The organism is Bradyrhizobium sp. WBAH42 (assembly GCF_024585265.1).
In the GTDB taxonomy this organism is placed as follows: domain Bacteria; phylum Pseudomonadota; class Alphaproteobacteria; order Rhizobiales; family Xanthobacteraceae; genus Bradyrhizobium.
The window spans coordinates 1,579,701-1,694,297 of record NZ_CP036533.1 but is presented as its reverse complement, the minus strand read 5'-3'; the positions used below and the strand labels follow the sequence as shown (position 1 = coordinate 1,694,297).

Below are 114,597 nucleotides of genomic sequence, written 5' to 3'. Positions count from 1 at the left end.
GCCGGCCCGGCCCGCTTCCGAAGCGGCCGCCGCCTGGATGTCCGGGTGGTGCGCACTGGACGCGTCTTCGCCGCCATGAACCCCCTTCGAAGTACCCTCTTCGAACCCCGCGCGGCCAAGCATGGCACGGAGGAACACCCGGAGTCACGGCGACGTTGAGCTAACCCCCAGAGAAACTTAACCTAATCCCACCAGCTGGCGGATCGCGGCAGGCGTGAGGCCGGCCGCGCGCAATTCGCGCAGCCCGGTCGAGCGACCCGATTTCGACAGCTTCCGACCCGCCTCATCGCGAATCAGCCGGTGATGGCGATAGGCCGGCTCGGGCAGGCCGAGCAGGACCTGGAGCAGGCGGTGCACCGCGGTGGCGTGAAACAGGTCCTGCCCCCGCACGATCTCGCTGACGCTCTGGAGCGCGTCGTCGACGACAACCGAGAGATGGTAGCTGGTCGGCGTCTCCTTGCGGGCCAGGATGACGTCGCCCCAGGCCTCCGGCCGCGCCGGGACGATGCCGCGCTCGCCATCCGGCCCCTCGCCGAGTTCGTTCCAGCTCAGACCGGCGACGCGGCGGCAAGCGGCCGCCATGTCGAGCCGCAGCGCATAGGGCGCGCCCGAGGCGATCAGCTGCGAGCGCTCGTCGGCCGAGAGTGATTTGGCGTCGCCCGGATAAAGCGGCGCGCCGTCGGGATCGCGCGGCCACGGCCCGTCGACCTCGCGCGCCGCCACCAGCGTTGCGATCTCGGCCCGGCTTTCGAAGGCGGGATAGACGAGACCGAGCGCCGAGAGCTTTTCCAGCGCGGCGCGATATTCGGCGAGATGTTCGGACTGCCGCCGCACCGGTGTCTCCCAGGCAATTCCGAGCCAGGCGAGATCCTCGTAGATCGCCGTCTCATAGTCCGGCCGGCAGCGCGTCGCGTCGATGTCCTCGATCCGCAGCAACAACCGACCGCCCGTCTGTCGCGCGCGATCGAAGTTGAGCAGCGCGGAATAGGCGTGGCCGAGATGCAGGAAGCCGTTCGGGCTCGGGGCGAATCGGAAAACGGGTGGCATTGTGCGATAGATCTCGTCATGGCCGGGCTTGTCCCCGGCCATTCCCGTTCTTCGGTACCACAGACCGATCGTGTCAACCTCACGAACAAGCGCCACGACCACCGCTCATGCTACACAGTGCCTCGCGGTGAGAAAGACGTGGATGGCCGGGACAAGCCCGGCCATGACGCTGGAGAGAGCCTGCCAAACACCATGACCATCCACCTCGAAACCCAGTCCGATCTCGAAGAGGCCGTTCACGCGCTGATCAAGCGCGATCCGCGTCTCAAATCCGTGCTCGAGATCGCGGGCATGCCGGCATTGCGGCGGCGCGAGCCGGGTTTTACGGGGCTCGCCCACATCGTCTGCGGGCAACAGCTCTCCACCGCGAGTGCCGCGGCGATCTGGGGACGGCTGTCGGCGGCGTTCGATCCGTTCGATCATGAGGCAGTGCGCCGCGCCCGCACCGACCGGCTGGGACGGCTCGGCCTCTCTGCCGCCAAGATCAAGACGCTCAAGCATCTCGCCCGCGAGATCGCCGCGCAACGGCTGAACCTCGACGTGCTCGCGGAGGAGGATGCCGACGCGGCGCACCACACCCTGATCGCGCTGCCCGGCATCGGCCCCTGGACGGCCGACGTCTACCTCTTGTTCTGCCTCGGCCACGGCGATGCCTGGCCGGCCGGCGACCTCGCCGTGCAGGAAGGCATCCGCATCGGGCTCGGCCTCAAGGCGCGGCCGACGGAGAAGCAGATGGCGCCGATCGCCGAGCCCTGGCGTCCGCTGCGCGGTGCTGCGGCGCATCTGTGGTGGAGCTATTACCGCGCGGTGAAGAGGCGCGAGGGCGTGCTCGCGGGATCGGGCTAACCGCGCAGCCGCGCGCGGTCGGTCCGGGCGCATTCGGCGACGAAGTCGATCACGGCGCGCACCGCCGGCAGCTCGACGAGGTCGGGATGGGCCAGCAGCCAGAGATCCGCGACGCTGGCGAGCTTCTGCGGGGCGACGCGCACGAGATCGGAATAGGCTTCGGCGACGAAGCACGACAGCGCGGAGATTCCGATGCCGGCGCGGACCGCCGCCAGCATGTCCCCCTGGGACGAGCAGCGCATCGCCACCCTCGCCTGCCGCGTGACGACGTCGCTCCAACGCGCAAGCTGCGCATTGGACGTCTGGTCGGCGAAGCCGATGACGCTGTGCTCCTTCCAATCGCCGCGCCGTTCAGGCAGGGGCCGCCCGGCGGCATAATCGCGCGAGGCATAGAAGCCCGTGCCGAGACGGCCAATCTTGCGGCCGACCAGGTTCTCCTCGCCGCTGTCGAAGGGCCGCAGCACCACGTCGGCCTCACGCCGGCGCACGCTCGCCGGAAACGGATGGGTGATGATCTCGAGCTGGATATGATCGTGCGCACGCAGGAAGGCAGGCAGACGCGGCATCAGCCAGTGCGAGGCGAGCGTCGCGCCGATCGACAGCTTGACGATGCCGCGCGCCTTGTGTCCACCCGCGGCGACCGCGGTCTCGGCCCGCAGCGCTGCGGCCGCCATGGCCTCGGCGTGCTCGCGCAAGGTCCTCCCATCCGCGGTCAGCGCCAGGCCGTCGGCGGCGCGCGCCACCAATCGGGTGCCGAGCTGGGCTTCAAGCGCCGCGATCTTGCGGCTGACGGTGGGATGGCTGGTGTGCAGCCGGCGGGCCGCGGCGGTGAAGCTGCCGGTATCGGCGACCGCGACGAAGGTCTTGCAAAGGTCCCAATCCATCGGCGGCCCTGTTCATACCTGAATGATGATCCGTTCATTATTGAACGGCCCGGCCGCGCAGTCCAACCTTATAATGGGATCAAATCCGCGGCCCCGGGCGGCCTATCCGCCCGCGCGACAATCAAAACGGAAACGCCTCGTCATCCGCCCGCCGGCGGGGCCGCGTTTCGGGAGGACATGATGGCACTGCCCACTCTCTTGAAGGATTCGCTCGAGCTGCCCGTGGTCGGCTCGCCGCTGTTCATCGTCTCCGGCCCGGAACTGGTGATCGCCCAGTGCAAGGCCGGCGTCGTCGGCTCCTTTCCCGCGCTCAATGCCCGCCCCGTCGAGATGCTCGGCGAATGGCTGAGCCGGATCGAGGACGAGCTCGGCGAATACAAATCGCGCAATCCCGGCAAGAAGGTCGCGCCCTACGCCGTCAACCAGATCTGCCATGCCTCCAATGACCGGCTGATGAAGGACATGGAGACCTGCGTCAAGCACAAGGTGCCCATCATCATCACCTCGCTGCGGCCGCCGGCGGAGATCGTCGAGGCTGCGCATTCCTATGGCGGGCTGGTGTTCCACGACGTCATCAACGTCAAGCACGCGCGCAAAGCCGCCGAGCAGGGCGTCGACGGCCTGATCCTGGTCTGCGCCGGTGCGGGCGGACACGCCGGCACGCTGTCGCCGTTCGCGCTGGTGCGCGAGGTCAAGCAATGGTTTGGCGGCGCCATCCTGCTGTCGGGCGCGATCAGCGACGGCTATGCCATCGCCTCGGCGCTGACGCTGGGTGCAGACCTCGCCTATATGGGCACGCGCTTCATCGCGACGCAGGAAGCCAATGCGGATGAGACCTACAAGTCGGCGCTGACGCAGCACGCCGCGCACGACATCGTCTACACCAACCTGTTCACCGGTGTGCACGGCAATTATCTCGGCCCGTCGATCGCCGCCGCCGGCCTCGATCCGGACAATCTTCCCGCCGCAGACAAATCAAAGATGAATTTTGGCTCCGGCGGCAACATGAAGTCCAAGGCGTGGCGCGACATCTGGGGATCGGGCCAGGGCATCGGCCAGATCACCGATGTCCCCTCCGTCGCGGAGCTCGTCGAGCGCATGAAGCGTGAATTCGATCAGGCGAGAGAAGATTTCCTGATGCGCGTCAGCGCCTGAAGGCGTGGTCCGACAACAGGATTGGACTGGCAACAAAAACGGGAGGACATCATGAAGCTGGCAGCCGCATTGATCGGCCTGTCCCTGCTGGCGCTCGCCGGCGGCGGCGCCTATGCCGAAGGCACGGACGAGATCCGCATTGGACAGACCCTGCCCTATAGCGGCCCGGCCTCCGGCTTCGGCGCGATCGGCCGGACGCAGGAGGCGTTCTTCGAGAAGATCAATGCCGAAGGCGGCATCAACGGCCGGAAGGTCAAGTTCATCACGCTGGACGACGCCTATTCGCCGCCGAAGACGGTGGAGCAGACCCGCAAGCTCGTCGAGCAGGACGAGGTGCTGATGTTGTTCGGCTCGCTCGGCACCGCCACCAACAGCGCCGTGCAGCGCTACCTCAACGGCAAGAAGGTGCCGCAGCTGTTCGTGCTTTCGGGCGCGACCAAATGGGCCGATCCGCAGAAATATCCGTGGACCATGCCCGGCATGGCCGCCTATGAATCCGAGGGCGTAGTCTACGCCAAGCACGTGCTGCGCACCAAGCCGGGCGCGAAGATCGCCATCCTCTCCCAGAACGACGATTTCGGCCGCGACTATGTCGCCGGCTTCAAGCGCGCGCTCGGCGACAAGGCCGCCGGCATGATCGTTGCGGAAGCAACCTACGAGACCAGCGCGCCGACGATCAGCTCGCAGCTCTCGACCCTGAAGTCATCGGGCGCCGACGTGCTGTTCGGTGTCGTGCTCGGCAAGTTCACCTCGCAGATGATCAAGGGCGTCGCCGAGATCGGCTGGAAGCCCGAGCTGTTCTTCGTGCCGACCTCGGCCTCGTCGATCTCTTTCCTGGAGCCGGCCGGGCTCGACAACGCCGTCGGCCTGATCTCGTCGAGCAACCAGAAGGACACGATGGACCCGCAATGGGCCAGCGATCCCGGCGTGAAGGAGTATTTCGCCTTCATGAAGCAGTACATGCCGAACGCGGACCTCTCCAACTCCAACTATGCGGCCGGCTACCACTACGCGACGCTGCTGATGACGGTGCTGAAGGGATGCAAGGATGATTTCAGCCGCGACAACATCCTGCGTCAGGCCGCTTCGCTGAAGGACGTGAAGCTGCCGCTGCTGCTGCCCGGCATGTCCGTCACCACCGGCGCCGACGACTATCTGCCGTTCCAGCAGCTGCAGCTGCGGCGCTTCAACGGCAAGAGCTGGGTCGGCTTCGGCGACGTGCTGGACGATCGCTAGCCTCGAACGGAATAGGACACACCATGATCATCAGTGGCGAACGCCGGATCGGCTATGACGAGATCCAGGCGCGCATCAGGCGCGCGGCGAGCGGACTGCGCACCCTCGGCCTTGCCGAAGGCGCGCCGGTTGCCATGATGCTGCGCAACGATTTCGCCTTGTTCGAGGTGGTCGCGGCCTCCGCCGCACTGGGCAGCCCGGTGGTGCCGATCAACTGGCACCTGAAGGCCGAGGAGGTCCGCTACATCCTGACTGACAGCGGCGCGAAGATCCTGATCTGCCACGCCGACCTGCTGCCGCAAATCCGCGGCGGCATTCCGGAGGATGTCCGCCTGCTCGTGGTCGCGACACCGCCCGAGCTGGCGACGACCTTCGCCATTTCCCATGAGCTGACCGAGGTGCCGGCGGGCCTCACCGATTGGGACCGCTGGCGCGACGGCCACACCGAGACCCAGGAGCCGCCGCGGCGTGCCGCGGCGATGATCTACACCTCGGGGACCACGGGAATGCCGAAGGGCGTGCGGCGCATGCCGATGCCGCCGGAGCAGGCCGCCGCGTCCGAACGGGTCGGCGCGATCGCCTACGGCATCAAGCCGCGCGAGGGCCAGGTCGTGCTGATCAACGGGCCGATGTATCACTCGGCGCCGCATTCCTATGGCATGATGGCCTTCCGCAACGGCTGCACCATCGTCCTCCAGCCCCGCTTCGATGCCGAGGAGCTGCTGGCGCTGATCGAGCGCCACCGTGTGACGCATATCCACATGGTGCCGACCATGTTCGTCCGCCTGCTGCGCCTGCCGGACGCTGTCAGGCAGCGCTACGACCTTTCGTCGCTGCGCTTCGTGGTGCATGGCGCGGCGCCCTGCCCGCCCGAGGTGAAGCGGGCGATGATCGAATGGTGGGGACCGGTCATCAACGAATATTTCGGCTCGACCGAGACCGGCATCCCGGTCTGGCACTCGGCGGAAGAAGCGCTGAAGAAGCCCGGCACGGTCGGCCGCGCCATCGAAGGCGGCATCGTCAAGATCTTTCGCGATGACGGCAGCCTCTGCGATGTCAATGAGGTCGGAGAGATCTACATGCGCCAGACCGCGGTGCCCGATTTCGACTATCACGGCAAGGCGCAGGCGCGCGCCGAGGCCGGGCGCGACGGGCTTGTCAGCGTCGGCGACGTCGGCTATCTCGACGAGGACGGCTATCTGTTCCTGTGCGACCGCAAGCGCGACATGGTGATCTCGGGCGGCGTCAACATCTATCCCGCCGAGATCGAGAACGTGCTGATCGCCATGCGAGGGGTGCGCGATTGCGCCGTGTTCGGCATCCCGGACGCTGAATATGGCGAGCGGCTGTGCGCCTGCATCGAGCCGGAGAAAGGGGCGCAGCTCTCCGCGCCCGCTGTGCAGGCTTTCCTGCGCGAGCGACTGGCCAACTTCAAGGTACCGAAGGAGGTCAAGTTCCTGGATGCGCTGCCGCGCGAGGCAACCGGAAAGATCTTCAAGCGCAAGCTGCGCGATCCCTATTGGGCGGACCAGAGGCCGGGCGGCGCTTAAGTCGTTCTCCAGCCGCGTCCCGCGCGTGGAATGCCGGGCCATATTCCGTCCGGGCAGGGCCGCATGCCGGCCTCGCTCGGGTTCGCGGCTTTTGGCGGACGGCGAAACCGTATAGCGTTCGATCTCTGAGGAAACGCCGCGAAGACGGCCATGAGGTCGCGCATGCTGGACCGGACGCAGGATATTTCCATCGCCGCGCAAGGCTGGCTCGACCACTTCGAGCGCATCCTGGGCAGACCTGATCCCGCGACGCTGGACCCGCTCTTCCTCGCTGACGGCTTCTGGCGCGACGTGCTGGCGCTGAGCTGGAACCTGCAGACTGTCGCGGGCCGCGACGCGATCACGCAGGAGCTGACAGCGCGCGCGCCCAGGGCGGCGCCGACCCATTTCAGGATCGCTCCGAACCGGGCGCCGCCGCGCTGGGCGACGCGCGCCGGCACCAACAGCATCGAAGCGATCTTCCACTTCGAGACCGCGATCGGCCGCGGCAGCGGCATCGTGCGGCTCATCCCTGACACGGCCGACGGCGACCGCCTGAAGGCATGGACGCTACTGACCGCGCTCGACGAGCTCAAAGGCTTCGAGGAACAGCTCGGCACCTCGCGGCCGCGCGGCCAGGCCTATTCGCGCGACTTCCGCGGGCCGAACTGGCTCGACCAGCGCAATGCCGCGCGCGCCTATGCCGAGCGCGATCCCGCTGTGCTGGTGGTCGGCGGCGGGCAGGCCGGGCTCGCGATTGCGGCGCGGCTGAAGCAGCTGCAGGTCGATACCCTGATCGTCGATCGCGGGATGCGGATCGGCGACAATTGGCGCAAGCGCTATCACGCGCTGACCCTGCACAACCAGGTGCAGGTCAATCACCTCCCCTATATGCCGTTTCCGCCGAGCTGGCCGGTCTATATCCCCAAGGACAAGCTCGCCAACTGGTTCGAGGCCTATGTCGATGCCATGGAGCTGAACTTCTGGACCGGCACCGAGTTCGAGGGCGGCGCCTATGACGAGGCGAGCGGCCGTTGGACCGTCACGCTGCGGCGTGGCGATGGCAGCAAGCGGACCATGCATCCGCGCCATGTCATCATGGCGACCGGCGTTAGCGGCATCGCCAACATTCCAGACATTCCGACCCTCGACAATTTCAAGGGCACGCTGCTGCATTCCAGCCGCTACGAGGATGGCGAGAATTGGACCGGCAAGCGCGCGATCGTCATCGGCACCGGCAACAGCGGTCACGACATCGCGCAGGATCTTCATTCCAGCGGCGCCGAGGTGACGCTGGTGCAGCGCTCGCCCACGCTGGTCACCAACATCGAGCCGTCGGCGCAGCTGGCCTATGCGACCTACAACGAGGGCACGCTCGAGGACAACGATCTGATTGCGGCCTCGATGCCGACGCCGCTCGCGAGGAAGACGCATGTGATGCTGACCGAGCAATCGAAGCAGCTCGACAGGGAGCTGCTCGACGGCCTCTCGCGCGTCGGCTTCAAGCTCGATTTCGGCGAGGCCGGCACCGGCTGGCAGTTCAAATACCTCACCCGCGGCGGCGGCTATTATTTCAACGTTGGCTGCTCCAACCTGATCGTCGAGGGCAAGATCGGGCTCAGGCAGTTTTCCGACATAGAAAGCTTCAACGCCGACGGCGCGCGGATGAGGGACGGCTCGATCATTGCCGCCGACCTGATCGTGCTCTCGACCGGTTACAAGCCGCAGGAATATCTGGTGCGCAAGCTGTTCGGCGATGGCATCGCCGACCGCGTCGGCCCGATCTGGGGTTTTGGCGACGGCTTCGAGCTGCGCAACATGTATGCGCGCACCAAGCAGCCCGGCCTCTGGTTCATCGCCGGGAGCCTCGCGCAATGCCGGATCAACTCGAAATATCTGGCGTTGCAGATCAAGGCGATCGAGGAAGGGATTTTGCCAAGGGCTGTGGCTACGCCGCTGAGCACAGCTTGAGCAACACCGTCATTGCGAGCGTAGCGAAGCAATCCAGAATGTTTCCGAGGCGACAGTCTGGATTGCTTCGCTGCGCTCGCAATGACGACGCGGATGCAGACGTGCACGGAAGAAGCAACTAAAGGAAAGGACCACCCATGCCAGCCATTCTCGGCAGCGGCGAGCACCGTTACCGCGTCGTCGACAACTTCGCGAAATTGCCGGACGGCTGGCAGCTTACCGACGTCGCCTCGGTCGCGGTCGACAGCAAGGACCGCGTCTACGTCTTCAACCGTGGCGTCCACCCGATGGTGGTGCTGGACCGCGAGGGCAATTTCCTGCGCAGTTTCGGCGAAGGCCTGTTCTCGCGCGCGCACGGCCTGCACATCGACGCCGACGACAATCTCTATTGCACCGATGACGGCGACCATACCGTGCGCAAATGCACCACCGACGGCAAGGTGCTGCTGACGATCGGCATCCCCGCAAAGCCGGCACCGTTCATGAGCGGCGAGCCGTTCCATCGCTGCACTCACACCGCACTGTCGCCGAAGGGCGAGATCTACGTCTCCGACGGCTATGGCAATGCGCGCGTGCACAAATTCACGCCCGACGGCAAGCTGATCAAGAGCTGGGGCGAGCCGGGCACCGATCCCGGCCAGTTCAACATCGTGCACAATATCGCGACCGATGCCGACGGCTGGGTCTATGTCGCCGATCGCGAGAATCACCGCGTCCAGGTGTTCGACGGAGAGGGCAAGTACGAGACGCAGTGGAACAATCTGCACCGCCCCTGCGCGCTGTGCCGCTGCGGCGGGGCCAAGAGCCCGACCTTCGTGATCGGCGAGCTCGGCCCCGGCCTCGCCATCAACCGCAATGTGCCCAATCTCGGCCCGCGGCTGTCGATCGTGGACGCCAGGGGAAATCGCATCGCGCGGCTCGGCGGCGAGGAGGGACCAGGCGTCGCCAGCGGCAAATTCCTGGCGCCACACGGCATCGCGCTGGACTCGAAGGGCGATATCTATGTCGGCGAGGTCGGCGTCACCAACTGGGAGACCAGCTTTCCGGACGAGGAGATGCCGGCCGCGGTGCGCGCAACGCGATGCCTGCAGAAGCTGGAGCGGGTACCGGAATGAGGATCGGCGCCTGCCCGGCGGTTCCGCGCCAGGCCTCGCCCGGCCCTCTCCGAATCACGGCGTTTTTGGGCAGTTCGCCACCCCGCCGCCGCATTGGCCGCGGCTGAATAAGTCGCTCAACGGGCTTCACAATCCCGTCACGCTGCATGTAGTATGTCAATACATGCTGCTTCGCAGCGTACATTGGAGGCCGGGAGCGTTACTTGAACGCACATGTCTCGCAAGGCAGTTGGCCGGTGTTGGTGCTGAATGCGGACTTCCGGCCGCTGAGTTACTACCCACTGTCGTTGTGGTCGTGGCAAGACGCGATCAAGGCGGTGTTCCTCGACCGCGTCAACATCGTCGCACATTACGATCAGGCGGTTCGAAGTCCCACGCTGGAAATGCAGCTGCCCAGCGTCGTCTCGCTCAAGTCCTTCGTCAAGCCGACCACCCACCCCGCCTTCACCCGGTTCAACGTCTTCCTGCGCGATCGTTTCGCCTGCCAATATTGCGGCTCGCCCGAAGACCTCACCTTCGATCACATCGTCCCGCGCAGCAAAGGCGGCCAGACTACCTGGGAGAACGTGGTCGCGGCGTGCTCGCCGTGTAATTTGCGCAAGGGCAATCTCACGCCGGCGCAGGCGAAGATGTTTCCGCGCCAGACCGCGTTCGCACCGACCGTGCACCAGCTCCACCGCAACGGTCGCCTCTTCCCGCCGAACTATCTGCACGACAGCTGGCTGGACTATCTGTACTGGGATACGGAGCTGGATCCGTAGGGTTCGAGCTGGTGCGCTCTGCTCTCCTCGCTGCAACGCCAGCGTCACGCAGAGGCAGAGAGAGCCGATCGTCGCGTCGCGCCGTGTCCATCCCCAACGCTTAGCAGGCCGGCGCGGGCCGCTCCACCTCGGCTGGATGCGGGCCATCGCGGAGCAAGGAACCCGAAGCTTCGACGACCGTTCAGACCGTGGGCCAGGCACGCTCGCCTGCGCACGTTCCGCCATACATGTTTCGGATGGCAACATATCAAACAAGGGAAAGGCCATGCCCACACCCGAGCACGATCACGTCTACAAGATCCTGGACCTCGTCGGATCGTCTGAGACCTCGATCGAGGATGCGATCAAGAACGCCATCAGCCGCGCCTCGAAGACTGTTCGCGAGATAAGATGGTTCGAGGTCGTGCAGACGCGCGGCCATGTCGAGAACGGCGCCGTGCGTCATTTTCAGGTGACGCTGCGCGTCGGTTTCACGTTGGAAGGATGAAGCCTTAGGCTGGAGCGAGGTTAACATCCGCTGACGCGAATGAACCAAGATATATCGATGGTTCCCCCGGTCCAGTACAGACCCCGCACAATCATCGCGGATATTGCAATAGGCCGTTAAGGCGAAAGTGAGAGGTTTGCTCCGATTTGGAGCAAGCCTGATGGTCACGAGCCGCGAACTCGGCAAGACGCGCCTTCCGCTCTGGGCGGCCGGATTCGTCGTGCTGATTTGCGTGACCATCCTCGGCCTGAGTGCCTGGCGCGAATGGGAGGCGCGCAACGCCGATCTGAGGAACGCCGAGATCGACGTCGCCAACGTTGCTCATTCGCTGATCCAGCATGCGGACGACACGTTCGAGCTTGCCGATACGATTCTTGTCGGGCTGGTCCACCGGCTCGAACTCGACGGGACGGGTCCGGACACGATTACGAAGCTCCAGGCCTATCTGCCGACCCGCAAATCATCGGACCGCATCCGCGGCATCTTCGTCTATGATGCGACCGGCCGCTGGCTCGCCACGACGGAGCGCCTCGACTTCTCCAAGCTCAACAACAGCGACCGCGAATATTTCCAGCGCCATCGCGATTCTCCGGACGCGGGCACGCTGATCGGGCGGCCCATCAAGAGCCGCTCCGGCGGCCAGTGGATCATCACGGCATCCCGCCGGATCAACGATTCCGACGGCGGCTTCGCCGGCGTTGCCCTGCTCACGATTGACGTCAGCTATTTCGTCAAGTTCTACGAGCGGTTCGACATCGGGCCGAACGGCTCGGCATCTCTGCTCAACGGCAGCGGCATCATGCTGGCGCGCAGCCGCGACGAAAGCGGCGCCTTCGTCGGACGCGACCTGTCCGATGCGCCCTTGTTCAGAAGCTGGAAGAGCCGCCCCGCCGCGGCGGTTTATTATTTCAAATCGCCGCTCGATGGCGTGGCGCGGCTGAGCTATTACCAGCGCAGCAGCCGCTATCCGCTGATGGTGCTGGCGAGCAAGTCGCAGGACGACGTACTCGCCCCCTGGCGGCGCGCAGCAGCAACACGCATGAGCTTCGTTCTCGGACTCGTGCTCTTGATCGCGGTGATCGGCTACTATCTCGTCCGTCAGCTACTACAGCGGCAGCGCACGGCACAGGCCCTGGTCGCCAAGGAAGCCAATTTCCGCCTGCTGGCCGAACAATCCAGCGACATGGTAACCCGCATCGGGCTCGATAACCGGCTGCTCTACGTCTCTCCCTCCTGCGCGCGCATCACCGGCCGGTCGGCCGAAGAACTGCTGGGCACCTCGGCCCTCGCCGGCATTCACGCGGACGACATGGAACGGGTTGAGCAGGCCATCGCCGCGCTGAAGAAAGGCGAGGCGGAGGAAGCGCGGTTCGTCTATCGGCAGCGTCATCGCGACAGGGGCGAGATCTGGGCCGAGGCGGCGCTACATGTGACCGTGGCGTCCGACAGCGGCGTGGTCGACGGCGTCGTCGCAGTCGTGCGCGACATGACCGAGCAGAAGGATCTTCAGGACAGGCTCGCCTCGCTGGCAACCACCGACGGTCTCACCGGCCTCGCCAACCGCCGCGCCTTCGACGACCGCCTTGCCGACGAATGGGCGCGGGCTCGCCGCGACGGAACGCAGCTCTCGCTGCTGCTGATCGATGTCGATCATTTCAAGAAATTCAACGACCTCTACGGGCATCTGGCGGGCGACGCCTGCTTGCGCGCGCTGGCCCGGATTCTATCCGCCCAGGCCAGGCGTCCAGCCGACTTCGCGGCGCGCTATGGCGGCGAGGAATTCGCCGTGCTGCTGCCGAACACCGGCCCCGAAGGCTGCGCCGAGGTTGGAGAAGCGATTCGCCAGGCGTTGCACGATCTCGCGATGCTGCATGCGCAAAATCCGCCTTCCCGGCTCGTGACTGCGAGCGTCGGCGGCGCCGCGGCTCTTCCGTCCCAGACTGCGATGGATTCTAGCACGCTGGTCGCCGCCGCCGACCGTGCGCTCTACGCCGCCAAGGAGAGCGGCCGAGACCGGCTGGTGATGTCGGGCCAGGTGATCCCATGGCCCGCGAAAACCGCGTGAGCTGCACGGCCGGATTTGCCGCTCGCGATCCGGCAGGATATGACCGTAGGAACGGCTCGATACTTGGCCGGTCCGAGAGATTCTGCTGTGACCGATGCGATCAAGCTCGTCCTTGTTCGACATGGACAACGTCCTGTGCGACTACGGACAGGGTCACGTTTGCCGTGACCGTGTTCGTCAGAGCATTGATGACCACGAGTTGGCTGGACTGCGTCGTGACGTAGATCCGCGACCCGTCCGGGCTGGCCGCAACACTCAAGGGGGCTCCTGAGACCGAAACCGTCGTCACCACCGATTGCGACGCTGCATCGATCACCGTGACGCTGCCACTGCCTTGCTTGGCCATATAGATCCGGCTTCCGTCCGAAGATATCGTGATGCCGGAGGGGGCGCTTCCGACCCCGACCGTGCCGATGACGGTCTTCGACGCGGCGTCGATGATCGAGATGTTTGAAGAGTTCTCGTTGGCGACATAGACCCGGGTCCTTGCCCAACGTCTCAGCGCGAGGCAAGATCCACCTAAATCTCGTAATAGTTGCACAATGTCACTCACTCCCTCTACCTCGCCCTCGCTTGCACACCGATTTCCGAATGGCTACATCCAGACGCGACATTGGCTTGCCGCCGATCTCGGGAATTCAGTTGCGTGCGGTTCTTCCGCGTCGTGAGGGGATGTGGACGACACAGCGTTGAACGTGAGCATGGCGGCAGACATTCCCGGGCGCGGCCCGGAGGCGCTCGCGCGGTTGCGCGCGATGACGATCGACATCTGCGAGGTCATTCCGCATACCGCGGAGGACGATTTTCATGTCACCACCGTGACGATGATGACTCGCAACGCGTTGCTGATCGACACGCGTGCCACCGACCAGGATTATGACCGCTCGGCCGCACACGTCGCCCGCGGCGTCATGGATCATTTTCAGATCACCCTCTGCCTTGAGGGCGAGATGAAGTTCGGCTCGGGCCGGCGCGAGGTCACGCTGCGGCCCGGCGACATCGTCCTCATCGACATGGCGCAACCGAACCGGACCGCGCTGCGCGCCGCGGGCGGCCGCACCCGCCTGATGTCGATCGTCCTGCAACGCGCGATGCTGGCACCGCGGCTCGCCCATCCGGATGCGGCGACGGCAACTCTGCTGCCCTCGAACCATCCTCATGCCCGCCTGCTCGCCAGCCACTACGCCGCGCTCGCCTTGCGCTCCGGGCCCGGGACAGACACCGCGACCGGCCATGCCGAGGCCACGGTCGAGGCGATCGCCGACCTGGTCGCGGCCGCAGCCGGCGGGACGGCTGAAATCGTCGCGGGCCTCGAGCGCGCCGAGCGCCATCTTTACATCACGCTGATCAAGCGCCACATCGCGAACAATCTCGAAACCGATGCGCTCACCGCGGAAGAGCTCTGCCGCCATTTCCAGATCTCGCGCGCGACCCTCTACCGGCTGTTCGAGGCCGAGGGCGGACTTGCCCATTATGTGCGGGAGCAGCGGCTCAATCTCGCGTTTCGGCGGTTGATATCGCCGTCCGCGCAGGACGGCCGCCTGATCGAGCTCGCCGTCGACATGCGCTTCAGCAGCGATTCCACCTTCATTCGCGCATTCCGCCGCAAGTTCGGCCTGACGCCGGGCGAACTCAGGGAGTTGGCCGACGCCTGGCTGCGTGAGACCGGAGCGGTGCCGGCCGTCGACACGGTGCTGCATCAACTCGCACGGCGGCGCGGATCGCGGCCGTAGCGGGATTTGTCGCCCGCGTTCCGGCGGGATATGAGTGCACTCACGGCCGATGTTCGGCCAATCCGCGAGTGCCGCCGTGACTGACGTCATCAAGCTCGTCCTGTTCGACATGGACAACGTCCTATGCGATTACGACAGGGGTAAGCGCGTCGCATGTCTCGCCGAGCTTGCGGGGACGACCAGCGAAGCCGTCCACGCGGCAATCTGGGACAGTGGCTTTGAAGCGCTCGGCGATTCCGGCGCGCTCGAGGCCGCGGACTATCTGCGGGGCTTCGGTGAGCGCATTGGCTATCCGTTGTCGCTCGACGAGTGGGTCGAGGCGCGGCGCCGCTCAATGGAGGCGGATCGCGCGATGCTGGAGATTGCTGGGAGCTTGCGGCAAACCGTCGATATTGCGGTCCTGACCAACAATACCACGCTGGTCGCCGACCACATCGACACGCTGCTGCCGGACCTGCGTCCACTGTTCGGCTCGCGGATCTATGCCTCGGCCCAATTCAAGACGGCCAAGCCGGACCCGCGCTGCTATCGGCTCTGCCTTTCGGATCTCGACGTGAGGCCGGAAGCCGTCCTGTTCGTCGACGACCTCGCGGCCAACGTCGCCGGCGCGCGAAAGGCGGGCCTTTTCGCGCATCATCACACGTCCGTGCAGGCTTTCAGGCAGGCTCTTTCGGAACATGGACTGCTTCATGGATGAACAAGCGTAGGGTGCGGAAGCGCGCGCAAGCGCTAATGGCCGCCCTGCGGATTCATGGCACTACGCCAGATGGCACGCCACGAAGTGCCCGCCCGCGCCCTCCTTCAACACCGGCGCGCTTTCCGCGCAGCGCGGCTGGGCGATCGGGCAGCGGGTGTGGAAGTGACAGCCGGAGGGCGGCTTCATCGGGCTCGGCACGTCGCCCTTGAGGCGGATGCGCTCGCGCTTCAGCTTGGGATCGGGCACCGGCACCGCCGACAGCAGCGCTCTGGTGTAGGGATGCTGCGGGTTGCGGTAGAGATCGCTGGCCTTGGCGAGCTCGACGATGCGGCCGAGATACATCACCGCGACGCGGTCGGAGATGTGCTCGACCACCGAGAGGTCGTGCGCGACGAAGAGATAGGTCAGGTTCAGTTCGGCCTGGAGGTCCTCCAGGAGGTTGATCACCTGCGCCTGGATCGACACGTCGAGCGCGGAGACCGGCTCGTCGCAGACGATCAGCTTCGGTTCCACCGCAAGCGCACGGGCGATCACGATGCGCTGGCGCTGGCCGCCGGAGAATTCGTGCGGATAGCGGCGCATGTGCTCGGCCTTGAGCCCGACCTTGACCAGAAGGCCCGCAACGCGCTCCTCGCGCTCTTTCGGGGAGGAGGCGAGATTGTGGATGGTGAAGGCCTCGCCGAGAATGGCGCCGACCGTCATGCGCGGATTGAGCGAGGCGAACGGATCCTGGAACACCAGCTGCATGTTCCGCCGCATGGCGCGCAGATCGTTGCCTCCGAGCTTGCGCACGTCCTGGCCGTCGAAGACGACCTCGCCGTCGGTCGGCTCGATCAGGCGCAGCACGCAGCGTCCCGTGGTCGACTTGCCGCAACCGGATTCGCCGACGAGACCGAGCGTCTCGCCGCGGTTGACCGAGAACGACACGCCGTCGACCGCATAGACAGTGCCGACCTGGCGCGACAGCAGGCCGCCGAGCACAGGAAAATGTTTCTTCAGGCCGCTGACGCGGAGCAAGGGCTCGCTCATGACGCGGCTCCCAGGTTCGGATCGCCGAGATGACAGGCCATGCGGTGACCGGGCGCGATCTCGCGCAGCAGCGGCTCCTTCTCGGTACAGACATTCATGGCGAACTTGCAGCGCGGCGCGAAGCGGCAGCCGACCGGCGGGTTGATCAGGATCGGCACCGAGCCGCCGATCGCCTCGAGCCGCGTCTTGTGCTCGCTGTCGAGATCGATGCGCGGGATCGAGCGGATCAGGCCTTGCGTATAGGGGTGACGGGGATCGCCGAAGAGATCGTCGACGGGCGCCTCCTCCACCACCTTGCCGGCATACATCACGACGACCCGCTGCGCGGTCTCGGCGACGACGCCCATGGCATGGGTGATCAGCATCACCGCCATGCCGAAGCGGTCCTTCATGTCCTGCAACAGGTCGAGGATCTGTGCCTGGATGGTGACGTCGAGCGCGGTGGTGGGCTCGTCGGCGATGATCAGCTTCGGCTTGCAGGCAAGCGCCATCGCGATCATCACGCGCTGGCGCATGCCGCCGGAGAACTGATGCGGATAATTGTGCACGCGGCCTTCGGCATTGGGGATCTGCACCAGCTTCAGCATCTCGATGGTGCGCTCGAGCGCCTGCTTCTTGGTCACCGCTTCGTGCCGCCGCAGGCTCTCGGCGATCTGCTCGCCGATCGTGAGCACCGGGTTGAGCGAGGTCATCGGCTCCTGGAAGATGAAGCCGATCTCCTTGGCGCGGATCTCGTCGAGCTGGTTGCTGGTCAGCGGCACGAGATCGCGCCCCTCGAAGATGATCTGGCCTGCCGCGATCCGCCCCGGCGGCATCGCGATCAGCTTCAGGATCGACATCGCGGTCACGGTCTTGCCGCAGCCGGATTCGCCGACGACGCAAAGCGTCTCGCCCTTGTTGATGGAGATGTCGACCCCGTCGACGGCCTGGAGGATGCCGTCGTCGGTGGAGAAGTGGGTTTTCAGGCCCTTGATCTCGAGCAGCGGCGCCATCAGATCACCCGTCGCGCATCGAGCGCGTCGCGCAGACCATCACCCATGAAGTTGATGGCCACCACCGCGATGAAGATCGCGCCGCCCGGGAACAGCGCCCAGTGCGGGCCGATGTCGAGAAAATCCTTGGCATCAAACAGCAGCCGGCCCCAGGTCGGGGTATCCGGCGGGAAGCCGAGGCCGAGGAAGGACAGCGTCGATTCCGCGATGATCGCGGCGGCGACGTCGATGGTGCCGGCGATGATCACCGGCCCGACTGCATTGGGCAGGATGTGCCGCACCACCTGCCGCACCGGGCTGGCGCCGAGCGCGCGCGCGGCTTCGACGAACTCCTTCTCGCGGAGCGACAGGAACTGGGCACGCACCAGCCGCGCCACCGGCATCCAGCGCAGGCCTCCGATCACGAGCACGATCAGGATGAAGATGCCGCCTTCGGGCCCGAACACCTGCTTCAGCCCGTCGCGGAACAGATAGATCAGCAGCAGGAGCAGCGGCAATTGCGGCAGCGACAGGAACAGATCGGTGAGCCACATCAGCCCGTGCCCGAGCGCGCCGCGCGACATGCCGGCGAGCGCGCCGATCAGCGTGCCAATGATGACGGCGACCAGCATCGCGGCGAGCCCGACCGCGAGCGAGATGCGGCCGCCATAGATCATGCGCGCCAGGATGTCCTGGCCAAGATCGTCGGTGCCGAAGGGATGGGCGAGCGACGGACCCTGCAGGCCCGCGACGATGTCGATCTCGTTGATCTTCACGCGCCACACGAACGGCCCGAGCAAGACGGCGAGCACCAGGATGAGGAGCAGGACAGCGCTGACCACCGCGAGCCGGTGGCGGCTGTAGCGTCGCCATGCTTCGCGCCAGGGCGAATAGGCGCGCCGCTCAGCGGAGGGAGATGCGAGGGTCAAGCCAGCCATAAAGGACGTCCGCGATGAGATTGAACAGCACGACCAGGCACGCGAAGACGAAGGTCACGGCCATCACCACCGGCGTGTCGTTGGAAAGGATGGAGGAGATCAGCAGCGAGCCGATGCCGGGAATGCGGAAGATCTGCTCGGTGACGATGGCGCCGCCGAACACCGCGGGCATCTGCAACGCGATCAGCGTCACCACGGGGATCATGGCGTTGCGCATCACGTGCTTGACGATCACCGTGGCCTGGCCGAGGCCCTTGGCCCGCGCCGTGGTGACGTAGTCGAGCCGGATGACGTCGAGCATCGCCGAGCGCACGAAGCGCGTCATCGACGCCGCCTGGAACAGGCCGAGCACCGCCACCGGCATGATCGCCTGACGGATCATCTCAAGCACCCAGCGGATGCCGGTCGCCTTGATGTCGGTGGTGTAGACGAAAGGCAGCCAGTCCAGCGTGACCGAGAAGATCAGGATGAACAGGATGCCGGTGAAGAAGGTCGGCAGCGAGAAACCGACGAAGGCGAGCGTATTCGCGATCTGGTCGAACAGCGAATACGGCCTGGTCGCGGCGTAGACGCCGACCGGAATCGCGATCAGCAGCGCCAGGATCTGCGCCGAGCCGATCACGTAGAGTGTGGCCGGCAGGCGCTGCAGAATCAGCGTGTCGACGTTCATCCGGCTGACGAAGGAGAAGCCCCAGTCGCCGTGCAGCATGGCGTTGAGCCAGTGCAGGTACCGGAGGTAGATCGGATCGTCGAGACCGAACTTGGCCCGGAGCGCCGCCTGCACTTCGGGCGGCACGTTCGGATTGGTGGCCAGTTCGGAGAACGGATCGCCGGGGGCGAGCGCGAGCACGACGAACAGCACCAGCGAAATCGCCAGCAGGCTCGGAACGGCAATCAGGAGGCGACGCAGGACATACTGACTCATAGGGAAGAATCCCGTTTAGCCTGCGCTCATGCCTCCCGGTACCAGTCCTGGATGTTGTCGGTCCGGTTGGCCCAGCCCGAGAGCGCCGGCCGCAACGTGTTGGAGCAGGCATCCACCAGCAGGCGATGCATTACCGGAATGAACACGGTGTCCTGCCACAACAGGTCGTTGCACTTGATGTAGAGCGCGGCGCGCTTGACCGGATCGGTCTCGGTCTCGGCCGCAGCAATGGCGTCATCATACTCCTTGTTGACATAGCGCGGGAAGTTCTGCCCCTGCCATTTGTTCTCCTTTGTGGCCACATTGGCGGAGATGTAGCGGCGCATGTGCAGGGCCGGATCCGGCTGCGTCATTGGGATCTGGAACTCCTCGATGTCGGCATAGAACTTGGGGTAGGTGTCCGGGTTGGCGACGTCGGACGAGAAAAAGACCGAGGCAACCACCGATTTCAGTTCCACGTCGATGCCGGCCTTCTGGCAGGCCTGCTTGACGATGGCCTGGGTCTTCTGGCGCGGACCGTTGGTCGAGGTCTGGTACAGAAGCTTGAATTTCTTGCCGTCTTTCTCGCGGATGCCGTCGGCGCCGACCTTCCAGCCGGCGTCATCGAGCATCTTCGACGCCTTCTCGACGTTGAACTCCCACGAGGTGTTCTTGGAGACGAACTTCTCGGGACCGTTGAGGTAGTTGGCCGTGGTGCGTCCGGCCCGGCCGTAGATCGCTTTCTTGACGGACTCGCGGTCCACGAGCAGGGCGAGTGCCTTGCGCACGTTCGGATCCGACAGGATCGGGTGCTTGGTCTTGATCGAGGATCGCTCGCCGTCGATCTCGACGTTGGGGTCGGTGAAATTGATGGCGATGAACTCGATGTCGCCACCGGTGGCATAGACGGTCTTGCCCTTGCCGCCCTTCTCCAGACGCAGCAGCACGTCGTCTTCGACCTGCATGTTCCAGGCGAAATCGAATTCGCCGGTCTGGATCACCGCGCGCGCCGCCGAGACGGCATCGCCGCCGCCCTTCATCTCGATGGTGTCGAAATGCGGGCGATTGGGCATGTGATAGTCGGGATTGAGCTCGCCACGGACCACATCGCCCGGCTTGAACTCGACGAATTTATAGGGACCGGTGCCCACCGGGGACAGATTGTTCGGCGCCTCGCGGGACTTCGAGCCCTTGTAGTCGGCAAACAGATGCTTCGGGATGACGCATCCATAAGCGCCGACGAACGCGTTGGCCCAGAACGGCGTCGGGGTCTTGAACAGGATGCGAATCGAAAGATCGCTGACCTTCTCGACCGTGATGTCACCATAGGTGCTGATGCTGACGGCAGCCGTGGCAGGATCGCTGGCGTATTGCCAGGTGAACACGAAGTCGTCGGCAGTCAGCGGTTTGCCATCGTGCCATTTGACTCCCGGCTTGATTTTCCAGACCACCGACTTGGCATCGGCGGCGAGACCGCCGTTTGCAACCGAGGGAATCTCTGCAGCGAGGATGGGGTTGAGATTGCCGTCGGCGTCCCAGCTCGCGAGCGGTTCGTAGAAAACCCGCGATCCGTCCTGGTCCTTGGTGCCGGTGGCGAAATGCGGATTGAGTAGCGTCGGCCCCTGCCACCACAGCACCTTGAGAGGCCCGCCGCCCCCGCGCTTGGTCGGCTTGTAGACCGCGGGGCTCTGCGCCATGGCAACGCCGCCGAGCGCGAGGAGCTGGTTGGCCAGGGGAGCGGTGAGACCGACCGCGGCGAGGCGCTTGACGAAGGCGCGGCGGTCCATCCGTCCGTCCTTCACCTGACCGATCATTGAACGCAGCTCTTTGTCCAGCATGGTTGTCCCCCGTCTGGTTCCGGCATGGATGCAGGCGGCCGCTCGCGACCGCCGGGTTTGGCTGGCGGTAGATGGCACACCGAATGGGGTGCACGTCAACTGGGACCGTGTGTATGCAAACGGTCTTCTGGCTGTCCGTTGGGCAAAATTGCGCTCAGCAGCCCATCCGTTCGGCAATCCAGCAGCAAAATCTGCTGGATTGCGCGCTGCACTGCGGAAAATTTGTTCGCTGGATCAGACGAAGTATCGAGGCCGATTCTACGCCACGGACATGTCGAGCGGCGGCGCGACCTGATCCGGCAACGGACAGACGTAAGGTGTCCTGGCCGTCCGCTTCTGGAGATCGGTCTTGGCGGCCTTGATCAGCTCCGGTTCCGTCAGCGCCTTGATGCCGAGACCGGCCATGGCCTTGGCCGCCTGCACCATGGCCTTGTGCGCGTGCGGGCTCTTGCCCTGCGCCACCACCTGCCAGGTGTGGAAGGGCGTGCCGATTGCAACCGTCGGTGCGTGCACCTGCACCGTCGGCACCACCCAGCTCACGTCGCCGACATCGGTCGAGCCGACGAGCGGGTTGCGCTTGGCATCGAGCGGCACCAGGAAGTCGGCCAGCGGCCGATCGGTCGGGTCCATGCCGATCGCGTAATAGACGGAGGCGATGTCCTTGTCGCTCAAGGTCGCACGGATCTGGCCGGCAAAGCTCTTGTCCGCATCGTCGAAATGCGGCGGTCCGAGCTCTTCCATCACCTGGTGCAGCGCCTGCTCCAGCGGCCCGTTCGGCAGGATGTTGGAGACCGCGGAGATGATCTTCATTTCGACCTTGGTCTCGGTCATCAACGCGGCGCCTTGCGCGATCTTCGACACGCGCTCGACCAGCTCGTTCATGCCGGGAAGATCGCGCGCGCGGATCGAATAGCGCACGCGCGCATGGGCCTGCACCACGTTGGGCGCGATGCCGCCGGTGTCGAGCAGCGCGTAGTGCACGCGCGCGTCGCTCGGCATGTGCTCGCGCATGTAGTTGACGCCGACATTCATCAATTCCACCGCATCGAGCGCCGAACGGCCGAGATGTGGCGAGGCCGCCGCATGCGAGGTGCGGCCGGTGAAGGTGAAATCGGCGCGCGTATTCGCGAGCGACGGCGTCACCGCCACTTCCCAGAAACTGTGAGGGTGCCAGGTGATGGCGATGTCGGCGTCTTCGAACGCGCCGGAGCGCACCATGAAGGCCTTGGCGGCGCCGCCTTCTTCCGCAGGGCAGCCGTAATAGCGCACGCGGCCGGGCACCTTGTTCTCCGCCAGCCAGTCCTTTACCGCCGTCGCGGCGAGCAGCGCGGCGGAACCGAGCAGGTTGTGACCGCAGCCATGGCCATGGCCGCCGGTCTCGATCGGACGATGCTCGGCAACACCCGCCTCCTGGCTGAGGCCCGGCAGCGCATCGTACTCGCCCATGAAGGCGATGACCGGACCGCCCTCGCCCCACTCGCCGATCAGCGCCGTCGGGATGCCGGCGACGTTCTCGGTGATGCGGAATCCCTGATGGCGCAGCTCGGCGAGATGCTCGGCGGCGGACCGCGCCTCGGTGTAGCAGACCTCAGGCATGCCCCAGACCCTGTCGCTGAGGTCGATGAAACGTTCCTTGATCGTATCGATGCCACGCCAGATGTCGCTGCGGTTGTCCATGCTTGTCGTCCGTGATCCCTTGGTCCAACGAAGCGGCAATGGTTAGCAGCTTCACTGCACGGCGCCTAGCACCGCGCCGGACAGCAGCCATGCGGCGGGGGCCGGATAACATGACGACCCGTGCAAGAGGTGTTTCCAGGCCTTTCGAAAATTTCACGCAGCGTTCTCCCGAATAGTTGGGAACGAGGCTTTCAAGACCGCCTGCTCCGGCCTAAATTAGGCGTGCTTCGCGCGTCGCTCCGCCAGACTTGCCGGAGCGATGCCCTCAGCCAGGAGAACTCGATGAGCACCCTGACCGAATGGAGAGTGCCGCCGGCGAACCAGCCGCGGGCGAGCGACTACGGTTTCGATCTCGACCGCGCGCTCGGCTCCGTCGTCGGCCTGCACGCCATCATCCCCCCGGACGCGTTCAGTGCCGAGACGCTGGGCACCGAACGCGCCGGCAACGGCGTCGTGATCGACGACGGCCTGGTTCTCACGATAGGCTATCTCATCACCGAGGCAGAGTCAGTCTGGCTGCACCGCGCCGATGGGCGCGTGGTGGAGGGCCATGCGCTCGGCTTCGATTCCGAGACCGGGTTCGGGCTGGTGCAGGCGCTCGGCCAGCTCGACATTGCGCCGCTGCCGCTCGGCTCGTCGGCGGCGACGCGGATCGGCGACCGCGTCGTGGTCGGCGGCGCCGGCGGACGCACGCGCTCGGTCGCGAGCCAGGTCGTGGCGAAACAGGAATTCGCCGGTTACTGGGAATATCTGCTGGATGAGGCCATCTTCACCTCTCCCGCACATCCGAACTGGGGCGGCACGGCGCTGCTCAACGAACGCGGCGAGCTGATCGGCATCGGCTCGCTCCAGCTCGAGCGCGAACGTGACGGCAAGGCCGAGCACGTCAACATGATCGTGCCGATCGATCTCCTGAAGCCGGTCCTGGAGGACTTGCGCAAATTCGGCCGCGTCAACAAGCCGGCACGGCCCTGGCTCGGGCTGTACTCGACCGAGATCGACAACCGCGTGGTGGTGATCGGGATCTCCGCCAACGGCCCGGCCGCTCGCGCCGAGCTGAAGACCGGCGACGTCATCCTCGCCGTCAACGGCGACAAGGTGACGAGCCAGACCGCCTTCTACAAGAAGATGTGGGCGCTCGGCGCCGCCGGCGTCGACGTGCCGCTCACCGTTCATCATGAAGGCGTCACCTTCGACGTCACGGTGACGTCGACCGATCGCTTCAAGCTCTTGAAGGCGCCGAAGCTGCACTGATCCAAGGGCTTTGAGGAAGCGGGCGATGACCGAGGCCGTGGTGGACGACATCGTGGCCGTGCTGCCGCCGCTGCTCAACGCGCTGGAAGCACTCGGCTTCTTCCAACGGCATCTGCATCCGCCAGCCTTCGCCTCGGTGATGGATGCGATCGGCACGCCGGACGAGGCGCTGCAGACGGCGCACGCCGCAATCGGGGATTGGCCGGAGCAGTTCGCTGGCCTGCGCGAGCGGCTCGATCGCGCCTGCGGCGAGACGCTCGCTGCCTTTGCCGGCATTCGTGAAGTCGAGCGGGGCCATGGCGATCTCGTCGCGGTGTTCCGCGCCCTGCGCCATGTCCCGCGCGCGCAGGAGGCGCTTTATCCGCTGGCGGTTAAGTTTCCGCCCGTGAGCGGCTTCTTCCTCAACGCCGCCAATCGCGACAATGCGGATTTGTTGTCGAAGCTCGAAGCCGGCGCGAGCGAAGATACCGGCATCTTCCACGACCACAACGAGCCCGGCAGTCGCGGCGGCTTCTCGGTCTATGTCCCCGAATATTACACGCCCGAGCGTGCCATGCCGCTGGTGATGGCGCTGCATGGCGGCAGCGGCAACGGCCGCGGCTTTCTGTGGAGCTGGCTCCGCGACGCCCGCAGTCTTGGCGCGATCCTGGTGGCGCCGACTGCGACCGGGCCGACCTGGGCGCTGATGGGCGACGACACCGACACGCCGAACCTCATGCGCATCCTCGAGGCTGTGCGCAGCCGCTGGAGCATCACCCCCTCGCGCATGTTACTAACTGGCATGAGCGATGGCGGCACCTTCTGCTACGTCACCGGCCTCGACGGCGCCTCGCCCTTCACGCATCTCGCGCCTGTTGCGGCGACCTTCCATCCGCTGATGGCGGAAATGGCCGACGCAACGCGCCTGCAAGGCCTGCCGGTCTTCATCACTCACGGCAAGCTCGACTGGATGTTTCCGGTGCAGACCGCACGGCAGACGCAGGCGGCACTCTCCGCCGGCGGTGCCGACGTCATTTATCGCGAGGTCGACGACCTCAGCCACACCTATCCGCGCGAGATCAATGCGGAGCTGATGGAGTGGCTGAATGCAGAATGAACAATCTCTCCTTAGATGCGCCGCATGGTCGCGGAACCATCACTCCGGGCCGACGTTATTGCCCGTCACCGGAGGTTCGCCATGCAGACTTTTTTTGGAATGATCCTGGGCGCGCTGCTGCTTGCGTGCGGCGTCTACATCTATGATTCCATGCAGACGTCGTCGGTCGCCAAGGGTGAGGTCGCGACGACCAACCGTACCATCGTGAACTGGGACGTCGCCAAGGCCGATTGGGATGCGCTGCGCGATCGCGCGCACAAGGACTGGGTCCGCATCTCGTCGAAGTAATTTCGTCCGATCGACATGAACAAGGCGCCGTCGCGAACTCCGCGACGGCGCCTTTCTGTTGCGTCCTGAAATATCGGCCGCTCAGTTCATCTTGGCCTTGCGGGCGTCGGCGATGACCTGCTCGAACTCGGCCATGCTGAGCGCGCCGGGCACGCGATACTTGCCGACGATGAAGGACGGGGTGCCATGGAAGCCGAAAGCTTCAGCCTGTTCGTTGTTGCGCTTGAGGATGGCGTCGATGTCCTTGGCGTGCCCGGTGAGATCGCGCTTCAACCGGTCCATGTCGACCCCGGCGGCCGCCAGCAGCTCGTTGATGCGCGGCTCGGTCAGGCGCGAGCTGACGCCGATCATGGCGTCATGGGCCTGGTGATACTTGCCCTGGAATTTGGCCGCCAGCGCGCTCCGCGCCGCGGTGACCGAAACCGGCCCGAGGATCGGCCAGTCCTTCATCACCAGCCGCACCTTGCCGTCGTCCTGGACCACCTGGCGCAGCTCGGGCTCGAGCTTGCGGCAATAGGGACAATTGTAGTCGGACCATTCGACGATGGTGATGTTGCCGTCGGGATTGCCTGCGACGGGCGTGTCGGGATCGCGCAGCACCTTGGCTTCGGTCAGCACCTCGTCATCACCGGCCGCCGCGCGCGCCGGGACGATGCCACCCACCGCGAGAGCACCCGCTCCGATCAGCGTCAAGGCTGCGCGCCGCGTCGGCGCAAGGCCACTCTTCCCAAATCCGGTCATATCTCGTCCCGTTCCGGCCCCATCTTGCGGATAATATGCCCGCGGACCGGCCATTGTTACGGGTCATATAGAATGGCGCGGGCGGGATTGCCACGCGAATCGCACCCGGTCCAGCTAAGCCGCCGCGCGAGGCAGCATCGCCATCAACGTCCCGCTCATCGTGGCGATCAGCGTGGTCTTGCCGTCATGCTCGGCGTAGGCCTTTGCCTCGCAGAAGGTCAGCGTGCGGCCGGGCTTGACCACTTCGGCCTTGAAGACGAAGCGCTCGCCGCGGGCGGGCGCGAGCAGCGTGGTCTTGAATTCGACGGTGAGGATACCGGCCTCCGGCGGCATCAGGCTGAAGGCCGCAACGCCGCAGGCATTGTCGAGCCCGGCCGTGATGATGCCGGCATGGATGAAGCCGTTCTGCTGTGTGAGGGCCGGTGCATGCAGCATCGCCAGCTCGACCTCGCCCGGTGCGAGGCGGACGATCACGATGCCGAGCGTGCGCATGGCCGGCTGGCCATCGAACATGGCGATGGCCGCCGCGCGGTAGCCCGGGTTTTTCGGCTCGAAGGCTGTCATGGCTCACACCTCGGCAGGTTCCGCAAGATGCCTCGAGGCCGCTTCGCGAATGGCATCGGCGAACGGCGCGGACTTCCGCAATTGGCGGTCCATGTGCACGCCGGTGATCTCGCACGTCGCGGCGAGCTCGCCAGTCTCGGCATTCGTCATGTCGTGCCGGAAGCGGATCGACTTGTCCCTGATCTCGAGCAGATGGCTGCGGATCTCGACGATGTCGCCGGCGAGCAGCTCGCGCTTGTAGGCGATGTTCTGCTGCACCGCGGCCATGCCGCGGCCGGAGGAGCGCAAATAGCTCGGCGTCAGGCCAATGCGAGCGAACAGATTCCAGTTGGCCTCGTCGAACTTGCCGACATACCACATGATGTTCATGTGCCCGACATGGTCGCATTGCCATGGATAGACCGTGCCGCGATAGGTTGCCTCCTGCTCCATCGCAACTCCTCCCGCAATTTCGTCCTTGATCGTTGATACGGTAGCGTATCAAACCCGTGTCGCGTTAGCAATACGGCACCGTATCAAGTCCGGGTGAGGCTTCCTTCATGAGCGACGGCAAGGGCGATGTCTGGGTCGAGGCTGGATTTGCCGAGCTCGCCCGTGCGGGGGTGGAGGGCGTGCGGGTCGAGGTGCTCGCCAAAAACCTCGGCGTCACCAAGGGTGGGTTCTACCGGCGCTTCGCCGATCGCGCCGCGCTGCTCGAGGCCATGCTGGAAGCCTGGCGCAAGGGCCGCATCGCCGCGATCGCGCAGCAGACAAGCCTTGACGGGCAAGCGCCGCGCGAACGGCTGAAGGCCGTGATCCAGCTCTATTCCGAGCGGCTCAATCCGGAAGGCATGGCGATCGAGCTTGCGATCCGGCAATGGGCCCGCTCGGACGAGAACGCCGCGGCAGCGGTGGCGAGCGTCGATGCGGCGCGGCTCAAGCACGTCGGCGACCTCTATCGAGCCACCGGCCTTGCGACCGAGGAGGCTGACGCGCAGGCCTTCCTGTTCTACTGCTTCATCTTCGGCCAGAGCCTGTTGTTCGTCGAGAGCGGTCCGCGCAAGCGGTCGCAGCTCGTGGCGAAATCGGCCGAGAAGCTGCTCGACTGAGCCAGATCCTTACCTGAAGGGCCGCGTAAGCGTCAAGGGTGCAGCGGTTTTCCGAAAAGATCGTGCGCCAAAATACAGGCGAAAAGGCCGGAGCGTTGCTCCGGCCTTCGTAGCATTCGAAGCTCAGGCGGAGCCCTTCAGCTTCTTGGTGCATTCGCTGTAATAGCCGCCGCCCTTCTGGATCCACTTCAAGCCGCCGTTGCCGTTGGTGGTCTTGTTGGCATTGTACTGGTCGACGCAGGTGTGCAGGCGCGCCTTGCCGGCGGGCTCCTTGGCATATTTCGGATCGACCGCGTTCGGGTAGATCGCAGGTCCCGCCGGCAGGGCCGGCGCCGCGGCGGGCGCCGCCTCTTTCTTCGCCTGCTTCGGCTCCGCGGGAGCCGTGGGCGCTGCCGCGGTCGGCGCAGCGGCGGGCGTCGCATCTGCACCGCATTGGGCCTTGCGGAAGTCATTCCACTTCATGGTGCCGAGCGAGCCGTCCTTCTTGGCGGCCTGGTACTTCGCGCTACACTCCTGCGCGGTCAATGCCTGCGCCGGCGCGCTCGCCAGCAATCCCGCGACACCCGACGCTGCGATCGCACACAACAATTTCGTCTGAATGGTCATCCTTGGGTCTCCTGCTTGGTCTTCCCTGACGGAAGTGAATTGAGGATTGCTATCCTAGCGTGCCGGACGCTTGCGACAAGGATGCGATGAGTTGCGCCGGCAAAATATAGTGATCCCGCCGCTTCACTCATTCATGTCGCGTTCAGCAACACGAGCCGACGTTTCAGCCCTTCGCAATTCTCGCAAGCAGAGTGCACCACATGACCTTCACGTCCCGCCTCGCCGCCGTCGCGCTCGCCTCCCTGCTCCTCACCGGCACCGCCTTCGCGCAGACCACCGCACCGGCCGCCAAGACCGACACTGCCGCCACTGTCCCCGACAAGAAGGCAACGAAGGAGCGGTCGGCGGAATCGCTGGAATGCTCGAAGCAAGCGGACGCCAAGGGATTGAAGGGGAAGGAGCGCAAGAAATTCCGTCGCGAATGCAAAAAGGAGGCGAAGGCCGGCAGCGCAGCCGCCGCTCCCGCAGCTCCCGCCGCCGACAAGAAATAAGCCCGTCATGCTTCCTTCCGAGCATCCGCGGAAGACGTCGCGCATTGCGGCATGACGAGCCTGCAATTGTGCGGCTCGGGCGGATTTGCGATAAGGTGGCGTGAAGCAAATCACCGCCTCCCTGTCGTTCGAATGGCCGAGCCGTGCCAAGATCCTGAGCACGGTGGAGACGCTCGTCATCGGCACCGCCGGCGGCCTCGCGTTTCTGCTCGCCGGCCTGCCCGGCGGGCTGATCTCCGGCTCGATGATCGCGGTCGGGATCGCCGCAATCGCCGGCCGCCAGCTGAGCCTGCCGCCGATCCTGACCCAGACCGTGCTGGTGCTGCTCGGCATCTCGCTGGGCTCGGTCGTCTCGCGCCATTTGCTTCAGCAGGTCAGCGCCTATCCTCTCACCATCGGCCTGCTGGCGCTCGCCACCTTCTGCTCCACGTTCGGCTCCAGCTATTACCTCCAGCGCATCCATGGCTGGGACCGCACCTCGGCTTTCCTGGCCGGCAGCCCCGGCGCGCTGTCGCAGATCACGATCCTGGCGGTCGAGCGCGGCGCCGACCTGCCGGGCATTGCGGTGGTGCAAACCATGCGCGTCATCATCCTGACCGCCGCGCTGCCGATGGTGCTGGCGATTGCAGGAGTCGCGCCCTCGGCTGCGCCGTCGCTGGCAACGACCATCGCCTCGCCGCTCGATCTCCTCGAGCTGGCCGCCGCGTCGCTGGCGGCAGCGCTCGTGTTGCGGCTGATCAGGTTTCCCGCAAGCTGGATGTTCGGCGCGATGATCGCCTCCAGCGTGCTGCATGGTGCCGGATGGGTCGAGGGCGGCCTGCCGGATTGGGTGCGCGGCGTGGCGCTGATCGGGATCGGCGCACTGATCGGCAGCCGTTTCGCGCGGATGCGAATCAAGACGCTCGCCGGCCACCTCAGCGCGGCCCTGGGCTCGTTTGCCGTGGCCATCGCCGTCTCCGCCATCTTCGTCGGCATCGTGGCGCTCACCACCCAGGTGAAATTCTCCGACGTCATCGTCGCCTTCGCGCCCGGCGCCATGGATGCGATGCTGGCGCTGGCCTTGACGCTGCACATCGACCCGATCTTCGTCGGCGCCCATCACCTGTCGCGTTTCGTTTTCGTGACGATCGCAACGCCGGGCATCGTGCACCTGTTCGGGCGCACGCAGGACGACGTGGACGATTGAGCTTTAGCGCTTCGCCGTCCGCACCAATCCCCACGCGGTGATCGCGGCCATCAAGAGCGAGATCAGCACGTTGTAGCCGGCGAGCGAGAGGCCGAGGAAGCGCCACTGCACCTCGTCGCAGCGCACCACCTTCACGGTGTCGAGCTTCGACAAGAGATCGGCGGCGCTGCCGAGATTGACGACGGGCCCGGAGCAGTCGGTCGGCCCCTTCCAGAACCCCCATTCGACCCCGGAATGGTAGGCGCCGAGACCGGCATTGACGAGCATCGCCAGGGCGAGGATCGCGAGCCCCGCCAGCAGCAGCGGCCGCGGCGCGCCGCTCCGCGCCGCCAGCGCCGTGAGCGCACCGAGCGGTATTGCGAGGTAGTAGGCGTAGCGCTGCTCCAGGCACAATGGACAGGGCAGGATCTCCAGGACGAGCTGGAAGAACCAGGCGCCCGCAATCGTGGCTACGGCGACCAGCGTGACCATCGCCGAGGCGGTCAGCGCGGGGCTCGTGGCGGCCGGCTTGAACGCAGGTATGGCGGCACTCTCGGTGGTCACGGCAGCCTCTTTGGCATCTCTCGCGCCCCAGCCTCTAGCCCCGGCCCATGCGGCTGTCGAGAACGGCTGACATCACTTTGGCGCGGGTTGACCCCGCCCCGTCCATGGCTATAGTCCGCCGGCTTCGCGACGCCGCCTATGGGGCCGACCGAGGGCCCCTGTGGCGGAACTGGTAGACGCGCTCGACTCAAAATCGAGTTCCGCAAGGAGTGCTGGTTCGATTCCGGCCAGGGGCACCACGATAAAACACTAATAATAACTATGCCTTAAGCCGTCGGTTCGATCCCGGATTTCTCCGGAAAATCTTCGCGATGCATTGAAACCACAAGTAAAAGTTCGCTCCGGCCGTCCGTTTTGTTGGCATTTTTGTCGGTATCGGGCGAACAAACGTTCATGGCGAATTTCGCTATTCCCGACGAGGGAATTGAGCAGATGGCCCCCAGGAACGACGGCTGAACTTTCCACTCGATATACGTACCAATCGCCGCTGGATATTGTGAACAGATCGGTCTTCCGGCGCACGGGGGCTTTGTCCCTCCCCGTCACATGCGCGGAAACGCAGAAGCAGGGCATAGGACTTGTCGAACATCAATCTCAAGCTTCTCCATACCTTCCTGCTTGCAGCTGAGCACGAAAGCTTCCGGAAGGCCGCCGAGGAATCGAACCGGTCTCCTTCTGCGGTCAGCATGCAGATCCGCGACTTGGAGGAGCAGATCGGCGTCCTCCTTTTTCGCAGAACGCCGCAGAAAGTATTGCTGACATCTGAGGGGCGAATTCTGTTCGAGCAGGCAAAGCGCGCCCTCCAGGAAGTTCAGTCCGGGCTGGATTTGCTGAGCGAGTCAGCACAGTCCCGCAGCCGTCACATTCGCATGGCCTGCGTTCCGACGCTCGCGTCCGGATGGCTGCCCAACATCCTGGCGACATTCAAGGTCCGCTATCCGCGGAGCCAGGTCCAGCTCATGGAGCTCTCCACGACGCCTATGCTTGAACTCCTCAAGCGGCAGGATGTCGAGTTCGGTATTGGTCCGCAAGTCCCCGACATGGGGGACTATGAGTTCGAGCCGATGCTTGAGGACCCCCTTTTTGCCTGCGTACCGCCGGTGTTCGACGAGGGGCAAGCAAGCACAGGATTCGCCGATCTGGTGGACAAGCCGGTCATCCTGCTGTCGAAAACGACAGCCGTGCGAGGGTTGATCGACGAGACGCTGGAGACGCTCCACGTCCGGCTCGATGTTCAATTTGAAGTTCAGGCCGCCACGACAGCGGTGGCACTGGCCGCGTCCGGCCTCGGCATCGCGATCGTGCCACGAGTCGCGCTGGTGCAGGCCGGCGTGCAGCGGTTTCGTGTGGTCCCGCTCTCCGATCAAATCAAGCTTCGCCAGATTGGCTTGATTACCACGCGCAACTCGGTCAGGCGCCCGAACACCGAGCAGCTGATCTCTTTGATCCGCTCAAGTCTTTCCCAGCTGCGCTGACGCCCTCCCGCTCAGAGCAGCTTCAGGAGCGCATCCACGACCTGACTGGTCGTCGCATTGCCGCCGATGTCCCGTGTCCTCAGCGCTGCATCCTCCAACCCGGCGCACACGGCAGCTTCCATCCTGTCGGCACCAAGGCGCAGCCGATCATCGCGATAGCGCCGGTCCAGGCGTCTCAGCATCAGTATCGCAGCCAGGATCGTTCCATAGGGATTGGCGAGCCCCTTTCCTGCTATGTCGGGCGCCGAGCCATGCGAAGCTTGAAAGAAGCCGATTCCATCACCGACTTCTTCCGACGGAGACATGCCCATGCCGCCGACCGTCGCGGCACCGAGATCGGAAATGATGTCGCCGAACATGTTCTCGGTGACGATGACGTCGAAGTGCGATGGCTTGTTGACGAGATGAACGGTCATCGCATCAACAAGGACGTGCTCGGCTTCAATGTCGGGATAGTCCTTGGCCACCTCGTCGAAGACGGAACGGAAGAACGCATATGTGCGCAGGACATTGGCCTTGTCGCAACAGGTGACCCGGCGCCGGCCGTCCTTTGGCGAGCCGTTACGCGATCTGGCGAGGTCGAACGCGAACCGGACGATACGCTCGATACCTTTCCTAGTCTGAACTAGCGTGTCGACTGCGACTTCCTCCCTCAGCAGCGCACCCGCGCCGCGCGCGGCGTAGAGCCCCTCGCTATTCTCCCTGACGATGACGTAATCGATCGACCCCGGATGCCCGAGCGGAGACGGCACGCCCTTGTAGAGCCTAATGGGCCGCACGTTGGCATACAGATCCAACTTGAAGCGAAGTGAGAGCGTGAAATCAAGTCCGGCTTCGGTTCCGTCAGGGTGAACCACACCGGGAATGCCAGCCGCACCATGGAGAATGGCGTCGGCCCCGCGACAGCCCTCGAACGAGGTCGCCGGAAAGGAGTCTCCCGTTTCGAGAAAGTGAGTGGCACCCGCCGGGTATTCCACGAACTGGAGCGTGCCGGTCTGGACACCAGCCTGCAGCACCGCAACCGCCGCACGAGCGACTTCCGGTCCGATGCCATCTCCGTGCACGACCGCAATTTTGTAACTGTCCTTCATGATACTCGCTCGGTTGATTGTAGTGGTCTCGTCTCTTCCCTCGCAGCCACGAATGCGCAAGGTCAGGCATCGGCGCGCCACGTTGGGTGAAGCGTCGATCAGATGTGTATCGTCGCGACTGATCGCGAAGCCGACAGAATGATCGGGTCAGTCCAGCTTGATCCAGACTCCCTTCGTATTGAGGTACTCGTCGAGCTGTTCGGTGCCGCCTTCACGGCCATATCCACTCATCTTGTAGCCGCCGAAAGGCAATGCAGGATCGATCGCGTGATAGGTGTTCACCCAGACCGATCCCGCCCGGAGACTGCGCGAAATGATGTGGGCCTTGCTCACGTCACGCGTGAAGACACCCGCCGCAAGCCCGTATGGTGTCGCATTGGCGCGCTCCACGGCTTCATCGAGCGTGTCGAACGGCAGTGCGGAAATGACCGGACCAAAGATTTCGTCACGGGCGATCTGCATGTCGTCGGAGACGCCGGCGAACACGGTCGGCTCGACGAAGTTGCCCTTCGCGAAACTCCCCTCTCTCAGTCTTCGGCCTCCGGTCACGACCTTCGCGCCCTGGTCGCGTCCGCTGTTCAGGAAGCCTTCGACCTTGTCGAGCTGTCGCTCGGAAACGAGGGGTCCGATCTCCGTCATGGGATCAGCTCCGTCGCCGATCTTGAGGGCCGAAGCGAACTTTCCGAGCCGTTCGACCAACTCGTCGTGGATCGCTCGCTCGACGAACAGGCGGGAGCCGGCGATGCAGATCTGGCCCGAATTGGCGAACGCTGCCATCGCGGCAATCGGGACAGCCTTGTCGAGGTCCGCGTCGGCGCAGACGATGACCGGCGACTTTCCGCCAAGCTCGAGGGATACCCGTTTGAGATTGCCGGCCGACGCTCGGATGATCGCCTGGCCAGTGGCAGTGGATCCCGTGAAGACGATCTTGTCGACACCGGGATGTTCGGCCAAAGGCGCGCCGGCCTCCGGGCCGGTCCCGGTCACGACGTTGACGACGCCGGGCGGCACACCTGCCTCGTTCATCAAATCCGCGATCAGGAGGGGCGTTAGCGGCGCCTCTTCGGAAGGCTTGAGCACGATGGTGCATCCGGTCGCGAGCGCAGGTCCGATCTTCCAAACCGATGCAGCGGTGGGCGCGTTCCACGGGATGATCGCGCCGACCACGCCGACCGGCTCCTTCCGCGTGAACGAAACTATGTCGCCGGGAAGCGAATTGTCGATCGTCTGCCCATGAATCGCCGTCGCCATGCCGGCGTAGTATCTGAGCATGCCGAGCACGCGAAGCTTGTTCGCCCGCGTCCTGACGATCGGCATACCCATGTCGGCGGTGTCGGACCGACTGATCTCCTCCCAATGCTTCTCGAACAGATCGGCAATGCGCAGGAGCAGAGCCTGTCGCTCGAACGGTTTGAAGCGGCTCCACGGTCCCACGAAGGCGCGCCGGGCGGCGCTAACGGCAATGTCGATGTCGCCAGCATCGCCACGCGGGACACGGCCGATCACCTCGCCAGTCGCGGGATTGCGCGTCTCGAGGACTTTTCCCGAGCGGGCCTCAACCCACGCGCCATCGACGAACATCTTGCGAGTTCGGCCATCTACGGGAAATCGGATATCGGTCATTGTCATTGGATCGGTCGTCCCTGTCTCAACACTCATTCTCGGTCTAGGCTGCCGGCTTCGTCTTTCGAAGGAGCCGCGCCAGGTCGGAAATATAGGCTTGGCCATGGCCGCTCTCGACCACAGCCGCGATCGCAGTGCCGACACCGTCTGCGATCGCTTTGGATGCGCCGGAGTTGCTCGCCATCATCCGGTAGTAGGAGATATCCTTTAGTGCATTATCGATAAAGAACGGGATCGTGCCGGTATCGCCCGTCACGATTGCGGGCGCCATGCGCTGGAGCGCAACGCCAGCCCCGCCTCCTTTGGCAAGGACGTCGACGAAGACCGCCGGATCGACGCCTGCATCAGCAGCCTGCGCCGCGGCTTCGCCAAGCAGCGCCATGAAGCCGATCGATACATAATTATGGAGCAGCTTGAGCCGGTGGCCGAAACCCACCGGGCCGACATGTTCCACACCCTCGGTGAACGAGGCAAGAACCGCGCGGACGCTGCGAAGGTCGGCTTCGTCGCCGCCAACCAGAAGGTTCAGCGTTCCTTCTTCCGCGTGCCTGGCGGTGCGCGTCATGGGCGCATCGAGAAAGCGTCCACCCGCCGCCTCGACCGCGGCGGCCATCCGCAATGTCGAGTCCGGCAGCGCCGTCGAGCAATCGACAATGATGGTGCCCTTACGGAGGCCAGACAGAACGCCCGCTTCGCCCGTCAGGATCGCTTCGACCTGAGGCGAACCCGTTACGCAGAGGATGATAACATCCGACGCGCTCGCGACCTCACCGGGCGTCTTGCAGGCCGTGGCCCTGAGGCTGAGGAGATCGTCAACGGGTTGATTGCCCGGATGGTCGAGAAAGGCCAGAGGAAAGCTGCCCCGCGCCAGGACATTCTTTGCGATTCCATGGCCCATCAGACCTACACCGACAATTCCGACTCTCAGCGTGGTCATCTCATTCATCGTTCATGCAAGCCTCTCGTGAATGGCGGCGTAGATGATCTGTTGCTCTGTCGCCTGATCGCGTCGACGATCTTCCCGCGCTTGGCGACCACGATCCGATGGACAGCGCCAGCAATTCTGGCAAGTAAGAGCGGATCACGACGCTAGCCGAGCCCGCATCCGCAGATGCTCCGCGCGGCTCATTTGGCCGGCGCAACGTTGCGGCGCCGACCCGTGGCGGCGCGACCGGATTTGAAGGCCGACCCGAGCCGTGCTCTTGCGCTGGATAGGCCGCTTGCAACCATCGTTTCCTCGCCTGCGACAGGCTTCCTTCTTGATGGCGCAAGATGAGCGGCGTCGTCCGGTTCCATGCAAGGCGCTTTTTCTGACCTCCCGTTTGGTTTTTCTGATCTGCCAGCCTTTCCCCCGGTGGTCGGAAAAACCCACGGGTTTACTTCCGTCATGCCGAGGCACGTCGACGGTCCAATGAGGGCCGCAGTGTCACCCGGACATCGGCCCGTGAGAAAAACTGACACCCCGTTCAGAATTACTGCGCTACGCCAGCATTGCTTCAGCACTCTGCCGAGAATTAGATCCGCAAACATCAATCATAACGAAGCCAAGTCGACTTGGCGGACAGACGGGGGAACCGCGATGAGTCAGACCACCACCTATGCCGGTGCCGCCGGCGCTGCCAAGTCGGCGATCGAGACTTCGACCATTCGCGCCATCTCCTGGCGACTGATCCCGTTCCTGGTGCTGGCCTACTTCTTCTCCTACCTCGATCGCGTCAATCTCGGCTTTGCCGCCCTGACCATGAATGCGGACCTGAAATTTTCCCCCTTGGTGTTCGCCTGGGGCGCCGGCATCTTCTTCATCGGCTATTTCATCTTCGAGGTGCCGAGCAATCTCGCGCTGGAGAAATTCGGCGCCAGCCGCTGGATCGCCCGGATCATGGTGACCTGGGGCATCATCTCGGCGCTGATGGCGATGGTCAGCGGCGAGACCAGCTTCTACATTCTGCGCTTTCTGCTCGGTGTCGCCGAGGCCGGTTTCTTCCCCGGCATCATCCTCTATCTCACCTATTGGTACCCGGCCGAGTACCGCGGCCGCTTCATCGCGGCCTTTGCGATCGCGGTCCCCGTATCCACCGTGATCGGCGCACCGATCTCGGGCTTGCTGCTCGGCCTCGACGGCCTCATGGGGTTGAAGGGCTGGCAATGGCTGTTCATCATCGAGGGCATTCCGTCGGTGCTGCTCGGCATCGCCACCTGGTTCTATCTCACCGACAAGCCGGAGAAGGCGGACTGGCTCTCGGCCGAGCAGAAGACCTGGCTCAAGGCCAAGCTTGATTCGGAGGTTGCAGCCAAGAAGGCGGTCAAACATCTGTCTCTTGGCGAAGCGCTGACGTCGCCGAAGGTGATCACGCTGAGCCTGATCTATTTCGGCTTCGTCGGCGCGCTCTATGGCATGCAGTTCTGGCTGCCGCAGATCGTCAAGGCGTTCGGCCTGACGAACACACAGACCGGCTTCGTCACCGCGATTCCCTATCTGTTCGGCACCATCGCCATGATCTTGTGGGCGCGGCATTCCGATGCCACGCGTGAGCGCGTGTTCCATGTCGGCGCACCGCTGCTGCTCACGGCGATTGCGCTCGGCATCTCCTCCTATCTCACCGATCCCACGCTAACGATGGTGGCGCTGACGGTGGCCGCGATCGGCGTGTTCTGCTGCTTCGGCGTGTTCTGGACCCTGCCGACCGCCTGGCTCTCCGGCACGGCGGCCGCCGGCGCCATCGCCTTGATCAACTCGATCGGCAACCTCGCCGGCTTCGGCGGGCCCTATCTGATCGGCTGGGTCAAGGAAGCAACGGGGCAGACCTCGACCGGTCTCTTGGTGCTTGCGGTCCTGCCGCTGATCGCCGGGGTCCTGGTGTTCATCGGCGGCCACGACAGCAAGCACGAGTTCGGCGAGCCGGGACGGTAGCCTTTCCAGCACGCCCTGTAAATCCTAGCCCCATTCCCAACTTTGGGGATGGGAGTCTCGACGACTGCGGTCAGGAGCGATGAGGGCTCGACTGGAGTACCCCGATCCTTTGCTAGACCTGGACCGAGGTTAGCTTTTTCAGGCAGCGCAACGCAAATGACGACCGGCTGTGGCGGATGCCAGGGATGCGATAGAGCTTTTCGCGCAGGAAGCGTTCATAGCCGGCGGTGCTTTCGACCGCGACCTTCACAATGTAATCGTAATCGCCGGTGGTGAGATAGGCCTCGATCACCTCCGGCAAATTCGTCAGCAATTGGCCAAAGCGTTCGAGCATCTCCTCGTCGTGACGATCGAGCGTCAGCTCTATGATGACCGTTTCGGGCAGGCCAAGCTTGTCCTGATTGAGCAGCGCGACGTAGCCATCGATATAGCCCTGCGTCTCGAGACGCTTCAGCCTGTTCCAGCATGGCGTGGTGGAGAGCCCAATCCTGTCGGCGAGTTGCGCCGTCGTCAGGCGTGCATCCTGCTGCAAGGCGCGCAGGATCTTGCGATCGATCTCGTCTAGCCGAAGCGCATCCTTGCGCGGGGCCTTGACCGGCCTCGAGGCACGTCCGATCGGCACCATACCAAGAACTCCATTCTGGCCTTACGGCTGACATGTGGAATATCCTTATCGCATATCCAGGCTATACCCAGATCAAAAGAACAACAATCCTGGTCTTTGCCAGTACGATGTACTTACAAAACGAGACGTATGCGGTGTTTTTTCTCGAACTCCAGACCAGCGATATGCACGCCGCACTCGGCCGCCTGCTCGACCAGACCCGTGTCGCGGGGCTGCGGCTTGCCGCCGTCAGCGCGCGCGTGGATTCGAACGCCTGCCGCATCTCGGCTTCCATAGATATCGATGACCGCGACGTCGTCGACCGGCTCGTTCGCCGCGTTGGTGCGTTATTCTGCATCGATGCAATCGAGGTGAGAGGTGAAAGCCAATGCCCGACCCCGACCTCATCCATGACATGATCCCGCAAGGCGAGGCGGCTCAATCCGCCGAGCATCCGCCACTGAGGCTGCACGTGCCGGAACCAGCGGTGCGCCCGGGCGGCACGCCAGATTTCTCGAACATCCGCATTCCGCGCGCAGGCCAGGTCAATCGTCCCGCAGTCGACGTGGACGCCGAGACGATTCGTGATCTCGCCTTCTCCGTCATTCGCGTGCTCAATCGCGATGGCGAGGCCGTGGGTCCCTGGGCAGGCACCCTCTCGGACAGCGAACTGCTCGAGGGCTTGCGTCACATGATGACGTTGCGTGCGTTTGACGCGCGGATGCAGACAGCACAGCGTCAGGGCAAGACGTCGTTCTATATGCAGCATATGGGCGAAGAGGCCGTGAGTTGCGCCTTCCGCAAGGCGCTTCTTCCGGGCGACATGAATTTTCCGACCTATCGCCAGGCGGGGCTTTTGATCGCCGGCGGCTACTCGCTGGTCGAGATGGCCTGTCAGATCTACTCCAACACGCACGATCCCCTGAAGGGGCGCCAGCTACCGGTGATGTATTCCTCCAGGGAGCACGGCTTCTTCTCGATCTCCGGCAATCTCGCCACCCAATACATCCAGGCGGTCGGCTGGGCGATGGCGTCTGCGATCAAGAACGACACCAAGATCGCAGTTGCGTGGATCGGCGATGGGGCGACTGCCGAATCCGACTTCCATGCCGCACTGGTGTTCGCCTCCACCTATCGCGCGCCGGTCGTGCTCAACATCGTCAACAATCAATGGGCCATCTCGACCTTCCAGGGCATCGCACGCGGCGGCTCCGGCACGTTTGCAGCGCGCGGTCTCGGCTTCGGCATTCCGGCACTACGTGTCGACGGCAACGACTACCTTGCAGTCCATGCGGTCGCGAAATGGGCCTGCGAACGCGCACGCCGCAACCTCGGCCCTACCCTGATCGAGCACGTAACCTATCGCGTCGGTGCGCATTCTACTTCGGACGACCCAGCGGGCTATCGGCCGAAGACAGAATCCGAAGCGTGGCCGCTCGGAGATCCCGTGATCAGGCTGAAGAACCATTTGATCGTCCGCGGCGCCTGGTCGGAGGAGCGGCACAAGCAGGCTGAGGCGGAGATCCTGGACACAGTCGTTTCGGCCCAAAAGGAAGCCGAGAGCTACGGCACGCTCCATTCCGAGCAACGTCCTTCGGCGCGTGACATGTTCGAGGGCGTATTCGCAGATATGCCGCCACATCTGCGCCGTCAGCGCCAGGAAGCCGGAGTCTGAATCATGACACGGCGGACCATGATCGAGGCGATTCGCGACGCGATGGACGTGATGATGTCGCGCGACAACGATGTCGTCGTGTTCGGCGAGGATGTCGGCTATTTCGGCGGTGTGTTTCGCGCCAGCCAGGGTCTACAGGCGAAATACGGAACGAGCCGTTGCTTCGATACCCCGATCAGCGAACTCGGCATCGTCGGCATCGCGGTCGGCATGGCAGCTTATGGCCTGAAACCCTGCGTCGAAATCCAGTTCGCCGATTACATGTATCCGGCTTACGACCAGATCGTCTCCGAGGCCGCGCGGCTACGCTATCGGTCGAATGGCCAGTTCACCTGCCCGCTCGTCGTGCGCATGCCGACCGGCGGCGGCATCTTTGGCGGGCAGACGCACAGCCAGAGCCCGGAAGCTCTGTTCACCCATGTCTGCGGCATCAAGACCGTCGTGCCATCGAACCCGCGCGACGCCAAGGGTCTGCTGATCTCCGCCATCGAGGACCCCGATCCCGTGATCTTTCTCGAACCGAAGCGGCTCTATAACGGTCCATTCGACGGTCATCATGACCGGCCGGTGACGCCGTGGTCGAAGCATGATCTCGGCGAAGTCGACGACGGACATTTTGCAATTCCGCTCGGTAGCGCCGCGATCCGCCGGCACGGCGAGGCCGTCACCATCCTCGCCTACGGCACGATGGTTCATGTCGCCGAGACCGCCGCGACCGAAGCCGGTGTTGATGCCGAGATTATCGATCTTCGCTCGCTGCTGCCGCTCGATCTCGACACCATCGAAGCCTCGGTCAAGAAGACCGGACGCTGCGTGATCGTGCATGAGGCAACGCTGACCTCCGGATTCGGTGCTGAGCTGTGCGCACTGGTCCAGACGCGATGCTTCTATCATCTGGAAGCTCCCATCGCGCGGGTCGCCGGCTGGGACACGCCCTACCCACACGCACAGGAATGGGACTACTTTCCGGGCCCGGCGCGAGTCAGTCGTGCGCTGATCGAAACGCTGGAGGCTTGAAATGGCCGAGCGCGTGATCAAGCTGCCCGACGTCGGCGAAGGCATTGCGGAAGCCGAGCTCGTGGAATGGCACGTGAAGGTCGGCGACGTCGTGCGCGAGGACGCCGTGCTCGGCGCAGTCATGACCGACAAGGCGACGGTGGAAATTCCCTCGCCCGCCGAGGGACGGGTCATCTGGCTCGCCGGCAGTGTGGGCGACGTTCTCGCCATCGGCTCGGACTTCGTTCGGCTGGAGGTCGACGGCAAGAGCGCGCCCGCGACGGAAGCGGTGAAGCTCGCATCGTCCGCGGCAAGCGCTTCGGCCAAAAAGTCTGATCATGCCGCAAGCGCCCCGCGCGTGCCGGCGAGCGATCCGCCCAATGCGCGGAGGACGGAGCCATCAGCGGCGCTACTCCGCCACGCAAGCGATCGGCCTTTGGCCGCCCCGGCGGTTCGGCTCCGCGCGCGGGAAGCAGGCGTCGACTTGCGTCAGATTCGCGGAACGGGCCCGGCCGGGCGGGTCACCCACGATGATCTTGACGCCCATTTCGCGCGCGGCGGTATCGGAACGACAGCGACGCCGTATCCCGCGCAAACCGCGGTGACCGACATCAAGATCGTCGGCTTACGCCGCAAGATCGCCGAGAAGATGTCGATTGCGAGCTCGCGCATTCCGCACATCACCTATATCGAAGAGGTCGATGTCACCGCGCTCGAGGATTTGCGCGCGAAGCTCAACAGCCAGAAGCAGCCGGGCAGGCCCAAACTGACATTGTTGCCGTTCCTGATGCGCGCCATGGTGCGCGCGATCACCGGGCTGCCCCATCTCAATGCCCATTTCGACGACGAGGTCGGGATCGTTCACCAGCACGCGGGCGTTCATATCGGGATTGCCACGCAAACGCCGACCGGCTTGGTGGTCCCCGTCGTCCGGCATGCGGAAGCGCGCGACCTCTGGAATTGCGCCGCCGAGGTCGCGCGGATCGCGGAAGCGGCGCGGAACGGCAGCGCCACCCGCGACGAACTCACCGGCTCGACCATCACGATCACGTCGCTCGGCGCACTGGGCGGGCTCGCGACGACGCCCATCATCAATCATCCGGAGGTCGCAATCGTCGGTGTCAACCGCATCGCCATCCGTCCGCATTGGGATGGCGCCGTCTTCGTTCCGCGTCAGATGATGAATCTGTCGTCCAGCTTTGATCACCGGGTGATCGATGGGTTCGATGCAGCCCAGTTCGTGCAGCGGATCAAGACACAGCTGGAGACACCGGCCATGATCTTCATTGACGCATAAGACAATGACCGAAATCACCTGCAAGCTCCTTGTCATCGGCGCGGGCCCCGGCGGCTACACCTGCGCGATCCGTGCCGGCCAGCTCGGCATCGATACGATCATCGTCGAGGCCGAAAAGCCGGGTGGAACCTGTCTCAATGTCGGCTGCATTCCTTCCAAGGCCTTGATCCATGCGGCCGGTGAGTATGAAACCATCGCGCGGGCCGCCGATGGCAAGAATGCCTTCGGCATTTCCGCTGCGCCGCCATCACTCAACTTCGCGAGGACCATCGCCTGGAAGGATGATATCGTCAGGCGCCTGAACGGCGGCGTGGCTGGTCTACTGAAAAGAGCCGGCGCCAGATACGTGGCTGGTCGCGCCTCCTTTCGCGACGGCAAGACCGTCGAGGTCGAAACGCCATCCGGCCGGCAGGTGATCCGTGCCGAAACGGTGGTGATCGCGACGGGCTCCGAGCCGGTTGCGCTGCCGTTCCTTCCCTTCGGAGGCCGCGTGATCTCCTCGACCGAGGCTTTGGCACTCACCGAAATCCCGAAGAAGCTTGTCGTGGTCGGCGGCGGTTACATTGGCCTCGAGCTCGGCACTGCGCTCGCGAAAATGGGCGCAGCCGTCACGGTCGTCGAGGCTGCGCCGCGCATTCTCCCGCAATATGATGTCGACCTGAGTGAGCCCATCGCAAGGCGCCTGACCGCGCTCGGAGTCACGGTTCTGACGGGCGCAAAGGTGCAAGCACTCGGCACGGAAAGCGCGGCGCTGGCGATCGAGACCGCCAGCGGGGAGCAGACGTCACTCGAAGCCGACAAGATCCTTGTTACGGTCGGCCGCAGACCCGCGACAAGCGGCTTCGGGCTCGAGATTCTCGATCTCGACATGGATGGACCTTTTATCAGAATCGACGACCGATGCCGTACCTCGATGCACGGCGTCTCCGCGATCGGAGACGTCACGGGAGAGCCGATGCTGGCGCATCGCGCCATGGCGCAAGGCGAAATGGTGGCTGAGATCGTTGCCGGTCGCCGTCGCGCCTGGGACCGCATTTCGATCCCGGCGATCTGCTTCACTGACCCCGAGATTGTCACGGTCGGCCTGTCACCCAACGAGGTGAGCAGCAGGGGTTTCGAGGTCAAGACGGACCTCTTCCCGTTCAAGGCCAACGGCCGCGCACTGACGCTGGATCGGGAAGACGGCTTCATCCGAACCGTCGCGCGAGCCGACAATCATCTCCTGTTGGGAATCCAGGGCGTTGGCGCCGGCATCGCCGAGCTCTCGGCAGCCTTCGGTCTTGCGCTGGAGATGGGCGCGCGCCTCGAGGATGTCGCCATGACCATCCATGCGCATCCGACCCAAGGCGAAGCCTTTCACGAGGCCGCGCTGAAGTCGCTGGGACATGCGATTCATATTTAGGCGTATAGGAACTCCCATGCCCCGCGCCGCGGCGGCGCCTCCCGTCGGGGGAATTGTGGAGTCCGGAACGGCATAGGCGATGAAGGCGTTCGACACCCGCTGCAAGCTGCCGGCATCGGTGGTAATTCGGCATTGTTTTCTTCGGGATGCCCTCTCAACGGCAGCCAATGCGGCACAAACCCGCAAAGATCACCCGATGCCAATCGGGAGCTGAGCATGTCCCAGTCAGTACACGTTCGGGCCTTTCGCGACCTTGTAGGCGACCGAGGCGTCGTTGACGACCCAGAGGGGATCGCTACCTACACAACGGATCAACGCCAGCTCTTCACGGGGTCGACGTTTGCCGTGCTGAAGCCGGCCACGACACAGCAAGTCGCTGACGTGGTACGGCTGGCGGCGCACCACGGGATCGGAATCGTTCCGCAAGGCGGCAACACCAGCTATTGCGGCGGCGCTACGCCGGACGCATCCGGACGCCAGATTATCGTGAGCCTCGAGCGGATGGACAGGATCCGCGAAATCGATCCCGTGTCCATGAGCATCTCTGTCGATGGCGGCGCCATCCTGAAGAACGTACAGGACGCCGCGGCGGCTGCCGGCCTTCTGTTGCCGCTCAGCCTCGGCGCGGAAGGCAGTTGCCGGATCGGGGGCAACATCGGCACGAACGCCGGCGGGCTGTCAGTCGTCAGGTACGGGATGACGCGCGATCTGCTGCTCGGGATCGAGGCGGTCCTGGCGGACGGCACGGTCGTCTCCGACATGCGCAAGCTGCGGAAGAACAACACCGGCTACGACGTCAAGCAGTGCTTCGTCGGAAGCGAGGGGACTCTCGGCATCGTCACCGGCGCAGTGTTGCGTCTCGCGCCCTTGCCGACCCACCGCGCGACTGCCTGGCTGAAGCTCGCGAACGGGGCACCGCTCGCCGAGCTTCTCGCATTGGTCCGCCGCGAATCCGCAGACCTGCTGACCACGTTCGAATTCATGGCGGCCAGATCCATCGCGCTCGCGACCGAAGCAATGACCGACCCGCCCTCCCTTCCAACAAGCCCAGCAGGCGCCGTCCTCGTCGAGATCGCCTCTTCCTCAAGGCATATCGATCTGGACGAACTAATGGAAGCCGTTCTGGTCGAGGCGATCGAGTCCGGCTGGATCGATGACGCATTGCTGGCGCAGAGCGGATCACAGCGGACCGCGATGTGGCGGCTCCGCGAGACCATCCCCGAGGGCGAGAAGCGCCGGAACGGATCGGTCAAGCACGACATCTCGGTGCCGCTTTCCTGCATTCAGCGCTTTCTGGACCTTGCCGGCTCGCAGGTGCGATCGTATGACGCCGACCTTGAACTGTCCGTCTACGGTCATGTGGGCGACGGCAATCTGCATTACAACGTGCTCGTTCCTCGCGATGTCGACCGGCTGGAATTCACCAAGCGGATCGAAGGCAGCCTCTCGCTGCAACTCTACGACACGGCCGCGGCGCTCGGCGGCACGTTCAGCGCGGAGCACGGCGTCGGTCGTTTCAAGAAGCACCTTCTGGAGCGGTACGGCGATGTCGGGCGTATCGCGGCGATGCGCCGGATCAAGACTGCCTTTGATCCGGCGGACATCATGAACGCCGGCGCGGTCGTTCGTCCGTTGGGAGAGAAGTCTGACCGTTGAACTATGGGCCGGCGAGCTGTCGGTGCTTTCCAAACGGTGGGCTTCGGCCGATGCACCTCGATCAGCCAAATCGTCTTGTCCATAAAGAAAGAGCCACTCCGAAGGAGTGGCTCAAGTTGGGGAGGAAACGCTCCTTAGGGACTGCAGGGCCTGACTTCCGGCTCGATCTTCAGATTGCGGAGATATCCAGCTTCGAGCCGTCGGTCAGACGCGACAGCCGAAACGGTGCGGGATCGACGCAAGGCGTGTCGTTGACGACGAGCTGTGCGGCCAGATAGCCGAGCCCTGGGCCCAGACCGAAGCCGTGACCCGAGCAGCCCGCTGCGAGGACGAGGCCCTTCACCCCGTCTACCTGCGACACCACGGGCACTGCGTCCGGCGTGCAATCGACGAAGCCGCCCCAGGCGCTATCGATCTTGATTTCCCCGAGTTGGGGGAAGGTTTTCCGGACACTCTCCACCACTTGGCTCACCAGCCATTTCAAGGGCGGTGGATCCAGCACGCGATTCTGCTCGAAGATCCGATCGTCGTCGGTCAGCAGCGCCGACATCGAATCCGGTCCCGAAACGAACGATCGGCCAACGCCGAGCCTGACGTTCTTCAGGCGACGCAAGAACTGCGGCATGAATTCCCGGCTGTATCGGATCGCCTGGGGCGTGATTTCGAGGTTCGCCTTGCCGCTGATCGCAAGCGTATAGCTGCCGTCCAGTCGGCGCGTGATCGTGCAGTAGGGAGTGGAGACCGCCTCGCCGATGTTGATTGTCGGGGTAGAACGCAGCGCGGTCTGACGGATGCTCGCCTGGGGGAAACTGATCCCGAGCGGCCGAAGCAAGCGCGACGACCAGGCGCCGGCGGCGCACAGCACCGCGCTGGTTCTGATATAGCCCTTCTCCGTCTGCACGCCCGCGATCTTGCCATTGGCCAGGTCGAGCCCCCGAGCGGCGCATTCCTGGTGGATTGTGGCGCCCAGAGTCCTGGCCCCCTCGGCGATAGCCGGCGCGGCGAGCGCAGGTTCGGCCTTGCCGTCCCGCTCCGAATAGGTCCCGCCGACCCATTTGTCGCGCGCTTCGGGGACGCGCTCGGCCACCTCCGCCCGGCTCAGCACGCGCGTGTCGACGTCGTACTCCCTGGCGACCTCGCGCCACCTTTCCCAGCCGGCGAGCACAGCCTCGTCGTGGGTCGCATAGACGAGACCGCAGCGCCGAAATCCGAGGTCCCGATTGATATCGCGCGTGAGCTCGTCCCATAGCCGCATGGAGATCACCGAGAGCGGCAGTTCGCGCCGGTCGCGGTTCTGCTGGCGGCACCAACCCCAGTTTCGGCTCGATTGTTCACAGGCGACGTGGCCCTTCTCGAGGAGCGCCACAGAGAGGCCGCGCTTCGCCAGGTAATAGGCGGCCGTAGAGCCGAGGATGCCGCCGCCGACGATGACGACGTCGGCCGCGGCCGGAAGACGCTCATCGCTGTGAATGCGCTCGACGTGGGGCGACATGTTTCAACGAACCTCGGCTGCCGGGAATACGAAAGCGAAGTCCCGATCAGCCCATCATCGCATCGTGCGCGCAATAGAATGTGCTGAAATCATCTCGGGCTTCGCAAGATGTTCGGGTTTTTGGCCGCTTGAATGATACGAGTTGCTCAGGCCCAGCCAATCCCAGTTCGGCGGAAGGCGGCGGGACCTGCCCGTCCGCTGGAGCGCGCTTGTGGCCCTCGGAAATTCCCCGATCTGCATCGATTGCTCCAGTAGATCGCTGGCCTTCATCGGTAAAATCCGAGGACGGCCTTGGTCTCCAAATACTCCTCCATGCCCTCACGGCCGTATTCGCGTCCGTTGCCGGAGCGCTTGTAGCCGCCAAAAGGTGCGTTGGGGTCCCAGTCGGGATGGTTGAGATGCACTTGACCCGACTGAATCCGCCTGGCGACGGCCCGCACCGTCTCCATATCGGTGCCCTGCACATGGGCGCCGAGTCCGTAGACGGTGTCATTGGCGATCGCGATCGCTTCGTCCACGGTATCGTAGGGAATGATCGACAGCACCGGGCCGAAGATCTCCTCCTGCGCGATCCTCATGTCGCAACGGACGTTCGAGAAGATGGTCGGCCGCGCATAGAAACCAATCTGAAGGTTGCGGCGCCGCCCGGGCCCGCCGATGACGAGCTTGGCGCCTTCATCCAGGCCGACACCGATCATGGTCTGCACGCGCTCGAACTGCGGCCGGTTGGCGATCGGGCCATGGGTCGTGCTTTCCCCAAGCGGATCGCCGACCACCAGCTCTGAAGCGGCCACTGCCGCCAAGGTCTCGACCTCTTTCATGTGTGAGCGAGGCACGAGCATGCGCGTCGGAGCGCTGCAGGATTGGCCGAGATTACGGAAGGCGGCGCCGACGCCGAGCGGAATAGCACGGCTGAGATCGGCGTCCGGCAGAATAATGTTCGGCGACTTGCCGCCGAGCTCCTGGGCGACACGCTTGACAGTGGGCGCCGCGGCCTGCGCGACGAGAACGCCAGCCCGGGTCGAGCCGGTGATCGAGATCATGTCTACATGCGGATGCGACGCCAGACGAGCGCCGACGATCGGACCCGTTCCATTGACGAGGTTGAAGACGCCGGGCGGACAGCCGGCATCGTCCATCACCTCAGCGAATAGCAAGGCGCTCAGCGGCGATAACTCGCTCGGCTTCAACACCACCGTGCAACCGGCTGCGAGCGCGGGACCGACCTTGGCTGTGATCTGGTAGAGAGGCCAGTTCCAGGGGGTGATGAGACCGCAGACACCGATCGCCTCGCGCATGATCGCCGTGCTGCCGCGCGCGGCGATGAACTGATAATTCGCGAGATTGTCGCGAGCGACACGAATATGTTCGGCAGCCAGCGGCACCTGGGCTCGACGCGCATAGGTGATGGCAGCTCCCATCTCGCACGTGAGCGCCTGCGCGAACAACTCCAGCCGCTGGAGCAGCAAACCGTGAATCCGGTCGAGCAGCACCGCTCGGTCAGCAGGCGGTGTCATGGACCAGCCTGCGAAGGCTCGTCTGGCAGCTGCTACGGCGCAGTCCACATCATCGTCATCGCCGAGCGCAATCTCGGCGATCGACTGCTCCGTTGCCGGATTGACGACGGTTGCTGCTGCCACGACTGATCCGACCGGCTTCCGCCATCCTCCGTCGATGTAGAATTTTCCGAGGAAGCCGGCTTCCGTCAGGTGTCGAAGGGGCGAGGTCATTGGAAGCGATCCTTTCGACAACCTACCAGCCGCGCATCCGTGGCCATCGCGCCGCGATCGCGTCGCTGCCGGCGGAGATGACGTTGTACAGTTCGTGTTGCGACGCCGTCGCACAGGCATGATTGGGCAGGATGCGGACCTTCGCGCCGATCGGAAGATTGGGCAAAGCCTGCGCCGACCCGGGCCTGATGGCGAGGATCCCGTGCTCCTGGCTCGCTTGCGAAACGATCAGGTCAGGAAAGACTTTGCCGGCCACGTCGCAGACCAGACCGTAGCCCTGGTCGACTCGCTGCGCCGCGGTGCCGCGATCGCGCGACAGCGCCATCCACCCGGCATCGACCAAAATCCAGCGCTTCTCGGGCTTCTTGCCGATCACGGTAGCAAGCACCGAGATCGCGATGTCGTCGGTCGTGCAGACACCGACACCGTGCATTACCAGATCAAAGAACATGTAGACGCCGGCTCGCATTTCCGTGACGCCGGTCAGGTCTTCGGCAAAATGGGCGGTCGGCGTCGAGCCGACGCTGACGACCGGGCACTCATGCCCTGCCGCGCGCAACCTCTCCGCCGCAGCGACGGCCACGGCCCTCTCGTTTTCCGCAGCCGCGACAAGGGCCGCGGGCGTGCTGAGGCCGTAGGATTCGCCGGCATGGGTGAGAATGCCTACGAGGTCGACGCCGGCCTTGACCACGGCGGCCGCGACGGCGATGAGCTTGGGATCCTCAGCGGTCAGCCCGCCACGGTGACCGTCGCAATCGATTTCGATGAAAGCAGACGGCGCTACGCCGGCGGCACGAGCGGCCGCGCCGAGGATGATCGCCTGCTCCGGCGAATCGAGCAGCACCTTGAGGTCGATGCCTGCTTTGCGCAGACGCATCGCTCTTCCAGCTGTGTGGGGCGCCAGACCCACGGCATAGGTGATGTCCCGGAACCCATGCTGCGCGAAGTACTCCGCCTCCGCCAAGGTCGAGACAGTGATTGGTCCCGCCTCCGATGGATAGACGCGGTGGGCGACGTCAATGGATTTCGCCGTCTTCATATGGGGACGCAGCACGACGCCTTGCCGGGCCATACGAGAGGACAGGCGCGCCAGATTGCGGTCCAGCCGATGCTTGTCGAGCAGGAGCGCCGGTGTTGCCAGCGCACCAATCGTTGCGGCCGTCTCGCCCGGCCCGGCGTTCGGGACATCCGTCCTGTCTATCTCCACGTGTAGCATCCCGATATCCCTTAGCCGAATGACTGGTTGGCGAGCCCGAACATGCGGGCCGGTCCAGTCCATTCAGCCGGCGTCCCCAGCACCATGGTGGTGGCATCACTAACCTGCTGCAGGCCGATGCTTTCGAGCCATTCCCCGAGCTGCGAGGAGGCCGGAGTATCGATCCGGACGAAGACAGGCCCGAGCCGCGCGATCGCGAACTCGATCAGCGCGCGTGCATCGGTCGGGCTCTCGGCCACCACGGGACCGATGACATACCCTCGGCCGAAGAGCCGAGAGATGGCGTAGCCGCAAAGTATGCCGTCACGCAGCAGGACATGACCGTCACCGCTATCGAACAGCCGATTCAGCAACTGCCGCCGCTCCAACCCGCTAGCAGTGCGGTCGAGCCGCGCGATCGCTTCGAACTCCGATGCGGCCATCGGTCTGAGGAGGCCCGATCGCGGCGTCTCGTGGCTTTGGCGTGGAATTCCCTGATGCTGATGGATGATCCCGGTCGGCAGAAAACCGCGGCGGCGATAAAGCGTGATGCCTTCGGCCGTCGAATTCAACGCGATGGTCCGTGGGCGCGCGGACGCCAGCAACGCATCCATCAGCCGCGCCCCATAGCCGCGGCCCTGAGCGGCCTTCGCGACGATGATCATGCCGGCGGACGCGTGAGTCTCGCCGTATGGCCACCACGCCGCGGTTCCGATCACCGTCCCCTCGCGCTGCAGAACAAACCCATGACCCAGCTGCAGCGCAACGTCCCAATCCTCAATGCGGTAGGGCCAGGACATCTCCTGCGAGAGCTTCAGGGCGCCTTCCAGATGCGCTCTGGAGAAAGGAAGCAGGGCCACGTCTTCGTTGTCGCGCTGCCCGGCTGGAAAAAATGCGGCTGTCATGATCGGTCGACGTCTCTTGCTCGGGTTGCAGGCCTAATCGCCAGCGCCAGACAGCGCGAGGCCATCTCATGATCCCCGCGCAGTTCGCAGCGTAACTTGGGTCCGACAGCATTACGCAGCAGACTGCCGCAAAGTTCGGCATAGAATTTCATTGATGATGCGGCAGCAGGATCAATCTGCTGTCCCGCTCGGAAGACTGCGAAACGACACGGATCCGGCCCGCTTGCGCGCCAGTGATCATCCGCTCATGCTTATAGAGGCCCTCCGCCTGGACCCGCGAAAGAAGCTCGCGAGTTCGGCCTTCTAGGGTTGGCGCCATCGTACCCCCACCCTTGCTGCCGCAAATTGGACGATCATGATCACGCGAACTCTCCCCGGAGCATGAGCAAGATGCGCTCGAAGTCGCCGGGATCATGTGGTTTAAGGAGCGCAGCCTGCCGAGGCAGGTGCACATCCCAGAGACGCGACAGCCAAAACCGGAATGCCGCAGCGCGCTGCATCGCAGGAAGCAGCTTGTGTTCGGAGGAAGTCAGCGGCCGAACGCTCTCATAAGCATCCAGGAAAGCGGCGGCTCGCTCGACATTGGCGCGGCGGGTGAGGCCATCGACGCACCAGTCGTTGAGACACACTGCTATATCGAACAGAAACGTGTCGCACCCGGCGAAATAGAAATCGATGACGCCGGACAGGCGCCCCCTCTCGAACAACACGTTGTCGCGAAACAGATCGGCGTGGATCGGCCCCGTGGGGAGTTGCCTGTAGCTGGAGGATAAAGCGAGCTCGTTCTGAAAGACCAATTCAGTCGAGAGCAGCGAGCGCGGTCCGGCAGGGAGGCGGCCGCCGAGCACCGGCGCAACCTCATTCCACCATTGAAGGCCCCGCGGATTGGCCTGCCGTCGTTGGTACTCGCTCCCGGCCACGTGCAAACGCGCCAGGAACTCGCCGACCGAACGGCAATGGGCCGCCGTGGGCTCTGTTTCGCTTGCACCAGGAAGCCTGTTGACGACCACCGCGGGCCGCTCTTTCAGCATGTGAAGGATCACGCCCCGTGCGTCAGCAACCGGATCCGGGACGGGCATGCCTCGTACCGCAAGATGCTTCATAAAGTACAGGTAGAACGGCAGATGCTCGGATGTAAGGCGTTCGAACAAGGTGAGCACATAGGCCTCGTCATCCGTGTCGACGAAGTAGTTCGTGTTCTCAATTCCGCCGGTGATCCCACGAAGGGAACGAGGCGCGGCGAGTCCCAGCGCTCGGAAGAACGACGTCACCTCGTGGAATGACAATTCCGTAAACACGGCCATGGTTGAAGCAGTCCTCGATCCCAAGCGGCCGCTCAGCTGGTCGCAATTTCGGCGATGTAGTTCTTGACTGCCTGTGCGTCCGGCGGAAGGACTTTGACGCGCCTCGGCAGTTCTTCCAGGCCCTTGAACCCGTCCGGAAGATCCGGCTCGCGGCCCAACGCTTCCTTGATCGTCGCAGCGAATTTGATTGGCAGTGCAGTTTCGAGCACGATCATTGCCTCCCGGGGTGAGGTGTGCGCGCGCGCGACTGTGACACCATCCGCCGTGTGTGGGTCGATCACGGTGTGGTAGCGCTCCCAGGTGTCTCGGATCGTCGCCAACCGGTCGGCATGGCTGCTCCTGCCGCTTCGAAAGCCGAAACTGGCGGCCGCCTCCGCGAAACGGGGATCTCCACTCAGGTCGAACCCGCCCCGCTCCCCGAGCTGACCATCAAACAGCGCCTTCGTCCGAGCGGCGTCGCGACCGACCAAGTCAAAGACGAAACGCTCGAGATTCGATGCCTTGGAAATGTCCATCGAGGGGCTCGACGTTTCGAGCGTATCAGCCCGGCTCCGAACGCGATACACGCCGGTGCGGAGAAATTCGTCGAGCACGTCGTTCTCGTTGGTCGCAACGACGAGGCGGCAGATCGGAAGCCCCATCATGCGCGCAACATGGCCGGCGCAGATGTTTCCGAAATTGCCTGAAGGCACGGTAAAGCTTACGTCTGCCGGTTCCCGTTCGGACGCCTGCAGGTAGCCGGAAAAGTAGTAGACGACCTGAGCAAGCAGTCTCGCCCAGTTGATCGAATTGACCGCACCGAGCTTGTATCGCCGTTTGAACTCGAGATCGCCGGACACGCGCTTGACGATGTCCTGGCAATCGTCGAAGACGCCATCGATCGCGATGTTATGGATGTTGTGGTCCTGGAGGCTGAACATCTGAGCTTGCTGAAAGGCGCTCATCCGCCCGCGGGGCGACAGCATGAACACCCGCACCCCTTTCTTGCCGCGCATCGCGTATTCTGCGGCGCTGCCGGTGTCGCCACTGGTCGCACCCAGAATGTTCAATTCCTGATGCCGTCGCGCCAGTTCGTACTCGAGCAGATTGCCGAGCAGCTGCATGGCCATGTCCTTGAACGCCAGCGTCGGACCGTTCGACAATTCCTGGAGGTAAAGCCCCCTCTCCAGCTTCCGCAGCGGCGCGATATCAGGCTTTCCGAAGATCGCCGGCGTGTAGGTCTTTTCGCAAATTGCCTTCAGGTCGGCCGGGGGAATATCGCTGACATAGAGTGATAGAACTTCCCACGCCAGACTTAGGTACGGCAAGCTACGCCACGCATCGAGCGTCGCGCGATCTACGCGCGGGTAGCTCTCAGGTACGTACAGCCCGCTATCCTGAGCGAGACCCTCAAGCAGTACCTCGCAGAACTGCTTGCGGCCTGAATGGCCACGCGTCGAAATGTAGTGCATCGATCTTCTTTCGAGAGGCGCGATCGCCCGGAATTGAGAGGTCGGGTGGTAAGCTGCGGACGTTCATCAGCGGCTGGCGCGCCACAACGCGATCCGGTCCCGCATGCGATAGCTCTGGATGAAGGCCGGCATGAACCACGGATCCCCACGATAGAACGGGATGAAGGCCGGAGGGCGGAAGTCGAAAGCCGTGCGTGCCCGCTCCTCATGCCTCATGAGCTTGTGGGCTGCATGCATACCGATCCATGGGGCCCAAACCACGCCCGAGCCGCAAAAGCCAGTGGCATAGACGATGCCGTCCTTCTCGAAGATGCGAGGGATCATGTCGCGGTTCATCGCCACGTTGCCGAACCAGCTGTGCGAGAGGCGAACGCTCTCCAGTTCCGGAAACAGATTGACCAGGCCCTTGCGCAGAAGCAGCTTCGGAGCGATTGGATCGCCGACGCGGGAGCTGTCGCGGCCACCGAGCAGAATGCGTTTGCCGTCCGGCGAAGGCCGGTAATAGAAGCCGACCTCCCGATTTTCGATGATCATCATCCGTTTCGGCATCAGCCGCGCCATGACGTCGGGCGCGAGCTCCTCGGTTGCAATGATCCGGCTGCGGACCGGGACCAATCTGCGGCGCAGGAAGGGCACGGCACCATCGGTGTAGCCGTTGGTACAAACCAGCACCTGACGCGCCGTCACCGTGCCCGCTGCGGTGACGACGCGGAATTCGGCACCATCTCTTTCGATCGAAATCACCGGCGTCCGCGCGTGGACCGCCAATCCCGAAGCCAGCGCGACACGCAGCAGCTCGGCGTGGAATTTGGCCGGGTGCAGCCCGCCGATATCCATCCGAACCGTGCCGCCGCGATAGACATCCGTCCCGATGTACTTGCGCTGCTCGGCATAGGGAACCGCATAAGCCTCGATCTTCAGCTTGTTCGCCAGCCTCTCAGCAGTGCGCGCCATGGCTTCGTATTGCTCATAGCCGAAGGCGCCCTTGAATTGCCCCACCGGCTGGAAGTCGCAGGCGAGGCCTTCCGTCTTGATGAAATCGTACAGGAACTCGCGTGCGGCCTTGCCTTCCGCCTCGATCGCCAGCGCCTTCTCTTCACCGAACCGTCGCGTGAGCGCCGCGTAATCCGGACGAATGGATCCGCTGGTGATTCCGCCGTTGCGCGTCGAGGCTCCTTCGCCCGGATCCATTGCATCAAAGGCTGCAACCGAGCGCCCCTCGCGCGCGAGCACCAAACCAGCCGACAGCCCGGCGTAGCCCGCGCCCACAATCAGCACGTCGAGCTTCGTGGGCAAGGGTTGCGGAGGCAGCGGCTTCAGCGGGGCGGCTTCCCACCAGTATGGCGTCGCCTTCTCGTCTACTCTGGGCGCATGCATGGCGTTTGCTTTTCTAAAGTCTTGTCGTGTTCAGCCGAGCCTTGGCTCGAGCTGATCAGATATGGTCGTTTCGAACGTCGAGGGCATCTCGCAAGCCATCGCCGATGAAGTTGAAGCTCGTCACCGCGATCGTAATCGCGGCGCCGGGAATGATGGCGAGCCATGGAGCGCTCGCCAGATATTGCTGGGCGCCGTTGAGCATGTTGCCCCAACTCGGCAGCGGCGGCTGGATGCCGTAGCCGAGGAAGCTGATATAGGCTTCCAGAAGAATCGCACGGGCGACCGCCAGGCTTGCGGCGACGATGATCGGGCCTATGGCATTGGGCAGGACCTCGCGGAACATGATGTGCCTTCGGCTCAGTCCCACCATGCGTGCAGCCTGGACAAACTCGCGCTCGCGCAGCGAGCGGACCTCGGCTTCGACGATTCTGGCGGTCTCCATCCAGCTCGTGGCCGCTATGATGACGGTGATCATCACCGGGCTCGGCCGCAGCATTGCGGCCAGCGCCAGCACGAGGAAGATCGAAGGATAGGAAAGAAAGCCGTCCACCGTGCGCATCAGCGCAGCCCCGACCCAGCCGCCGCGATAGCCTGCGGTCACGCCGACCAGGGTGCCGATCAGCGTCGATAGCAGCATCGCGGAGAATCCCACCAGCAGCGAGACGCGCCCGGCCATCAACAGCCGTGCGGCCAAGTCACGACCCAAAGGGTCGGTGCCGAAATAGTGGTGACCAGTGAGAGGTGGCGCAAAGCGGGCGCGCAAATCGATCTGGAGCGTGTCGTAAGGTAAGGCATAAGGGCCAATGGCGCACGCCAGCACAAGCAGGGTGATCATCGCGATCCCGACGAGTGCCAGATGATGGCGCATGAAGCGCGCCACCGCACGGCTGTGCCACCAGCGAGTAGGAGCTGCGTGCACGACGATGGCGGTCATATCTGCTGCCTCCTGGTAACGGGGGTGAGCCGGCGGGCTCAGCCCAGGCGAATGCGCGGGTCGACGGTGGCGATGACGATGTCTGCGATCAGGTTGCCCAACACGACCAGGATGGCCGAGAATATCAGCAGCCCCATCACGACGGGATAGTCGCTGTAACCGAGACTATCGAGAAACAGCCGACCCATTCCCGGCCAGGTGAAGACAGTCTCGGTCACCAATGCGCCGGTCAGAATGCTGGGCAATTGCATCCCGGCCAGCGTGATCATCGGCAACAGCGCATTGCCGACGACGTGCTTCAGCAGGATGCGTCGTTCGCTCACGCCCTTGGCGCGGGCGGTCTTGACGAAATCCTGACTCAGCGCTTCGAGCGTTGCCGTGCGCATGTAGCGGCTCCAGATCGCGACATGAACCAGCGACAGCACCAGGCTGGGCAGGATCAGATGGTGCAGATAATCCAGCACCGAGCCGTCGCCGATCGTGTACATGTTGCCCGCAGGAACCCAACCGAGCTTCAGGGTGAAGATGTAGATGCCGATGAGGCCGAACCAGAACGTCGGGACCGAAAGTGCCACCATGGCACCCACCGTCGCGCAATAGTCGAACAGGGAGTAGCGGTGGGTAGCACCGCGGATGCCGATCCAGGTGCCGGCCGCGATCGCCAATACAGTGGACGTGCCCATCAGCAGCAGCGTCGCCGACAGATGTCGGCCGATCACCGCCAGCACCGCAGAGCCATCGCGGAAGGAGTGTCCCCAGTCGCCCCGGATCAGTCGCCAGGCCCAGTCGAGATACTGAAGCCACAGGGGCCGGTTCAGCCCAAGCTGCGCTGCGAGGCGCTCGACGTCCTTCTGGGTCATGCCGGGATCGAGCCCGAATTGCGCGAGAGGACCGCCAGGCATGAGGTTGAGAACCGTGAAGCCGATGATCGAGACGATCACCAGCAGCACGACGCTCTGCGAGAGACGATTGAGCAGAAAGGCGGACATTCGAGCCCTCCGTTAGCGTGACAGCGCTGCCGCCGGCTTGCAGGTTCGGCGGCAAGACATCAGCTCGCCCAGTACCAGGCCAGCGCATTCCAGGATTCCGTGCGCGTATTGCCGTTCGGCACGAAGCCGTTGATGCCTTTCTTGAGACCTTCGACCGCATTGCTCTGGTACAACGGAAGGAACGGTAGGTCGCGACGAACGAGTTCCTGGACGCGAGAGTAGATCGCGCGCCGGGCCTCAGGATCGAAGGTGCGCGCGCCCTTGTCGAGCAGGGCGTCGACTTCCGGATTTGCGAACTGCGCATTGTTCGAGCCGCGGCCGCCCTTGGCTCCGATCGAGCGCGAGTGCAGGCGATTGGTGACATCGGGATCGGCGCCGATCAGATACGAGCTACCGACGATCACGGAATCGAACTGCGATTGCATCCAGAACTCGCCCCACATCACGGCGGCGGGCAGGTTCGATATCTTCATCTCGACGCCCAGCTGCGCAAAGGTCTGCTGCAGGAACTGCTGCACCTGCTCGCGCAGCGGATCGCCGGAGGTGGTCGAATTGGTGAAGGACAGACGAACACCGTTCTTGGTCCGGATGCCGTCCCGTCCCGGGGCCCAGCCGGCCTGATCGAGGATCTTGCGCGCGCGATTCAGGTCGAACTGGTGCAGCGGCAGATTGGCGTTGAAGTAGAGGGACTGCCGCGGCATGAAGGTCTCCGTCGGAGTGGGCACGCCGTAGTAGAGCCCCTGGATGATCGCCTCCTTGTCGATCGCCGCATAAAGCGCCTCGCGGACCGCAAGTTCCTTGAACTGCGGGCGCTCGAGGTTCAGGTAGAAGGACTCGAACGAGGCCCTTGGGACCAGCGTCACCACGCGGTTCGGCAGCGTCTTGGCTTCACCATAGTGATCGGGAGTGATGTAGGGCTGACCGACGAGATCGATGTCGCCGCTCTTGAACTGGGTGTAGAGGACGGTGAGATCGGGAATGTATTTGAAGACCAGCCGCTCGATATGGGGGCCTTCACCGAAGTATTCGGTGTTGGCCACGAGCTCGAGATGATCACCAGCAACCCGCTTCCCCCACTTGAACGCGCCGGTGCCGACCGGCGCCTGGTTGAAGGCCGCGTTGTTCGGATTGGCCTCTTTCTCCAGGATGTGCTTGGGCACGATGAAGGTTTCGGTGAGGAACGACAGATACGGCGCAAAGGCTTCTTCCATTCGCCACGAGATCTCCGTGGGCGAGACCACCGCAATGTCGCGCACGAGAGTGTGACCGGACGTGCGCCAAGCCCGGAAGTTGGGGTTTGTGATCAGTTCGAGCGTGAACTTCACGTCCTCGGCGCTGAAAGGCTTGCCGTCGTGCCAGCGGACATCGTCACGCAAACGAATGCGCCATTTGAGACCGTCTTCCGAAATGCCGCCGTTCTTCTGGTTCGGCACTTCCAGGGCGAGGTTGGGCTGAATGACACCTTGGGGATCGATGCGGAAAAGCGCGTCGAAAACCGAGAAATGCACGCCATCGTCGACTTCAATGTGGGCCATCAGCGGATTGAAAACGGTCGGCTCCTGTCCAAGTCCGACGATGACGCGGCCGGTTGGCTTTGCCGAAGAAGTACGCGCGAGGGCCGACTTGCCCAAGAGATTGGGCGCGAAGAGGCCGGCAGCTCCACCAATCGCCACCATGCGCAGGGCATCGCGCCGCGAGTAGTTCGATGTCGTCGCAGAACGCTTGGTCATAACGTCTCTCCTTGCCTGTGGTGTCCGACGCGGCTTTCATCCTGGGGCATGCTTCCGGGCTGCTCGCCGGGGATCGCGGCCACCAGTTCTCGGGCGTAGCTGGATTTCGGGTCGAGGAAGATCTGGGACGGCGGTCCGCGCTCAATGATCTGTCCTCGATGCATGACGGCGATTTCATCGCAGATCTGGCTTGCGACGCGCAGATCATGGGTGATGAAGATCATCGAGACGCCCGTCTCGCGCTGAATCTGATCCAGCAGCTTCAAGATCTGGGCCTGGATCGATACGTCGAGCGCGGAGACGGCTTCGTCGGCAATCAGCAGCTTCGGCTTGAACATCAGCGCCCGCGCGATACCGATGCGCTGGCGCTGCCCGCCGGAGAACTCGTGCGGATAGCGGTCGAAGGCTCCTGAATCGAGGCCGACATGGGACAGAAGCTCCCGCGCCCGCTCGGCAGCCTCGCTGTATGGCACCCCATGCGCGACGGGCCCGACCGTGAGAATATGTCCGACCGTCGATCGCGGATTCAGCGAGGCAAAGGGATCCTGGAAGATCATCTGGATCCTGGGCCGCAGCGATCGAAACTCGGCCTCGGAAAGCCCAGCGATGTCGCGCCCTTCGAACAGAATCGAGCCGCTGTCGCACGCCATGAGCTTGATCAGCAGCCGACCGAGCGACGACTTGCCCGAACCGCTCTCCCCCACGACGCCGAGCGTGCGGCCCGACGTGAGGTCGAAGCTGACCCCATTGACCGCAGGCACGATGCGCTGCGTGCGGAAAAGCGCGCTGCCGCTGCGATAGGTCTTTGCGAGGCACTCGACCTTGAGAATGGCCACTGGCTCAGCAGCTTCCAAGGGCACACGGTTTTTGCCGGTCAGGTGCGGGACGGCTGCGATCAGGCGGCGCGTATAGAGGTGGCTGGGCGACTTCAGCACCTGCTCGGCACTGCCCTGCTCCACGCAATGGCCTTTCTCCATCACCACAACGTAATCGGCGATCTCAGCCACGACACCGAAGTCATGAGTGATGAACATGACGCTCATCCCCTTGCGGCGTTGAATGTCGCGGATCAATTTGAGGATCTGCGCCTGGGTCGTCACGTCCAGGGCGGTGGTCGGCTCGTCTGCGATCAGGATCGCGGGCTCGAGAGCCAGAGCCATGGCGATCATCACGCGCTGCCGCTGTCCGCCAGAAAGCCGGAATGGATACTGGTGGTACATGAGCTGCGGATCCGGCAGACCGACTTCAATCAACAGGTCAATCGCCCTGCTGCGGCGGGAGGCCGGCGTTCCAACGTCGTGCGCAGCCATCACCTCCTCGATTTGCGCGCCCACGGTCATCAGCGGGTTGAGCGCCGAGAGAGGGTCTTGAAAGATCATTGAAACGATGCGGCCGCGCAGGCTGCGGAGCTTGTTGGGCGAGAGACCTACGATGTTCATCCCGTCCAGGTGGATCGCACCCGAGGAGACCCGGATCGCTTTCGGTAGAAGCCCCATGATCGCATTCGCGGTGACCGACTTGCCCGATCCGGATTCCCCGATGATACAGAGAATCTGTCCGCGTTTCAGATCGAATGAGATGTTCTCGACGGCGTATGCCCGCTCCATTCCTTCCGGCAGACTCACGGTCAGTTCGCGCACCGACAGCGCAACATCGACGGGGCTTGCCACCTGGATGCCAGAGGCCATGAGAGCATCCTCCTTTTTCAAGCCAGTGCCGTCATCTTGCTGCGGCCGGCGCCTTCGGCTCCTTGCGCCTCCGCGCTCCTTGGACAGGTCAATAATTCGCCGCTCAACTTGCCATTCCTTCATTGGAGGCTGCGACATGGTTCAGGCCTCTTCGCGCAAGAAGCAAGAGCCGTTGCTCAGAGCGCCGCGCCGACCCGTTCGGCCACCTCGATCGAAGCGAAGCTCCTTCATGGCTTGATCCCTTCCGCGAAGGCCTGCTCCTGGACAAGGCTCATGCAAGTTGCCTCTTTGAACTTCGACCATCGATCGGTTGGTTCTGCCGATCTTGACGATGTCGATCACCCCGGAGTCGCCGAAAGCCGGCATCGAAGCAGCAGGAACTTCTGAAAACGAAGTCCGATTTGGCATTTCAGTCTGCGCCGCCAAGTCGCCGTGGCCCCTGCCGGGAAGGCGCGCAATGGATTGCGGGAGCGCGAGCGTCGGTCTCGCCGCCTGCAAGTGCGGTGCAAGCAAAGTTATTTTCGCAACAATTGCCTGTGTCAAAGACGGTAAACCGCAGGATATTCGGTCTCACGACGAAAGTCCGCGGGGGCTGCGGCAATTCCTCGGTTACGCTACGGCAACCACCGGAGATCCTTGGTCCGATGAGCGCGCCGCTCCTGCATATCGAATCCAGTCCATCCCTACCTCGTGAGGCAGACGTCGTGGTCATCGGCGGGGGCGTCGTGGGCGTGTTCACGAGCTACTATCTCGCTCGTCGCGGCCTCAAGGTTGCTTTGCTTGAAAAGGGCCGCGTCGCCGCTGAGCAGTCCAGCCGCAACTGGGGATGGTGCCGCCAACAGAACCGCGATGCGCGCGAGTTACCGCTTGCCACCAAGAGCCTGGATCTCTGGGAGCGAGTTGCCCAAGAGACCGGTGAAGATGCCGGTTTTCGCCGTTGCGGCCTGTTGTACTTGTCGAACGACGAGAATGAGCTGGCCGGCTGGGCAAAGTGGCGCGACTTCGCCAGGACCGTCGGGGTCACGACGCACATGCTGAGTGCGGAAGAAGCGAGCGAGCGAGGCAGGGCGACAGGTCGCAAGTGGAAGGGCGGCGTCTTCTCGCCGACAGACGGGACGGCAGACACGTCAAGGGCCGTGCCCATTGCCGCGCGCGCGATCATGGCGTCGGGCGGCACGGTGCACCAGCAATGCGCGGCGCGCGGCTTGGAGCTCACTGCCGGCCGGGTCAGCGCAGTGGTGACCGAGGCGGGCACGATCCGGGCGAAGACGGCTGTCATGGCAGGCGGTGCATGGGCTTCGTCGTTTTGCAACCAGCTCGGCATTCGCTTCCCACAGGCATCCGTACGCTCTTCCATTCTGTCCCTGGCCCCGGGCCCAGCCGGCCTGCCTGACGCCTTGTACGCCGGGCTCGTATCGGCGACGCGACGCGGCAACGGCGGATACACGTTGGCAATCAGCGGGCGCGCGCGAGTCGATCCGACGCCGCAGCAGTTCAGGTTCAGCCGCGAATTCCTGCCCATGTTCGCCCGCCGGTGGCGAAGTCTCAGCCCTGGGGCCTTTGAAGGCTTGAGGCAGCGTCATGAATCTCTGGCGAAGTGGCGGCTCGACGCGGTGACCCCGATGGAGCTGAACCGGACGCTCGATCCTCGCCCTGACATGAGGCAGATTCGGCTGACCCATCGACGAGCCTGTGAGCTCGTGCCGGAACTCCAGCACGTCGCAATCTCAAACGTCTGGGCCGGCTACATCGACAGCACGCCTGACGGCATTCCCGCAATCGGTGAAGTTGAGTCCATTCCAGGGTTCATCCTTGCGGCGGGATTCAGCGGCCACGGTTTTGGAATTGGCCCAGGCGCGGGGCATATGATCGCCGACATCATCACGGGCAGTCCGCCGATCGTCGACCCGCGCCCCTACAGGCCGGAGCGGCTGAAAATGAGCGCCTGGGGCAAGGTCAGCGAGTTCTGAATTGCAGCTTCTGCCTCGGTGGGAAAAGGTGCTGGTTGATGCTATGACAATGCATATGACGCTGAAATCTCAAAGCCCTCACGCCGTTATCGGCCCCATCTGATGGCATTGCTATGAAGCTCGATAAGATCGACATCAGGATTTTATGCGAACTGCAGAAGAACGGGCGGATTTCCAACGTCGAGCTCGCCGAGCTGATCAATCTTTCCCCAAGCCCGTGCCTGATGCGGGTCAAGAGACTCCAGACGGAGGGCTTCATCACCGGCTATTCGGCCCAGATCGATGTTGCCAAGCTCGGACAAACTCTGACTGTGTTCGCGGAAATCACCCTGAAGAATCACCGGCAGATCGATTTCGCGCGCTTTCTCACGACCATCGAAAAGATCGATTCCGTCGTCGAATGCCATCTCGTTTCCGGCGGGTACGACTATCTCGTCAAGTTCATCACGGCGGGGATCAGCGAATACCAGGCCGTCATGGAAAGGCTGGTCGAGATGGATATCGGCATCGACAAATATTTCAGTTTTGTCGTGCTGAAGTCCCCGATCGTGAAATCCCATCTGCCTCTCGAAAGCATATTCAACGGCTAAAGGACAGGCTCAGTCCTTATCCTTTCATGGCCGCGCGGACGTCCTTGTCTTCGAGCGTCTGGTCCAGCGTCGTCCTGGTCCGCTCGATGATGCCGTCGATGTCCGCATCCGTGCAGCAGAGCGGCGGCGCGTAGCCCAGCACGCCCTGGGCAAAGGCGCGGATGACGAGGCCGTTGTCCCATGCGCGGTCGAAAATGCGGCGCGCTGGATCGGCTTCCGCCGGCAGCGGCGTCTTGCGCTCCTTGTCAGTGACGAGCTCGATTGCCGCCAGCATGCCGCGACCGCGGACATCGCCGACGAGCGGATGATCGGACAACGCGCGAAGGCCTTGCATCAGGCGGTGCCCGGCCTTCCGGCCGTTTTCCAGCAAGCCGTTTTCATAGAGATCAAGGCAGGCGAGCCCAACGGCCGCACTGACGGGATGGGCGGAATAGGTGTAGCCGTGGCCCACGGCCGCCTTGCCGGCACCATCGGCAATGGTGTCGTAGACGCGGTCCGACATCAGAACGGCCCCCATCGGCACATAGCCCGAAGTCAGGCCTTTTGCCGTGGTCATGAGATCCGGCACGACGTCATCCTCTTCACAGGCGAACAGCGGACCGACACGGCCAAAGCCGGTGATGACCTCATCGGCAACGAACAGAATGTCGTACTCCTTGCAAACAGCGTGCATGGCCTTCATCCAGGACGGCGGCGGAACGAGGACGCCTCCGGACCCCTGTACCGGCTCGACATAGAAGGCCGCGACGCGTTCGGCGCCGAGCTCGGCGATCTTGGCCCGCAGAGCCGCGACAGACGCCGCAATGATCGCCTGGGGATGCGAACCGGCGGGATTGCGATAGGCGTAGTGCGATGGGATCTTGTGCTGCCAGTCGTATGGCACCCCGAAGCCCGCATGAAAGGCCGGCAGCGCGGTCAAGCCGGCCCCTGCCGTCGACGATCCGTGGTAGCCGGACTCGACGGAAATGAACTGATCCTTCTGCGGCCTCCCCTCGGCATGATAATAGTACCGGATGAAGCGGATCGTGCTGTCGACGGCATCCGAACCACCCAGCGTGAAATAGACATGGTTCAGATCGCCAGGCGCCAGTTCAGCCAGCCTTGCGGCCAACCGGATGGCCGGGTCGGAGCCCAACCCGAAATAACCCGTCGCATAAGGCAGTTCGCGCAGCTGCCTCAAAGCCGCTTCGACGATGCTGTCCTGTCCGTAACCGGCATTGACACACCACAGGCCGGCGAAGCCGTCCAGCAATTGACGGCCCGAGACATCGGTCAGTGTCGCGCCCTTCCCTGACTTCAGCACGCGGACGCCCGTCGCCTCGTGGCTGCGAAACGATGAGACCGGGTGAATCAGATGCGCGCGATCGAGTTCAATCAGCGAGTTGCTCAACATGTCGCCCTCCAGCTCAACCGCACTGCTTGTGCGGCCACCACGATGTCTTCGGAGCTCAACGTAAGACGCCCAGGACAGCAGTTGCTCCCGGGCTGACCATGGACGAAGGGCATTTTGACTATCATTGACGACCGGCGCCGCATCTTATGCGGGCATCGGGCTGCGCAAGGCACAAGTCGGAGGCGCCTTTTCACACAACTCTCTGCCACAGCGCCGATCCGATACGACACAATCTGCTCCCGGTCGCCGCGACAGCGGTGCTTTATCCGGCCGCCTGCCCGCTATGATCCCTGTCGTACCGGAACACGGTGCGTGAGGACCGAAAAGGATCGAGCCATGGCAACGTTTAGACCCAAGTACATCACCTTCGACTGTTACGGCACGCTGACCAATTTCGACATGGCCGGCGCGGCAAGGAGAGTCTATGGCTCTCAACTTTCTGCCACGACGATGGCAAGTTTCATCAAGGATTTCGCTGCCTATCGCCTGGACGAGGTTCTTGGCGCATGGAAGCCGTACTTCGAGGTCGTGCATAATTCGGTAGAGCGCGCTTGCAAGCGCAACGGTATCGTATTTCGGCCGGAGGATGCCCAGCGCATCAATGAAGAGATCCACACATGGGGTCCACATCCCGACGTCCCGGCGGGTCTGGCCAAAGTTGCCAGGGAGATTCCGCTGGTCATCCTGTCGAACTCCATGAAGAACCTCATCATGTCGAACGTGGAGAAGCTCGGCGCTCCGTTCCACATGGTCATCACCGCGGAGGAGACCGGCGCCTACAAGCCGCATATGAAGGGCTTCGAGTATATGCTGGACAAGCTGGGCTGCGGCCCGGAGGACATCACCCACGTCTCCTCCTCCTTCCGCTACGACCTGATGACGGCCTATGACTTGGGCATCAAGAGCAAGGTCTGGGTGAACCGCGGTCACGAGCCCGCGAACCCCTTCTATGAATACACCGAAGTCGCTGACATCGGAGGGCTTGCCGCGGCCGTCGGCTTGGAGCCTCTTCGCAAAAGCGCGTGAGCGCAGTTCTTTTCGGCCTCTCACGACTTGCGTTGTGACGGAAAAAAGGGGGCGGTTCGACCGCCCCCTTTTCTTGTTTCGGATATTGATCTGAAGGGCTGCTCAGTCCAGTCCACCGACATGGAGCGCCTTGGTCTCGAGATATTCTTCGATCCCGAGCTGGGATCCCTCGCGTCCGAGGCCCGACTGCTTGACGCCGCCGAAAGGCGCAACCTCGGTCGAGATCAGGCCGGTGTTCAGCCCGACCATGCCGAACTCGAGCGCCTCGGCAACACGCCAGGAGCGCTTGAGGTTTTCAGTGTAGAAATAGGCGGCAAGGCCGAACGGCGTGCCGTTGGCGATCGCAATCGCCTCGTCCTCGGTCTCGAACCGGAACAGCGGCGCGACCGGCCCGAAGGTCTCCTCTGAAGCGAGGAGCATCTCCGTGGTCGCCCCGCCGAGCACGACAGGGCGGGCATATTGCCGCCCTTCCGGCACCGACTCACTCTCCGCGATGAGCTTTGCGCCCTTGTTCAGGGCGTCCGTGACGTGCCGCTTGATCTTCTCGATTGCCGCGCCATTGATCATCGGCCCAATCGCAACGTCGTCTTCCGTGCCGGGACCGACCTTCATTCTTGCGACCTGGCTGGCAAGCTTCTGGGCGAAGGCGTCGTAAATGCCGGATTGAACGAGAATGCGATTGCAGCAGACGCACGTCTGCCCGCCATTGCGGAATTTTGACGCAATTGCCCCCTCGACCGCTCGGTCGATATCGGCATCGTCGAAGACGATGAACGGCGCGTTGCCACCGAGCTCGAGGCTCAGCCGCTTGATGTTGTCAGCAGCACCCTTCATCAACAAGGCACCGACACGCGTCGATCCGGTGAACGAGATCTTGCGCACGGTTTCGTTGGCCATCAGCTCCGCGCCGATTTCCGCCGGCATGCCCGTCACGATGTTGATCACGCCGGCTGGAATTCCGGCCCGCTCAGCCAGAACAGCGATGGCGAGAGCCGAAAAAGGCGTAAACTCGGATGGCTTGATGACGACCGTGCAGCCCGCGGCAAGCGCTGGTGCCACCTTGCGCGTGATCATCGCGTTGGGGAAATTCCAGGGCGTGATGATCCCGCAGACGCCGACCGGTTCCTTCAGCACCAGAATGCGGCGATCGACGGTGGGCGCCGGGATTGTCGATCCGTTGATGCGGCGGGCCTCTTCGGCGAACCATTTGACGAAGGATGCCCCGTAACGAATCTCTCCGAGCGATTCAGCAAGCGGCTTGCCCTGTTCCAGCGTGAGCAGAAGAGCCAAATCCTGCTCATGGCGCCGCATGAGCTCGTACCAACGTTCCAGCAGCGCAGCACGCTCCGCATGAGCCTTGGTCTTCCAATGCTTGAACGCAGCGGCCGCCGCCTCGATTGCTGCCCTGGTCTCGTTTCGCCCCATATCGGGGATGGTGCCAAGCACCTTTTGGCTGGCAGGATCGATGACATCAACGCAGGCTTTCGTACTCGCATCCCGCCAAGTGCCGCCGATCAGCGCTTGCTGGCGAAACAGATCCTTGTCCTTCAATGCAATCATCGCCTTGCTCCTTGCTTCGTGCCCGACTCCGCCGTCACTGCCTGGATTTGCGAGTGACGGGACGAAGCCCTCTCATGCGAGCAGTACATGCCCGCACGCCGCATTTTTCATTGATCATGAAGTGCCTGGCCGCGCTGAATCTCGTCAGATGCTGGCTTGAAAGTTGAATATTCCAACGGCCGCCCTCAGCATCGCCTCAGTCGTAATGGCAGACGTAGATCTTTCGCACGGTCTCGATCGTGCGCCAGATCCCGACAAAGCCAGGCTTCATCACAAAGCTGTCGCCGGCACGGTATCTTCTGATCTCACCACCCTCTTCCTCGATTTCGATCAGGCCAGAGAGAATGTGACAAAACTCGAAGGTGGTGCCCTTGATGGAATGGGTCTCGCCAGGCGTCGCTTCCCAGACGCCGGTCAGCACCTTCTCGCCTTTCGAGGCGTCCTGTGCCCAGGTCTTGAAGGATGGATTGCCCGAAATGAGCCGCTCCGGGGCAGGCAATGCGTTCTTTGGTGTGAAGTCCGGATTGGTGTCGATGGTGACCAGAAGTGACATGGCATTTTTCCTGTTAATAGCCGAGTGTTCGATCGACGAGGCCGATCGGATTTCGTCCAGCGCGGTGGCGCCGGATGTTCTCTATGACCGATTGTGCCGCCGTATGCGGTTGGGTCACGGACGCGATATGCGGCGTGATGATCACCTTCGGATGGGACCAGAGTGGATGATTTTCCGGCAGCGGCTCGGGATCGGTGACGTCGAGCATCGCTGCTGCCAAATGCCCGCTGTCCAGTGCCTCGATGAGCGCGCCCTGGTCAAGCTGCGGGCCGCGGCCGACGTGGAGCAGCCTCGCTCCCACCGGCAAAAGCGAGAAAAGCTTTGCGTTCAGGATGCCTCTTGTTTGCTCCGTCAGGGGGAGAAGGCAGACGAGGATATCCGTTCTTCGCAGGAAGTCGCCAAGCTGGTCGTCGCCATGGAAGCAGGCGACTCCCTCGACAGCTTTTTCGCTGCGGCTCCACGCGGCGAGTGGAAACTGGAACGGCTTCAGGCGGTCGATCGAAGCTTGCGCAAGCATGCCAAGGCCGAGGAAGCCAATACGCCGATCGGAAACCTGGGACGTTGCAAGCGCTTGCCATAGGCCCCGTCTCTGCCGCTCCCGATACGCAAGCATCTCGCGATGGAGCGTCAGCACACCAAGGACGACGTATTCCTGCATCATGCGTATGATGCCATCCTCGACCATGCGCACGAGCTTCACCTGCTCGGGTATGGTTTCCGGCTTGAACTGGTCAACGCCAGCCCCGATGGAAAAAAGCACCTCCAGATTACAAAAACGCGAGACATCGTCTGGCACGTTCCAGGTCAGCAGGTACCGTATCTTTTCCGGGTCGATGGATTCGCTGCAATGGTAAAATTCCAGGTCAGGCAGCTCGCACGCAAAAGCCTTGCGGAAGACTGCCCCTCTGACAGCATCAGAATTGAAAAGAAATGCCATCGATGCACGCCTCCGCCTCGCTCAGCATGTCGACGACGCCAGGAAGAGCGATTAGCCTTGCAAGACTTTCTTGGGGATTCCCGGCAATCCGCTCTGCCGGCACAGTTTCTTGCCGAACACCGAGAGGGTAGCTGCACGCCGGAGCTTTCCCTGCCGAATTACGTTGCAATACAGGCCGAAGATTTCGAAAAGAAAGCCCAAACAGGGGAAACCTGCTGGCTTTTCGTGCAATAGTGCGGCGAAATACGCCGCTACCCTATTGTTGCGGAAGAGAAAAGGCGCGATGTGCGGCCGATTGGCACCCCGCGAAGGAACGGACGAGTCGAGATGGGACGAACGGTACGCGTGAAGTCCTTTGAGCTGGCCGCGAAGGACATCAACGACGTTGATGTGACGCTGCTCCACGCCCTCTCGACCGGCGTTGGCTGGCCGCATCGACCCAAGGATTGGGATTTCTTGCGCCGCGCAGGTCACGGCATCGTAGCCGTCGATGGTATTGGACGCGTCTTCGGCAGCGCGATGTGGTTCCCATGTGACCGCGAATTCGCGACCATTGGCCTGGTGATCACATCGCCTCGGACCCAGGCTCAGGGGACTGGCCGCTGGCTCATGGAGCAGGTTTTCGAGCGGTGTCGCGACCGGAATTTGACCCTCAACTCAACCCACGCCGCCTATCACCTCTATCTGTCGCTGGGGTTCACGAAGGAAGCCACCGTGTATCAGTGGCAAGGTGAGGTCGCCTCACCAACTCCGCCGGTGCCGACCCTGGAGGGCGAATTGAGCTCGCTGTCCACGGCGAACATCGGAGAGATCGCGGCACTGGACGAACGCGCGTTTGGAGCCAGCCGTCAGAAGTTGCTTGCATTGCTTTCTGAAGGTGCGTCAATCTGCGTCCTGCGCCGTGGCGGTGCGACCGTCGGTTATTCCATGAAGCGCGAATTCGGGCGCGGCCATGTGATTGGCCCGATCGTTGCCAGCAATGATTCTGACGCGATCCATCTTACGGCCGTGCATCTCAAGGATCTCGCCGGAAGGTTCGCCCGCGTGGATACGCGGGAGCAGACCGGTCTGTTTGCGGACTTTCTTCAACAGAGCCGCCTCGGGATGAACGACACAGTCACCACCATGTCCAAGGGACGGCGATTCCTGAACCGAAAGGAAAACGAGCCGTGGGTCTACGGATTGGCCGGTCACGCCTTGAGCTGAAGCTGTGAGCATGGGACGAGAAGGGCTGAGGCGACGGACCTATTCCCACGTCCGACGGGGATTCTGTGCTTGCCAGCCGTTGACGCATTTTCAGCAAACTCGAACTACTCAAGACACACCTCTCCAGTCTCGCGGCGCATCACACCCGAGTTTTGCGCTGCTCTCGACGCCCCTTCATCGGAAAGGGCGCAGGGAAGACCGGGCGCCGGCTGGCACCCACGGTCCGCTGTGCGCAGATTGCGCGAAGACAGATGCACAGCGGCATACAGGGCAGCCTGGACATCCCGGCCTTCCCTGCGCAGTGGTTTGACGGCTTATGGCGCGCTCTCCCCGGGGAGCGATGCACTATTGCCCCCGTCGCCTTGCGGATGGCTGGTGCGCGTGCCCGGTCGGGCCGCCTCACCACCGCAAGCCTTGACGCACAGACCCCGGGCGTCAGGACCACACGCTTTTGCCGTACGCGAACCGCACCGGTCGTGTGCGCGCTGCTCAACCGCTCACGGGCAAACCCGCCCTGCAATTGCTGGCGTGCCGATGCACTCCACGTCCACCGCCACCCGGCCCGCGTATCGTGACGGTCGCGAAACGCCCCTTATCCTTGGGCCAGGATGAGAGGGATATACGATATTTCCGAATTTCGGTCAAGCAGAATATCTTAGGACAATGCGACAGGCGGTCAGAAGGTGCTCCTGGCGGGAATTATCTGCCGGGCCCAGGAGCGTCTTCTTGACCCGCCTGTCTCCACATCGTCATTGCGAGCGCAGCGAAGCAATCCAGGAATGCCTCCGCGGCGACGCTCTGGATTGCTTCGCTGCGCTCGCAATGACGAGGAGGATTACGCGACCGGGGCCATTCGACTTCCCCGCGCCAATCCCTATATCCTGCGGAAACGATTTGACGCAGCGGACAGCTTCGATGGCCAGAACACGCACGAGGGGCACCGACGCCGACGACCTCCCCCGCTACTTCGTCTGGGTCCGGGGGCTCGAAGGGCCCGAGCCGCAGAAATGGACGGCGATGGATTTCGGCGTCGGCGATTGGAAGCGGCCACTCGTGCTGGCCTATCTGGAGCTGCCGGAAGACGAACGGCCGCTGTCGCTGTCGGTCCTGGCGCGGCGATATCCGCCGCCGCGAGTCGATCTTTCGTAGGCCGGGCTAGGGTGTGTACTCATGACCGTCAGCTCCGCAAGAGAAAGCGGAAGTCCCCGGCTTGAGCGTGATCGGCGGCTTTGCCTGCAGATTTGCCGGTCGAATTTCACAGCAAGGATCAGATCGCGATAAATCTGAAGGCTGCAAACGCGCTCGGCGTTGCAATTCCGCCGACGCTGCTTGCCCTTACCGACGAAGTCATCGAATAGCCCGCCAGCCTCAAGCCCACTGTCTGATCGGCAAGAGGACGTGTTAGGATTTGCTTGTTGTCGACGGGGGAGAGCATGCGGCGACGAGAATTCATGGCACTCCTGGGCCGTGCAACGGCCACTACGGCATGGCCTGTCGCGGTGGGCGCGCAGGAGCCGGCAAGGGTTCGGCGGGTCGGGTACATTGCCGGCGCCGATGAGGCCACGATGGGACATATCTTCGCGGCATTCAGGCAGCGGCTTACCGAACTAGGGTACGTCGAGGGTCGATCTATCGCGCTGGAGGTGCGCTGGGCCGAGGGACGTGCCGAGCGGCTCCCCGGCCTGGTGACCGAGCTTATCGGTCTCAAATTGGATGTGCTGGTGGCGGGCAACAGCGTCGCTGCAATAGCGGCCAAGAACGCTACTCAAACAATCCCCATTGTTATGGTGGCGGCCGATCCGGTTGGACTTGGGCTCGTGGAAAATTTGGCGCGACCCGGAGGAAACGTGACGGGGTTGAGCTATTTCAATGAGGCAATGATCGCAAGGCGTCTGCAACTCCTGAAGGAGATGACGCCAGGCCTTGCGCGGATCGCTGTGATGAAGAACCCGACAGTCTCTATCCACGCCACCTTCTGGCAGACCGCTGAGGTGGCGGCACGCACTCTGGGCGTAGCGCTACAACCTCTCGAAGTGGGACGGCCGGAGGATTTTGATGCGGCGTTCGCCGCTGCCACGGGAGGCAACGCCCAAGCTCTCATCGTCTTCGATGACGTTCTGACTATTGTGCATAGACCCCGGATCATTGCTCTCGCTGCCGCTCACCGACTTCCGGCCGTGTACGGACTTCGTGAGTTTCCGAAGGATGGAGGCTTAATGTCGTTCGGTGCGAGCTTCGTCGTCTTGTTCCGACGCGCCGCCACCTACGTGGACAAAATCTTGAAGGGCGCCAAGCCTGCCGATCTTCCCGTCGAGCAACCAACCACGTTCGAGCTTGTCATCAATAACAAGACTGCGAACGCCCTTGGCCTTACCGTTCCGCCCACCTTGCTCGCCCAAGCTGACGAGGTGATCGAATGATGTCGTGCCAACTCGGACATCTGGTGAGATGCCGCAATGGGGCGGTGCCGGAGGCAGAGCGGACGTCATACGCACCCCAAGTGCAGCGCGGATTATGAGCCCGCGCTCTAGCTTAGGCGCAATCCTAGGACCGTGCATGCGTGCCTAACGCGGGACCAAGTTATCGCCGCCCCCATGATTATGGGTGTCGCGGCCTTCGCGCTGCGGTTAGACTTGCTTCGCGCCGCGGGGGACACGCGGATCGCGGGACCATGGACATGACCGAACAGGGCGAGACGGGTGACGCCATCACCATCCTCCTCGTCGAGGACGATGCGCCGACCTGCTGGCGGCTGCAGGATGCGCTGGCCAAGGCTGGTTACGAGGTGCGCAGCGCCGGTACGCTCGCGGAGGCGCGGCAGGCCCTCGCCGCCGGCGCGCCGCGCGTGCTGCTGACGGATCTGCGGCTGCCCGACGGCCACGGCGTCGAGCTGATCCGCGAGATGCGGCAGCGCTTTCCCGACACCGAGATCATGGTGATCTCCGCGCTCGGCGACGAGGAGAGCGTGATCTCCGCAATCACGGTCGGCGCCACCGGCTACCTGCTCAAGGACGCCTTCCCCACCGACATCGCCACCACCGTGCGCGACCTGGTCGCCGGACATTCGCCGATCTCGGCCTCGATCGCCCGCTTCATCGTGCGCCGGACACAAGGTGCCGCGCAGAGTTCAGCGGAGCCGCCGCCCGGCCCCGCGCTCAACACGGCGAGGCTGACCCCGCGCGAGATCGACATCCTCTGGGGCATCGCCAAAGGCTTCAGCTATGCCGAGATCGCAAGCCATCTCGGCCTGTCCAAGCAGACCGTGCCCGGCCATATCAAGAACATCTATCGCAAGCTCGAAGTGCACACGCGCAGCGAGGCGGTGTTCGAGGCGGTGCAGCAGGGCCTGATCAAGCTGTGAGCGACATCGCGGCCAAAGCACCCACGAAAGCACCTGCGAAGGCACCGACACGCCCGCAGCGCCGCCTGATCGCGTCGCGTCTGGTGCCTTATCTGCTGCTGCAGGCGTTGATCGTCATCGTCACGATCCTGGGGCTTCGGCTGCTGCAGCCGAGCGATCCCGAAGACTACGCGGTGAGCGATTTTTCGGCGCGGGAGGACGGTCTGACGCGCCCCGTGACGCTGCCGCATTTCACCTCGTCGCGCGACTCGCTGGCCGACCCGCCATTCTACACCGGCACCTTCACATTCCGGAGCGGCGATGCGGCCTCGGGCTGGTCGGTGTACCTGCCGCGCTTCAGCAATGCCGTGGAGGTCGCCGTCAACGGCGTCGTCGTGCTCGACTCCCGGCGCGATGCCAACGCCAACCGGCCCGATCGCAACACGCCGCAGATCGCAGCCATCCCCGCCTCGCTGCTGCGCGACGGCGCCAACGAGATCACGGTGCGGCTTTTCGTGTGGGGACCGCTCAAGGGCTTCCTCGATACCGTCTATGTCGGGCCGGATGCCGCCTTGCGCCCGGCCCATGAGACGCGCACGCTGCTGTTCGTCACGCTGCCGGTGGTGTTCTCCGCCTGGCAGGCGATCCTGGCCGTCATCCTTGCGATCATGTGGCTGATGCGGCGCCACGAACCGGTCTACGGCGTGCTTGCCGCGGCGATGGTGCTCGGCGTGGCGCAGGCATTCGCGCCGCCGCCGGTGCCGCCGGCCACGGTCTCGCGGCTGGCTGCGGTGCTGCTGGCCTCCGCACCGATCGAGAGCGCGCTGGTCGTCGCGTTCGGCGTGCTGTTCTTCGGCTGGCGCTGGCCGCGTTACGCCACGCTGCTGTTCGTGCCTGGAATCGTCGTGTTCGTGGTCGGGCTGATCGGGGGCCCGCCGCTGCCGCGCATCCTGTTCCTGGTCCTCGGCATTCCCACCGTCGGCATTTGCCTGTTCCTGATGGCCTGCGTCACGGCCACGGCGGTGGTGCGGCGGCAGGACGCGGCGAGCTTCACGATCGGCTGCGCGGTGACCATCGTGCTGGTCTGCTGGGCCCAGGACATGCTCACGGTGCTCGAGATCGCGAGCAATGATCGCATCTTCGTCTCGCGCCTGTCCTATTCGGCGATGCTGGTTGCGATCGGCGCCGGGCTGACCTGGCGCTTTGCCCGCGCCTTGAACCAGGTCGACAGCTTTGCCGGCCAGCTGGTGACGCGCGTGCGCGAAGCCGAGGAGCGGCTGAAGGCGAGCTTTGCCCGCGAGGAGGAGCGCGCCCGCGCCGCCGCGCTCGCCAATGAGCGCACGCGCCTGATGCGAGACCTGCACGATGGTCTCGGCGGCCAGCTCGTGAGCATCGTCGCGCTGTCCGAGCGTGGCAGCGCCGGCGCGACCATCACGGACGCCGCGCGCGCGGCGTTGAAGGATCTGCGCCTCGTCATCGATTCCATGGACGACATTGGCGGCGACCTGATGCTCGCGCTCGGCTCCTGGCGCGAGCGCGCCACGGCCCAATTGCGGCCGCACGACATCGCACTCGAGTGGCGCGTGGCGACGCCGCAGGGCCTGCCGCTGCATCCCGAGCTGAGGCCATGGCACGTCATCCAGATCGTGCGTATCCTCGACGAGGCCGTGACCAATGCGGTCAAGCACGCGCAGGCCCGCCGCATCGCAGTGACAATCGACACGTTCGACGCAGGCCAGGGGCCGTACGGCGTGATCAGCGTGACGGACGACGGAAGCGGCTTTGCACTGGCCGGCACTGGCGAGGCCGCGGGCACCGGCCAGACCGCGCGCGGCCTGCGCAACATGAAAAGCCGCGCCGCGCGCTGCGGCGCGGTGCTCGACCTGACGTCTGATTCCTCCGGCACGCGCGTGCGGCTGAAATTGCCGCAGCGCTTTCCCGATGGCGACATGGCCGCGGGCTGAAAGGCCCCCTCCCCGAACGTGTGGGGCGCACGGAGAGAGGGGACGGGCCAGGTTAAAATTTCCTGCGGAGGACGGGGGGTGTTCGTCCGCAGGCCCCGTTGGCCCGAAGCGATCCAATCAATTCAATCGAACGGAGAATTTCAGCGCACGCCGACGCGATTGACCGGCCCGCCGCGATTCATCGGCGTTCCCGCGCGCACCCCGACGCCAGGCGCGCCGACGCCGGGCGTTGCGACCGCCGCCGCCGCGACCGGCGCTCCCACCACCACGGCGCCAGTCGGCCGCACCACGCAGCCCTTCGGCACGCCGACGGTCTTGCAATAGACCACAGCCTGCGCCGGGCTCGTGCCCAGCGACACCATCGCCACGCCCGCCAGCGCCATGACCGTCAGCCTTGCGCCCAGCGCTCCAGCTCTCTTCGACATTCTTGCTCTCCTGCTTCCCGTTCGGCGTCCCGATGCAATCACCGGGTTTCGCAGCCGAGGTGCAGCCTGAATGACAAAAGTGGGCGCAACGATACATGCCATGAAGATGGGGGTACCGCGGGCGGGAGGACTGGCCGGTGCCATGAACATGGCATGGACCCGCGGCCGGGCTTTGCGAGATGGTCCGGCCCGATTGATCCCGGTCGGGACCAACGACGATTGCAAAGAGGTGCTTCATGAAAATTTCGGTTCTTGCCGCGCTGCTGCTCGCAGCTGCCGCCCTGCCCGCTGCGGCGCAGTCCGGTCCATCCGTCCAGGAGCAAATGGCCTGCCGCGGCGACGCCAGCAAATTCTGCGCCGAGCATATCGGCAAGCCGCCGCAGATGAATGCCTGCCTGCGCGAGAACAAGTCGAAGCTCTCGGACTCCTGCCGCAAGGTGGTTGAATCGCGCGGCGGCTAGTCGTTCGCCCCTCTCTTGGGAGAAGACAGAGAGGGCGGCGCTCTGCCGCCCTCTCGATAAATGCCGAAGGCGCGCCGCTATTCCTGCATCATCTCGCCGCTGCCGCCGAACTCGGCCGGAAAATCCTTCAGCTTGGGCAGGCCGTCGCGCATCGGCAGCACGGTCTCGGCATAATTGACGTGAACTCCGGGCGTGAACGCGAGCGTGGGGATGGTGGCGGTGAAGACGTCGACCAGACCGAGCGGCGGATGGTTGGTCATGAGATGGCCGCCACACTTCTTGCAGAATTTGCGCTGGCTGAGTGGCGTCTTGGCGAACGTCTCGACATTCTGAGCGCCTTCGGTGATGCGCACGGCCTCCGGCTTCCACAGGCTGAAGGCGTTGACCGGACCGCCCGACCACGAGCGGCAGGAGCGGCAATGGCAATAGCCCATCGCCTCCGGCGCGCCCGTGACCTCGACCGTGACCGCGCCGCAGAAGCAGTTTCCGACATGTTTCATCTGGAACCTCTCCGTTTTTCTGAAGGATTGTTATTGCGCATCGGCGCCCCGCGCGTCCTTCTTTCGATTGGACGCGCGCGGCTTGGCCGAGACTATACCGATCGGCGCCAGGGAATAAGCATCGAGACGCGTTGTTTGTACTGCCGGTACTCGTCGCCGAAGAGATCGACGAGATCGCTCTCCTCCAGCGCGATGCCGACGAAGATGTAGAGCGTGGTCACGGCCGCGAACAAAAGATGACCCGCGGTCATGACCGGCGCCGCCCAGAACGCGACGATGAAGCCGAGATAGATCGGATGGCGGACGAACTTGTAGAGCAGCGGCGTCCTGAAGCGCGGCGGCTCCATCTCCTTGCCGACGAGATGATTGGTCACCTGATGCAGGCCGAACAATTCGAAATGGTTGATGATGAAGGTCGAGGTGAACACCAGCACCCAGCCGGCGAAGGACAACGTGACCAGTGTCACGGCAAGATCGGGGTTCTCCACGCTCCATATGACCGACGGCAGCGGACGCCACTGCCAGAACAGGAGGAGCAGTGACAGGCTCGCGAACAGCACGTAGGTGCTTCGCTCGACCGGCTTGGGGACGAACTGCGTCCACCAATCCTTGAATTGCTGGCGCGCCATCACGCTGTGTTGAACCGCGAACAGCGACATCAGCAGCAGATTGATGAGGACCGCGCGGACGACGGGCGCTTCGGCACCGGTGTCGATGGTCTTGGGCACCATCACCCCCATGACGAAGCCGATCGCATAGAGAATGGTGACGAAAAACACGAGATACGCCGCAATTCCGTACAGAAAGGCAATGAACCTGAAAATGCGAGAGCCCGTAATCTCCGGGCCGATGGAATGAACCTGGTGATCGAGTTGGGTCATAGAACGCTCCGTTGTGCCGAGGCATCGACACGGTTTGGTCTTCGCACCGTGCCGGATCGGACGTCCCGCGGCTTTTGCAGATGATTGATTTTCGCCTGAGACGACTTTGATTTTTGCTTGAGACGACGAAAACGTGCGATTTCGCTTTGAAAACAACGTGCTGGACGGTGACCTTCGGGAGCTCACATGCGAGGGAACGATCGTTCCGTTGCAGCCGCAAGTGTTCGATCTGCTGCTTTATCTGGTCGCGCAACGGGCGCGAGTGGTCAGCAAGGATGACCTGATCAGCCAGATCTGGAACGACCGGATCGTGTCGGATTCCGCGCTGAACAGCCGGATCAACGCCGCGCGCAAGGCGCTGGGCGATGACGGTGCGACGCAGCGCCTGATCAAGACCATTCCGCGCAAGGGCTTTCGTTTCGTCGGCGAGGTCCGGGAAGAGGTGGCGGCGTCGCCTACGCGGACGGAAGCCAAGCCCGCTCCCCCGCGCGCGGCGGACCGCCCGGCGATCGCCGTACTCGCCTTCGAGAACATGAGCGGCGATCCCGCCCAGGACTATTTCGGCGACGGGATCAGCGAGGACATCCTCACCGCGCTGTCGAGGCAGCGCTGGTTCATGGTGATCGCCCGCAACTCCTCCTTCACCTACAAGGGACGCGCGGTCCATATCAGGCAGATCGCCGAGGAGCTCGGTGTCCGCTACATCGTCGAAGGCAGCGTGCGCAAGGCAAACAACCGCGTGCGCATCACCGCACAGCTCAACGACGCCGTCTCGGGCAGCCATCTCTGGGCCGAGCGCTATGACCGCGAGCTCGTCGATGTCTTCGCCGTGCAGGACGAGATCACCAACGCGATCGCCGCGGCGATCGAGCCGCAGATCCACGCGGCCGAGAATTTCCGCAGCCATCGCAAGCCGCCGGCGAGCCTCGACGCCTGGGACCTCTTGATGCGCGCGCTGTCGCATTATTGGCGCGTGACGCGCCAGGATCACGAGGCCGCGAAGGCGCTGCTCGCGCGCGCGATCGCGATCGATCCGAATTACGGCCAGGCGCTGTCGCTGCTGGCCGTGAACGACATGTTCGGCGTGCATCTCGGCTGGATCGAGCTCGCCGCGGTTGCGCCGGCCGCGGAAGCCGCCGCGCTCAAAGCGGTGCGCTGCGACCATGAGGATTCCTGGGCGCATGCCGCGCTCGGCAGCGTCTGCTTCTCGACCCGCAGGCTCACAGACGCGCTGTCCGAATTCGAGCAGGCGCTCGCGCTCAATCCGAACTTCTCGCTGGCGCAGGGCTATTACGCGCTGGCGCTGTCCTATGCCGGACGCTCGAACGACTCGTTCGAGGCCGCGCAAAAGGCGATCCGGCTGTCACCGCGCGATCCATCACTGGCGATCTATCACGGCATCGCCGCCTATGCGCGCTTCACCGAGCGGCGCTATGGCGAGGCCATCGCGCTCGCGCGCGAGGCGATCCGGCACCGCGGCGACCTCACCGGCGCCTACCGCGTGCTCGCCGTCTCCGCCGGCATGACCGGCGATGGCGCGCTGGCGGAGATGGCACTCGGCGAGCTCCGCCGCACCCAGCCGAACATCTCGCTGCACTGGATCGCGACGCAGCTGCCGTGGGCCGACGAGCGAGATCGCGACCACTATCTGGAGGGATTCCGCCGCGCCGGGTTGCGGTGAGACGTCTTGCCCTGGCGGGTAAGCGCGAGGGCGCTCTCGCCGCCGCCATGCCGCGACGCTGTGTCGCTATTCGCAGCCGTCATGTCGACGCACGACGAACGTGACGGACGCCCAGCAATACAAGCCCAACTCATCAAAACAGGACGCGCTGTACATTTTTTGTGCGTGCACTGTCGCGACTTTCATCTTGCCGCGCCGAACGGGACTGTGTGAGCCTCGATGGCGGATGGGGACTGGGATGGACCGACCGTCGCTTTGCGCGCCAGGGCGCCTGCGAAGCGCTTGCGGCCGGTCTCGCTTGAGAAAGATACGACATGCCAAAACGAGTGTTGCTTGGTCTCCTCCTGGCTTGCGGCCTTGCGGCCCCTGCGCTGGCACAAGAACCGAAGACGGGCGGTGTGATCAATGCCGTGATCCAACCCGAGCCGCCGGGCCTGATGCTTGCGATGGTCCAGAACGGCCCGGTCCAGATGGTCTCGGGCAACATCTTCGAAGGCCTCTTGCGCTACAGCCCCAAGCTCGACCCGCTGCCGGAGCTTGCCGAGAGCTGGAGCGTCAGCGAGGACGCCAAGACCTACGCCTTCAAGCTGAAGAAGGGCGTGACCTGGCATGACGGCAAGCCCTTCACCGCCGCCGACGTGCTGTTCTCGATCGAGATGCTGAAGCAGACCCATGCGCGCGCCCGCACCAACCTGGCGCAGGTCGACAAGATCGAGACGCCGGACGATTACACGGTGGTGTTCACGCTGAAGCAGCCGTTCGGCCCGTTCCTCGGCATCTTCGAGGTCGGCTCGATGCCGATGGTGCCGAAGCATCTCTACGACGGCACCGACTGGAAGACCAATCCCTACAACAACGCGCCCATCGGCACCGGGCCCTTCATGTTCAAGGAATGGCAGAAGGGCTCGTTCATCCGCCTGATCAAGAATCCGAACTACCACGAGAAGGGCAAGCCCTACCTCGACGAGATCTACTGGCAGATCATTCCCGACGCCGCCGCGCGCTCGGTGGCGTACGAGACCGGCAAGGTCGACGTGCTGCCCGGCGGCTCGGTCGAGAATTTCGACGTGCCGCGCCTGTCCAAGCTGAAGGACACCTGCGTCACCGGCGCCGGCTGGGAATTCTTCTCGCCGCTGGCCTGGCTGTGGCTCAACAACCGCCAGGGTCCGCTCGCCGACAAGCGGGTGCGGCAGGCGATCATGTATGCGGTCGATCGCGACTTCGCCAAGGACGTGATCTGGAACGGGCTCGGCAAGGTCGCCACCGGCCCGTCGGCCTCGACCATCAAGTACTACACCGACGACGTGAAGAAGTATCCCTACGATCCGGCCAAGGCCAAGGCGCTGCTGAAGGAAGCCGGCTACAAGGGCGAGAAGATCCGCCTTTTGCCGCTGGCCTATGGCGAGACCTGGCAGCGCTGGGGTGAAGCCGTGAAGCAGAATCTCCAGGACGTCGGCATGACCATCGAGACGATCGCCACCGACGTTGCCGGCGGCAACCAGAAGATCAGCGACTGGGATTACGACATCGCCTTCACCTATCTCTACCAGTACGGCGATCCCGCGCTGGGGGTGGGGCGCAACTACATCTCCAGCAACATCGCCAAGGGCCAGGTCTTCAACAACGTCGAGGGCTATTCCAACCCTGAGATCGACAAGCTGTTCGCCGACGGCGCGGTGGCGACGCCCGACTCCAAGCGCAAGGAAATCTACGAGAAGGCGCAGAAGATCCTGGTCGAGGACGTGCCGGTGGCCTGGATGCTCGAGCTGCAATTCCCGACCATCACGCGCTGCAAGGTCAAGAACCTGATCACCACGGGGATCGGGGTCAACGATGGCTTCAAGGACGCATGGCTCGACAAGTGACGGCAGGCGCTCCGAACTCCCCTTACCTCTCCCGCTTGCGGGAGAGGTCGCTAAGCTCGAAGAGCGTAGCGGGTGAGGGCTCTCTCCTCTTGGCAATCCCTTTGCGGAAGCACCCCCTCCCCTGCCCTCCCCCGCAAGCGGGAGAGGGAGCGCACCGCCGCTGCGGTTGCGGCCACCCCGATATCATCGCCGTTTGATCATGCTCTCCTTCGTCGCTCAGCGTATTCTGAAGGGCGTGATCGTCCTGCTCGCGATCGTCGTCCTCAATTTCTTCCTGATCCGCCTGGCGCCCGGCGATCCCGCGATCGTGATGGCGGGCGAAGCCGGGGCCAGCGACCAGGTCTTCGTCAAGCAGCTCCGGGAGAAGTTCGGCCTCGACAAGCCGCTGCCCGAGCAGCTCTTCATCTACGTCAAGGGCGTCGTCGGCCTCGACCTCGGCTTTTCCTTCCGCCAGCAGGCACCGGTCGCGAAGCTGATCGGCGAGCGGCTGCCGGCGACGCTGCTGCTGACCCTGACGGCATTCGCGATCTCGCTGATGCTCGGCATCCTCTGCGGCACCTTCGCCGCGCGCTTTGCCGGAACCTTTCTCGACACCGGCATCACCGTGTTCGCGCTGATCTTCTACGCCATGCCGATCTTCTGGGTGGCGCTGATGGGCATCCTCTTGTTCTCGGTCACGTTCGACTGGCTGCCTAGCTTCGGTTACGAGACGGTCGGCGCCAACCTCACCGGCCTTGCCCATGCGGTCGATGTCGCAAAGCACCTGATCATGCCGGCGATGACGCTCGGCCTGTTCTTCATGGCGACCTACACCCGCATGACGCGCGCCTCGATGCTCGAGGTGAAACGGCTCGACTTCGTCAAGACGGCGCGCGCCAAGGGCCTTAGCGACGCCGTGATCCAGCGCCGCCACGTGCTGCGCAATGCGCTGCTGCCGGTGGTGACGCTCGCCGGCGTGCATTCCGGCACGCTGATCGGCGGCGCCGTCATCACCGAGACCGTGTTCGCCTGGCCCGGGATCGGGCGGCTGATGTACGACGCCCTGCTGCAGCGCGACTACAATCTGCTGCTCGGCGTGTTCGTGATCTGCTCCGCCATGGTCCTGATCTTCAACCTCGTCACCGACCTCGTCTATCGCCTGGTCGATCCGCGCATCGAATACGCCTCATGAAACAGTTCTGGAAATCGATGCTGAGGAGCCCGAGCGGCGTCATCGGGCTCGTCATCCTCCTGGTCGCAGTCTCCGTCGCGGTGTTCGGGCCGATGCTGTTCCCGAACTCGCCCTGGCGCATGGTGCAGCGGCCGTTCCTGCCGCCGTTCACGCTCGGGGCCGTGCCGCTCGGCACCGACGCGCTCGGCCGCGACATCTTCGCCGGCATGATCTTCGGCGCCCGCGTCTCGCTTCTGGTCGGCCTCGTCTCCACGCTGGTGGCGCTGATCGTCGGCGTGCCGATCGGCGCCACGGCCGGTTATTTCGGCGGCAAGGTCGACGACGCCCTGATGCGCTTCACCGAGTTCTTCCAGACCATTCCGAGCTTCGCGCTCGCGATCGTGCTGGTCGCGATCCTGCAGCCCTCGATCTATTCGATCGTCGCCTCGATCGCAGTGGTGAGTTGGCCGCCGGTCGCCCGCCTCGTGCGCGGCGAGGTGCTGTCGCTGCGGACGCGCGAATATGTCCAGGCCGCCGTAGTCACCGGCCAGAGCAACAGCTGGATCATCCTGCGCGAAATCCTCCCCAACGCGTTGTCGCCCGTGATCGTGCTGGCCTCGCTGATGGTGGCGACCGCGATCCTGCTGGAATCCTCGCTGTCCTTCCTCGGCCTCGGCGATCCCAATCTGATTTCCTGGGGCTACATGGTCGGCGCCGGCCGCACCGTGATCCGGCAGGCCTGGTGGATCACCGTGTTTCCGGGCGTCGCCATCCTGATCTCGGTGCTCGGGCTGAACCTGATCGGCGAAGGCCTCAACGATGCGCTCAATCCGCGCCTGTCGCGGGAGGGCCGCTGACGATGACCGCCTCGCCCGCCGTCTCCATCAAGAACTTGCGGATCGCGTTGCCCAAGGGCGCCGAGCGCCCCTTCGCGGTCGACGGCGTCTCGCTCGATTTGCAGCCCGGCAAGATCGTCTGCGTCGTCGGCGAGTCCGGCTCCGGCAAGTCGATGTGCGCGCATGCGCTGATGGGCCTGTTGCCGGATACGGTGTCGGTCGCCTCGGGCGAGATCCAGTTCGAGGGCAGCGACCTGCTCAAGCTCGATGACGACGGCTGGCGCGATCTGCGCGGCCGACGGCTCGCGATGATCTTCCAGGAGCCGATGACCGCGCTCAATCCGTTGATGCGGATCGGCGACCAGATGGCGGAGATGTTCGAGGCCCACGGCCTGCTCACGCCGAAGGAGCGGCGCGCCAAGGCGTTGTCGCTGGCACGCGAGGTCGGCCTGCCCGACCCCGAGCGCATCGTCCGCGCCTATCCGCACCAGCTCTCCGGCGGCCAGCGCCAGCGCGCCATGATCGCGATGGCGCTCGCGCTCGAGCCGGCGGTGCTGGTCGCCGACGAGCCGACCACCGCGCTCGACGTCACCACGCAGGCCCAGATCCTGAAGCTGATCCGCAATCTCCAGCAGAGCCGCAACATGGCGGTGATGTTCATCACCCATGATTTCGGCGTGGTTGCCGATATCGCCGACCAGGTCGTGGTGCTCCGCCACGGCAAGGTCGTCGAGGAAGGACCGGCCACAGTCGTCTTCAACGCGCCGCAGCACGACTACACCAAGGCATTGCTTGCCGCCGTGCCCTCGATGGATCCGCCGCCGCGAGAGCCACTCGACGATCGGGCCAGGGCCGTCGAGGTGATCGGGCTGGACAAGACCTATGTCACGTCGGGCGGTTGGTTCCGCGAGGATCGCCGCGTCGATGCGGCGCGCGCGGTCAATTTCAACATCCTCAAGGGCGAGACGCTCGGCCTGGTCGGCGAATCCGGCTCGGGCAAATCGTCGGTGGCGCGCCTGGTGATGCGGCTGATCGAAGCCGACCGCGGCACGGTGCGGATCGGCGAGACCGACCTCACGTCTCTGTCCGGCAAGGCGCTGCGCGCCGAGCGCCATCGCATCCAGATGATCTTCCAGGATCCGTTCGCCTCGCTCAATCCGCGGCGCAAGATCGTCCACATCATCGCCGACGGCCCGATCGCAGCCGGCCTCGATCCGAAAGTTGCGTTCGACCGCGCCCGCGATCTCCTCAAGATGGTGGGCCTCGATGCCGGCGCGCTCGAACGCTATCCGCACGAATTCTCCGGCGGCCAGCGCCAGCGGGTCGGCATTGCCCGTGCGCTCGCGCTCGAGCCGGAGATCATCGTTGCGGATGAGGCCGTCTCCGCGCTCGACGTCTCCGTGCAGGCGCAGGTGTTGAAGCTGCTGGAAGACCTCAAGGCGCGCCTCGGCCTGTCGATGCTGTTCATCACCCACGATCTGCGGGTCGCGGCCCAGATCTGCGACCGCATCGCGGTGATGCAGCGCGGCGCCATCGTCGAGCTGAAGCCGACTGCACAACTGTTCGCCGCGCCCGAGCATGCCTATACGCGCGAGTTGCTCGCAGCCGTGCCCGGACGGAAGGAGCACGCGCCGGCGGCCTGAGACGGCTCGTCTTCATTCATCGATCTCCGTGATGGTTCCAAAAACTTGCACGCTGAGCGGGAGAAACCTATTCGATCCAGCAGCATTTGCTTTTGTGAGACCATCCTTGCTCATGTCGGCAAGGGGTGAGTTGACGCCAATACTCGCTCGTCGCGGCTGCCGCCGTACAACGAACGTGACGTGGTGGGCAGCTTCACAACCCAGCAAATGAGACACACCGGGATGCTGGGAATCGCACAGCGCAGTCACGCGCTTTTTATCCGGTCGTGACCGGGCCTGCCGCTTCAAGGCCGAAGGCGGCACCATAGATGACGATTGAAATGATCGACGTCATCTCATGACGGACTCACACTGATATTCGGAGCCAACATGGGCGAAGTTATTCGATTTGTCTCAAAATCCGAGCGCGAGCGAGCACGCCTCATCGAGGAGGCTCGCGCGATCTACGACAGCATCTTCCCGCCGGCCGATCCGGCCAACGAGGGCCAGGGAAAGCCGGCGATCGGCCGCCCGTTCATCGGCCGCGACGGGGGTAACGTATCGTGATCAAGATCATCGCCGTGCTTTGCAGCCTCGCCTCTCCCTCCAATTGTCACGAGCAGATCGTCACCACGTCGGACTTCGCGCAAGTCTCGGTGCAGTCGTGCCTGATGGGCGCGCCGCAGCTCGCCGAATGGATGAACCAGCATCCGGCCGAGCGCCTAGCGGCATGGCGCTGCGTGATTGGTCAACAGACCGGCCGCGGGATCTAGGCCCGGACCTCTCGCTTCGGCGCAGTAAGCCGTTCGCGATGGGTCCCGGCTCACGTTCGCGCGTCCGGGACACGGCACCAAGCCTGCGCCTCGCTGAACGTTGGGCAGTGACGGCACTCCATCCCCGGAGTAACCTCTCGTTGCGGCCGTTCGCAGCAAGGGGGACGCCGGATGGAAGTCGCCAGTCTCGTTCTTCCGGTCTTCGCGATCATCGTCACCGGCTGGCTCGCAGGCGAGCTTGGCTATCTCTCGCGCTCGCTTGCCGATGCCCTGGTCCACTTTGCCTACAACGTGGCGATGCCGGCGCTGTTGATCGTCACGATCGCCCAGGAGCCGGCGCGCAATCTCCTGGAATGGCGCTTTCTGCTCGCATTCGGCGGCGGCTCGCTGATCTGCTTCGCGCTCGTGTTCCTGCCGGTCCGCGCAGGCGGTACACACGATCTTGCCAGCAGCACCATCCATGGGATGGCAGCGGCGATGACCAACACCGGATTCGTCGCGCTACCGATCCTGCATGCGATCTACGGTCAACCCGCCGTGCTGCCCGCGGCAGTCGCGACGGTGTTCGTTGCCGCGGTGATGTTTCCGATCACGGTGGTCCTGCTGGAAAAGCACGATGCACGCGGAGCCTCCGTGCACTCCACGGGACTGGCAAGGCAAATCCTACTCAATCCCATGGTGCTGTCGACGCTCATCGGCCTCACCTGGGCGGTGACGGGACTGCCGATTCCGGCACCGGTCGCGTCCTACCTCAACATGGTCGCTGCCGCGCTCACGCCGTGCGCGCTGTTTGCCATCGGGCTCGGTCTCTCCGTGGAGGGCCTGAGGTCCAACCTGAAAGCGTCGTTTGCGCTCGCGGCGGTGAAACTCGTGGTCATGCCGCTCATCGTCTACGGACTTTCCGTCATGATCGGCCTTACCCCTCTCTACACGGTTGCGGCCGTCATCTGCGCGGCCGTGCCGACGGCGAAAACCGTCTACGTCCTCGCGCATGAGCACAAGGTCGAGGAAAAGCTGGTTGCCGCCACGGTGTCGATCACGACGATGCTGTCGGTCGCAACATTGCTGATCGCGCTTTACCTGCTCTCGGGATCGGCGAGCGGCCTACGTTGATCCGCCAGTGGCTTGCGCCTTACCCGGAGCCCTTTCTATCTCGTGGTATTGCTCCAGGTCGGAACCGAGTTGGTCACGCCGACCGAGGGCCAATTGTATGATCCGACCGACGGCGCGGTGACGGTGCCGACCGTCTGTCCGGACGATCCATACGACGCCCCCGGCTGTGCGGCCGGCGCTCCGGCTCCGCTATTGGTCGGCGCCATCACGCCAGTGCTGTAATGCCGGCTCGACCGGACCTTTTTTGCTTCAGCCGCGAAAGGCGCGGCAAGAAGTCCGGTAGTGATGAGCGCGGCGATGGCAAGTCTGACTGTCTTCATGGCTGATCCTTTCGCACGCTACGCACCCCGATATGCCAAGTGTTCATGGATCGGGAAATTTCCATGGGTCTGCCTTCATAACTCCGCGAGCGGACGGAGGTGCCGCGGCGCGGCGCACTCGGCCGCCTTCGGATGGACCCGAATCAGCGCTAGTGCATTGCTTTCAGTGACTTCCCTGGACGCAAGCATGACCGGCGCCGAACTGAAGCAGCTTCGCAACGACCTCTCCGATGCCCTCGAGCGCAAGCTCAGCGCGGCCGACATGGCCAAGCTTTGCGGTTTGCCGGGAACGAGCGGCGCCGACACCATCCGGCGCTGGGAGGTCAGCGGCCCGACGCCGGAGGCGACCAGGATCTTGCGCGTGCTCGCGATGGCGAGCGAGCGCTATCCGATCCTGGACAAGTTCGACATCTTCGATCGACACGACGTGCGTGAGGAAGACAGGCCGGCGAAGCGCGCCGCCTTTCGCGCGCAGATGCGCGATGAGGCGCGGCGGCGCCTTGGTTAACACAAGACGCGCGCAAGTTACCGACAAGGCGCGCCGTTAAGCCTTTCTTCACCACTTCTTAAGTCGCCATTAAGCACGAAAATCATTTGCACCCCAACAAGTTACGTTGGGTCTCGCTGTGCCACGGATGTGACAGCATTTTCGTCAAAAGCGAGCTATCTGCAAAACCGATGCGGCGCAGAGAACGCGCCTGCCGGGGACCTTACGTGTTGGAGTTCAAGACCATGAAGAAGATTCTGTTTGCGACCGTGGCGCTGCTCGTGCTCGGCGCGGCTGCGCCGGCCGTCGGCGCCGATCTCGGCAACCGCAATTATTACAAGACGCCCGCGCCGGCCTACGCCGCGCCGATCTACAATTGGACGGGCTTCTATCTCGGCGCCCATGTCGGTGGCGCGTTCTCCAGCGACAACAATTTCAACGGCCTCTCCACCGGCAACAACGGCAACGGCCGCTTCCTCGGCGGCGTGCAGGTCGGTGCGGACTGGCAGTTCAACCCCAACTTCGTGGTCGGCGTCGAAGGCCAGTATTCCTGGCTCTCCGGCAGCGTCGGCGCGGTGTTCCCGGGCGGCATCGCCTACACCAACGACCAGCGCGGCCTCGGCTCGATCACCGGCCGCGTCGGCTACACCTGGGGTCCCGGCCTGGTCTACGTGAAGGGCGGCTACGCCTATTCGGACAACAACGAGAAGGTCACCGTCGGCGGCGTGCCGACCGCCTTCGTCATCACGGGCGATCACCGCAACGGCTACACCGTCGGCGCCGGCCTCGAATACATGTTCGCCCCGAACTGGTCGGCCAAGGCCGAGTACCAGTACTACAATTTCGGCGAGGCGAGCTTCACCGGCGGTACGCTCGCGGGCACCGGCAGCTTCACCACCGACGACCATACCTTCAAGGCGGGCGTCAACTACCGCTTCAACTGGGCAAGCCCGGCTGTGGCGCGCTACTGATCGTTAGCAAGACGTTATCGCGATGAGGGGCCGGCGACGTTGCCGGCCCTTCTTTTTTCGCTCTGCGGAACGCGCGCAACCGGTTGCAGCAATTGCGATTTTTTAACCGCCCCGCCCGATACTCCCGGCCACAAAACATAAGCAAGGGCGTGGGGGAATTTCGATGGGCATCCGTTTCAGTCTCGGCCGTTTCAAGCCGCGTTTCAAAATGCCGAGATGGGGCGTGCGCGGCAGCCTGTTCGCGGCCTTCGCGGTCATCGCGGGCATGGGCCTCGTGATCGCGGCCGGCGCAGGCCTTGCGCTGCAGAATCTCGGCGGACGCATTTCTGAACTGAGCGGACGAGACATTCCGCGCCTTTCCGCCAGCCTGCAATTGTCGGCGCTGAGTGCGAGCCTCGCGGCACAGGGACCGGCCCTGCTTGCGGCGCAAAGCGAAGACGCCCTGAACGAACGCACCAAGAAGCTCAGGGAATTGCAGGAGCAGACGCAGCAGAAGCTCAACGAGATCATCGAGCTCGGCGGCGACAAGAGCGTCGTGTCCGGACTCAGCGACACGATGAAGAGCATCAACGAGGCGGCTCAGAGCCTGACCAAGGCCGCCCGCGAACGGCTCGACGTCGCGGCCCTGCACGAAAAGCAATATGACGCGCTTCGCAACGCGCAGGGCGCCTTCGTCGGGGCAGCGAGCCCGGCGATGCTGGACGCGCAGACCCGAGTCAATGCCATCCTCGGTTCCGCCGACCTGTCCGCCGCCGATGCGAACGACGCCGCGCAGACCGTCGGTCAGCTCGGCAACGTCGTCGCCAGCGGCAATCTCGCGGCCGCCAACATGAGCGCGGCGCTTTCGGCGAGCACCAGCGACAAGCTCGACGACATCCAGAAGGAATTCAAGACGGCGCAGGGCCGCCTGCGGTCGAACCTCGATCTGTTGCCGGACAACCAGGGCAACAAGATGCTGCGCGACACCGCGGAAAAGCTGCTCGCGCTCGGCACCGGCAAGTCCGGCGTGTTCAATCTGCGCGAAAAGGAGCTCGATTCCATCGACTACGGCCAGACCATCCTGGACGAGACCCGCAAGCTCAATGTCGGCCTCGGCATCAGCGTGCAGCAGCTGGTCGACGGCGTGCAGAAGGAGACCAACACCTCGACCTTCCAGGCGCGGCAGGAGATTTCGCTCGCGACCTCAGTCATGCTGGCGCTGGGCGCGCTGATGCTGGTCGGCTCGGCGCTGTTCGTCTGGCTCTATGTCGGCCGCAACATCCTGCGCCGGATCGGCGCCCTGCAACAGTCGATGCAGCTGCTCGCCAACGGCGATCTCGAAACCGAGATCTACCGCTCGAAGAATCACAACGACGAAATCTCCGTCATGGCGAACACGCTGCAGGTGTTCCGGGAGAGCATGATCGAGACCCGCGCGCTGACGAGCGAGCAGGACAAGGACCGTATCGCCAAGGCCGAGCGTGCCGCGCGCATGGAAGCGAAGATCGCCCAATTCGAAAGCACGGTGCGCTCCGCGCTCGACAATCTGGCGCAATCGGCCAATTCGATGCAATCGACGGCGCAGAGCATGTCGAACACCGCCGACCAGTCCAACGCGCTGGTCAACGCGGTCGCCTCCGCCGCGGAAGAGACGTCGGTCAACGTGCAGACCGTGTCGGCCGGCACCGAGCAGCTGTCCTCCTCGATCCAGGAGATCAGCCGCCAGGTCGTGACTTCCGCCGGGATCGCCAAGAAGGCGGTCGACGAAGCGGGAGCGACCGACGCCACGGTGCAGAGCCTTGCCGACAGCGCAAGCCGCATCAGCGTCGTCGTCGACCTGATCCAGACCATCGCCTCGCAGACCAATCTGCTCGCACTCAATGCCACCATCGAGGCGGCGCGCGCGGGCGAGGCCGGCCGCGGCTTCGCGGTGGTCGCCTCCGAGGTGAAGAGCCTGGCGAGCCAGACCGCCAAGGCGACGGACGAAATCCGCACCCAGATCGCCAGCATGCAGGAAGTCACGACCTCCGCGGTCGGCGCCATCCAGGGCATCGGCCGGATCATCGGCGAGATCAACGACGTCACCACCACGATCGCAGCCGCGGTCGAGGAGCAAGGCGCCGCCACGCGCGAAATCGCCCGCAACATCCAGCATGCCGCCGGCGGCACCAGCGAGGTCTCCAGCAACATCGTCGGCGTCTCCACCGCGTCCGCCGAAGCGGGCGCTGCGGCCACCGAAGTGCTGGGCGCCTCGGACGCGCTGCGGCGCGAGGCCGATATGCTGCGCGGGGAGATCGACGCCTTCCTCAACGACATGCGGGCGGCGTAGGCACGCGGCATTGAGGCTGCGCTCCCTCTCCCGCAAGCGGGAGAGGGTTGGGGTGAGGGTGCCTCCACAATGGGATACTCGCGGCATCCCGAGAATTATCCCCGTGGGGAGAGAGCCCCCACCCGGCGCTACGCGCCGACCTCCCCCGCAAGCGGGAGAGGTGCAGCGGGTATTGGGCACGACCGTCCCACATCACGGAAAAACACTCCTCGGTATGACCGCCATGCGGTCGCCGCCCAGCATCCTTTTTCGGCTGGCGCCCCGCGCGCGCTGGGTTTAAGCCGGTAGCATGAGCTCAAAAACCGATACCGCGCCGTCCTCGGCCGAGGCCCTGCGCTACCCCTGGGAACAGCATCCCGGCCCCGAACAGGTGGTCGAGGTCAGGCCCGGCGTGTTGTGGGCGCGGCTGAAGCTGCCGTTTCGCCTCAACCACGTGAACATCTACCTGCTCGCCGATGGCGACGGCTATGCGATGATCGATGCCGGCTTCGGCAACGAGGAGACGATCGAGGCCTGGACGAAGCTGTTCGACGGCCCGCTGAAGGGCGTCACCATCACGCGCCTGATCGTCACCCACTCGCACCCCGACCATGTCGGTCTCGCCGGATGGATCGTGGAGCGCTTCAACTGCCCGCTGGTGATGTCGCAGGTCGAATATCTGCAATCGGTCTATCACCAGAACCGCGGCACCGAGGAGCGGCGCGAGGCGCAGCGGCTGTTCTTCCGCCGCCATGGCATGGATGAGTCGCTCACGGAAAAGCTGCTCGGCCGCGGCCAGGACTATCTCAAGCGCGTCTCGGTGCTGCCGCCGTCCTACCGCCGCATCTCGCATGGCGACGACGTCGTGATCGGCACGCGCCGCTTCAAGGTCATCACCGGCGGCGGCCACGCGCTCGACCAGGTGATGCTGTATTGCGCCGACGACAAGCTGTTCCTCTCCGCCGACCAGGTGCTGAGCAAGATCTCGCCGAATGTCAGCGTCTGGGCGGTCGAGCCCGACCAGAACTCGCTCGGCGAATATCTGGCCTCGCTCGCCAGCCTCACCACGACGCTGCCCTATGACGTGCTGGTGCTGCCCGGCCACGGCGTGCCGTTCTACGGATTGAAGACCCGCATCAAGCAGCTCGCCGACCACCACGAGGAGCGCTGCCGCCTGATCGCGGAAGCCTGCCGCGAGGTGCCGCAAACCTCGCGCGCCCTGGTGCCTGTCGTGTTCAACAAGCACGTGCTCGACGAGCACCAGATGGGCTTTGCCGCCGGCGAGCTCGTCGCCCACGTCAACTACATGATCGTCGAGGGCCGCCTCACGGCCGAGATGCAGGACGGCGTGCTGCAGTTTCGGACGACGTGAGTTCTTTCTTCACCTCGCCCCGCTTGCGGGGAGAGGTCGGTCGCGAAGCGACCGGGTGAGGGGGAGTCTCTGCGAGTCCTACTCTCACCGTCCCCGCGGAGAGTCCCCCTCACCCCAACCCTCTCCCCGCAAGCGGGGCGAGGGAGTAGACCAGCCCCGCGGCAATCACCTCACTTCATATTCGCGATCGCGTGCAGCGCCGCGATGTAGCCGAACGGCCCGAGCCCGCAGATCACGCCGGTCGCCACGAACGAGATCTTGGAGTGCCGGTGATATTCGTCACGGGCGTGGATGTTGGAGATGTGGACCTCCAGCACCGGGCCCTCGAACGTCTTGATCGCATCCATGATCGAGACCGAGGTGAAGGACAGGCCGGCCGGATTGATGACGATGGCATCGGCGTCCTGCCGCGCCGACTGGATCAGATCGACCAGCACGCCCTCGTGGTTGGACTGATGAAAGGCGAGCTTGAGGCCGAGCGTTGCGGCGGCCGCCTCGCAGCTCGCGTTGACCTCCGCGAGCGTCGTGGTGCCGTAGATGTGCGGCTCGCGGATACCGAGCATGTTGAGGTTGGGACCGTTGAGGATCATCACGCGCTTCATGGAAGGGCCCTTTCGAAGACCTGGTTGAGCAAGGAAAGCGCGTGCCGGGCCGCGACGGAAGACGAGAGGCCAAGGGGCCGAACCCTCGCCCGGCAGATGGTGCAGAGCAGCATTATATGTCGCGCAGGGTTGATCGGGATCAAACTGCGACGCGCCGGATAGGGCATTTTGCCCAAATGCTCCACAGATCCAAATGTGGGATAGCGCATAGACATTAGAGCTGGAAAAGCTCTAAGTAGATGCGTCCCCTTGGTCAGGTTCCGTTGCAGGTTTTGCCGATGGATTACGCCCAATTCTTCGATACCGCCCTCGATCGCCTCCATACCGAGCGGCGTTATCGCGTGTTCGCCGACCTCGAACGCACGGCCGGCCGGTTCCCGCACGCGGTCTGGCACTCGCCCAAGGGCAAGCGCGACGTCGTGATCTGGTGCTCCAACGACTATCTCGGCATGGGCCAGCATCCGAAGGTGGTCGGCGCCATGGTCGAGACCGCGACGCGGGTCGGCACCGGCGCCGGCGGCACCCGCAACATCGCCGGCACGCATCATCCGCTGGTGCAGCTCGAAGCCGAGCTCGCCGATCTCCACGGCAAGGAAGCCGCGCTGCTGTTCACCTCGGGCTATGTCTCGAACCAGACCGGCATCCCGACCATCGCAAAGCTCATTCCGAACTGCCTCATCCTGTCGGACGAGCTCAACCACAATTCGATGATCGAGGGCATCCGCCAGTCCGGCTGCGAGCGGATCGTGTTCCGCCACAACGACGTTGCGCATCTCGAAGAACTGTTGAAAGCGGCCGGCCCCGATCGGCCGAAGCTGATCGTCTGCGAGAGCCTCTATTCCATGGACGGCGATGTCGCGCCGCTCGCCAGGATCTGCGATCTCGCCGAGAAGTATGGCGCGATGACCTATGTCGACGAAGTCCACGCCGTCGGCATGTACGGCCCGCGCGGCGGCGGCATCGCCGAGCGCGACGGCGTGATGCATCGCATCGACATTCTCGAGGGCACGCTGGCCAAGGCGTTCGGCTGTCTCGGCGGCTACATCGCCGCCAACGGCCAGATCATCGACGCCGTGCGCTCCTATGCGCCGGGCTTCATCTTCACCACCGCGCTGCCGCCGGCGGTCTGCTCGGCCGCGACCGCCGCGATCAGGCACCTGAAGACGTCGAGCTGGGAGCGCGAGCGTCACCAGGACCGCGCCGCCCGCGTCAAGGCGATCCTCAATGCCGCCGGCCTGCCGGTGATGTCGAGCGACACCCACATCGTACCGCTGTTCGTCGGCGATCCCGAGAAGTGCAAGCAGGCCTCCGACCTGCTGCTGGAAGAGCACGGGATCTACATCCAGCCGATCAACTATCCGACCGTCGCCAAGGGCACCGAGCGCCTGCGCATCACGCCCTCGCCCTATCATGACGACGGCCTGATCGATCAGCTCGCCGAAGCGCTGTTGCAAGTGTGGGACCGCCTCGGCCTGCCGCTGCGCGCCAAGTCGCTGGCAGCGGAATAGGGTCCTCCCTTACCCTCCCCTGGAGGGCAGGCCTATCGCATATGACTTCTCGCGGCGGCCGGTGCGCACGCCTCGTCCTTCGAGACGGCGCTGGCGCGCCTCCTCAACTCCGTCCTCATCCTGAGGAGCCCGCCTCAAGCGGGCGTCTCGAAGGATGGCCGCGGGGAAGGGCTCTCAAATGCGATAGCCCTCCCCCTCCAGGGGAGGGTAAGAGCGGGCAGCTCATCCTACGGCTTAACGACACCCGCAGTTCCCGCGGGCGCCGGGCATTTCGCTGTCGCTTGCGTCCGCTCAACGCGCTAGATTTACGGGGAAAATGAGCTCGGGCGCCGCCGGCGCCCAGGGAGAGAGCCCCCGACCCATGCTGCACGATTGGGGCGTGATCGCCGCCGCCTTCGGCTATATCGGCTTCCTGTTCCTGGTGGCGAGTCACGGCGATCGCCGCTCGCCGGCCGGGCGCGGCCGCGCCTCCGGGCTGATCTACCCGCTCTCGCTGGCGATCTACTGCACGTCCTGGACCTTCTTCGGCTCGGTCGGCTTCGCCACCCGCACCTCGACCGACTTCCTCGCGATCTATGTCGGTCCGATCCTGATGATCGGGCTAGGAGCCGGCGTGCTCCGCCGCGTCATCCAGCTCGCCAAGGCCCACAACATCACCTCGATCGCCGACTTCATCGGTGCCCGCTACGGCAAGAGCCAGGCGGTGGCGGCGACCGTCGCCGCAATCGCGATCATCGGCTCGGTGCCCTATATCGCGCTCCAGCTCAAGGCGGTGGCCTCCTCGCTGGGCACGATCCTGAGCGAAGACCAGGCCTTCTCGCACATCCCGATCCTCGGCGACATGGCGCTGATGGTGACGCTGGCGATGGCGGCCTTCGCGGTGCTGTTCGGCACGCGGCAGACCGACGCGACCGAGCACCAGCACGGCCTGATGCTGGCGGTGGCGACCGAATCCATCGTCAAGCTGGTCGCCTTTCTAGCCGCCGGCATTTTCGTCACCTTCTGGATGTTCTCGCCGCATGAACTGATCGAGCGTGCGATGAGGACGCCGGAAGCGGTGCGCGCCATCAACTATTCCCCGTCGATCGGCAACTTCCTGACCATGACGTTGCTGTCGTTGTGCGCGATCATGCTGCTGCCGCGCCAGTTTCACGTCAGCGTGGTGGAGAATTCCAGCGATGCCGAGGTCGGCCGCGCGCGCTGGCTGTTCCCGCTCTACCTCGTTGCCATCAACCTGTTCGTGATCCCGATCGCGCTCGCCGGCCTCGTGACCTTCCCGTTCGGCGCGGCCGACCCTGACATGTACGTGCTTGCCCTGCCGATCGAGGGCGACGCGGACCTGCTCAGCGTCGCCGTCTTCGTCGGCGGACTGTCGGCGGCGACCGCCATGGTGATCGTCGAATGCGTTGCGCTCTCCATCATGGTCTCGAACGACCTCGTGGTGCCCCTGGTGCTGAAACGTCGGCCGGAGGGGCGCGCCGGCGGAGCCGATTTCAGCAACTTCCTGCTGCGCTCGCGCCGGCTCGCGATCTTCGCCATCATGGTGATGGCCTATTTCTACTATCGCGCGCTCGGCAACACCCAGCTCGCGGCGATCGGCCTGCTCTCCTTTGCCGCCATTGCCCAGCTTGCCCCGAGCTTCTTCGGCGGGCTGCTCTGGCGGCGCGCGACCGCGCGCGGGGCGATCGGCGGCATGCTGGTCGGCTTTGCGGTGTGGCTCTACACGCTGTTCATGCCGAGCTTCATGGATTCCTCGACATCAGGCATCCTGCTGCTGCAGCACGGCCCGTTCGGGATCGAGGCGCTGCGGCCGCAGGCACTGTTCGGCGCCGACCTGCCGCCCCTCATGCACGGCGTGATCTGGTCGCTGTCGCTCAACATCCTGACCTATGTGCTGCTGTCGCTGGCGCGCCGGCCGTCCTCCATCGAGCTGCTGCAGGCCGATCTGTTCGTGCCCAACACGCTCGCACCGATCTCGCCGAGCTTCCGCCGCTGGCGCACCACGGTCACCGTGCAGGACATCCAGACCACGGTGGCGCAATATCTCGGGCCCGACCGCGCGCGGCAATCCTTCGAGGCCTTCTCGGCCCGGCGCAACGTGCGGCTGGAGCCCGGTGCGCCCGCCGATTTCGAGCTGCTGCAACACGCCGAGCACCTGATTGCCTCCTCGATCGGCGCGGCTTCCTCCCGCCTCGTGATGTCGCTGCTGTTGCGCAAGCGAACGGTCTCCGCCAAGGCCGCACTGAAGCTGCTCGACGATTCCCACGCGGCGCTGCATTTCAACCGCGAGATCCTGCAGACCGCGCTCAACCATGTGCGCCAGGGCATTGCGGTGTTCGACGCCGATCTGCAACTGATCTGCTCCAACCGGCAGTTCGGCGATCTCCTCAATGTGCCACTGCATCTGATCCAGTTCGGCACGCCCTTGCACGAGATCCTGGAATTCATCGGCCTCGGCGATCCGAACGATCCGCTCGAGCGCGAGGCCCTGCTGAAGCGGCGCCTTGCCGCCTACACCACCGACAGCGAGCCTTATCTCGAGCGCCTGCCGGAGCGGCACATGGTGATCGAAGTGCTCACCAACCGCATGCCCGGCGGCGGCTTCGTCATCACCTTCACCGACGTCACGCCCACCTTCGAAGCCGCGGAAGCGCTGGAGCGCGCCAATGCGACGCTGGAAAAGCGCGTGCGCGACCGCACCGAAGAGCTGACGCGGCTGAACTCCGAATTGGCTCTCGCCAAGAGCGCGGCGGAGGACGCCAGCATCTCCAAGACGCGTTTCCTCGCCGCCGCCAGCCACGACATCCTGCAGCCGCTGAACGCGGCGCGGCTCTACGTCACGAGCCTCGTCGAGCGCCAGCACAATGGCGAAGAGACGCGGCTGGTCGAGAACATCGACGAATCGCTGCAGGCGATCGAGGAAATCCTCGGCGCGCTGCTCGACATCTCCAGGCTCGATGCCGGTGCGATGACGACCTCGATCTCGAGCTTCAAGATGGCCGATCTGATGCGCTCGCTGGAAATCGAGTTCGCGCCGATCGCGCGCGCCAAGGGCCTGGAACTCGCCTTCGTGCCCTGCTCGCTGCCGGTGCAGTCGGACCGCCTGCTGCTGCGGCGGCTGCTGCAGAACCTGATCTCGAACGCGATCAAATACACCCCGCGCGGCCGCGTGCTGGTCGGCTGCCGCCGCCGCGGCGCCTCGCTCAAGATCTGCGTCTACGACACCGGCGTCGGCATCCCCCCGGTCAAGCGCGGCGAGATTTTCAAGGAATTCCATCGCCTGGAGCAGGGCGCGCGGATCGCGCGCGGTCTCGGCCTCGGGCTCTCGATCGTGGAACGGTTGGCACGCGTGCTCAATCACGGCATCGCCATCGAGGCCAATGCCGGTGGCGGCTCGGTATTCTCCGTGACGGTGCCGACGGCGAAGGCGATCACCCACACCGCGGCCGTGACCAGCGCGACGCCGCTGGCGCGCACGCCGATCTCGGGCGCGCTGATCGTCTGCATCGAGAACGATGCGGCGATCCTCGACGGCATGCGCACGCTGCTCAAGGCCTGGGACGCCGAGGTGATCGCGGTCGCCGATCCCGAAGGGGCGATCGCCGCCATCGAAACCGCCGGACGGCGCGTCACCGGCCTCCTGGTCGACTATCACCTCGATCGCGGCAACGGCATCGCCGCCATCCGCGAGATCCGCCGCCGCTTCGGCGACGGCATCCCCGCGATCCTGATCACCGCCGATCGCAGCCCCGCCGTGCAGGTCGCCGCGCGCGACGAGAAGATCGCGGTGCTCAACAAGCCGGTGAAGCCGGCTTCGCTGCGTGCTCTCCTTGGGCAGTGGCGCACGCAGCAGATGGTGGCGGCGGAGTGAGACGCACTGGTACCTCCACATCGTCATTGCGAGCGCAGCGAAGCAATCCAGAATCCGTCCGCAGAGACAGTCTGGATTGCTTCGCTGCGCTCGCAATGACGGAGCAACCGTTGTCGTCCTCAAACCAGCATCTCGACTCGCAGACAGGCTTCGCCTTCTCGCGGCGCGTTTCGCCCGAGTTTTGCGCTTCGTGTCGCGCCCTCCTGGAGAAAGGGCGCAGGGAAGGCCGGGTGCTGGCTGGCACCCGCGGTCCGCTGCGCGAAATGCACACGCAGGAAGAACCGCACAGCAGCATACAGGTGAAGCCGAACACACGGCCTTCCCTGCGCGATGGTCGGACGGCTTATGCCGTGCTCTTGTGTCTGCAAATTATGCCAAAAAACGCGAACGGGCGGTTCTGACCAACCGCCCGTCGCTGGATCTGAGCCCGACCGTGCTCAAAGGCCTTGAGAGCCTGTCCGGGAGCGTGGGACAGATCCGGTGTCTTCCTCAACCGAACAGTTGCATGGGCTTCGAGCCCGAACCGAGCAAGGAAGAGAGTGGATGATGGCACAAGACGGTGGGGGCGGAATGATTGCGCAGCCAAGCTGCGCTCAGGGCGCAAGCCGCGTGAAGACGTAGTCGCGGCTCCTCGCGCGGGCTTCGTGACAGCCCCAGCACGTGCGGTGCTGAGCCTCGTCGACCGGTTTGCCGTCGATGAAGCGGCCAAAGCCCCAGCCGCCCGTTGCGGCATATTTCTTGGAATCCTTGACCATCACCTGGACCGTTGTGGCGGCCCCGGGAATCGTCGCGGACGCAAACTCCGGCGACTGTTTGCGCTTCCAGGCGCGCTTGACCAGGATGGTGCCGTCCGGGAATGGGAGCTTGCTGGCTTGATAGGCGTCGATGGCGGTCTGGTTGCCCACGACAGCGCGAAGTTCGTCGAGCGGGGCGGCCTCCTCTGCCGGAGCGATCAGCTCCCATTGCTTGTAGCCGGGCGGAATGGTGACGCCGAAGATCGGCGAGGCGTCCGCGGTATTTTGCGGAGGCCCCTCGGCAAGAGCGATCGAGACCAGATACGGCACGCAAGTCAGGAGAACGACCAGGAGGAGCACGGCCAGCGTGATCGCCGTGACGTAGGAGCGCTCTTTCTTTTCAGCTTCGATAGATGGCATGAGGTTTCTTCTAGTTGGATCGCGGCACATTCCCGGTCCAGCCAAGCTGGACCGAGGCATCGCATGAACGATCAGGCGTCGTCGGCGTCGATGACGGCCTTGGCGAAGGCTTGTGGTGCTTCCTGCGGCAGATTGTGGCCGACGCCGCCGGTGATCAGGCGAAACTCGTATCGGCCTGAGAACTTCTTGGCATAGGCGCTGGGGTCGGGATGGGGCGCGCCGTTGGCATCGCCCTCCATCGTGATCGTCGGCACCTCGATCTGCGGAGCTGCGGCCAGCTTCTTTTCGAGGTGCTCGTATTTCGCCTCGCCCTGGGCGAGCCCGAGCCGCCAGCGGTAATTGTGGATGGTGATCGCGACATGATCCCCGTTGTCGAGCGCCGCCGCGCTCCTGTTGAAGGTGGCGTCGTCGAACTTCCACTGCGGCGAGGCGAGCTTCCAGATCAGCTTGGCGAAATCGTGCGTGTACTTCTCGTATCCGGCGCGGCCGCGCTCGGTCGCGAAGTAGAACTGGTACCACCATTGCAGCTCCGCCTGCGGCGGCAACGGCGCGCTGCCGGCAGCCTGGCTGGAGATCAGATAGCCACTGACCGATACCAGCGCGCGGCAACGCTCCGGCCACAGCGCGGCGATAATGTCGGCGGTGCGCGCACCCCAGTCGAAGCCGGCGACCACGGCCTTCTTGATCTCGAGCTTGTCCATCAGCGCGATGATGTCCGCGGCCATGGCCACAGGCTCGCCGTTGCGCGGCGTTTCGCTGGAGAGGAAGTGCGTCGCGCCGTAGCCACGCAAGTATGGGATGATCACGCGATAGCCGGCCTTGGCCAGGAGCGGCGCGACGTCGATGAAGGCGTGAATGTCGTAGGGCCAGCCGTGCAGCAGGATCGCCACCGGACCGTTCGAGGGCCCCACCTCGGCATAGCCGACGTTGAGAACGCCGGCATCGATCTGCTTGATCGCGCCGAAGGATGTATTCGATGCGGAGGTTCGCTGCGGTTCCGTCTCGGCACGAGCGAACGCGACCATGCCGAGACCGACGGCGGCGGCTCCCGTGGCAATGCCGAGAAACTGGCGGCGGTGCTGATCGATGATCTGCTTCATGATGGTGTGACCTCGTCGTGGTTGATGATGGTGCGTCAGATCAGCGCGATCGTGACGTCGATGTTGCCGCGGACGGCCTTGGAGTAGGGGCAGGTTTGATGCGCTTCATCGAGGATGCCGCGTGCGATCTCGGGGTCGAGCCCCGGCAGGCTGACATTGAGGCGCGCCCTCAGCGAGTAGGCGCCCTCGTCGAGCACGAGATCGATCTCCGCATCGATCGCGCTTTTCCTGGGAAGCATCACCTTCCGCTTGCGCGCGGCGAGTTCCATCGCGCCTTCGAAGCAGGCCGACCAGCCGGCCGCAAACAACTGCTCGGGATTGGTGCCGATGCCGGCCCCGCCCGGCGGCGACAGCTTGACGTCGAGGCGACCGTCGGAACTGCGCGACATGCCGTCGTGGCGGCCGCCGTTGGTGTGCGTCCGGGCCGTGTAGAGCAGTTTTGCCGTTTCTGTCATGGAGAGCTCCTTGCCGTCGCGCACCTGACTAGCAGCGACGTGCTCCGGAAACCCGTTGGGACTTGTGAGAAATTGTGAGGCCGGCGCAGAAGCTGTTGCGAGGCCTGCAAACGTGGCCTGATGCCGATGCAACGCAGGCCTTGCCGGATGGCTGCCCTCTGGCTATCCGGTTCGCAAATGAGCAAGATTTCGCGATGACCACGCCGGCCGGGCCAAGGCTCTCGTTCGGACCATTCACCGTAGCGCCACATGAAAGGCTCGTGACGCGCGACGGCGTCGCGGTGCCGCTGGGCGCGAAGGCCTTCGACGCGCTGATCGCGCTGATGTCGCGGCCGAACGAGGTCGTCAGCAAATGGGATCTGATGGCCCTGGTGTGGCCCGGCATCACCGTCGAAGAGGCCAATCTGCGCTTTCACATCGCCGCTCTGCGCAAGGCGCTCGGCGACGGCAAGGACGGCGCGCGATACATCGCCACGCTTTCCGGGCGCGGCTATTGCTTCGTGGCGCCGATCTCCCAGACGGAGCTTCCGGCAGCGCGGCGCTCGCCCCCGTCCATGGAATTGCCGCCGGTCAAGCTGCCGAACCGGCTGCAGCGGATGGTCGGACGCGACCAGGCGGTCGCCGCCATCTCCGACAAGCTTCTCACCTCCCGCTTCGTCGCGATCGTCGGTCCGGGCGGCGTCGGCAAGACTGCCGTCGCGGTCGCGATCGCCCACGAGCTGCTCGCGACGTTCTCCGACGCCGCGCATTTCGTCGACCTTGCCGCGCTCAGCGATCCCGATCTCGTGATCACCTCGATCCTGCTGATGCTCGGCTTGCCGGCCGAGACCGACGACCCCCTGCCCGCGCTGCTCGCGCATCTCCGGGACAAGCGGATGCTGCTCATCCTCGACAATTGCGAGCATGTCATCGCCGCGGCGGCACCGCTGGCTTCGGCGATCTTCCACGCTGCGCCGGATGTCCACATTCTCGCCACCAGCCGCGAAGCCCTGCGCGTCGAGGGCGAGCAGGTCTATCGATTGGCGCCGCTCGCCGTTCCGCCTGACAGTGCCGGGCTGACCGCGGCGGCTGCGCAGACCTATCCCGCACTTCAGCTCTTCCTCGAACGTGCCACGGCCGGCGGCGCGCAGATCACGCTGGACGATACCAACGCCGCGACTATCGCGAGGATTTGCCGCAATCTTGACGGCATGGCCCTGGCGATCGAACTCGCCGCCGGCCGCGTCGAAGCTTACGGCCTGCAGCAGACGGCCGCGCTGCTCGACGAGCGTCTCAATCTGCTCTGGCAGGGCCAGCGCACCGCGCCGCCGCGGCAGAAGACGTTGCGGGCGACGCTGGACTGGAGCTATGGGCTGCTGTCCGACATCGAGCGCCTCGTGCTGCGGAGGCTGGCGGTCTTCGTGGGTCACTTCACCATCGACGCGGCCCTCGAGGTCGTCCCGGATGAACGTGCCGACCGCTCCCGCTTGTTCGATGCCATCGACAGTCTCGTCGCCAAATCGATGGTCGCGCCGCGGCCGATCGGCGCCATGATGCGCTACCGTCTGCTCGATACCACCCGCGCCTATCTGCTCGAGATCGAGCCGAACGACGCCGCGCTCGCCGCCCGCCACGCGACCTACTACCGGCGATGGCTGGAGCAGGCCGGCAGCACATGGGCGGCAACACCGAACGCCGACGAACGGGCGATCCACTTCTCCGCGCTCCACAACGTGCGTGCCGCGCTGGACTGGAGTTTTGGCGCGGGCGGCGACGCCAATGCCGGCATTGCGCTCGCCGCCGCGGCAGCACCGATCTTCCTCGCGATGTCGCTCTTGGTCGAATGCCGGCGCTGGTCGGAACGGGCACTGCGTGCGATGACCCCGTCCGCGCGTGGCAGCGCCGCTGAAATGCACATCCAGGCCGCCCTCGGACTGACCCTGATGTTCACGCGCGGCGGCAGCGAGGCGGCGCGCGTGGCCTTGAGCCGGAGCCTTGCGATCGCCGAGGCGCGCGGCGACGCGCCGAACCAGCTCCAGCTGCTCGGCCGCATGCATATCTTCCACGAACGGATGGGGCAGTTCGACGCCGCGCTTGGCTATGCGCAGCAGAGCCTTGCGGTCGCGCAGCCGCTCGGCGATCCCGGCTCGATCGTCCTCGCCCATTCGCTGCTCGGGGTCTCGCTTCATCTGGCCGGCAAGCACCGCGACGCGCTGAGGATGCTGGAGGTCGCATGGCAAGGGCCGGGCGCGGAACGAATCAGCACCATCCATGGCTTCGACCATCGCAACCGGGCCGGCATCACGCTGGCGCGCGAACTCTGGTTGCAGGGCCGGCCCGCGGACGCGCGGCAGCTGGCGGAACAGACGGTGACTGAAGCCGCGCAGATGGAGCATCCGATCACGCTCTGCATCGCGCTGATCTGGGCGGTCTCGATGTCGCTTTGGGACGGTGATCTCGACGGCGCGGAACAGCGCATCGACCAGTTCATCGCGCATGCCGAATCTCGATCGATGGGTCCCTATCTCCTGGTGGGCCGCGGCGTGAAAGGCGAACTGGCGATCCGGCGGGGAGACGCCGCACATGGCGTCGAGACGATCGAGGCTTGCCTATGCGAGCTCCACGAGGCCGGCTACGAATTGCTCACCACCACCTTCAACATCGCGCTGGTTCAAGGCTTGCTGGCGCTTGGACAGATCGAGCAGAGCGCGCGCCTGATCGACGATGCGATCCGCCTCGTCGCTCAGAGCGGCGATCATCTCTACATGCCTGAATTGCTGCGGATGAAGGCCAAGGTCCTGTTGCACCTGCCAGAGCCGAGAGCCGAGCAACCAGAGGTTCACTTGATGCAAGCGCTGGATCTGTGTCGCCGCCAAGGCGCCACAGCGTGGGAGCTGCGCGCCGCGATCGATCTCGCCGGGCTGTTTGCTGAACGCGGGCAGCGCGACGAGGCGAAGCGATGGCTCCAATCGGCGCTCGAGGGCTTTGCCGAGGGCTCCGAGACGGCGGATATCAGAGCGGCCAACCTGCTTCTGACCACGCTGTAGCGGCTCACCCCGTCGGCGTGCCCTGCTTCCATTGGCCGCCGGCGATCTTCGCGGCGGCAATCACCGCTTGCGTCCGACTCTCGACGCCGAGCTTTTGCAGGATCGCCGAGACATGGGCCTTGATGGTGGCCTCGGAGACGCCGAGCTCGTAGGCGATCTGCTTGTTGAGGAGACCTTCCGACAGCATCATGAGGACGCGAACCTGCTGCGGCGTCAGCGTCACCAGGCGGTCGCGCAGGCGCGTCATGTCGGGGTCGGCGGCGGCGGAGAGGTCGGTATCGGCGGGAACCCAGATGTCGCCTTCCATCACCTTGAGGATGGCGTCACGCAGGGTCTCGACCCCGAACCGCTTGGGGATGAAGCCGGACGCGCCGAAATCGAGCGAGCGGCGGATCGTGGCGCTGTCGTCGGAGGCCGAGACGATGACGACCGGAATCGCCGGATATTGCGCGCGCAGATAGATCAGGCCGGAAAAGCCGGAGATCCCGGGCATGGAGAGGTCGAGCAGGACGAGGTCGACCTCGGAGTTCTGTTCCAGGAGCTTGGTCAGGTCCTCGAAGGATCCGGCCTCGTCGATCCGGGCCGAGGGGAGGACGCCTGCCACCGCCTGCCGCAGCGCATCGCGGAACAGGGGATGATCATCGGCGATGACGAGGTGAGTCGAAGGAGCGTTCATCGTTCTCTTGCTGTCGTTCGCGCCGGGTCGGCGAACAGATCCCGGGCGGGTCAATTCTTCCCCGAGCGGCCGTGGCATGCAAGTGCACATTATCCCTTTGCTGCAAAGGGGTTAATCCCTGGTCTCGGTGCTTGCGCACCGGCCCCGGATACCACAGCGCCCGTGCGCAAGGCCGAAAGTCGTATTGGGGCGGGTTTCACGCCGATGTTACCTTGTGGTCAAGACCTGGGCTGATCCGGCACGTCCGGACATTCTGGGGGCGCGAGGAAACGTATTTCGGGGAGCGACTCAACATGTCGACAATGGCTGTGTCTCAAGCAGGCGCGGGAGGGATGACGAAGGACGAACGGTTCGTCATTCTCGCCTCCTCGCTCGGTACCGTGTTCGAGTGGTACGACTTCTATCTCTACGGTTCGCTCGCCTCGATCATCGGCGCGCAGTTCTTCTCGGCCTATCCGCCGGCAACCCGCGATATCTTCGCGCTGCTGGCGTTTGCCGCGGGCTTTCTGGTGCGTCCGTTCGGCGCCATCGTGTTCGGCCGCGTCGGCGACATCGTCGGCCGCAAATACACCTTCCTCGTCACCATCCTGATCATGGGCCTGTCGACCTTCATCGTCGGCCTGTTGCCCAACGCGGCCACCATCGGCATCGCGGCTCCGATCATCCTGATCGCGCTGCGCCTCGCCCAGGGCCTGGCGCTCGGCGGCGAATATGGCGGTGCGGCGACCTACGTCGCGGAGCATGCGCCGAACGGCAAGCGCGGCTTCTACACCTCCTTCATCCAGACCACGGCGACGCTCGGCCTGTTCCTGTCGCTGCTGGTGATCCTGTTCACCCGCACCGCGCTCGGCGAGGCCGACTTCGCGGCGTGGGGCTGGCGCATTCCGTTCCTGGTGTCGGTGCTGCTGCTCGGCATCTCGGTCTGGATCCGGCTTCGCCTGAACGAATCGCCGATCTTCCAGAAGATGAAGGAGGAAGGGAAGGGCTCGAAGGCGCCGCTGACGGAGGCCTTCGGCAACTGGCAGAACGGCAAGCTCGTGCTGCTCGCTCTGCTCGGCGGCGTGATGGGCCAGGGCGTGGTCTGGTACACCGGCCAGTTCTACGCGCTGTTCTTCCTGCAATCGATCCTGAAGGTCGACGGCTATACCGCCAACCTGCTGATCGCCTGGTCGCTGCTGCTCGGCACCGGCTTCTTCATCGTGTTCGGCATGCTGTCCGACAAGATCGGCCGCAAGCCGATCATCCTCGGCGGCTGTCTGATCGCGGCGCTGACCTTCTTCCCGATCTTCAAGATGATCACCACCAACGCCAATCCGGCGCTGGAAAAGGCGATCGAGTCGGTCAAGGTCGAGGTGGTGGCCGATCCCGCCGGCTGCGGCGATCTGTTCAACCCGGTCGGCACCCGCGTCTTCACCGCGCCTTGCGACACCGCGCGCGCCTACCTGTCGCAATCGTCGGTCAAGTATGCGACGACGCCGGGTCCGGCCGGCTCGGGCGTGAAGGTCGTGGTCAACGGCAAGGACGTGCCCTACGCCAACGCCAAGGACAGCAACCCGGCGGTTCTCGCCGCGGTGCAGGCGGCTGGCTATCCCAAGGCGGGTGACGCCGGCATCGTGAAGATGTCGCACCCGCTCGACATCTTCCGTCCGCAGGTGGCGGCCATCATCGGCCTGCTGTTCATCCTGGTCCTGTTCGTCACCATGGTGTACGGCCCGATCGCCGCGATGCTGGTCGAATTGTTCCCGACCCGCATCCGCTACACCTCGATGTCGCTGCCCTACCACATCGGCAACGGCTGGTTCGGCGGCCTCCTGCCCGCCACCGCCTTCGCCATCGTGGCCTCGACCGGCGACATCTATGCCGGCCTCTGGTACCCGATCATCTTCGCCTCGATTACCGTGGTGATCGGCTTCCTGTTCCTGCCGGAGACCAAGGACGTCGACATCAAGGCGACCTGATCCGAAGCAGAGATCGACGACACGAAACCGGCCGCGGTCTCCGCGGCCGGTTTTGCTTTGTCTGGTTAGCGGTTGCTGCCAATGAATTGCAGCACGATCTCACGGCGGTGCGGGCGGCTGCGATGCTCGATCAGATAGATCGCCTGCCAGGTGCCGAGCGCGAGCCTGCCGTCCAGGACCGGGACCTGGAGCGACGTCTGCGTCAGCATGGTCTTGACGTGGGCCGGCATGTCGTCGGGTCCCTCGGTGTCATGGGTCCAGCCGGCATTCTCCGGTGCGAGCCGTGACAGGGCCGTGGTGAGATCGACGAGCACGGAAGGGTCGGCGTTCTCCTGGATCGTCAGCGAGGCCGAGGTGTGGCGGATGAACAGCGTCAACGCGCCCTCACCTGCGTGCGCCTCGGCGATGAATTTCGCGGCCTCGCTGGTCAGATCGGTGAAGCCGCGGCCGGGCGTCTGCACGGTGAGCAGCGACGATGTGACGGTGGTAGCCTGCACCGACGACGGTGCGGAGCGTGTGACGGATCTGGCTGATGTCATAGCGGGTCTCGATTGATCGAACATTGCGGTAGGGTGGGCAAAGGCGCGCAAGCGCCGTGCCCACGTCTTCCTTCATTGTCGTAGAGGCATGGTGGGCACGGCGCTTTGCGCCTTTGCCCACCCTACGGCAGCTCGTCACGCCTCAAATCTTCCCTGACACGTCCTTCTGCACGCGGTTGGCCATGTCGATCAGCCGCCGCCAGGCCTTTTCCAGGAACGACATCACGCGGTCGACGTCCTTGTCGCTCGGCAGCGGGATCTCGATCTTGCGCTCGCCCTCGGCGACCTTGGGCTCGGCTTTCTTGAGCTGATCGGATTTCGGCAGCGCCTCGTCGATCTTGCCCGACACCGGCGGTCCCGCCGCGAGCTGTCCCTTCAGCTTCTCGACCTCGGCCTGGAGCCTGCCGATCTCGGCATCGAATGCCGTCCGCTCGTCAGGCACTGCGTAGCAGGCCCAGCCGGCGCCGTTCTTGGTACAGGTCGATACCGTGCCGGTGCGCGTGTCGAGCCGCAGCACGCCCTCGGGAATGGGCGTCATGCTGTAGCGGCCATTTTCGCCGTCGGGCGCCGATTGCGCGGCCACGAGGCCGCCGCTGACGACCATCCCCGCGGCCGCCGCCGCGAGCCATGATGTCGTGGATGTCGTCGCAGGTCTCTTCATTGTCTCCGCCCCGGCGGTGCTGCGGCTGCTGTGCAAGTCTACACCCTTGAGCCGGCAATCCGCCGCCAAAAAACCCGCCCCTGAAATCAACGAACGCGACGGCTTCTTTGATCCCACCAGCGCGGCGAAAGCACGGCTGCATTCGCAGATCATGAGCAGACCTGCTGCGGTGCGGCGTCACGCTGTGTGCAGCGCTGCTGCGCGCGTCAATATCGTCAAGAAAATCAAAGACATAATTGAAAGCGACGCAATCGTGACTTGGCTTGACTTGATTATGGGCCATCAGTATGGTCCGCGCGGCTTTTGAGGGTGACGGGCGTAATTTCCATTCAGCGTTTCGGGTCTTCGTTGCATGACACAGGGCACGGGACACGGCGAAGATGGAGATCGCGATAGATCGTCCGAGGAAGCCGCGCTTTCCGATCGGCTCGGAAATCTTGATCAGCGGTTGTCCGAATTTCGCGACCGCAGGGCCAAGACCGAGCAACCCGCAGGTGACGATGGAGACAAAGCGGCCAGAGCCTCGGCGATGGCGCTTGGTTTTCGGTTATCCTCCGAGTTGGTCGCCGGTGTCGCTGTCGGAGCGGGGATTGGCTGGGGGTTCGACCGTTTGCTGTCGACGTCGCCTTTCGGATTCATCGTGTTCCTGCTGCTGGGCTTCGTCGCCGGCGTGGTGAATGTGGTGAGATCGGCAGGCGCGGGTCAAAACAGGCGCGGTGGTTCGTAAGCTGGTCCCACCAGGAGAGGAATGATCGTGCCGGCCTCGCCGGTACGGGCCGGCCCGGCCGGCAGACCGAGACCCGCCGGCATGCCCGGCAGACCAAGAGATGCCGCGCCGATGAAAATCGATCCGATCCACCAGTTCAACATCGAGCCTCTCTTCACCCTGGGCCATATCGGCAATCACACGATCGCCTTCACCAATTCGTCGCTCTACATGCTGGTCGCGGTTGCGATCATCTCGATCCTGATGCTCGCCAGCGGCTCGCAGCTGGTTCCCGGGCGCCTGCAGTCGGTCGCCGAGATCTCCTACGAGTTCGTGGCCTCGACCATCCGTTCGACGGCCGGCGCGGAAGGCATGAAGTTCTTCCCGCTGATCTTCTCGCTGTTCATGTTCATCTGCGTCTCGAATCTGGTCGGCATCATCCCCTACACCTTCACGGTATCGAGCCATCTGATCGTCACGGCCGGGCTGGCGCTGCTGGTCTTCTTCACCGTGCTGATCTACGGCGTCGCCAAGAACGGCGTGAAGTTCTTCAAGATCTTCGTTCCCCACGGCGTCCCCGGCTACGTCCTGCCGCTGGTCATGTTCATCGAGGTTCTGTCGTTCTTCCTGCGGCCGGTCTCGCACAGCATTCGTCTGTTCGCCAACATGCTGGCCGGCCACATCGCGCTGAAGGTGTTCGCGGGCTTCGTCGCCATGCTGGGCTTCTCGCTCGGCGCCATCGGCTGGGTCGGCGGCGTGCTGCCGCTGGCGCTCACGGTCGCGCTGTACGCTCTCGAGATCCTGGTCGCGTTCCTGCAGGCCTACGTGTTCGCGATCCTGACCTGCATCTACCTCAACGACGCCATTCATCCGGGACACTGAGCGGTCCGGGGAATTTCCACCCACAACCCAATCTTTCTTCCAAGGAGTCTAAAATGGATCCGGCAGCAGCAAAACTTATCGGCGCGGGCATCGCGTGCATCGGCATGGGCGGTGCGGGCGTCGGCGTGGGCGTGATCTTCGGCAACTACCTCGCCGCGGCCGTTCGCAACCCCTCGGCCGCTCAGGGCCAGTTCGGCAACCTGATCTTCGGCTTCGCCGTGACCGAAGCGCTCGGCATCTTCTCGCTGCTGATCGCGCTGCTTCTGCTGTTCGTTTTCTAAAGGAACGACTTCTTCCGCGCCGCTTCATCCGAAGCGGCGCGTGACAGCAACAGGAGTACTCCATGGCCGAGAGTCATGGCGGGGCAAAAGGACCGGCGGCGGGTGCCCACACCGAAGCCGATGGCGGTCATCACAGCGGCGGCTTTCCGCCGTTCGAGAGCAGCACCTTTGCTTCACAGCTGGTGTCGCTCGCGATCTTCTTCGTCCTGCTTTACGTGATCGTGTCCAAGCTCGCGCTGCCGAAGGTCGGCGGTGCGATCGAAGCACGCCAGAACAAGATCGAGGGCGACCTCGGCGAGGCGCAGAAGCTGAAGGACCAGTCCGAAGCTGCGCTGAAGGCCTATGAAAGCGAGCTCGCCTCGGCGCGTTCGCGGGCGCAGGCGATCGGCAACGAATCCCGCGACAAGGCGAATGCGCAGGCGGACGCCGAACGCAAGGCATTGGAAGAGCAGCTGACGGCCAAGCTCGCCGAGGCGGAGAAGACCATCGCCTCGACTCGCACGGCCGCCATGAGCAACGTCCGCGGCATCGCGGCCGACGCGGCAGGCCAGATCGTGCAACAGCTCACCGGGGTCATTCCGGATGCCGCCTCGGTCAATGCCGCCGTTGACGCGTCCTTGAAGGGTTAGTCGAGATGTTCTTCGATCCTGAAACCTGGGTCGCCGTCGCCTTCGTGATCCTGATGATCGTGTTCGGCTATCTCGGCGTCTTCAAGTCGGCGATGACCGCGCTCGATCATCGCGCCGCCCGCATCAAGGCCGAGCTCGACGACGCCGCACGCCTCAAGCAGGAGGCGGCCAAGGTGCTCGCCGACTACAAGGCGCGCAGTGCCACGGCCGAGCGCGAGGCTGCCGACATCATCGCCAACGCCAAGGCCGAGGCCGAGCGCATCGCTGCCGACGCCAAGGCGAAGATGGAAGACTTCGTCGCCCGCCGCACCAAGACCGCCGAGAGCAAGATCGCGCTGGCCGAGGCCCAGGCGCTGGCCGACGTCCGCGCCGCAGCCGCGGAAGCCGCCGTCCAGGCTGCCTCGACCATCCTGTCGCAATCGGTCAAGGGCCAAGTTGCCGACGACCTGCTCGCCAAGGGCATCAACGAAGTCCGGCAGAAGCTGAACTGAGGGATTTGCCTCACCCAATCAAAAAGCCGGCGCGATGAGCGCCGGCTTTTTTGTTTGTCGGGTAACAGCATCCACAATCGCGGTGTCATCACCCGCGGAGGCGGGTGATCCAGTACGCCGAGGTTTCTCGGTTCAAGCACCGCGGCCTCTGGAATACTGGGTTGCCCGCCTTCGCGGGCAATGACAGCTGAGATTGCCGCAAGACCTCAGGTTACTTCTTCTTCCGCGCCTTCGGTTCGGGCGAGAGCGCCTGCGGGTCGAAACCGACATAGAAGATGTAGTTATCGGCGACGGCGGGCGCCGGTGTCGGATAGGCCAGATCCTCGGCGACAAAGGTGAAGGGCACGCTGCCGCCTTCCGACATAGCGACCGTGGTCCGGTAGGCTTTCGAGGCGATCACCTTCTCGCCGACGCCGCCCTGCACGACGGCGATGCGCAGCGGCACCTCGACGGAGGCAGGCGCACCGGCGGGGCCGGCGATGACGCGGCCCTGGATGCCGATCCGGGCCGTGATGCCAGCGCTGCTGCGGGAGCATTCGCGCGCCATCTTGGTGATCGAGGCCTGGAAGCGGATGTCATTGCCGACGGCCGGCTTGCCACTGGCGCCGACCGCGTAGGTCGAGGCCCCCGCGCGCACCGTGACCTGCGGGCAATCGAGGTCGTCTTCGGCCGGCTGCCCGGGCGCAGGCGCCGGCTTCGGCTCGGCCGGCTCGTCGGACTTGCCGCCGAACAGGCTCTTGAAGCGGTCGGTCAATGACTGCGCCGCCGCAGGCGAGACAGACGCCAGCGCAACCGACAACGCCAGTGCGATCCCCGTTCCCAGTCGCAACGCATTCCGCGATGACCGAAGCTCCTGCACCATCGACGCCCGTACTCCATGACAATTGCCCGGCCGATCGCCGGCCGCGGCACGCGGTTATATCGCCAAAATCGGCGAACCCAAGGCAGCAAAAAGGGGGACGCGGCCGCACCAGACGGCCGCTCAGCCGCGGAAATCCTCGTGCAGCAGGCCGAACAGCAGGTGATCCTGCCAGACCCCGTTGATGCAGAGATAACGGCGCGCCAGGCCCTCGCGCGAGAAGCCGCACTTCTCCAGCACCCGGATCGACGGCGCGTTGGTGGGGATGCAGGCGGCCTCGACCCGGTGCAGGTTGAGCTCGCCAAACAGCGTCGGCAGCAGCACCCGCAGTGCGGCCGTCATGTAGCCGCGATGGGCATAGGGCTGGCCGACCCAATAGCCGATGGTACCGGCCTGCACGATGCCTCGCCGGACATTGGCGAGCGTGATGCCGCCGACCAGGGCACCGTCGAGCTCGCGGAAGATCAGAAAGGGATAGGAGCGGTCCGCGGCGATGTCCTCGGCATAGCGGCGCAGGCGGCGGCGGAAGCCGGACCGGGTGAGATCGTCAGACGGCCAGATCGGCTCCCAAGGCGTGAGATAGTCGCGGCTGGTCTCGCGCAAATGCGCCCATTGCAGGAAGTCGGACATTTGCGGCGCACGCAGGAGCAGCCCGTTGCCGCGCGGCGCGAGGGCGGCGGGTCCACTGGATGGCAGGCGAAAGAGGGCCATGGTGATGCTTCCCGGGGCGAGGCAGCCCGCGCGCGGCTCCTAATGCAGCCGCGCCTTGGCGCGCGCCCGGGTCAATCCTTCCGCAAAAGACACCGCCGTGTCCAGACCCCTGCCGCTGCCCAATGCGACAACCGCTGGCCGGCTGCGCGACAGCAGCGCACGGGCCGCGTCCCGCGCCGATTCGATGCTGACGGCATCGATCCGGGCGACCAGTTCCTGCACCGTCTGCGGCCGTCCATAGGCCAGCACATGCCGGGCAAGCTGCTCGGCGCGGGAGGAGCAGCTCTCCAGCGCCATCAGCAGACCCGCCTTCATCTGCGCCTTGGCCCGGGCGATCTCGGCCTCGGTCAGCGTCTCCACCGAATCGTTCATGATGTCGACCACGACCTCCATCATCTCCGGAGCGTCGGCGGGATCGGTGCCGGTGTAGAGGCCGAAGAAGCCGGTGTCGGTGTAGGGCGCGTGGAAGGTGTAGATGGAGTAGCAGAGGCCGCGCTTCTCGCGCACCTCCTGGAACAGGCGCGACGACATTCCGCCGCCGAGGATGTTGGTGAAGACCTGGAGCGAGAACAGCGACGGATCGGACTGCGGCACGCCCTCGAGCGCCAGCGTCAGATGCGCCTGCTCGAGCTCGCGATGCACCACCTTGGTGCCGCCCTGGCCGAATTGAGCGGCCTGCGGCTTCGGCCCCGGCGTCCCCTCGAAGCTCGCAAAACGCTTTTCGACCTCGGCGACGACTTGGGCGTGATTGACCGCGCCGGCCGCCGCCACCACCATGTCCGGCCCGCGATAATGCGTCGAGAGATAGCCGCGCAGCATGTCGCGGTTGAAGGCGCGCAGCGTCTTGGCGGTGCCGAGCAGCGAGCGACCCATCGGCTGGTCGGGATAGCAGAGCTCGTTCAGATGCTCGAACACGACGTCGTCGGGCGTGTCCTGGGCGGCGCCGATCTCCTGCACGATGACGTTCTTCTCGCGCTCCAGCTCGTCGGGCTCGAAGGCGGGATTGGCGAGGATGTCGGCGAGCACGTCGAGCGCGAGCGGCACGTCGGCCTTCAGCACCCGCGCATAATAGGACGTGGTCTCGGTCGAGGTGCCGGCATTGAGGTCGCCGCCGACCGCCTCGATCTCCTCGACGATCTCGCGCGAGGAGCGCTTGGTCGTGCCCTTGAACGCCATGTGCTCCAAGAGATGCGAGATGCCGTGCTCGTTCGGCTTCTCGTCGCGTCCGCCGACACCGGCCCAGACGCCGAGCGCCGCCGTCTCGAGGTGGGGCATCTCGTCGGTGACGACGGTGAGGCCGGAGGCAAGCTTGGACATCTCGACGCTCATCCGGCAACTCCCTGCTTTGCGGCGCGGCTGGCGGACAGCACGAACCGCTCGACCTCGGCCTGATCGTTCTTCATCACCCTCATGTGTTCGGATTTGGTCATCAGGCCGTCGAGCCAGGCCGGCAGTTGCGGCCGCTGGCCGCAGGCCGCCTCGACGGCGTCGGGGAATTTGGCCGGATGCGCGGTGGAGAGCACGATGCTCGGCACCCTCGTATCGGTGGTGTCGCGGTCCGCGACGGCGAGCGCCACGGCGGTATGGGGATCGACCAGCTCGCCGGCTTCGCGCCAGGCAGCGCGAATCGCGGCCGCAGTCTCGGTCTCGTCGGCGCGCCCGGCATCGAACTCCTCGCGGATCGCGGCGAGTGTCGCATCGGGCAGCACGAAGCGCCCGGACTGCTTCAGCTGTTCCATCAGGCGGCGCACGCCGGCGGCATCGCGCCGGCCGGCCTCGAACAGCAGCCGTTCGAAGTTCGAGGAGATCTGGATGTCCATCGACGGCGATGCCGTCGCGTGCACCTCGCGCACCTCGTAGATGCCGGTCTTCAGCGTGCGCGCCAGGATGTCGTTGACGTTGGCGGCGATGCGCAGGGTGCGCACCGGCAGCCCCATGCGCTTGGCGACGTAGCCGGCGAAAATGTCGCCGAAATTGCCGGTGGGAACGACGAAATCGACCGCGCGCGCCGGCGCACCGACCGCGACGGCGGAGGTGAAATAGTAGACCACCTGGGCGACGATGCGCGCCCAGTTGATGGAATTGACGCCGGAGAGCGAGGTCGCGTCGCGGAAGCGATGGTTGTTGAACATCCCCTTCACGAGCGCCTGGCAGTCGTCGAAGGTGCCTTCGATGGCGAGCGCATGGACGTTGGCCGCGCCTGTCGTCGTCATCATCCGCCGCTGCACCTCTGAGATGCGGCCGTGCGGAAACAGCACGATGAGGTCGACGTTCTCGAGGCCGGCAAAGGCTTCGACCGCGGCGCCGCCGGTATCGCCTGACGTCGCGACCACGATGGTGGTGCGCTGGCCGCGCTTTTCGAGCACGTGGTCCATCAGCCGCGAGATCAGCTGCATCGCCACGTCCTTGAAGGCGAGCGTCGGACCGTGGAACAGCTCCAGCACGAGCTGGTGCGGCGACATCTGGCGCAGCGGCACCACCGCAGGATGGCGGAAGGTGGCGTAGGCCTCGTTCGCCATGCGCCCGAGCTCGGCGTCCGAAATCTCGCCGCCGGCAAAGGGACGAATCACGTCGACCGCGACTTCCCAATAGGGACGGCCGAAGAAGCCGGCGATCGTCTCGCTCGGGAGCTGCGGCCACGCCGCCGGCACATACAGGCCACCGTCGCGGGCAAGGCCGGTCAGCATCACGTCACAAAAGCCGAGTTCGGGGGCTTCGCCCCGGGTCGAGATATAACGAGTCAAACTGCCCTCCAAAGGCCGGCCGGTCCGAAGCTCGACCCTTAAGCCTTTGATTTTACGTAGTTACTTGTCAACAGCCAGAGGCTTTGAGCCACCATAGAGTGTTTTGCGGCATCGGGAAACCGCTTCCGGCCTTCCCCTCGCCCAATGAAAAAGGGCTGCGGCATTGCCGCAGCCCTTCTCTTGGAAGGTCTGTCGT

General features: G+C 64.3%; 105 protein-coding genes and 1 tRNA gene (1 of these 106 cut by a window edge). 57 read left to right on the top strand and 49 right to left on the bottom strand.

The features are described from left to right. Window positions 1-77: the 5' portion of an ATP-binding protein gene (locus DCG74_RS07895; protein WP_172785972.1), read on the bottom strand. 1,183 nt of this gene lie to the left of the window's left edge; the window shows 77 of its 1,260 coding nt (coding positions 1-77); the start codon lies at window positions 75-77; the stop codon falls past the left edge of the window. 100 nt (window positions 78-177) lie between these two features. Beyond that, window positions 178-1,047: a tRNA glutamyl-Q(34) synthetase GluQRS gene (gene gluQRS, locus DCG74_RS07890; protein WP_172786216.1), complete on the bottom strand. Its 870-nt coding sequence runs from the start codon at window positions 1,045-1,047 to the stop codon at window positions 178-180. Between the two features lie 192 nt (window positions 1,048-1,239). Between gluQRS and DCG74_RS07885 the strand changes: the two genes are divergently transcribed. Beyond that, on the top strand, window positions 1,240-1,893 hold the full coding sequence (locus DCG74_RS07885) for a DNA-3-methyladenine glycosylase (RefSeq protein ID WP_172786217.1): 654 nt from the start codon (window positions 1,240-1,242) through the stop codon (window positions 1,891-1,893). Here the strand turns inward: DCG74_RS07885 and DCG74_RS07880 are convergent. Further along, window positions 1,890-2,777, bottom strand: a complete 888-nt coding sequence (locus DCG74_RS07880; RefSeq protein ID WP_172785973.1) for a LysR family transcriptional regulator — start codon at window positions 2,775-2,777, stop codon at window positions 1,890-1,892. The two genes, DCG74_RS07885 and DCG74_RS07880, sit on opposite strands and share 4 nt — an antisense overlap. A 180-nt stretch (window positions 2,778-2,957) precedes the next feature. Here DCG74_RS07880 and DCG74_RS07875 point away from each other — a divergent pair, with 180 nt between their 5' ends. The 8 genes from DCG74_RS07875 to DCG74_RS07840 all read left to right on the top strand — a co-directional run bounded on the left by DCG74_RS07875 (window position 2,958) and on the right by DCG74_RS07840 (window position 13,096). After that, the gene (locus DCG74_RS07875; protein ID WP_172785974.1) at window positions 2,958-3,932 is read left to right on the top strand and encodes a nitronate monooxygenase family protein; all 975 of its coding nucleotides are present in this window, start codon (window positions 2,958-2,960) and stop codon (window positions 3,930-3,932) included. A gap of 51 nt (window positions 3,933-3,983) precedes the next feature. Continuing rightward, window positions 3,984-5,168 carry an ABC transporter substrate-binding protein gene (locus DCG74_RS07870; RefSeq protein WP_172785975.1) on the top strand — a complete coding sequence of 395 codons (1,185 nt, stop codon included), beginning with the start codon at window positions 3,984-3,986 and terminating at the stop codon, window positions 5,166-5,168. Between the two features lie 23 nt (window positions 5,169-5,191). Further along, the gene (locus DCG74_RS07865; RefSeq protein ID WP_172785976.1) at window positions 5,192-6,718 is read left to right on the top strand and encodes an acyl-CoA synthetase; all 1,527 of its coding nucleotides are present in this window, start codon (window positions 5,192-5,194) and stop codon (window positions 6,716-6,718) included. A gap of 162 nt (window positions 6,719-6,880) precedes the next feature. Next, window positions 6,881-8,668: an NAD(P)/FAD-dependent oxidoreductase gene (locus DCG74_RS07860; protein WP_172785977.1), complete on the top strand. Its 1,788-nt coding sequence runs from the start codon at window positions 6,881-6,883 to the stop codon at window positions 8,666-8,668. Between the two features lie 137 nt (window positions 8,669-8,805). Further along, window positions 8,806-9,783, top strand: a complete 978-nt coding sequence (locus DCG74_RS07855) for a peptidyl-alpha-hydroxyglycine alpha-amidating lyase family protein (protein ID WP_172785978.1) — start codon at window positions 8,806-8,808, stop codon at window positions 9,781-9,783. A gap of 203 nt (window positions 9,784-9,986) precedes the next feature. Beyond that, a complete protein-coding gene (locus DCG74_RS07850) occupies window positions 9,987-10,544 on the top strand; it encodes an HNH endonuclease (RefSeq protein WP_172785979.1) in 558 nt (185 codons plus the stop codon). Window positions 10,545-10,809: 265 nt separating this feature from the next. Continuing rightward, entirely contained in the window at window positions 10,810-11,031 is a 222-nt protein-coding gene (locus tag DCG74_RS07845) for a dodecin (protein WP_172785980.1), read from the top strand. 160 nt (window positions 11,032-11,191) lie between these two features. Beyond that, window positions 11,192-13,096 carry a diguanylate cyclase domain-containing protein gene (locus DCG74_RS07840; RefSeq protein WP_172785981.1) on the top strand — a complete coding sequence of 635 codons (1,905 nt, stop codon included), beginning with the start codon at window positions 11,192-11,194 and terminating at the stop codon, window positions 13,094-13,096. Window positions 13,097-13,196: 100 nt separating this feature from the next. Here DCG74_RS07840 and DCG74_RS07835 read toward each other — a convergent pair whose 3' ends face one another. Next, complete coding sequence (locus DCG74_RS07835; RefSeq protein ID WP_172785982.1) at window positions 13,197-13,649, bottom strand: YncE family protein; 453 nt, start codon at window positions 13,647-13,649, stop codon at window positions 13,197-13,199. 148 nt (window positions 13,650-13,797) lie between these two features. Between DCG74_RS07835 and DCG74_RS07830 the strand changes: the two genes are divergently transcribed. After that, window positions 13,798-14,829: a helix-turn-helix domain-containing protein gene (locus DCG74_RS07830; protein ID WP_246708857.1), complete on the top strand. Its 1,032-nt coding sequence runs from the start codon at window positions 13,798-13,800 to the stop codon at window positions 14,827-14,829. 49 nt (window positions 14,830-14,878) lie between these two features. Then, window positions 14,879-15,526, top strand: a complete 648-nt coding sequence (locus tag DCG74_RS07825) for an HAD family phosphatase (protein WP_172785983.1) — start codon at window positions 14,879-14,881, stop codon at window positions 15,524-15,526. Between the two features lie 60 nt (window positions 15,527-15,586). Here the strand turns inward: DCG74_RS07825 and DCG74_RS07820 are convergent, their stop codons facing one another. From DCG74_RS07820 to DCG74_RS07795, 6 genes are all read right to left on the bottom strand, one after another. Further along, entirely contained in the window at window positions 15,587-16,555 is a 969-nt protein-coding gene (locus DCG74_RS07820) for an ABC transporter ATP-binding protein (protein WP_172785984.1), read from the bottom strand. Then, window positions 16,552-17,547, bottom strand: coding sequence for an ABC transporter ATP-binding protein (locus DCG74_RS07815; RefSeq protein ID WP_172785985.1), 996 nt, complete (start codon window positions 17,545-17,547; stop codon window positions 16,552-16,554). The genes DCG74_RS07820 and DCG74_RS07815 overlap by 4 nt, the downstream gene beginning before the upstream one ends. After that, the gene (locus tag DCG74_RS07810) at window positions 17,547-18,464 is read right to left on the bottom strand and encodes an ABC transporter permease (protein ID WP_172785986.1); all 918 of its coding nucleotides are present in this window, start codon (window positions 18,462-18,464) and stop codon (window positions 17,547-17,549) included. Before DCG74_RS07810 ends, DCG74_RS07815 begins: the two co-directional genes overlap by 1 nt. After that, window positions 18,430-19,389, bottom strand: coding sequence for an ABC transporter permease (locus DCG74_RS07805; protein ID WP_172785987.1), 960 nt, complete (start codon window positions 19,387-19,389; stop codon window positions 18,430-18,432). The genes DCG74_RS07810 and DCG74_RS07805 overlap by 35 nt, the downstream gene beginning before the upstream one ends. 26 nt (window positions 19,390-19,415) lie before the next feature. Further along, complete coding sequence (locus DCG74_RS07800) at window positions 19,416-21,206, bottom strand: peptide ABC transporter substrate-binding protein (protein WP_172785988.1); 1,791 nt, start codon at window positions 21,204-21,206, stop codon at window positions 19,416-19,418. Between the two features lie 258 nt (window positions 21,207-21,464). Next, on the bottom strand, window positions 21,465-22,883 hold the full coding sequence (locus DCG74_RS07795; RefSeq protein ID WP_172785989.1) for a M20 family metallopeptidase: 1,419 nt from the start codon (window positions 22,881-22,883) through the stop codon (window positions 21,465-21,467). 282 nt (window positions 22,884-23,165) lie between these two features. Here DCG74_RS07795 and DCG74_RS07790 point away from each other — a divergent pair, with 282 nt between their 5' ends. From DCG74_RS07790 to DCG74_RS07780, 3 genes are all read left to right on the top strand, one after another. Next, entirely contained in the window at window positions 23,166-24,137 is a 972-nt protein-coding gene (locus DCG74_RS07790; protein ID WP_172785990.1) for a S1C family serine protease, read from the top strand. 25 nt (window positions 24,138-24,162) lie between these two features. After that, on the top strand, window positions 24,163-25,233 hold the full coding sequence (locus DCG74_RS07785; protein WP_172785991.1) for a phospholipase: 1,071 nt from the start codon (window positions 24,163-24,165) through the stop codon (window positions 25,231-25,233). A gap of 81 nt (window positions 25,234-25,314) precedes the next feature. Continuing rightward, window positions 25,315-25,521: a hypothetical protein gene (locus DCG74_RS07780; RefSeq protein ID WP_172785992.1), complete on the top strand. Its 207-nt coding sequence runs from the start codon at window positions 25,315-25,317 to the stop codon at window positions 25,519-25,521. Between the two features lie 81 nt (window positions 25,522-25,602). On the opposite strand, the gene DCG74_RS07775 is transcribed toward DCG74_RS07780, so the two are convergent. The 3 genes from DCG74_RS07775 to DCG74_RS07765 form a co-directional block, all read right to left on the bottom strand. Beyond that, window positions 25,603-26,262 carry a DsbA family protein gene (locus DCG74_RS07775; protein WP_172785993.1) on the bottom strand — a complete coding sequence of 220 codons (660 nt, stop codon included), beginning with the start codon at window positions 26,260-26,262 and terminating at the stop codon, window positions 25,603-25,605. 114 nt (window positions 26,263-26,376) lie between these two features. Beyond that, a complete protein-coding gene (locus DCG74_RS07770) occupies window positions 26,377-26,826 on the bottom strand; it encodes a PaaI family thioesterase (protein WP_172785994.1) in 450 nt (149 codons plus the stop codon). 3 nt (window positions 26,827-26,829) lie between these two features. Beyond that, window positions 26,830-27,258, bottom strand: coding sequence for a thioesterase family protein (locus tag DCG74_RS07765; RefSeq protein WP_172785995.1), 429 nt, complete (start codon window positions 27,256-27,258; stop codon window positions 26,830-26,832). 107 nt (window positions 27,259-27,365) lie between these two features. On the opposite strand from DCG74_RS07765, the gene DCG74_RS07760 reads away from it, so the two are divergent. After that, on the top strand, window positions 27,366-27,914 hold the full coding sequence (locus DCG74_RS07760; protein WP_172785996.1) for a TetR/AcrR family transcriptional regulator: 549 nt from the start codon (window positions 27,366-27,368) through the stop codon (window positions 27,912-27,914). 123 nt (window positions 27,915-28,037) lie between these two features. On the opposite strand, the gene DCG74_RS07755 is transcribed toward DCG74_RS07760, so the two are convergent. After that, window positions 28,038-28,520 carry a hypothetical protein gene (locus DCG74_RS07755; protein ID WP_172785997.1) on the bottom strand — a complete coding sequence of 161 codons (483 nt, stop codon included), beginning with the start codon at window positions 28,518-28,520 and terminating at the stop codon, window positions 28,038-28,040. A gap of 200 nt (window positions 28,521-28,720) precedes the next feature. On the opposite strand from DCG74_RS07755, the gene DCG74_RS07750 reads away from it, so the two are divergent. Together DCG74_RS07750 and DCG74_RS07745 are read left to right on the top strand one after the other, a co-directional pair. Then, entirely contained in the window at window positions 28,721-29,011 is a 291-nt protein-coding gene (locus tag DCG74_RS07750; RefSeq protein WP_172785998.1) for a PsiF family protein, read from the top strand. Between the two features lie 100 nt (window positions 29,012-29,111). Further along, complete coding sequence (locus tag DCG74_RS07745) at window positions 29,112-30,197, top strand: AbrB family transcriptional regulator (protein ID WP_172785999.1); 1,086 nt, start codon at window positions 29,112-29,114, stop codon at window positions 30,195-30,197. Window positions 30,198-30,200: 3 nt separating this feature from the next. Here DCG74_RS07745 and DCG74_RS07740 read toward each other — a convergent pair whose 3' ends face one another. Then, window positions 30,201-30,740 (bottom strand): disulfide bond formation protein B, encoded by a 540-nt coding sequence (locus DCG74_RS07740; protein ID WP_172786000.1) that lies wholly within the window; start codon window positions 30,738-30,740, stop codon window positions 30,201-30,203. Between the two features lie 154 nt (window positions 30,741-30,894). On the opposite strand from DCG74_RS07740, the gene DCG74_RS07735 reads away from it, so the two are divergent. Both DCG74_RS07735 and DCG74_RS07730 read left to right on the top strand, forming a co-directional pair. After that, a tRNA-Leu gene (locus DCG74_RS07735) sits at window positions 30,895-30,979 on the top strand. A gap of 339 nt (window positions 30,980-31,318) precedes the next feature. After that, complete coding sequence (locus DCG74_RS07730; protein ID WP_172786001.1) at window positions 31,319-32,215, top strand: LysR family transcriptional regulator; 897 nt, start codon at window positions 31,319-31,321, stop codon at window positions 32,213-32,215. A gap of 11 nt (window positions 32,216-32,226) precedes the next feature. On the opposite strand, the gene DCG74_RS07725 is transcribed toward DCG74_RS07730, so the two are convergent. The 3 genes from DCG74_RS07725 to DCG74_RS07715 all read right to left on the bottom strand — a co-directional run bounded on the left by DCG74_RS07725 (window position 32,227) and on the right by DCG74_RS07715 (window position 35,866). Then, the gene (locus DCG74_RS07725; RefSeq protein WP_172786002.1) at window positions 32,227-33,306 is read right to left on the bottom strand and encodes an isocitrate/isopropylmalate dehydrogenase family protein; all 1,080 of its coding nucleotides are present in this window, start codon (window positions 33,304-33,306) and stop codon (window positions 32,227-32,229) included. A gap of 147 nt (window positions 33,307-33,453) precedes the next feature. Further along, the gene (locus tag DCG74_RS07720; RefSeq protein ID WP_172786003.1) at window positions 33,454-34,935 is read right to left on the bottom strand and encodes an aldehyde dehydrogenase; all 1,482 of its coding nucleotides are present in this window, start codon (window positions 34,933-34,935) and stop codon (window positions 33,454-33,456) included. Window positions 34,936-34,972: 37 nt separating this feature from the next. Then, window positions 34,973-35,866 carry an NAD(P)-dependent oxidoreductase gene (locus DCG74_RS07715; protein ID WP_246708858.1) on the bottom strand — a complete coding sequence of 298 codons (894 nt, stop codon included), beginning with the start codon at window positions 35,864-35,866 and terminating at the stop codon, window positions 34,973-34,975. A gap of 642 nt (window positions 35,867-36,508) precedes the next feature. Here DCG74_RS07715 and DCG74_RS07710 point away from each other — a divergent pair. Next, complete coding sequence (locus DCG74_RS07710; RefSeq protein WP_172786004.1) at window positions 36,509-37,840, top strand: MFS transporter; 1,332 nt, start codon at window positions 36,509-36,511, stop codon at window positions 37,838-37,840. Window positions 37,841-37,952: 112 nt separating this feature from the next. Here the strand turns inward: DCG74_RS07710 and DCG74_RS07705 are convergent, their stop codons facing one another. Further along, window positions 37,953-38,465 (bottom strand): Lrp/AsnC family transcriptional regulator, encoded by a 513-nt coding sequence (locus tag DCG74_RS07705; protein WP_172786005.1) that lies wholly within the window; start codon window positions 38,463-38,465, stop codon window positions 37,953-37,955. Window positions 38,466-38,497: 32 nt separating this feature from the next. Between DCG74_RS07705 and DCG74_RS07700 the strand changes: the two genes are divergently transcribed. The 6 genes from DCG74_RS07700 to DCG74_RS07675 all read left to right on the top strand — a co-directional run bounded on the left by DCG74_RS07700 (window position 38,498) and on the right by DCG74_RS07675 (window position 45,470). Beyond that, a complete protein-coding gene (locus DCG74_RS07700) occupies window positions 38,498-38,863 on the top strand; it encodes a hypothetical protein (RefSeq protein ID WP_172786006.1) in 366 nt (121 codons plus the stop codon). Next, complete coding sequence (locus tag DCG74_RS07695) at window positions 38,860-40,119, top strand: 3-methyl-2-oxobutanoate dehydrogenase (2-methylpropanoyl-transferring) subunit alpha (protein WP_172786220.1); 1,260 nt, start codon at window positions 38,860-38,862, stop codon at window positions 40,117-40,119. The genes DCG74_RS07700 and DCG74_RS07695 overlap by 4 nt, the downstream gene beginning before the upstream one ends. Before the next feature lie 3 nt (window positions 40,120-40,122). Next, entirely contained in the window at window positions 40,123-41,136 is a 1,014-nt protein-coding gene (locus DCG74_RS07690) for an alpha-ketoacid dehydrogenase subunit beta (protein ID WP_172786007.1), read from the top strand. 1 nt (window position 41,137) lies between these two features. Further along, window positions 41,138-42,412 carry a dihydrolipoamide acetyltransferase family protein gene (locus DCG74_RS07685; RefSeq protein WP_172786008.1) on the top strand — a complete coding sequence of 425 codons (1,275 nt, stop codon included), beginning with the start codon at window positions 41,138-41,140 and terminating at the stop codon, window positions 42,410-42,412. Between the two features lie 4 nt (window positions 42,413-42,416). Continuing rightward, complete coding sequence (gene lpdA, locus DCG74_RS07680) at window positions 42,417-43,814, top strand: dihydrolipoyl dehydrogenase (RefSeq protein WP_172786009.1); 1,398 nt, start codon at window positions 42,417-42,419, stop codon at window positions 43,812-43,814. 216 nt (window positions 43,815-44,030) lie between these two features. Further along, entirely contained in the window at window positions 44,031-45,470 is a 1,440-nt protein-coding gene (locus DCG74_RS07675) for an FAD-binding oxidoreductase (RefSeq protein WP_210268309.1), read from the top strand. Between the two features lie 169 nt (window positions 45,471-45,639). Here DCG74_RS07675 and DCG74_RS07670 read toward each other — a convergent pair whose 3' ends face one another. The 11 genes from DCG74_RS07670 to DCG74_RS07620 all read right to left on the bottom strand — a co-directional run bounded on the left by DCG74_RS07670 (window position 45,640) and on the right by DCG74_RS07620 (window position 60,265). Then, window positions 45,640-46,962: an FAD-binding oxidoreductase gene (locus tag DCG74_RS07670; RefSeq protein WP_172786010.1), complete on the bottom strand. Its 1,323-nt coding sequence runs from the start codon at window positions 46,960-46,962 to the stop codon at window positions 45,640-45,642. Between the two features lie 266 nt (window positions 46,963-47,228). Continuing rightward, the gene (locus tag DCG74_RS07665; RefSeq protein ID WP_172786222.1) at window positions 47,229-48,692 is read right to left on the bottom strand and encodes an aldehyde dehydrogenase family protein; all 1,464 of its coding nucleotides are present in this window, start codon (window positions 48,690-48,692) and stop codon (window positions 47,229-47,231) included. 22 nt (window positions 48,693-48,714) lie between these two features. Further along, window positions 48,715-49,893, bottom strand: a complete 1,179-nt coding sequence (locus tag DCG74_RS07660; RefSeq protein WP_373569525.1) for an alanine racemase — start codon at window positions 49,891-49,893, stop codon at window positions 48,715-48,717. Window positions 49,894-49,919: 26 nt separating this feature from the next. After that, the gene (locus DCG74_RS07655; protein WP_172786012.1) at window positions 49,920-50,792 is read right to left on the bottom strand and encodes a GNAT family N-acetyltransferase; all 873 of its coding nucleotides are present in this window, start codon (window positions 50,790-50,792) and stop codon (window positions 49,920-49,922) included. A gap of 359 nt (window positions 50,793-51,151) precedes the next feature. Continuing rightward, window positions 51,152-52,096: a homoserine kinase gene (locus DCG74_RS07650; protein ID WP_172786013.1), complete on the bottom strand. Its 945-nt coding sequence runs from the start codon at window positions 52,094-52,096 to the stop codon at window positions 51,152-51,154. Window positions 52,097-52,128: 32 nt separating this feature from the next. Further along, a complete protein-coding gene (gene thrC, locus DCG74_RS07645) occupies window positions 52,129-53,547 on the bottom strand; it encodes a threonine synthase (RefSeq protein WP_172786014.1) in 1,419 nt (472 codons plus the stop codon). Window positions 53,548-53,613: 66 nt separating this feature from the next. After that, window positions 53,614-54,924, bottom strand: coding sequence for an FAD-binding oxidoreductase (locus tag DCG74_RS07640; protein WP_172786015.1), 1,311 nt, complete (start codon window positions 54,922-54,924; stop codon window positions 53,614-53,616). A gap of 55 nt (window positions 54,925-54,979) precedes the next feature. After that, entirely contained in the window at window positions 54,980-55,858 is an 879-nt protein-coding gene (locus DCG74_RS07635; RefSeq protein ID WP_172786016.1) for an ABC transporter permease, read from the bottom strand. A 38-nt stretch (window positions 55,859-55,896) separates the two neighbouring features. Then, complete coding sequence (locus tag DCG74_RS07630) at window positions 55,897-56,847, bottom strand: ABC transporter permease (protein WP_172786017.1); 951 nt, start codon at window positions 56,845-56,847, stop codon at window positions 55,897-55,899. A gap of 59 nt (window positions 56,848-56,906) precedes the next feature. Continuing rightward, entirely contained in the window at window positions 56,907-58,577 is a 1,671-nt protein-coding gene (locus tag DCG74_RS07625) for a peptide ABC transporter substrate-binding protein (protein WP_172786018.1), read from the bottom strand. After that, window positions 58,574-60,265 carry an ABC transporter ATP-binding protein gene (locus DCG74_RS07620; protein ID WP_172786019.1) on the bottom strand — a complete coding sequence of 564 codons (1,692 nt, stop codon included), beginning with the start codon at window positions 60,263-60,265 and terminating at the stop codon, window positions 58,574-58,576. Before DCG74_RS07620 ends, DCG74_RS07625 begins: the two co-directional genes overlap by 4 nt. A 644-nt stretch (window positions 60,266-60,909) precedes the next feature. Between DCG74_RS07620 and DCG74_RS07615 the strand changes: the two genes are divergently transcribed. Further along, on the top strand, window positions 60,910-62,235 hold the full coding sequence (locus DCG74_RS07615; protein ID WP_172786020.1) for an FAD-binding oxidoreductase: 1,326 nt from the start codon (window positions 60,910-60,912) through the stop codon (window positions 62,233-62,235). 113 nt (window positions 62,236-62,348) lie between these two features. Then, window positions 62,349-62,825, top strand: a complete 477-nt coding sequence (locus tag DCG74_RS07610) for an Lrp/AsnC family transcriptional regulator (protein ID WP_027544593.1) — start codon at window positions 62,349-62,351, stop codon at window positions 62,823-62,825. A 16-nt stretch (window positions 62,826-62,841) separates the two neighbouring features. Here DCG74_RS07610 and DCG74_RS07605 read toward each other — a convergent pair whose 3' ends face one another. Further along, the gene (locus DCG74_RS07605; protein WP_172786021.1) at window positions 62,842-64,218 is read right to left on the bottom strand and encodes an aspartate aminotransferase family protein; all 1,377 of its coding nucleotides are present in this window, start codon (window positions 64,216-64,218) and stop codon (window positions 62,842-62,844) included. Window positions 64,219-64,554: 336 nt separating this feature from the next. On the opposite strand from DCG74_RS07605, the gene DCG74_RS07600 reads away from it, so the two are divergent. Then, window positions 64,555-65,244, top strand: coding sequence for a haloacid dehalogenase type II (locus DCG74_RS07600; RefSeq protein WP_172786223.1), 690 nt, complete (start codon window positions 64,555-64,557; stop codon window positions 65,242-65,244). A gap of 102 nt (window positions 65,245-65,346) precedes the next feature. Here the strand turns inward: DCG74_RS07600 and DCG74_RS07595 are convergent, their stop codons facing one another. The 3 genes from DCG74_RS07595 to DCG74_RS07585 form a co-directional block, all read right to left on the bottom strand. Then, window positions 65,347-66,804, bottom strand: a complete 1,458-nt coding sequence (locus DCG74_RS07595) for an NAD-dependent succinate-semialdehyde dehydrogenase (protein WP_172786022.1) — start codon at window positions 66,802-66,804, stop codon at window positions 65,347-65,349. Window positions 66,805-67,000: 196 nt separating this feature from the next. After that, entirely contained in the window at window positions 67,001-67,357 is a 357-nt protein-coding gene (locus tag DCG74_RS07590) for a cupin domain-containing protein (RefSeq protein ID WP_172786023.1), read from the bottom strand. A 13-nt stretch (window positions 67,358-67,370) separates the two neighbouring features. After that, window positions 67,371-68,294, bottom strand: coding sequence for a glyoxylate/hydroxypyruvate reductase A (locus DCG74_RS07585; RefSeq protein WP_172786024.1), 924 nt, complete (start codon window positions 68,292-68,294; stop codon window positions 67,371-67,373). A 327-nt stretch (window positions 68,295-68,621) separates the two neighbouring features. On the opposite strand from DCG74_RS07585, the gene DCG74_RS07580 reads away from it, so the two are divergent. The 5 genes from DCG74_RS07580 (at window position 68,622) to DCG74_RS07560 (ending at window position 74,804) form a co-directional block, all read left to right on the top strand. Then, window positions 68,622-69,500: a GNAT family N-acetyltransferase gene (locus tag DCG74_RS07580; RefSeq protein ID WP_172786025.1), complete on the top strand. Its 879-nt coding sequence runs from the start codon at window positions 68,622-68,624 to the stop codon at window positions 69,498-69,500. Between the two features lie 915 nt (window positions 69,501-70,415). Next, entirely contained in the window at window positions 70,416-70,649 is a 234-nt protein-coding gene (locus DCG74_RS07575; RefSeq protein ID WP_172786026.1) for a hypothetical protein, read from the top strand. A 416-nt stretch (window positions 70,650-71,065) separates the two neighbouring features. Beyond that, window positions 71,066-71,920: an ABC transporter substrate-binding protein gene (locus tag DCG74_RS07570; RefSeq protein ID WP_172786027.1), complete on the top strand. Its 855-nt coding sequence runs from the start codon at window positions 71,066-71,068 to the stop codon at window positions 71,918-71,920. Window positions 71,921-72,177: 257 nt separating this feature from the next. Further along, entirely contained in the window at window positions 72,178-72,861 is a 684-nt protein-coding gene (locus tag DCG74_RS07565) for a response regulator transcription factor (protein WP_172786224.1), read from the top strand. After that, entirely contained in the window at window positions 72,858-74,804 is a 1,947-nt protein-coding gene (locus tag DCG74_RS07560; RefSeq protein ID WP_172786028.1) for an ATP-binding protein, read from the top strand. The genes DCG74_RS07565 and DCG74_RS07560 overlap by 4 nt, the downstream gene beginning before the upstream one ends. Window positions 74,805-74,944: 140 nt before the next feature. Here DCG74_RS07560 and DCG74_RS07555 read toward each other — a convergent pair whose 3' ends face one another. Beyond that, complete coding sequence (locus tag DCG74_RS07555; protein WP_172786029.1) at window positions 74,945-75,229, bottom strand: hypothetical protein; 285 nt, start codon at window positions 75,227-75,229, stop codon at window positions 74,945-74,947. A 236-nt stretch (window positions 75,230-75,465) separates the two neighbouring features. Between DCG74_RS07555 and DCG74_RS07550 the strand changes: the two genes are divergently transcribed. Then, window positions 75,466-75,690, top strand: a complete 225-nt coding sequence (locus DCG74_RS07550; RefSeq protein ID WP_036020653.1) for a hypothetical protein — start codon at window positions 75,466-75,468, stop codon at window positions 75,688-75,690. Between the two features lie 77 nt (window positions 75,691-75,767). On the opposite strand, the gene DCG74_RS07545 is transcribed toward DCG74_RS07550, so the two are convergent. Both DCG74_RS07545 and mddA read right to left on the bottom strand, forming a co-directional pair. Beyond that, a complete protein-coding gene (locus DCG74_RS07545) occupies window positions 75,768-76,190 on the bottom strand; it encodes a GFA family protein (protein ID WP_008541349.1) in 423 nt (140 codons plus the stop codon). A 92-nt stretch (window positions 76,191-76,282) separates the two neighbouring features. Then, window positions 76,283-77,071, bottom strand: a complete 789-nt coding sequence (gene mddA, locus DCG74_RS07540) for a methanethiol S-methyltransferase (RefSeq protein WP_172786030.1) — start codon at window positions 77,069-77,071, stop codon at window positions 76,283-76,285. 133 nt (window positions 77,072-77,204) lie between these two features. On the opposite strand from mddA, the gene DCG74_RS07535 reads away from it, so the two are divergent. The 8 genes from DCG74_RS07535 (at window position 77,205) to DCG74_RS07500 (ending at window position 86,111) form a co-directional block, all read left to right on the top strand. Next, complete coding sequence (locus tag DCG74_RS07535) at window positions 77,205-78,752, top strand: winged helix-turn-helix domain-containing tetratricopeptide repeat protein (RefSeq protein ID WP_172786031.1); 1,548 nt, start codon at window positions 77,205-77,207, stop codon at window positions 78,750-78,752. Between the two features lie 314 nt (window positions 78,753-79,066). Continuing rightward, window positions 79,067-80,617 (top strand): ABC transporter substrate-binding protein, encoded by a 1,551-nt coding sequence (locus DCG74_RS07530; RefSeq protein ID WP_172786032.1) that lies wholly within the window; start codon window positions 79,067-79,069, stop codon window positions 80,615-80,617. Between the two features lie 199 nt (window positions 80,618-80,816). Then, on the top strand, window positions 80,817-81,788 hold the full coding sequence (locus tag DCG74_RS07525) for an ABC transporter permease (RefSeq protein ID WP_172786033.1): 972 nt from the start codon (window positions 80,817-80,819) through the stop codon (window positions 81,786-81,788). After that, window positions 81,785-82,624: an ABC transporter permease gene (locus DCG74_RS07520; protein ID WP_172786034.1), complete on the top strand. Its 840-nt coding sequence runs from the start codon at window positions 81,785-81,787 to the stop codon at window positions 82,622-82,624. The genes DCG74_RS07525 and DCG74_RS07520 overlap by 4 nt, the downstream gene beginning before the upstream one ends. Before the next feature lie 2 nt (window positions 82,625-82,626). Continuing rightward, window positions 82,627-84,246, top strand: coding sequence for an ABC transporter ATP-binding protein (locus DCG74_RS07515; RefSeq protein WP_172786035.1), 1,620 nt, complete (start codon window positions 82,627-82,629; stop codon window positions 84,244-84,246). 369 nt (window positions 84,247-84,615) lie between these two features. Beyond that, window positions 84,616-84,792: a hypothetical protein gene (locus tag DCG74_RS07510; protein ID WP_172786036.1), complete on the top strand. Its 177-nt coding sequence runs from the start codon at window positions 84,616-84,618 to the stop codon at window positions 84,790-84,792. Beyond that, window positions 84,789-84,998, top strand: a complete 210-nt coding sequence (locus tag DCG74_RS07505; RefSeq protein ID WP_080133401.1) for a hypothetical protein — start codon at window positions 84,789-84,791, stop codon at window positions 84,996-84,998. The genes DCG74_RS07510 and DCG74_RS07505 overlap by 4 nt, the downstream gene beginning before the upstream one ends. Window positions 84,999-85,169: 171 nt before the next feature. Further along, on the top strand, window positions 85,170-86,111 hold the full coding sequence (locus DCG74_RS07500; RefSeq protein ID WP_172786037.1) for an AEC family transporter: 942 nt from the start codon (window positions 85,170-85,172) through the stop codon (window positions 86,109-86,111). Window positions 86,112-86,146: 35 nt separating this feature from the next. On the opposite strand, the gene DCG74_RS07495 is transcribed toward DCG74_RS07500, so the two are convergent. After that, on the bottom strand, window positions 86,147-86,431 hold the full coding sequence (locus DCG74_RS07495) for a hypothetical protein (protein WP_246708859.1): 285 nt from the start codon (window positions 86,429-86,431) through the stop codon (window positions 86,147-86,149). Between the two features lie 187 nt (window positions 86,432-86,618). Between DCG74_RS07495 and DCG74_RS07490 the strand changes: the two genes are divergently transcribed. The 4 genes from DCG74_RS07490 to DCG74_RS07475 all read left to right on the top strand — a co-directional run bounded on the left by DCG74_RS07490 (window position 86,619) and on the right by DCG74_RS07475 (window position 91,548). Then, window positions 86,619-86,939, top strand: coding sequence for a hypothetical protein (locus DCG74_RS07490; RefSeq protein WP_172786039.1), 321 nt, complete (start codon window positions 86,619-86,621; stop codon window positions 86,937-86,939). A gap of 224 nt (window positions 86,940-87,163) precedes the next feature. After that, window positions 87,164-87,889 (top strand): outer membrane protein, encoded by a 726-nt coding sequence (locus DCG74_RS07485; RefSeq protein WP_172786040.1) that lies wholly within the window; start codon window positions 87,164-87,166, stop codon window positions 87,887-87,889. A 163-nt stretch (window positions 87,890-88,052) separates the two neighbouring features. Then, window positions 88,053-90,197 (top strand): methyl-accepting chemotaxis protein, encoded by a 2,145-nt coding sequence (locus DCG74_RS07480; protein WP_172786041.1) that lies wholly within the window; start codon window positions 88,053-88,055, stop codon window positions 90,195-90,197. 289 nt (window positions 90,198-90,486) lie between these two features. Continuing rightward, a complete protein-coding gene (locus DCG74_RS07475; protein WP_172786042.1) occupies window positions 90,487-91,548 on the top strand; it encodes an MBL fold metallo-hydrolase in 1,062 nt (353 codons plus the stop codon). A 170-nt stretch (window positions 91,549-91,718) separates the two neighbouring features. Here the strand turns inward: DCG74_RS07475 and aroQ are convergent, their stop codons facing one another. Continuing rightward, complete coding sequence (aroQ, locus tag DCG74_RS07470) at window positions 91,719-92,150, bottom strand: type II 3-dehydroquinate dehydratase (RefSeq protein WP_172786043.1); 432 nt, start codon at window positions 92,148-92,150, stop codon at window positions 91,719-91,721. Between the two features lie 278 nt (window positions 92,151-92,428). Between aroQ and hemA the strand changes: the two genes are divergently transcribed. Together hemA and DCG74_RS07460 are read left to right on the top strand one after the other, a co-directional pair. Next, window positions 92,429-93,658, top strand: coding sequence for a 5-aminolevulinate synthase (gene hemA, locus DCG74_RS07465; RefSeq protein ID WP_172786044.1), 1,230 nt, complete (start codon window positions 92,429-92,431; stop codon window positions 93,656-93,658). Between the two features lie 361 nt (window positions 93,659-94,019). Then, complete coding sequence (locus DCG74_RS07460) at window positions 94,020-97,529, top strand: PAS domain-containing hybrid sensor histidine kinase/response regulator (protein ID WP_172786045.1); 3,510 nt, start codon at window positions 94,020-94,022, stop codon at window positions 97,527-97,529. Window positions 97,530-98,122: 593 nt separating this feature from the next. On the opposite strand, the gene DCG74_RS07455 is transcribed toward DCG74_RS07460, so the two are convergent. From DCG74_RS07455 to DCG74_RS07445, 3 genes are all read right to left on the bottom strand, one after another. Beyond that, window positions 98,123-98,683 (bottom strand): cytochrome P460 family protein, encoded by a 561-nt coding sequence (locus tag DCG74_RS07455; protein WP_172786046.1) that lies wholly within the window; start codon window positions 98,681-98,683, stop codon window positions 98,123-98,125. 71 nt (window positions 98,684-98,754) lie between these two features. Continuing rightward, entirely contained in the window at window positions 98,755-99,783 is a 1,029-nt protein-coding gene (locus tag DCG74_RS07450; RefSeq protein WP_172786047.1) for an alpha/beta fold hydrolase, read from the bottom strand. Between the two features lie 35 nt (window positions 99,784-99,818). Then, window positions 99,819-100,238 (bottom strand): organic hydroperoxide resistance protein, encoded by a 420-nt coding sequence (locus DCG74_RS07445; protein ID WP_172786048.1) that lies wholly within the window; start codon window positions 100,236-100,238, stop codon window positions 99,819-99,821. A gap of 194 nt (window positions 100,239-100,432) precedes the next feature. Here DCG74_RS07445 and DCG74_RS07440 point away from each other — a divergent pair, with 194 nt between their 5' ends. Beyond that, window positions 100,433-103,264 carry a tetratricopeptide repeat protein gene (locus DCG74_RS07440; RefSeq protein WP_172786049.1) on the top strand — a complete coding sequence of 944 codons (2,832 nt, stop codon included), beginning with the start codon at window positions 100,433-100,435 and terminating at the stop codon, window positions 103,262-103,264. A 4-nt stretch (window positions 103,265-103,268) separates the two neighbouring features. Here DCG74_RS07440 and DCG74_RS07435 read toward each other — a convergent pair whose 3' ends face one another. Continuing rightward, the gene (locus DCG74_RS07435; protein WP_172786050.1) at window positions 103,269-103,940 is read right to left on the bottom strand and encodes a response regulator transcription factor; all 672 of its coding nucleotides are present in this window, start codon (window positions 103,938-103,940) and stop codon (window positions 103,269-103,271) included. Window positions 103,941-104,272: 332 nt separating this feature from the next. Between DCG74_RS07435 and DCG74_RS07430 the strand changes: the two genes are divergently transcribed. Next, complete coding sequence (locus DCG74_RS07430; RefSeq protein WP_172786051.1) at window positions 104,273-105,898, top strand: MFS transporter; 1,626 nt, start codon at window positions 104,273-104,275, stop codon at window positions 105,896-105,898. 65 nt (window positions 105,899-105,963) lie between these two features. Here DCG74_RS07430 and DCG74_RS07425 read toward each other — a convergent pair whose 3' ends face one another. Continuing rightward, a complete protein-coding gene (locus tag DCG74_RS07425; RefSeq protein ID WP_172786052.1) occupies window positions 105,964-106,437 on the bottom strand; it encodes a secondary thiamine-phosphate synthase enzyme YjbQ in 474 nt (157 codons plus the stop codon). Window positions 106,438-106,579: 142 nt separating this feature from the next. Next, complete coding sequence (locus DCG74_RS07420) at window positions 106,580-107,098, bottom strand: hypothetical protein (protein WP_373569514.1); 519 nt, start codon at window positions 107,096-107,098, stop codon at window positions 106,580-106,582. Here DCG74_RS07420 and DCG74_RS07415 point away from each other — a divergent pair. From DCG74_RS07415 to gspM, 6 genes are all read left to right on the top strand, one after another. Then, window positions 107,073-107,405 (top strand): hypothetical protein, encoded by a 333-nt coding sequence (locus DCG74_RS07415; RefSeq protein ID WP_172786053.1) that lies wholly within the window; start codon window positions 107,073-107,075, stop codon window positions 107,403-107,405. The genes DCG74_RS07420 and DCG74_RS07415 overlap by 26 nt on opposite strands. Window positions 107,406-107,450: 45 nt before the next feature. Continuing rightward, entirely contained in the window at window positions 107,451-107,825 is a 375-nt protein-coding gene (locus tag DCG74_RS07410; protein ID WP_025033499.1) for an AtpZ/AtpI family protein, read from the top strand. A gap of 111 nt (window positions 107,826-107,936) precedes the next feature. After that, complete coding sequence (locus DCG74_RS07405; RefSeq protein WP_172786054.1) at window positions 107,937-108,686, top strand: F0F1 ATP synthase subunit A; 750 nt, start codon at window positions 107,937-107,939, stop codon at window positions 108,684-108,686. A 53-nt stretch (window positions 108,687-108,739) separates the two neighbouring features. Further along, window positions 108,740-108,967 carry a F0F1 ATP synthase subunit C gene (locus DCG74_RS07400; protein ID WP_018643436.1) on the top strand — a complete coding sequence of 76 codons (228 nt, stop codon included), beginning with the start codon at window positions 108,740-108,742 and terminating at the stop codon, window positions 108,965-108,967. A 62-nt stretch (window positions 108,968-109,029) separates the two neighbouring features. Continuing rightward, window positions 109,030-109,596, top strand: a complete 567-nt coding sequence (locus DCG74_RS07395; protein ID WP_172786055.1) for a F0F1 ATP synthase subunit B — start codon at window positions 109,030-109,032, stop codon at window positions 109,594-109,596. A 5-nt stretch (window positions 109,597-109,601) separates the two neighbouring features. Then, a complete protein-coding gene (gene gspM, locus DCG74_RS07390; RefSeq protein WP_172786056.1) occupies window positions 109,602-110,087 on the top strand; it encodes a type II secretion system protein GspM in 486 nt (161 codons plus the stop codon). A gap of 211 nt (window positions 110,088-110,298) precedes the next feature. Here the strand turns inward: gspM and DCG74_RS07385 are convergent, their stop codons facing one another. The 4 genes from DCG74_RS07385 to thrC (DCG74_RS07370) form a co-directional block, all read right to left on the bottom strand. Further along, on the bottom strand, window positions 110,299-110,949 hold the full coding sequence (locus DCG74_RS07385; protein ID WP_172786057.1) for a hypothetical protein: 651 nt from the start codon (window positions 110,947-110,949) through the stop codon (window positions 110,299-110,301). Window positions 110,950-111,069: 120 nt separating this feature from the next. Then, window positions 111,070-111,657: a GNAT family N-acetyltransferase gene (locus DCG74_RS07380; protein ID WP_035996611.1), complete on the bottom strand. Its 588-nt coding sequence runs from the start codon at window positions 111,655-111,657 to the stop codon at window positions 111,070-111,072. A gap of 39 nt (window positions 111,658-111,696) precedes the next feature. Then, window positions 111,697-112,986: a pitrilysin family protein gene (locus tag DCG74_RS07375; protein WP_172786058.1), complete on the bottom strand. Its 1,290-nt coding sequence runs from the start codon at window positions 112,984-112,986 to the stop codon at window positions 111,697-111,699. Further along, the gene (gene thrC / locus DCG74_RS07370; protein ID WP_172786059.1) at window positions 112,983-114,401 is read right to left on the bottom strand and encodes a threonine synthase; all 1,419 of its coding nucleotides are present in this window, start codon (window positions 114,399-114,401) and stop codon (window positions 112,983-112,985) included. Before thrC (DCG74_RS07370) ends, DCG74_RS07375 begins: the two co-directional genes overlap by 4 nt. Between the last annotated feature and the right edge of the window lie 196 nt (window positions 114,402-114,597).

Coding starts and splice junctions, on each gene's coding strand:
- DCG74_RS07475 (WP_172786042.1), top strand. CDS start 90,487: ATGAGCTCAAAAACCGATACCGCGCCGTCCTCGGCCGAGGCCCTGCGC.
- DCG74_RS07575 (WP_172786026.1), top strand. CDS start 70,416: ATGGCCAGAACACGCACGAGGGGCACCGACGCCGACGACCTCCCCCGC.
- DCG74_RS07685 (WP_172786008.1), top strand. CDS start 41,138: ATGGCCGAGCGCGTGATCAAGCTGCCCGACGTCGGCGAAGGCATTGCG.
- DCG74_RS07590 (WP_172786023.1), bottom strand. CDS start 67,357: ATGTCACTTCTGGTCACCATCGACACCAATCCGGACTTCACACCAAAG.
- DCG74_RS07595 (WP_172786022.1), bottom strand. CDS start 66,804: ATGATTGCATTGAAGGACAAGGATCTGTTTCGCCAGCAAGCGCTGATC.
- gspM (WP_172786056.1), top strand. CDS start 109,602: ATGTTCTTCGATCCTGAAACCTGGGTCGCCGTCGCCTTCGTGATCCTG.
- DCG74_RS07450 (WP_172786047.1), bottom strand. CDS start 99,783: ATGAAGCAGATCATCGATCAGCACCGCCGCCAGTTTCTCGGCATTGCC.
- DCG74_RS07620 (WP_172786019.1), bottom strand. CDS start 60,265: ATGGCCTCTGGCATCCAGGTGGCAAGCCCCGTCGATGTTGCGCTGTCG.
- DCG74_RS07700 (WP_172786006.1), top strand. CDS start 38,498: ATGTGGAATATCCTTATCGCATATCCAGGCTATACCCAGATCAAAAGA.
- DCG74_RS07845 (WP_172785980.1), top strand. CDS start 10,810: ATGCCCACACCCGAGCACGATCACGTCTACAAGATCCTGGACCTCGTC.
- DCG74_RS07795 (WP_172785989.1), bottom strand. CDS start 22,883: ATGGACAACCGCAGCGACATCTGGCGTGGCATCGATACGATCAAGGAA.
- DCG74_RS07705 (WP_172786005.1), bottom strand. CDS start 38,465: ATGGTGCCGATCGGACGTGCCTCGAGGCCGGTCAAGGCCCCGCGCAAG.
- DCG74_RS07635 (WP_172786016.1), bottom strand. CDS start 55,858: ATGACCGCCATCGTCGTGCACGCAGCTCCTACTCGCTGGTGGCACAGC.
- DCG74_RS07750 (WP_172785998.1), top strand. CDS start 28,721: ATGACCTTCACGTCCCGCCTCGCCGCCGTCGCGCTCGCCTCCCTGCTC.
- DCG74_RS07870 (WP_172785975.1), top strand. CDS start 3,984: ATGAAGCTGGCAGCCGCATTGATCGGCCTGTCCCTGCTGGCGCTCGCC.
- DCG74_RS07430 (WP_172786051.1), top strand. CDS start 104,273: ATGACGAAGGACGAACGGTTCGTCATTCTCGCCTCCTCGCTCGGTACC.
- DCG74_RS07820 (WP_172785984.1), bottom strand. CDS start 16,555: ATGAGCGAGCCCTTGCTCCGCGTCAGCGGCCTGAAGAAACATTTTCCT.
- DCG74_RS07650 (WP_172786013.1), bottom strand. CDS start 52,096: ATGGCCGTGTTTACGGAATTGTCATTCCACGAGGTGACGTCGTTCTTC.
- DCG74_RS07375 (WP_172786058.1), bottom strand. CDS start 112,986: ATGAGCGTCGAGATGTCCAAGCTTGCCTCCGGCCTCACCGTCGTCACC.
- DCG74_RS07515 (WP_172786035.1), top strand. CDS start 82,627: ATGACCGCCTCGCCCGCCGTCTCCATCAAGAACTTGCGGATCGCGTTG.
- DCG74_RS07520 (WP_172786034.1), top strand. CDS start 81,785: ATGAAACAGTTCTGGAAATCGATGCTGAGGAGCCCGAGCGGCGTCATC.
- DCG74_RS07630 (WP_172786017.1), bottom strand. CDS start 56,847: ATGTCCGCCTTTCTGCTCAATCGTCTCTCGCAGAGCGTCGTGCTGCTG.
- DCG74_RS07810 (WP_172785986.1), bottom strand. CDS start 18,464: ATGGCTGGCTTGACCCTCGCATCTCCCTCCGCTGAGCGGCGCGCCTAT.
- DCG74_RS07555 (WP_172786029.1), bottom strand. CDS start 75,229: ATGTCGAAGAGAGCTGGAGCGCTGGGCGCAAGGCTGACGGTCATGGCG.
- DCG74_RS07825 (WP_172785983.1), top strand. CDS start 14,879: ATGTTCGGCCAATCCGCGAGTGCCGCCGTGACTGACGTCATCAAGCTC.
- DCG74_RS07785 (WP_172785991.1), top strand. CDS start 24,163: ATGACCGAGGCCGTGGTGGACGACATCGTGGCCGTGCTGCCGCCGCTG.
- DCG74_RS07410 (WP_025033499.1), top strand. CDS start 107,451: ATGACACAGGGCACGGGACACGGCGAAGATGGAGATCGCGATAGATCG.
- DCG74_RS07875 (WP_172785974.1), top strand. CDS start 2,958: ATGGCACTGCCCACTCTCTTGAAGGATTCGCTCGAGCTGCCCGTGGTC.
- DCG74_RS07610 (WP_027544593.1), top strand. CDS start 62,349: ATGAAGCTCGATAAGATCGACATCAGGATTTTATGCGAACTGCAGAAG.
- DCG74_RS07400 (WP_018643436.1), top strand. CDS start 108,740: ATGGATCCGGCAGCAGCAAAACTTATCGGCGCGGGCATCGCGTGCATC.
- DCG74_RS07710 (WP_172786004.1), top strand. CDS start 36,509: ATGAGTCAGACCACCACCTATGCCGGTGCCGCCGGCGCTGCCAAGTCG.
- DCG74_RS07840 (WP_172785981.1), top strand. CDS start 11,192: ATGGTCACGAGCCGCGAACTCGGCAAGACGCGCCTTCCGCTCTGGGCG.
- DCG74_RS07420 (WP_373569514.1), bottom strand. CDS start 107,098: ATGAAGAGACCTGCGACGACATCCACGACATCATGGCTCGCGGCGGCG.
- DCG74_RS07550 (WP_036020653.1), top strand. CDS start 75,466: ATGAAAATTTCGGTTCTTGCCGCGCTGCTGCTCGCAGCTGCCGCCCTG.
- DCG74_RS07485 (WP_172786040.1), top strand. CDS start 87,164: ATGAAGAAGATTCTGTTTGCGACCGTGGCGCTGCTCGTGCTCGGCGCG.
- DCG74_RS07460 (WP_172786045.1), top strand. CDS start 94,020: ATGCTGCACGATTGGGGCGTGATCGCCGCCGCCTTCGGCTATATCGGC.
- DCG74_RS07500 (WP_172786037.1), top strand. CDS start 85,170: ATGGAAGTCGCCAGTCTCGTTCTTCCGGTCTTCGCGATCATCGTCACC.
- DCG74_RS07800 (WP_172785988.1), bottom strand. CDS start 21,206: ATGCTGGACAAAGAGCTGCGTTCAATGATCGGTCAGGTGAAGGACGGA.
- DCG74_RS07545 (WP_008541349.1), bottom strand. CDS start 76,190: ATGAAACATGTCGGAAACTGCTTCTGCGGCGCGGTCACGGTCGAGGTC.
- DCG74_RS07425 (WP_172786052.1), bottom strand. CDS start 106,437: ATGACATCAGCCAGATCCGTCACACGCTCCGCACCGTCGTCGGTGCAG.
- aroQ (WP_172786043.1), bottom strand. CDS start 92,150: ATGAAGCGCGTGATGATCCTCAACGGTCCCAACCTCAACATGCTCGGT.
- DCG74_RS07395 (WP_172786055.1), top strand. CDS start 109,030: ATGGCCGAGAGTCATGGCGGGGCAAAAGGACCGGCGGCGGGTGCCCAC.
- DCG74_RS07670 (WP_172786010.1), bottom strand. CDS start 46,962: ATGTCGCCCCACGTCGAGCGCATTCACAGCGATGAGCGTCTTCCGGCC.
- DCG74_RS07525 (WP_172786033.1), top strand. CDS start 80,817: ATGCTCTCCTTCGTCGCTCAGCGTATTCTGAAGGGCGTGATCGTCCTG.
- DCG74_RS07855 (WP_172785978.1), top strand. CDS start 8,806: ATGCCAGCCATTCTCGGCAGCGGCGAGCACCGTTACCGCGTCGTCGAC.
- DCG74_RS07435 (WP_172786050.1), bottom strand. CDS start 103,940: ATGAACGCTCCTTCGACTCACCTCGTCATCGCCGATGATCATCCCCTG.
- DCG74_RS07865 (WP_172785976.1), top strand. CDS start 5,192: ATGATCATCAGTGGCGAACGCCGGATCGGCTATGACGAGATCCAGGCG.
- gluQRS (WP_172786216.1), bottom strand. CDS start 1,047: ATGCCACCCGTTTTCCGATTCGCCCCGAGCCCGAACGGCTTCCTGCAT.
- DCG74_RS07720 (WP_172786003.1), bottom strand. CDS start 34,935: ATGACAATGACCGATATCCGATTTCCCGTAGATGGCCGAACTCGCAAG.
- DCG74_RS07570 (WP_172786027.1), top strand. CDS start 71,066: ATGGGACATATCTTCGCGGCATTCAGGCAGCGGCTTACCGAACTAGGG.
- DCG74_RS07765 (WP_172785995.1), bottom strand. CDS start 27,258: ATGGAGCAGGAGGCAACCTATCGCGGCACGGTCTATCCATGGCAATGC.
- lpdA (WP_172786009.1), top strand. CDS start 42,417: ATGACCGAAATCACCTGCAAGCTCCTTGTCATCGGCGCGGGCCCCGGC.
- hemA (WP_172786044.1), top strand. CDS start 92,429: ATGGATTACGCCCAATTCTTCGATACCGCCCTCGATCGCCTCCATACC.
- DCG74_RS07695 (WP_172786220.1), top strand. CDS start 38,860: ATGATCCCGCAAGGCGAGGCGGCTCAATCCGCCGAGCATCCGCCACTG.
- DCG74_RS07510 (WP_172786036.1), top strand. CDS start 84,616: ATGGGCGAAGTTATTCGATTTGTCTCAAAATCCGAGCGCGAGCGAGCA.
- DCG74_RS07760 (WP_172785996.1), top strand. CDS start 27,366: ATGAGCGACGGCAAGGGCGATGTCTGGGTCGAGGCTGGATTTGCCGAG.
- DCG74_RS07405 (WP_172786054.1), top strand. CDS start 107,937: ATGAAAATCGATCCGATCCACCAGTTCAACATCGAGCCTCTCTTCACC.
- DCG74_RS07480 (WP_172786041.1), top strand. CDS start 88,053: ATGGGCATCCGTTTCAGTCTCGGCCGTTTCAAGCCGCGTTTCAAAATG.
- DCG74_RS07690 (WP_172786007.1), top strand. CDS start 40,123: ATGACACGGCGGACCATGATCGAGGCGATTCGCGACGCGATGGACGTG.
- DCG74_RS07440 (WP_172786049.1), top strand. CDS start 100,433: ATGACCACGCCGGCCGGGCCAAGGCTCTCGTTCGGACCATTCACCGTA.
- DCG74_RS07775 (WP_172785993.1), bottom strand. CDS start 26,262: ATGACCGGATTTGGGAAGAGTGGCCTTGCGCCGACGCGGCGCGCAGCC.
- DCG74_RS07530 (WP_172786032.1), top strand. CDS start 79,067: ATGCCAAAACGAGTGTTGCTTGGTCTCCTCCTGGCTTGCGGCCTTGCG.
- DCG74_RS07770 (WP_172785994.1), bottom strand. CDS start 26,826: ATGACAGCCTTCGAGCCGAAAAACCCGGGCTACCGCGCGGCGGCCATC.
- DCG74_RS07565 (WP_172786224.1), top strand. CDS start 72,178: ATGACCGAACAGGGCGAGACGGGTGACGCCATCACCATCCTCCTCGTC.
- DCG74_RS07600 (WP_172786223.1), top strand. CDS start 64,555: ATGGCAACGTTTAGACCCAAGTACATCACCTTCGACTGTTACGGCACG.
- DCG74_RS07490 (WP_172786039.1), top strand. CDS start 86,619: ATGACCGGCGCCGAACTGAAGCAGCTTCGCAACGACCTCTCCGATGCC.
- DCG74_RS07580 (WP_172786025.1), top strand. CDS start 68,622: ATGGGACGAACGGTACGCGTGAAGTCCTTTGAGCTGGCCGCGAAGGAC.
- DCG74_RS07675 (WP_210268309.1), top strand. CDS start 44,031: ATGTCCCAGTCAGTACACGTTCGGGCCTTTCGCGACCTTGTAGGCGAC.
- DCG74_RS07605 (WP_172786021.1), bottom strand. CDS start 64,218: ATGTTGAGCAACTCGCTGATTGAACTCGATCGCGCGCATCTGATTCAC.
- DCG74_RS07585 (WP_172786024.1), bottom strand. CDS start 68,294: ATGGCATTTCTTTTCAATTCTGATGCTGTCAGAGGGGCAGTCTTCCGC.
- DCG74_RS07715 (WP_246708858.1), bottom strand. CDS start 35,866: ATGACCACGCTGAGAGTCGGAATTGTCGGTGTAGGTCTGATGGGCCAT.
- DCG74_RS07830 (WP_246708857.1), top strand. CDS start 13,798: ATGGCGGCAGACATTCCCGGGCGCGGCCCGGAGGCGCTCGCGCGGTTG.
- DCG74_RS07655 (WP_172786012.1), bottom strand. CDS start 50,792: ATGACAGCCGCATTTTTTCCAGCCGGGCAGCGCGACAACGAAGACGTG.
- DCG74_RS07780 (WP_172785992.1), top strand. CDS start 25,315: ATGCAGACTTTTTTTGGAATGATCCTGGGCGCGCTGCTGCTTGCGTGC.
- thrC (WP_172786014.1), bottom strand. CDS start 53,547: ATGCACTACATTTCGACGCGTGGCCATTCAGGCCGCAAGCAGTTCTGC.
- DCG74_RS07880 (WP_172785973.1), bottom strand. CDS start 2,777: ATGGATTGGGACCTTTGCAAGACCTTCGTCGCGGTCGCCGATACCGGC.
- DCG74_RS07495 (WP_246708859.1), bottom strand. CDS start 86,431: ATGAAGACAGTCAGACTTGCCATCGCCGCGCTCATCACTACCGGACTT.
- DCG74_RS07385 (WP_172786057.1), bottom strand. CDS start 110,949: ATGGTGCAGGAGCTTCGGTCATCGCGGAATGCGTTGCGACTGGGAACG.
- DCG74_RS07615 (WP_172786020.1), top strand. CDS start 60,910: ATGAGCGCGCCGCTCCTGCATATCGAATCCAGTCCATCCCTACCTCGT.
- DCG74_RS07445 (WP_172786048.1), bottom strand. CDS start 100,238: ATGACAGAAACGGCAAAACTGCTCTACACGGCCCGGACGCACACCAAC.
- DCG74_RS07625 (WP_172786018.1), bottom strand. CDS start 58,577: ATGACCAAGCGTTCTGCGACGACATCGAACTACTCGCGGCGCGATGCC.
- DCG74_RS07380 (WP_035996611.1), bottom strand. CDS start 111,657: ATGGCCCTCTTTCGCCTGCCATCCAGTGGACCCGCCGCCCTCGCGCCG.
- DCG74_RS07755 (WP_172785997.1), bottom strand. CDS start 28,520: ATGACCATTCAGACGAAATTGTTGTGTGCGATCGCAGCGTCGGGTGTC.
- DCG74_RS07455 (WP_172786046.1), bottom strand. CDS start 98,683: ATGCCATCTATCGAAGCTGAAAAGAAAGAGCGCTCCTACGTCACGGCG.
- DCG74_RS07725 (WP_172786002.1), bottom strand. CDS start 33,306: ATGAAGGACAGTTACAAAATTGCGGTCGTGCACGGAGATGGCATCGGA.
- DCG74_RS07815 (WP_172785985.1), bottom strand. CDS start 17,547: ATGGCGCCGCTGCTCGAGATCAAGGGCCTGAAAACCCACTTCTCCACC.
- DCG74_RS07885 (WP_172786217.1), top strand. CDS start 1,240: ATGACCATCCACCTCGAAACCCAGTCCGATCTCGAAGAGGCCGTTCAC.
- DCG74_RS07805 (WP_172785987.1), bottom strand. CDS start 19,389: ATGAGTCAGTATGTCCTGCGTCGCCTCCTGATTGCCGTTCCGAGCCTG.
- DCG74_RS07860 (WP_172785977.1), top strand. CDS start 6,881: ATGCTGGACCGGACGCAGGATATTTCCATCGCCGCGCAAGGCTGGCTC.
- mddA (WP_172786030.1), bottom strand. CDS start 77,071: ATGACCCAACTCGATCACCAGGTTCATTCCATCGGCCCGGAGATTACG.
- DCG74_RS07665 (WP_172786222.1), bottom strand. CDS start 48,692: ATGACCTCGCCCCTTCGACACCTGACGGAAGCCGGCTTCCTCGGAAAA.
- DCG74_RS07790 (WP_172785990.1), top strand. CDS start 23,166: ATGAGCACCCTGACCGAATGGAGAGTGCCGCCGGCGAACCAGCCGCGG.
- DCG74_RS07640 (WP_172786015.1), bottom strand. CDS start 54,924: ATGCATGCGCCCAGAGTAGACGAGAAGGCGACGCCATACTGGTGGGAA.